This window comes from Pseudomonas sp. RIT-562 (genome assembly GCF_026241895.1).
Taxonomy (GTDB): Bacteria; Pseudomonadota; Gammaproteobacteria; order Pseudomonadales; family Pseudomonadaceae; genus Aquipseudomonas; species Aquipseudomonas mandelii_F.
Map to the genome: position 1 here is coordinate 344,222 of NZ_JAPJIV010000003.1, position 109,951 is coordinate 454,172.

General features: G+C 59.3%; 103 protein-coding genes, 2 tRNA genes and 2 pseudogenes (1 of these 107 only partly in view). 56 read left to right on the forward strand and 51 right to left on the reverse strand.

Annotated elements, in window-relative coordinates; genetic code table 11:
* Together phaC and ORL50_RS06395 are read left to right on the forward strand one after the other, a co-directional pair.
* Window positions 1–472, forward strand: the 3' portion of a protein-coding gene (phaC, locus tag ORL50_RS06390; protein ID WP_266011229.1) for a class II poly(R)-hydroxyalkanoic acid synthase. It extends 1,211 nt beyond the left edge of the window; only the last 472 of its 1,683 coding nucleotides appear in the window; its start codon lies off the left edge, out of view; its stop codon occupies window positions 470–472.
* A 27-nt stretch (window positions 473–499) separates the two neighbouring features.
* Window positions 500–1,120, forward strand: coding sequence for a TetR/AcrR family transcriptional regulator (locus tag ORL50_RS06395; protein WP_266011231.1), 621 nt, complete (start codon window positions 500–502; stop codon window positions 1,118–1,120).
* 200 nt (window positions 1,121–1,320) lie between these two features.
* On the opposite strand, the gene ORL50_RS06400 is transcribed toward ORL50_RS06395, so the two are convergent.
* The 3 genes from ORL50_RS06400 to ORL50_RS06410 all read right to left on the reverse strand — a co-directional run bounded on the left by ORL50_RS06400 (window position 1,321) and on the right by ORL50_RS06410 (window position 3,135).
* Complete coding sequence (locus tag ORL50_RS06400; RefSeq protein ID WP_266011233.1) at window positions 1,321–2,199, reverse strand: phasin family protein; 879 nt, start codon at window positions 2,197–2,199, stop codon at window positions 1,321–1,323.
* A gap of 10 nt (window positions 2,200–2,209) precedes the next feature.
* A complete protein-coding gene (locus ORL50_RS06405; protein WP_266011235.1) occupies window positions 2,210–2,632 on the reverse strand; it encodes a phasin family protein in 423 nt (140 codons plus the stop codon).
* A gap of 227 nt (window positions 2,633–2,859) precedes the next feature.
* Complete coding sequence (locus ORL50_RS06410) at window positions 2,860–3,135, reverse strand: polyhydroxyalkanoic acid system family protein (protein ID WP_266011237.1); 276 nt, start codon at window positions 3,133–3,135, stop codon at window positions 2,860–2,862.
* A 154-nt stretch (window positions 3,136–3,289) separates the two neighbouring features.
* On the opposite strand from ORL50_RS06410, the gene ubiE reads away from it, so the two are divergent.
* The 10 genes from ubiE to ORL50_RS06460 all read left to right on the forward strand — a co-directional run bounded on the left by ubiE (window position 3,290) and on the right by ORL50_RS06460 (window position 11,426).
* Window positions 3,290–4,060, forward strand: coding sequence for a bifunctional demethylmenaquinone methyltransferase/2-methoxy-6-polyprenyl-1,4-benzoquinol methylase UbiE (gene ubiE, locus ORL50_RS06415; RefSeq protein ID WP_007948968.1), 771 nt, complete (start codon window positions 3,290–3,292; stop codon window positions 4,058–4,060).
* Window positions 4,060–4,683: a ubiquinone biosynthesis accessory factor UbiJ gene (locus ORL50_RS06420; RefSeq protein WP_266011253.1), complete on the forward strand. Its 624-nt coding sequence runs from the start codon at window positions 4,060–4,062 to the stop codon at window positions 4,681–4,683. Before ubiE ends, ORL50_RS06420 begins: the two co-directional genes overlap by 1 nt.
* Window positions 4,680–6,284, forward strand: coding sequence for a ubiquinone biosynthesis regulatory protein kinase UbiB (gene ubiB, locus ORL50_RS06425; RefSeq protein WP_266011255.1), 1,605 nt, complete (start codon window positions 4,680–4,682; stop codon window positions 6,282–6,284). Before ORL50_RS06420 ends, ubiB begins: the two co-directional genes overlap by 4 nt.
* Before the next feature lie 80 nt (window positions 6,285–6,364).
* The gene (gene hisI / locus ORL50_RS06430; protein WP_266011257.1) at window positions 6,365–6,766 is read left to right on the forward strand and encodes a phosphoribosyl-AMP cyclohydrolase; all 402 of its coding nucleotides are present in this window, start codon (window positions 6,365–6,367) and stop codon (window positions 6,764–6,766) included.
* Window positions 6,759–7,091 (forward strand): phosphoribosyl-ATP diphosphatase, encoded by a 333-nt coding sequence (locus ORL50_RS06435; RefSeq protein ID WP_008047820.1) that lies wholly within the window; start codon window positions 6,759–6,761, stop codon window positions 7,089–7,091. Before hisI ends, ORL50_RS06435 begins: the two co-directional genes overlap by 8 nt.
* Before the next feature lie 25 nt (window positions 7,092–7,116).
* Complete coding sequence (locus ORL50_RS06440; protein ID WP_045061961.1) at window positions 7,117–7,392, forward strand: twin-arginine translocase TatA/TatE family subunit; 276 nt, start codon at window positions 7,117–7,119, stop codon at window positions 7,390–7,392.
* A gap of 10 nt (window positions 7,393–7,402) precedes the next feature.
* Window positions 7,403–7,849: a Sec-independent protein translocase protein TatB gene (tatB, locus tag ORL50_RS06445; RefSeq protein WP_266011262.1), complete on the forward strand. Its 447-nt coding sequence runs from the start codon at window positions 7,403–7,405 to the stop codon at window positions 7,847–7,849.
* Window positions 7,846–8,640, forward strand: coding sequence for a twin-arginine translocase subunit TatC (gene tatC, locus ORL50_RS06450; protein WP_266011264.1), 795 nt, complete (start codon window positions 7,846–7,848; stop codon window positions 8,638–8,640). Before tatB ends, tatC begins: the two co-directional genes overlap by 4 nt.
* Window positions 8,637–9,344 carry a 16S rRNA (uracil(1498)-N(3))-methyltransferase gene (locus tag ORL50_RS06455; protein ID WP_266011266.1) on the forward strand — a complete coding sequence of 236 codons (708 nt, stop codon included), beginning with the start codon at window positions 8,637–8,639 and terminating at the stop codon, window positions 9,342–9,344. The genes tatC and ORL50_RS06455 overlap by 4 nt, the downstream gene beginning before the upstream one ends.
* Window positions 9,345–9,509: 165 nt before the next feature.
* Window positions 9,510–11,426, forward strand: coding sequence for a methyl-accepting chemotaxis protein (locus ORL50_RS06460; protein WP_266011268.1), 1,917 nt, complete (start codon window positions 9,510–9,512; stop codon window positions 11,424–11,426).
* Between the two features lie 132 nt (window positions 11,427–11,558).
* Here ORL50_RS06460 and ORL50_RS06465 read toward each other — a convergent pair whose 3' ends face one another.
* The 18 genes from ORL50_RS06465 to hutC form a co-directional block, all read right to left on the reverse strand.
* Window positions 11,559–12,293: an amino acid ABC transporter ATP-binding protein gene (locus ORL50_RS06465; RefSeq protein ID WP_266011270.1), complete on the reverse strand. Its 735-nt coding sequence runs from the start codon at window positions 12,291–12,293 to the stop codon at window positions 11,559–11,561.
* A complete protein-coding gene (locus ORL50_RS06470) occupies window positions 12,286–13,245 on the reverse strand; it encodes an amino acid ABC transporter permease (protein WP_266011272.1) in 960 nt (319 codons plus the stop codon). Before ORL50_RS06470 ends, ORL50_RS06465 begins: the two co-directional genes overlap by 8 nt.
* Before the next feature lie 130 nt (window positions 13,246–13,375).
* The gene (locus ORL50_RS06475; RefSeq protein WP_266011274.1) at window positions 13,376–14,173 is read right to left on the reverse strand and encodes a transporter substrate-binding domain-containing protein; all 798 of its coding nucleotides are present in this window, start codon (window positions 14,171–14,173) and stop codon (window positions 13,376–13,378) included.
* 222 nt (window positions 14,174–14,395) lie between these two features.
* Window positions 14,396–16,966: a glucans biosynthesis glucosyltransferase MdoH gene (mdoH, locus tag ORL50_RS06480; RefSeq protein WP_266011276.1), complete on the reverse strand. Its 2,571-nt coding sequence runs from the start codon at window positions 16,964–16,966 to the stop codon at window positions 14,396–14,398.
* The gene (locus tag ORL50_RS06485) at window positions 16,959–18,773 is read right to left on the reverse strand and encodes a glucan biosynthesis protein G (protein ID WP_266011278.1); all 1,815 of its coding nucleotides are present in this window, start codon (window positions 18,771–18,773) and stop codon (window positions 16,959–16,961) included. The genes mdoH and ORL50_RS06485 overlap by 8 nt, the downstream gene beginning before the upstream one ends.
* 320 nt (window positions 18,774–19,093) lie before the next feature.
* Window positions 19,094–19,531: a D-aminoacyl-tRNA deacylase gene (dtd, locus tag ORL50_RS06490; protein ID WP_266011280.1), complete on the reverse strand. Its 438-nt coding sequence runs from the start codon at window positions 19,529–19,531 to the stop codon at window positions 19,094–19,096.
* Window positions 19,528–20,499 carry a prolyl aminopeptidase gene (pip, locus tag ORL50_RS06495; protein WP_266011282.1) on the reverse strand — a complete coding sequence of 324 codons (972 nt, stop codon included), beginning with the start codon at window positions 20,497–20,499 and terminating at the stop codon, window positions 19,528–19,530. Before pip ends, dtd begins: the two co-directional genes overlap by 4 nt.
* 128 nt (window positions 20,500–20,627) lie before the next feature.
* Window positions 20,628–21,443 carry an N-formylglutamate deformylase gene (gene hutG, locus ORL50_RS06500; protein ID WP_266011284.1) on the reverse strand — a complete coding sequence of 272 codons (816 nt, stop codon included), beginning with the start codon at window positions 21,441–21,443 and terminating at the stop codon, window positions 20,628–20,630.
* Between the two features lie 10 nt (window positions 21,444–21,453).
* Entirely contained in the window at window positions 21,454–22,659 is a 1,206-nt protein-coding gene (gene hutI, locus ORL50_RS06505) for an imidazolonepropionase (RefSeq protein ID WP_266011286.1), read from the reverse strand.
* Window positions 22,660–22,770: 111 nt separating this feature from the next.
* A complete protein-coding gene (hutH, locus tag ORL50_RS06510) occupies window positions 22,771–24,303 on the reverse strand; it encodes a histidine ammonia-lyase (protein ID WP_266011288.1) in 1,533 nt (510 codons plus the stop codon).
* A 117-nt stretch (window positions 24,304–24,420) separates the two neighbouring features.
* Window positions 24,421–25,944: a histidine ammonia-lyase gene (gene hutH, locus ORL50_RS06515; protein ID WP_266011290.1), complete on the reverse strand. Its 1,524-nt coding sequence runs from the start codon at window positions 25,942–25,944 to the stop codon at window positions 24,421–24,423.
* Between the two features lie 133 nt (window positions 25,945–26,077).
* Window positions 26,078–26,908, reverse strand: a complete 831-nt coding sequence (locus tag ORL50_RS06520) for a quaternary amine ABC transporter ATP-binding protein (protein WP_266011292.1) — start codon at window positions 26,906–26,908, stop codon at window positions 26,078–26,080.
* Window positions 26,905–27,756: an ABC transporter permease gene (locus ORL50_RS06525; protein ID WP_010464518.1), complete on the reverse strand. Its 852-nt coding sequence runs from the start codon at window positions 27,754–27,756 to the stop codon at window positions 26,905–26,907. The genes ORL50_RS06520 and ORL50_RS06525 overlap by 4 nt, the downstream gene beginning before the upstream one ends.
* Before the next feature lie 70 nt (window positions 27,757–27,826).
* Window positions 27,827–28,795 carry an ABC transporter substrate-binding protein gene (locus ORL50_RS06530; RefSeq protein WP_266011296.1) on the reverse strand — a complete coding sequence of 323 codons (969 nt, stop codon included), beginning with the start codon at window positions 28,793–28,795 and terminating at the stop codon, window positions 27,827–27,829.
* A 69-nt stretch (window positions 28,796–28,864) separates the two neighbouring features.
* On the reverse strand, window positions 28,865–30,337 hold the full coding sequence (locus ORL50_RS06535; RefSeq protein ID WP_266011298.1) for a purine-cytosine permease family protein: 1,473 nt from the start codon (window positions 30,335–30,337) through the stop codon (window positions 28,865–28,867).
* A gap of 155 nt (window positions 30,338–30,492) precedes the next feature.
* Window positions 30,493–32,175 carry a urocanate hydratase gene (gene hutU, locus ORL50_RS06540; protein WP_266011300.1) on the reverse strand — a complete coding sequence of 561 codons (1,683 nt, stop codon included), beginning with the start codon at window positions 32,173–32,175 and terminating at the stop codon, window positions 30,493–30,495.
* A 453-nt stretch (window positions 32,176–32,628) separates the two neighbouring features.
* Complete coding sequence (locus ORL50_RS06545; RefSeq protein ID WP_266011302.1) at window positions 32,629–33,195, reverse strand: HutD/Ves family protein; 567 nt, start codon at window positions 33,193–33,195, stop codon at window positions 32,629–32,631.
* A complete protein-coding gene (gene hutC, locus ORL50_RS06550; RefSeq protein WP_172435301.1) occupies window positions 33,192–33,902 on the reverse strand; it encodes a histidine utilization transcriptional repressor HutC in 711 nt (236 codons plus the stop codon). The genes ORL50_RS06545 and hutC overlap by 4 nt, the downstream gene beginning before the upstream one ends.
* A gap of 146 nt (window positions 33,903–34,048) precedes the next feature.
* Here hutC and ORL50_RS06555 point away from each other — a divergent pair, with 146 nt between their 5' ends.
* Window positions 34,049–35,413, forward strand: a complete 1,365-nt coding sequence (locus ORL50_RS06555) for a formimidoylglutamate deiminase (RefSeq protein WP_266011304.1) — start codon at window positions 34,049–34,051, stop codon at window positions 35,411–35,413.
* Window positions 35,414–35,506: 93 nt separating this feature from the next.
* Here ORL50_RS06555 and ORL50_RS06560 read toward each other — a convergent pair whose 3' ends face one another.
* Window positions 35,507–36,076 (reverse strand): lipocalin family protein, encoded by a 570-nt coding sequence (locus ORL50_RS06560; RefSeq protein WP_266011306.1) that lies wholly within the window; start codon window positions 36,074–36,076, stop codon window positions 35,507–35,509.
* A gap of 31 nt (window positions 36,077–36,107) precedes the next feature.
* On the reverse strand, window positions 36,108–36,362 hold the full coding sequence (locus ORL50_RS06565) for a hypothetical protein (protein WP_266011308.1): 255 nt from the start codon (window positions 36,360–36,362) through the stop codon (window positions 36,108–36,110).
* Window positions 36,363–36,636: 274 nt separating this feature from the next.
* Between ORL50_RS06565 and ORL50_RS29050 the strand changes: the two are divergent.
* Window positions 36,637–37,659 (forward strand): annotated as a pseudogene (locus ORL50_RS29050) (HAMP domain-containing protein); the annotation flags it as partial.
* A gap of 93 nt (window positions 37,660–37,752) precedes the next feature.
* Entirely contained in the window at window positions 37,753–38,517 is a 765-nt protein-coding gene (locus tag ORL50_RS29055; RefSeq protein ID WP_416236011.1) for a methyl-accepting chemotaxis protein, read from the forward strand.
* A gap of 116 nt (window positions 38,518–38,633) precedes the next feature.
* Here the strand turns inward: ORL50_RS29055 and ORL50_RS06575 are convergent, their stop codons facing one another.
* The 5 genes from ORL50_RS06575 to ORL50_RS06595 form a co-directional block, all read right to left on the reverse strand.
* Window positions 38,634–39,236, reverse strand: a complete 603-nt coding sequence (locus tag ORL50_RS06575; protein ID WP_266011312.1) for a DUF924 family protein — start codon at window positions 39,234–39,236, stop codon at window positions 38,634–38,636.
* A 2-nt stretch (window positions 39,237–39,238) separates the two neighbouring features.
* Entirely contained in the window at window positions 39,239–40,249 is a 1,011-nt protein-coding gene (locus tag ORL50_RS06580; protein ID WP_266011314.1) for a class 1 fructose-bisphosphatase, read from the reverse strand.
* 260 nt (window positions 40,250–40,509) lie between these two features.
* Window positions 40,510–41,883, reverse strand: a complete 1,374-nt coding sequence (locus ORL50_RS06585; RefSeq protein WP_266011316.1) for a DUF3999 domain-containing protein — start codon at window positions 41,881–41,883, stop codon at window positions 40,510–40,512.
* Window positions 41,880–45,095: a DUF2339 domain-containing protein gene (locus tag ORL50_RS06590; RefSeq protein ID WP_266011318.1), complete on the reverse strand. Its 3,216-nt coding sequence runs from the start codon at window positions 45,093–45,095 to the stop codon at window positions 41,880–41,882. Before ORL50_RS06590 ends, ORL50_RS06585 begins: the two co-directional genes overlap by 4 nt.
* A 162-nt stretch (window positions 45,096–45,257) precedes the next feature.
* Complete coding sequence (locus tag ORL50_RS06595; protein WP_266011320.1) at window positions 45,258–47,708, reverse strand: glycogen/starch/alpha-glucan phosphorylase; 2,451 nt, start codon at window positions 47,706–47,708, stop codon at window positions 45,258–45,260.
* A gap of 259 nt (window positions 47,709–47,967) precedes the next feature.
* Between ORL50_RS06595 and ORL50_RS06600 the strand changes: the two genes are divergently transcribed.
* Window positions 47,968–48,408 (forward strand): YkgJ family cysteine cluster protein, encoded by a 441-nt coding sequence (locus tag ORL50_RS06600; protein ID WP_027922155.1) that lies wholly within the window; start codon window positions 47,968–47,970, stop codon window positions 48,406–48,408.
* 154 nt (window positions 48,409–48,562) lie between these two features.
* Here ORL50_RS06600 and typA read toward each other — a convergent pair whose 3' ends face one another.
* On the reverse strand, window positions 48,563–50,383 hold the full coding sequence (gene typA / locus ORL50_RS06605) for a translational GTPase TypA (protein ID WP_266011322.1): 1,821 nt from the start codon (window positions 50,381–50,383) through the stop codon (window positions 48,563–48,565).
* Window positions 50,384–50,522: 139 nt separating this feature from the next.
* The gene (gene thiI, locus ORL50_RS06610) at window positions 50,523–51,977 is read right to left on the reverse strand and encodes a tRNA uracil 4-sulfurtransferase ThiI (protein ID WP_266011324.1); all 1,455 of its coding nucleotides are present in this window, start codon (window positions 51,975–51,977) and stop codon (window positions 50,523–50,525) included.
* A gap of 332 nt (window positions 51,978–52,309) precedes the next feature.
* Between thiI and glnA the strand changes: the two genes are divergently transcribed.
* The 4 genes from glnA to ORL50_RS06630 all read left to right on the forward strand — a co-directional run bounded on the left by glnA (window position 52,310) and on the right by ORL50_RS06630 (window position 55,621).
* A complete protein-coding gene (gene glnA, locus ORL50_RS06615; RefSeq protein WP_045061991.1) occupies window positions 52,310–53,716 on the forward strand; it encodes a type I glutamate--ammonia ligase in 1,407 nt (468 codons plus the stop codon).
* A gap of 332 nt (window positions 53,717–54,048) precedes the next feature.
* Entirely contained in the window at window positions 54,049–54,474 is a 426-nt protein-coding gene (locus tag ORL50_RS06620) for a cupin domain-containing protein (RefSeq protein ID WP_266011327.1), read from the forward strand.
* Window positions 54,475–54,494: 20 nt separating this feature from the next.
* Complete coding sequence (locus tag ORL50_RS06625; RefSeq protein WP_266011329.1) at window positions 54,495–55,004, forward strand: DUF4124 domain-containing protein; 510 nt, start codon at window positions 54,495–54,497, stop codon at window positions 55,002–55,004.
* A complete protein-coding gene (locus ORL50_RS06630) occupies window positions 55,001–55,621 on the forward strand; it encodes a DUF4124 domain-containing protein (protein ID WP_266011331.1) in 621 nt (206 codons plus the stop codon). Before ORL50_RS06625 ends, ORL50_RS06630 begins: the two co-directional genes overlap by 4 nt.
* Here ORL50_RS06630 and ORL50_RS06635 read toward each other — a convergent pair.
* Window positions 55,618–55,827, reverse strand: a complete 210-nt coding sequence (locus ORL50_RS06635; RefSeq protein WP_266011333.1) for a hypothetical protein — start codon at window positions 55,825–55,827, stop codon at window positions 55,618–55,620. The two genes, ORL50_RS06630 and ORL50_RS06635, sit on opposite strands and share 4 nt — an antisense overlap.
* A 23-nt stretch (window positions 55,828–55,850) precedes the next feature.
* On the opposite strand from ORL50_RS06635, the gene glnL reads away from it, so the two are divergent.
* On the forward strand, window positions 55,851–56,936 hold the full coding sequence (glnL, locus tag ORL50_RS06640; protein WP_266011335.1) for a nitrogen regulation protein NR(II): 1,086 nt from the start codon (window positions 55,851–55,853) through the stop codon (window positions 56,934–56,936).
* Window positions 56,933–58,369 carry a nitrogen regulation protein NR(I) gene (gene ntrC, locus ORL50_RS06645; protein WP_045061995.1) on the forward strand — a complete coding sequence of 479 codons (1,437 nt, stop codon included), beginning with the start codon at window positions 56,933–56,935 and terminating at the stop codon, window positions 58,367–58,369. The genes glnL and ntrC overlap by 4 nt, the downstream gene beginning before the upstream one ends.
* Before the next feature lie 551 nt (window positions 58,370–58,920).
* Here ntrC and ORL50_RS06650 read toward each other — a convergent pair.
* Window positions 58,921–59,361: a hypothetical protein gene (locus ORL50_RS06650; RefSeq protein ID WP_266011337.1), complete on the reverse strand. Its 441-nt coding sequence runs from the start codon at window positions 59,359–59,361 to the stop codon at window positions 58,921–58,923.
* Between ORL50_RS06650 and ORL50_RS06655 the strand changes: the two genes are divergently transcribed.
* Window positions 59,360–59,815: a tRNA (cytidine(34)-2'-O)-methyltransferase gene (locus tag ORL50_RS06655; RefSeq protein WP_007949025.1), complete on the forward strand. Its 456-nt coding sequence runs from the start codon at window positions 59,360–59,362 to the stop codon at window positions 59,813–59,815. The genes ORL50_RS06650 and ORL50_RS06655 overlap by 2 nt on opposite strands.
* 129 nt (window positions 59,816–59,944) lie before the next feature.
* Here ORL50_RS06655 and secB read toward each other — a convergent pair whose 3' ends face one another.
* From secB to ORL50_RS06670, 3 genes are read right to left on the reverse strand one after another with little or no spacing between them, the layout of a single operon-like run.
* The gene (gene secB, locus ORL50_RS06660; protein WP_045061997.1) at window positions 59,945–60,436 is read right to left on the reverse strand and encodes a protein-export chaperone SecB; all 492 of its coding nucleotides are present in this window, start codon (window positions 60,434–60,436) and stop codon (window positions 59,945–59,947) included.
* Window positions 60,437–60,476: 40 nt separating this feature from the next.
* Complete coding sequence (grxC, locus tag ORL50_RS06665; RefSeq protein ID WP_045061998.1) at window positions 60,477–60,731, reverse strand: glutaredoxin 3; 255 nt, start codon at window positions 60,729–60,731, stop codon at window positions 60,477–60,479.
* Window position 60,732: 1 nt separating this feature from the next.
* On the reverse strand, window positions 60,733–61,146 hold the full coding sequence (locus ORL50_RS06670; RefSeq protein WP_247292360.1) for a rhodanese-like domain-containing protein: 414 nt from the start codon (window positions 61,144–61,146) through the stop codon (window positions 60,733–60,735).
* Window positions 61,147–61,299: 153 nt separating this feature from the next.
* Here ORL50_RS06670 and gpmI point away from each other — a divergent pair, with 153 nt between their 5' ends.
* The 5 genes from gpmI to ORL50_RS06695 all read left to right on the forward strand — a co-directional run bounded on the left by gpmI (window position 61,300) and on the right by ORL50_RS06695 (window position 67,929).
* Entirely contained in the window at window positions 61,300–62,829 is a 1,530-nt protein-coding gene (gene gpmI, locus ORL50_RS06675) for a 2,3-bisphosphoglycerate-independent phosphoglycerate mutase (protein WP_266011353.1), read from the forward strand.
* 216 nt (window positions 62,830–63,045) lie between these two features.
* Window positions 63,046–64,341 (forward strand): murein hydrolase activator EnvC family protein, encoded by a 1,296-nt coding sequence (locus ORL50_RS06680; RefSeq protein ID WP_266011355.1) that lies wholly within the window; start codon window positions 63,046–63,048, stop codon window positions 64,339–64,341.
* A gap of 31 nt (window positions 64,342–64,372) precedes the next feature.
* Entirely contained in the window at window positions 64,373–65,692 is a 1,320-nt protein-coding gene (locus ORL50_RS06685) for a S41 family peptidase (protein ID WP_266011357.1), read from the forward strand.
* 1 nt (window position 65,693) lies between these two features.
* Complete coding sequence (locus tag ORL50_RS06690) at window positions 65,694–66,467, forward strand: divergent polysaccharide deacetylase family protein (RefSeq protein ID WP_266011359.1); 774 nt, start codon at window positions 65,694–65,696, stop codon at window positions 66,465–66,467.
* Between the two features lie 109 nt (window positions 66,468–66,576).
* Window positions 66,577–67,929 (forward strand): Vps62-related protein, encoded by a 1,353-nt coding sequence (locus tag ORL50_RS06695; RefSeq protein WP_266011361.1) that lies wholly within the window; start codon window positions 66,577–66,579, stop codon window positions 67,927–67,929.
* On the opposite strand, the gene ORL50_RS06700 is transcribed toward ORL50_RS06695, so the two are convergent.
* Window positions 67,930–68,685 carry a substrate-binding periplasmic protein gene (locus tag ORL50_RS06700; RefSeq protein WP_266011363.1) on the reverse strand — a complete coding sequence of 252 codons (756 nt, stop codon included), beginning with the start codon at window positions 68,683–68,685 and terminating at the stop codon, window positions 67,930–67,932.
* A gap of 197 nt (window positions 68,686–68,882) precedes the next feature.
* Here ORL50_RS06700 and ORL50_RS06705 point away from each other — a divergent pair, with 197 nt between their 5' ends.
* Window positions 68,883–70,412: a trypsin-like serine peptidase gene (locus ORL50_RS06705; RefSeq protein WP_266011365.1), complete on the forward strand. Its 1,530-nt coding sequence runs from the start codon at window positions 68,883–68,885 to the stop codon at window positions 70,410–70,412.
* A 34-nt stretch (window positions 70,413–70,446) separates the two neighbouring features.
* On the opposite strand, the gene hisF is transcribed toward ORL50_RS06705, so the two are convergent.
* The 6 genes from hisF to ORL50_RS06735 all read right to left on the reverse strand — a co-directional run bounded on the left by hisF (window position 70,447) and on the right by ORL50_RS06735 (window position 75,421).
* Window positions 70,447–71,217: an imidazole glycerol phosphate synthase subunit HisF gene (hisF, locus tag ORL50_RS06710; protein WP_007972752.1), complete on the reverse strand. Its 771-nt coding sequence runs from the start codon at window positions 71,215–71,217 to the stop codon at window positions 70,447–70,449.
* Window positions 71,218–71,226: 9 nt separating this feature from the next.
* A complete protein-coding gene (gene hisA, locus ORL50_RS06715) occupies window positions 71,227–71,964 on the reverse strand; it encodes a 1-(5-phosphoribosyl)-5-[(5-phosphoribosylamino)methylideneamino]imidazole-4-carboxamide isomerase (protein WP_201199840.1) in 738 nt (245 codons plus the stop codon).
* Window positions 71,965–72,006: 42 nt separating this feature from the next.
* A complete protein-coding gene (locus ORL50_RS06720; protein WP_050682512.1) occupies window positions 72,007–72,264 on the reverse strand; it encodes a DUF2164 domain-containing protein in 258 nt (85 codons plus the stop codon).
* Window positions 72,265–72,903 (reverse strand): imidazole glycerol phosphate synthase subunit HisH, encoded by a 639-nt coding sequence (gene hisH, locus ORL50_RS06725; RefSeq protein WP_266011385.1) that lies wholly within the window; start codon window positions 72,901–72,903, stop codon window positions 72,265–72,267.
* On the reverse strand, window positions 72,903–73,496 hold the full coding sequence (gene hisB, locus ORL50_RS06730) for an imidazoleglycerol-phosphate dehydratase HisB (protein ID WP_007897437.1): 594 nt from the start codon (window positions 73,494–73,496) through the stop codon (window positions 72,903–72,905). Before hisB ends, hisH begins: the two co-directional genes overlap by 1 nt.
* Window positions 73,497–73,759: 263 nt before the next feature.
* Window positions 73,760–75,421 (reverse strand): OFA family MFS transporter, encoded by a 1,662-nt coding sequence (locus ORL50_RS06735; RefSeq protein WP_266011391.1) that lies wholly within the window; start codon window positions 75,419–75,421, stop codon window positions 73,760–73,762.
* 223 nt (window positions 75,422–75,644) lie between these two features.
* Here ORL50_RS06735 and ORL50_RS06740 point away from each other — a divergent pair, with 223 nt between their 5' ends.
* The 6 genes from ORL50_RS06740 (at window position 75,645) to ORL50_RS06765 (ending at window position 80,530) form a co-directional block, all read left to right on the forward strand.
* A complete protein-coding gene (locus tag ORL50_RS06740; protein WP_266011393.1) occupies window positions 75,645–76,049 on the forward strand; it encodes an acetyl-CoA sensor PanZ family protein in 405 nt (134 codons plus the stop codon).
* A 78-nt stretch (window positions 76,050–76,127) separates the two neighbouring features.
* A complete protein-coding gene (locus ORL50_RS06745; RefSeq protein WP_266011395.1) occupies window positions 76,128–78,347 on the forward strand; it encodes an AsmA family protein in 2,220 nt (739 codons plus the stop codon).
* Window positions 78,344–79,411, forward strand: coding sequence for an A/G-specific adenine glycosylase (gene mutY / locus ORL50_RS06750; RefSeq protein ID WP_266011397.1), 1,068 nt, complete (start codon window positions 78,344–78,346; stop codon window positions 79,409–79,411). Before ORL50_RS06745 ends, mutY begins: the two co-directional genes overlap by 4 nt.
* On the forward strand, window positions 79,408–79,680 hold the full coding sequence (locus tag ORL50_RS06755; RefSeq protein WP_010464608.1) for an oxidative damage protection protein: 273 nt from the start codon (window positions 79,408–79,410) through the stop codon (window positions 79,678–79,680). The genes mutY and ORL50_RS06755 overlap by 4 nt, the downstream gene beginning before the upstream one ends.
* Window positions 79,681–79,783: 103 nt before the next feature.
* A tRNA-Phe gene (locus ORL50_RS06760) sits at window positions 79,784–79,859 on the forward strand.
* Window positions 79,860–80,092: 233 nt separating this feature from the next.
* A complete protein-coding gene (locus ORL50_RS06765) occupies window positions 80,093–80,530 on the forward strand; it encodes a hypothetical protein (protein WP_416236006.1) in 438 nt (145 codons plus the stop codon).
* Window positions 80,531–80,654: 124 nt separating this feature from the next.
* Here ORL50_RS06765 and ORL50_RS06770 read toward each other — a convergent pair whose 3' ends face one another.
* Entirely contained in the window at window positions 80,655–81,098 is a 444-nt protein-coding gene (locus ORL50_RS06770; RefSeq protein ID WP_266011401.1) for a carboxypeptidase regulatory-like domain-containing protein, read from the reverse strand.
* 218 nt (window positions 81,099–81,316) lie between these two features.
* Here ORL50_RS06770 and ORL50_RS06775 point away from each other — a divergent pair, with 218 nt between their 5' ends.
* From ORL50_RS06775 to vapC, 5 genes are all read left to right on the forward strand, one after another.
* Window positions 81,317–82,273, forward strand: coding sequence for an alpha/beta hydrolase family protein (locus ORL50_RS06775; RefSeq protein ID WP_266011471.1), 957 nt, complete (start codon window positions 81,317–81,319; stop codon window positions 82,271–82,273).
* 38 nt (window positions 82,274–82,311) lie between these two features.
* The gene (locus tag ORL50_RS06780; protein ID WP_266011403.1) at window positions 82,312–82,728 is read left to right on the forward strand and encodes a hypothetical protein; all 417 of its coding nucleotides are present in this window, start codon (window positions 82,312–82,314) and stop codon (window positions 82,726–82,728) included.
* Between the two features lie 6 nt (window positions 82,729–82,734).
* Window positions 82,735–83,187, forward strand: coding sequence for a hypothetical protein (locus ORL50_RS06785; protein WP_266011404.1), 453 nt, complete (start codon window positions 82,735–82,737; stop codon window positions 83,185–83,187).
* 182 nt (window positions 83,188–83,369) lie between these two features.
* On the forward strand, window positions 83,370–83,600 hold the full coding sequence (gene vapB, locus ORL50_RS06790) for a type II toxin-antitoxin system VapB family antitoxin (RefSeq protein ID WP_266011406.1): 231 nt from the start codon (window positions 83,370–83,372) through the stop codon (window positions 83,598–83,600).
* Window positions 83,600–84,007, forward strand: coding sequence for a type II toxin-antitoxin system tRNA(fMet)-specific endonuclease VapC (vapC, locus tag ORL50_RS06795; RefSeq protein ID WP_266011408.1), 408 nt, complete (start codon window positions 83,600–83,602; stop codon window positions 84,005–84,007). Before vapB ends, vapC begins: the two co-directional genes overlap by 1 nt.
* A gap of 78 nt (window positions 84,008–84,085) precedes the next feature.
* Here vapC and gabP read toward each other — a convergent pair whose 3' ends face one another.
* A complete protein-coding gene (gene gabP / locus ORL50_RS06800) occupies window positions 84,086–85,477 on the reverse strand; it encodes a GABA permease (protein WP_266011410.1) in 1,392 nt (463 codons plus the stop codon).
* Window positions 85,478–85,634: 157 nt separating this feature from the next.
* A complete protein-coding gene (locus ORL50_RS06805; protein ID WP_266011412.1) occupies window positions 85,635–85,862 on the reverse strand; it encodes a hypothetical protein in 228 nt (75 codons plus the stop codon).
* Window positions 85,863–86,037: 175 nt separating this feature from the next.
* Between ORL50_RS06805 and ORL50_RS06810 the strand changes: the two genes are divergently transcribed.
* The 8 genes from ORL50_RS06810 (at window position 86,038) to ORL50_RS06845 (ending at window position 93,053) form a co-directional block, all read left to right on the forward strand.
* On the forward strand, window positions 86,038–86,811 hold the full coding sequence (locus ORL50_RS06810; RefSeq protein WP_266011414.1) for an ABC transporter ATP-binding protein: 774 nt from the start codon (window positions 86,038–86,040) through the stop codon (window positions 86,809–86,811).
* A gap of 13 nt (window positions 86,812–86,824) precedes the next feature.
* Window positions 86,825–87,571 carry an ABC transporter substrate-binding protein gene (locus ORL50_RS06815; protein ID WP_266011416.1) on the forward strand — a complete coding sequence of 249 codons (747 nt, stop codon included), beginning with the start codon at window positions 86,825–86,827 and terminating at the stop codon, window positions 87,569–87,571.
* A gap of 78 nt (window positions 87,572–87,649) precedes the next feature.
* Window positions 87,650–88,345 (forward strand): ABC transporter permease, encoded by a 696-nt coding sequence (locus tag ORL50_RS06820; protein ID WP_225569269.1) that lies wholly within the window; start codon window positions 87,650–87,652, stop codon window positions 88,343–88,345.
* Window positions 88,342–89,031: an ABC transporter permease gene (locus tag ORL50_RS06825; protein ID WP_122841425.1), complete on the forward strand. Its 690-nt coding sequence runs from the start codon at window positions 88,342–88,344 to the stop codon at window positions 89,029–89,031. Before ORL50_RS06820 ends, ORL50_RS06825 begins: the two co-directional genes overlap by 4 nt.
* A complete protein-coding gene (locus ORL50_RS06830) occupies window positions 89,012–90,241 on the forward strand; it encodes a methyltransferase (RefSeq protein WP_266011421.1) in 1,230 nt (409 codons plus the stop codon). The genes ORL50_RS06825 and ORL50_RS06830 overlap by 20 nt, the downstream gene beginning before the upstream one ends.
* A gap of 340 nt (window positions 90,242–90,581) precedes the next feature.
* Window positions 90,582–91,406, forward strand: coding sequence for an FkbM family methyltransferase (locus ORL50_RS06835; protein WP_266011423.1), 825 nt, complete (start codon window positions 90,582–90,584; stop codon window positions 91,404–91,406).
* Window positions 91,407–91,483: 77 nt separating this feature from the next.
* Window positions 91,484–91,559 (forward strand) — tRNA-Thr (locus ORL50_RS06840).
* Between the two features lie 171 nt (window positions 91,560–91,730).
* Entirely contained in the window at window positions 91,731–93,053 is a 1,323-nt protein-coding gene (locus tag ORL50_RS06845; protein WP_266011425.1) for a tyrosine-type recombinase/integrase, read from the forward strand.
* 9 nt (window positions 93,054–93,062) lie between these two features.
* Here ORL50_RS06845 and ORL50_RS06850 read toward each other — a convergent pair whose 3' ends face one another.
* On the reverse strand, window positions 93,063–95,051 hold the full coding sequence (locus ORL50_RS06850; RefSeq protein ID WP_159389499.1) for an RNA/DNA-binding domain-containing protein: 1,989 nt from the start codon (window positions 95,049–95,051) through the stop codon (window positions 93,063–93,065).
* Between the two features lie 1,144 nt (window positions 95,052–96,195).
* Here ORL50_RS06850 and ORL50_RS06855 point away from each other — a divergent pair.
* The 8 genes and pseudogenes from ORL50_RS06855 (at window position 96,196) to ORL50_RS06890 (ending at window position 105,991) form a co-directional block, all read left to right on the forward strand.
* Window positions 96,196–97,176, forward strand: coding sequence for an integrase domain-containing protein (locus tag ORL50_RS06855; protein ID WP_266011429.1), 981 nt, complete (start codon window positions 96,196–96,198; stop codon window positions 97,174–97,176).
* Window positions 97,173–97,448 carry a hypothetical protein gene (locus ORL50_RS06860; protein ID WP_266011431.1) on the forward strand — a complete coding sequence of 92 codons (276 nt, stop codon included), beginning with the start codon at window positions 97,173–97,175 and terminating at the stop codon, window positions 97,446–97,448. Before ORL50_RS06855 ends, ORL50_RS06860 begins: the two co-directional genes overlap by 4 nt.
* 197 nt (window positions 97,449–97,645) lie before the next feature.
* Window positions 97,646–100,018: a TOTE conflict system archaeo-eukaryotic primase domain-containing protein gene (locus tag ORL50_RS06865; RefSeq protein ID WP_266011433.1), complete on the forward strand. Its 2,373-nt coding sequence runs from the start codon at window positions 97,646–97,648 to the stop codon at window positions 100,016–100,018.
* Between the two features lie 667 nt (window positions 100,019–100,685).
* Window positions 100,686–100,940 (forward strand): annotated as a pseudogene (locus ORL50_RS06870) (ATP-binding protein); the annotation flags it as partial.
* A 145-nt stretch (window positions 100,941–101,085) separates the two neighbouring features.
* Window positions 101,086–101,406, forward strand: coding sequence for an isochorismate lyase (locus tag ORL50_RS06875; protein ID WP_266011435.1), 321 nt, complete (start codon window positions 101,086–101,088; stop codon window positions 101,404–101,406).
* Window positions 101,407–102,542: 1,136 nt separating this feature from the next.
* Window positions 102,543–103,877: an MFS transporter gene (locus ORL50_RS06880; RefSeq protein WP_266011437.1), complete on the forward strand. Its 1,335-nt coding sequence runs from the start codon at window positions 102,543–102,545 to the stop codon at window positions 103,875–103,877.
* A 67-nt stretch (window positions 103,878–103,944) separates the two neighbouring features.
* Complete coding sequence (locus tag ORL50_RS06885; protein WP_266011440.1) at window positions 103,945–105,195, forward strand: OprD family porin; 1,251 nt, start codon at window positions 103,945–103,947, stop codon at window positions 105,193–105,195.
* Window positions 105,196–105,277: 82 nt separating this feature from the next.
* Window positions 105,278–105,991, forward strand: a complete 714-nt coding sequence (locus tag ORL50_RS06890; RefSeq protein WP_266011442.1) for a GntR family transcriptional regulator — start codon at window positions 105,278–105,280, stop codon at window positions 105,989–105,991.
* Window positions 105,992–106,000: 9 nt separating this feature from the next.
* On the opposite strand, the gene ORL50_RS06895 is transcribed toward ORL50_RS06890, so the two are convergent.
* From ORL50_RS06895 to ORL50_RS06915, 5 genes are all read right to left on the reverse strand, one after another.
* Window positions 106,001–106,951, reverse strand: coding sequence for a PDR/VanB family oxidoreductase (locus tag ORL50_RS06895; protein ID WP_266011444.1), 951 nt, complete (start codon window positions 106,949–106,951; stop codon window positions 106,001–106,003).
* A gap of 88 nt (window positions 106,952–107,039) precedes the next feature.
* Window positions 107,040–108,098 (reverse strand): aromatic ring-hydroxylating oxygenase subunit alpha, encoded by a 1,059-nt coding sequence (locus ORL50_RS06900; RefSeq protein WP_266011446.1) that lies wholly within the window; start codon window positions 108,096–108,098, stop codon window positions 107,040–107,042.
* Between the two features lie 202 nt (window positions 108,099–108,300).
* Window positions 108,301–109,011: an SDR family NAD(P)-dependent oxidoreductase gene (locus ORL50_RS06905; protein WP_266011448.1), complete on the reverse strand. Its 711-nt coding sequence runs from the start codon at window positions 109,009–109,011 to the stop codon at window positions 108,301–108,303.
* A 42-nt stretch (window positions 109,012–109,053) separates the two neighbouring features.
* Complete coding sequence (locus ORL50_RS06910; protein WP_266011450.1) at window positions 109,054–109,710, reverse strand: DsbA family oxidoreductase; 657 nt, start codon at window positions 109,708–109,710, stop codon at window positions 109,054–109,056.
* Window positions 109,707–109,928, reverse strand: a complete 222-nt coding sequence (locus ORL50_RS06915; protein WP_266011473.1) for a tautomerase family protein — start codon at window positions 109,926–109,928, stop codon at window positions 109,707–109,709. Before ORL50_RS06915 ends, ORL50_RS06910 begins: the two co-directional genes overlap by 4 nt.
* Window positions 109,929–109,951: the final 23 nt, after the last annotated feature.

A 109,951-nucleotide genomic window follows, 5' to 3' on the forward strand; every position in this document is an offset into this window, starting at 1 on the left:
CCTACCTGCGGCGCTGCATGGCGATTTGCTGGACTTCTTCAAACACAATCCGCTGAGCCACCCCGGCGGGCTGGAGGTGTGCGGCACTCCGATCGACCTGCAGAAAGTCACGGTCGACAGCTTCAGCGTGGCCGGCATCAACGATCACATAACGCCATGGGATGCGGTGTACCGCTCCACATTGCTGCTGGGCGGCGACAGGCGTTTTGTGCTGTCCAACAGCGGTCATGTGCAGAGCATCCTCAACCCGCCGAGCAATCCAAAAGCCAACTACATCGAAGGCGCCAAACTGAGCCTCGACCCACGGGCCTGGTATTACGACGCGAAGCAGGTCGACGGTAGCTGGTGGACCCAATGGCTGAGCTGGGTTCAGGCGCGCTCAGGGGCGCAGAAGGAAACCCACATGGCTCTGGGCAATCAGAATTATCCACCCATGGAGGCAGCACCCGGCACCTATGTGCGAGTGCGCTGACGTTCAACGAACCATTAAGAAGACTGGATGAAGACCCGCGACCGGATTCTCGAATGTGCCTTGCAGTTGTTCAACCAGAAGGGCGAACCGAACGTTTCAACCATGGAAGTTGCCAATGAAATGGGGATCAGCCCGGGCAACCTTTACTACCATTTCCACGGCAAGGAACCGCTGATCCTGGGCTTGTTCGAGCGCTTTCAAAGCGAGCTCGCCCCGCTGCTCGACCCACCTTCGGATGCGCAACTGGCGCCGGAAGATTACTGGCTGTTCCTGCACCTGATTGTCGAGCGGCTGGCGCACTACCGGTTTCTGTTCCAGGACCTGTCCAATCTGGCCGGGCGCCTGCCCAAGCTGGCCAAGGGCATCCGCAACCTGCTCAACGCCCTGAAGCGTACGCTGGCCTCGCTATTGGCGCGCTTGCAGGCCCAGGGGCAATTGGTCAGTGACACCCAGGCGCTTGGGCAACTGGTAGAGCAGATCACCATGACCCTGCTGTTTTCACTGGACTACCAGCGGATAATCGATCGCGAAGGAGAGGTCCGGCTGGTGGTGTACCAGATCATGATGCTGGTGGCTCCGCACTTGTTGCCACCGATCAAAGTGGCGACCGAGCATCTGGCGATGCAGTACCTCGAAGAACACGACTGAAATTTTACTGAATGAACACATAACCCTGTGGGAGCGGGCTTGCTCGCGAAGGCGCTGTGTCATTCAACGGATGGTTTGACTGCTACACCGCCTTCGCGAGCAAGCCCGCTCCCACAGGGGATCCATGGTGATCAGTAAATATTGGGCACAAAAAAACGCCCGACCTTCGCAGGCCGGGCGTTTTTTATTTAGCCCTGGAATCAGGACTGACTGGTTGGCGTCGATGGAGCTGGCGCGGCAGTCGGGGTCGCAGCAGGGGTCGGCGCGGCGGCCGAGTTCGACGTGCTGGCTGGAGCCGGTGTCGGCTTGGCAGCTGCAGTTGCTGTCGCTGCTGGTTTGGCTGCGGCTTTCGGTGCCGCCGGCTTTTTCACTGCAGGCTTCTTCGCCGCAGCAGGTTTGGCCGCTGGCTTGGCAGCGGGTTTGGCTGCAGCAGTCTTGGCCGCAGGTTTGGCTGCCGGCTTAGCGGTAGCTTTTGCGGCAGCCGATTTGACGGCTGACTTCGCTGCGGCAGGTTTGGCTGCGGCAGTCTTGGCCACCGACTTGGCGGCCGATGCGGCTTTCGCTGCAGTCTTGGCTACCGGCTTGGCGACAGCTTTGGCCAGTGGCTTGGCAGTCGATTTGGCAGCAGGTTTGGCGGCAGCGGTTTTCGCCGCAACTGGCGCAACCTTGGCCCCGGTGAGTTTTTCAATCTGCTTGGTCAGCGTATCGACCTTGCTGTGCAGTGCCTTGACTTCATTACGGCTCGGCACGCCCAGACGCGAAATGGCGCTGTTCAAGCGCTTGTCAAAAGCACCTTCCAGCTCATCCCACTTGCCCAGCGCACGATCTTTCACGCCGCTGATGCGCGACTTGGCCGAAGTGGCGGAGTCTTTTGCCGCATCAACTTTATCGCCCACTGCATTCTTGGCGAGCTTCTCGGCTTTCTCGCCGTCTTTTACCAATGTATCGAAGAGCTTGCTGCCGTCAGTGTCGATCTTCGAGTACACGCCTAAACCGGCCAGCCAGATTTTGCGGGAGTAGTCTTCAACTTTCCCGATCCACGAGCTGCCATCTTTTTCGGTGTTCTTTTTACCAGCCATCCCGTTCTCCTTAAGATTTACGCGCGACGCGTTCGAGCAATGCCGTCAGCTCATCGAGCTTAGCAGAGAGTGTCTCAACGTCATGTTTAGACGGAATGCCGATACGATTCAAGGCACTTGCAACACGCGAGTCGAACGCCTTCTCGACCTTGTCCAGTTGCAGTTCTACTTTGCCTTTAAAAGTGCTGACTTCACTCTTCGCTTCATCGATCTCGGAGTTGGCGGCTTCAAGTTTTTCCGCAACTACCTTTTTACCTTTCTTTTCAACAGTTTGACCTTCTTTGATCAACTCCTGAAAGTACTCGCTGCCTTCTTGACCGACCTTGGTGTAGGCCCCCAGGCCTGCCAGCCAGATCTTGCGGGCATAGGATTTGACGTCGCCCAGAGCAGAAGTCGAAGCGTCGATTTTTTTCTTCAGAATTACTTTGGCCATGGTGCACCTCACGCGCAGAAGGTTTGAGGAACTGCCCGCGAAAGAGTCGGGCTCATGCACAAAGTAGGGAGAAAAATTAGAAACGGCACCCTAACCTCTGGTGCACCTTAAACAAATGTAGGAGTGAGCCTGCTCGCGATAGCGGTCTGTCAGCCGAATTGATGTCGACTGACAGACCGCTATCGCGAGCAGGCTCACTCCTACAGAGGTTGCATGTCACGCTAAAATCAAACCAACGCTTTATCGAGGGCCTTCTCGATTTCCGACTTGATCATGCCGCTCATGGCCGACATCATCAGGCCCAACTCCACGTCGACTTTGATCGAATCCTCGGCAACATGCACCGCGCCTTTTACCCCGGAGCGCTTGAGGTTCAGGGTATCGCCCGACCACTGCGGCTCCAGGCCATATTGATCAGACAGTTTCTGCGCCAGCAAGTCAGCCTTCTCGCGGGCCGCTTCCTTACCCAGGGTGTGGGCACGTTCAACACTAATACGGGCCATCTAATGACTCCTGCTTTATGAATGCTTCCTGAAGCATCTTGACCGCCACTGCGGCAAAACGTCCCGGTGATTGCCTATCTTACCTTTAGCCACTCCAAGACAAAGCAGGCCACCGGGATTAGAATGTCCCGCATTCTCTTCTGGTGACAGCGATATGACTGATCAGCGCAAAGGCAGCGATGCCGAACCCACCACTCACTTCGGTTTCAAAAACGTTCCGGAAAGCCAAAAAGCGGAAAAAGTCGCTGAGGTTTTCCACTCCGTAGCCGCCAAGTACGACCTTATGAACGACCTCCTGTCGGGCGGCATGCATCGCCTGTGGAAGCGTTTTGCGATCGAGCTGTCGGGTGTTCGCACCGGTAATCGGGTGCTGGACATCGCTGGCGGCACCGGCGACCTGACCAAAAAATTCTCGCACCTGGTCGGCCCTACCGGCCAAGTCGTGTTGGCCGACATCAACGAATCCATGCTCAAGGTCGGTCGTGACCGCCTGCTGGACCTGGGTGTGGCCGGCAACGTCGAATTCGTCCAGGCCGACGCGGAGAAACTGCCGTTCCCGGACAACCATTTTGACTGCGTGACCATCGCTTTCGGCCTGCGCAACGTGACGCACAAGGAAGACGCCCTGCGCTCGATGCTGCGCGTACTCAAACCGGGCGGCCGCTTGCTGGTGCTGGAGTTCTCCAAACCGACCAACGCGCTGATGTCCAAAGCCTACGACGCCTACTCGTTCGCCTTCATGCCGTTGATGGGCAAGCTGATCACCAACGACTCGGAAAGCTATCGCTACCTGGCCGAATCGATCCGCATGCATCCGAACCAGGAAACCCTGAAGTCGATGATGGTCGAGGCCGGTTTCGACCGCGTGACTTATCACAACATGACCGCAGGCATCGTCGCCTTGCATCGCGGCATCAAACCCTGATGTTGCTGGCCGGCCTGCTCGCCAGCGTTGAACTCGGTCTTAACCGGGTGCTGCGCCTCGACAGCACGGCATTGCCGCGCCTGGCGCATTTGAGCGGCAAGGTGATCGCTGTCGATTGCCGCAGCCCGGCATTCCAGCTGTTCATCCTGCCCAGCGACGAAGGGTTGATGCTCGCCTCCCAATGGGCAACCGGCGCCGACTGCACCCTGCGTGCCCCGGCCTCAAGCCTGTTGAAACTGGCCATGAGCAAGGACAAGACCGCCGTGCTGCATGGCCCGGAAGTCGAACTCGACGGCGACAGCGGTGTACTGCTGGAACTGGCGGCGATCCTTCAGGACCTCGAGCTGGACTGGGAATACGAGCTGTCGCGCTGGCTTGGCCCGGTGGCAACCCAACTGGTCGGCGGTCATTTGCGCAGCCGTGCCCGTTGGTACCAGCAAGGATTTGTCAGCCTCGGCCAAAACCTGGGCGAATACCTGGCCGAAGAATCGCGCACCCTCGTCGGGCAGCGCGAAGCCGAAGCCCGTTTCAGTGAACTGGACCAGATCAAACTCGATCTGGAACGTCTCGAGGCGCGTTTCGAGCGCCTTTCCCGATCCCTCGACCCAAGCGATAACGCATGAAGCTGCTTGCCGTCCGCCGTTTGTTGCGCATCCAGCGCGTAGTGATTCGTTACCGCCTCGATGACCTGCTGTTCGCCCTGCCGCTGCCCTGGTTCCTGCTGGCGCTGCGTTATGCATTGCCGTGGCGCTGGTTCCCGCGCAAGACGCTGGAGCTGAGCCGCGGCGCTCGCTTGCGCCTGGCGCTGCAGGATCTTGGGCCGATATTCATCAAGTTCGGGCAGATCCTGTCCACCCGCCGCGACCTGCTGCCGGAAGACATTGCCGATGAACTGATGATGCTGCAGGACCGTGTGCCGCCATTCGATTCGCAGGTGTCGATCAGGCTGATCGAAGAGCAACTGGGCAAGAAGATCAGCGAAGTGTTCAGCCGTTTCGACGTCGAACCACTGGCCTCGGCTTCGGTGGCACAGGTGCACGCTGCGCAGCTGAAGACCGGTGAGGAAGTGGTGGTCAAAGTGATCCGCCCTGGCCTCAAGCCGATCATCGCCCAGGATCTGGCGTGGCTGTTCATCCTGGCTCGTGCGGCAGAAAAGCTCTCGGCCGATGCGCGCCTGCTGCACCCGGTGGACGTGGTCCTGGACTACGAAAAAACCATTTACGACGAACTCGACCTGCTGCGCGAAGCCGCCAATGCCAGCCAGCTCAAGCGCAACTTCGAAGGCTCGCCACTGCTCTACGTGCCGCAAGTCTATTGGGACTGGTGCCGGCCGAAAGTGCTGGTGATGGAGCGCATCTACGGCATCCAGGTCACCGACCTGGCGACTCTCGCCGACCAGCGCACCGACATGAAGATGCTCGCCGAGCGGGGTGTCGAAATCTTTTTCACCCAGGTGTTCCGCGACAGCTTTTTCCATGCCGACATGCACCCGGGCAACATCTTCGTCAGCACTGTCAATCCGTGGAGCCCGCAGTACATTGCGATCGACTGCGGCATCGTCGGCAGCCTGACCCCGGAAGACCAGGACTACCTGGCCCGCAACCTGTTCGCCTTCTTCAAGCGCGACTATCGGCGAGTGGCCCAGCTGCATATCGATTCGGGCTGGGTGCCAGCGGAAACCAAACTCAACGAATTCGAAGCGGCGATCCGTACTGTGTGCGAGCCGATCTTCGAAAAACCGTTAAAGGATATTTCATTCGGCCAGGTGCTGATGCGCCTGTTCCAGACCGCTCGACGCTTTAACATGGAAGTGCAGCCGCAGCTGGTGCTGTTGCAGAAAACCCTGTTGAACATCGAAGGCCTGGGCCGTCAGCTGTACCCGGACCTCGACCTGTGGAACACCGCGCAGCCGTTCCTCGAACGCTGGATGCGTGAGCGCGTCAGCCCAAAAGCCTTGTTGGGCAACGTGCAGAGCCAGTTCGAACAACTGCCGCACCTGGCCAACATGGCCCGCGACCTGCTCGAACGCATGTCCCAGCCCCACGCGTACGACCCGCCGCCACCCTGGCATCGCCGGCGTGACGACTGGTTCCTGCGCCTGCTCGGCACCGCTCACCTGGCGGGCGGCGCCGTACTCGCGATTGGCGGGCCGTTAAACGAATTGGCTTATTGGCCAGCCGGAATCATGATGGCGGTCGGTTTGTATCTGGTCGTTCGCCGATAGCCAGTTGTGTCATCCGCTGGCACACTGTTTGAACGTTGGACTCCGCTAATGAAGTGCGGAGCCCGCTGTCGGAGTCGAAGATGAAAAACTGGCTGGACGAAATCAAGTGGGACGCCGATGGCCTGGTGCCCGCGATTGCCCAGGATCACAAGACCGGGCGCGTCCTGATGATGGCCTGGATGAACCGTGAAGCACTGCAGCTGACTGCCGCCGAGAACCGTGCCATCTACTGGTCACGTTCGCGCGGCAAACTGTGGCGCAAGGGTGAGGAGTCCGGGCATGTGCAGACCCTGCATGAAATGCGCCTGGACTGTGACGCCGACGTAATCATCCTGATGGTCGAGCAGATCGGCGACATCGCCTGTCATACCGGCCGCCAGAGCTGCTTCTACCGCGTTTATGAGAACGGCGACTGGACAACCGTCGACCCGGTTCTCAAAGACCCGCACGCCATTTATTCCTCAGGACACAAACATGAGTGACACCCTGACCCGCCTGGCCGAAGTGCTGGAAGAGCGCAAGGGCGCCGCCGCCGACAGCTCGTATGTTGCCAGCCTGTACCACAAGGGGCTGAACAAGATTCTGGAAAAAGTCGGCGAAGAATCGGTCGAGACCATCATTGCCGCCAAGGACGCCGCCATCAGCGGCGACTGCAGCGATGTCATCTACGAGACCGCCGATTTGTGGTTCCACAGCATGGTCATGCTCGCCCAACTGGGGCAGCATCCACAGGCTGTACTCGATGAACTGGACCGTCGTTTCGGTCTGTCCGGACACGCCGAGAAAGCCTCGCGCCCGTCCGCCTGAACAACTATTAGAGAGGAGCAGCAATATGGGCATTTTTGACTGGAAACACTGGGTCGTCATCCTGGTTGTCGTCGTGCTGGTATTCGGTACCAAGAAACTGAAAAACCTCGGCACCGACGTCGGCGAGTCGATCAAGGGCTTTCGCAAAGCCATGAACGATGACGAAAAACCTGCTGATCCGAGCGTCACCCCGGCACAACCGGTACCACCTGTGCAGCCACAGGCCACCCCAGTGAACCCGCCGCACACCATCGATGTGCAGGCACAAAAAGTCGAAGAGCCAATTCGCAAAGACGTGTGAGCACTGACTAATGTTTGGTATCAGCTTCTCTGAACTGCTGCTCGTCGGCCTCGTTGCCCTGCTGGTGCTGGGCCCCGAGCGCCTGCCGGGCGCCGCGCGCACCGCCGGCCTGTGGGTCGGTCGCCTGAAGCGCAGCTTCAACGCGATCAAACAGGAAGTTGAACGTGAAATCGGCGCCGACGAGATTCGTCGGCAGCTGCACAACGAACACATCCTGTCCCTGGAGCAGGAGGCGCGGAAGATCTTCACGCCGACCCAGCAGGAGCCGACTCCAGTGCAGCCCGTGGCAGAGCCGACAATTCATGCCCCGACGCCCGTAGTCGAGCCGGCCATCAGTGCTGAACCCGCACCGGTCGCCACTCCTGCGGTGCCGCCTCTGGTTGAACCTGCCACACCCGCGGCTGCGCCTATTGCGCCTGCCCCTCATGACCCAACACTGCCGCCGCGAGCCCCATGAGCGATCTCCCAGAAAATGACCAGCACATGCCGCTGGTTTCGCACCTCACCGAGTTGCGCACCCGCCTGCTGCGTTGCGTAGCGGCGATCTTCATCGTCTTCGCCGGGTTGTTCGCGTTCACCCAGCAGATCTATACCTTCGTCTCCACGCCGCTGCGCCAATACTTGCCAGAAGGCGCGACGATGATCGCCACCGACGTGTCGTCGCCGTTCCTGACGCCGTTGAAGCTGACGATGATGGTTTCGTTGTTCCTGGCGATCCCGGTGATCCTGCACCAGATCTGGGGCTTCATCGCGCCAGGCCTGTACAAGCACGAGAAACGCATCGCGGTGCCGTTGCTGATGTCCAGCATCCTGCTGTTCTACACCGGCATGGCGTTCGCCTATTACCTGGTGTTCCCGCTGATCTTCAAATTCTTCGCTGCCGCGACTCCCGCCGGCGTGGAAATGATGACCGACATCACGAGTTACCTCGATTTTGTCATGACCCTGTTCTTCGCCTTTGGCGTGGCCTTCGAAATCCCCGTGGCCGTGGTGTTGCTGGTGTGGATCGGCGTGGTCGACGTCAAATACCTGAAGAAAATCCGCCCGTACGTGATCATTGGCTGCTTCGTGGTCGGCATGATCCTCACGCCACCGGACATTTTCTCCCAGACCCTGCTCGCCATACCGATGTGGCTGCTGTTTGAGATCGGCATCCTGTTCGGCAGCCTGATCAGCAAGCGCGGTGAGCACCCGGACGACCAGCCGGCTGACGACTCCAACGACCAGCCGCCAGCGACCCAGCCGTGAACCTGCTGCTTCTCGAAGAAGCCGATTTCATTGCGGCCGATCGGGTGATCCTGCGTGATCGCCGCCTGACCCACATGCAGGAAGTGCATCGTTCACAAGTTGGTGACAGCCTGCGAGTCGGCAGGATTGGCGGCCTCATGGGGTCCGCCGAACTGTTGCGCCTGGATACTGCCGAAGCCGAATTGCGCGTTACCCTCGACCAGCCACCGCCGGCCAAGCTGCCCCTGACCATGGTGCTGGCCCTGCCACGCCCGAAAATGCTCCGCAGGGTGTTCCAGACCGTTGCGGCCATGGGCGTGCCGCGGATCATCCTGGTGAACAGCTATCGAGTCGAGAAGAGCTTCTGGCAAACGCCGTTCCTGGAGCCGGAAGCGATTCGCGAGCAATTGATCCTTGGCCTCGAACAGGCGCGGGACACTGTATTGCCGCAGATCACCATCGAGAAGCGTTTCAAACCGTTCGTCGAAGACCGGCTGCCGGCAATCACGGAAGGCACCCTCGGCCTGGTTGGCCATCCCGGCAACTACCCGCCATGCCCCCGTGGCCTGGATGAAGCGGTGACCCTGGCAATCGGCCCGGAAGGTGGATGGATCCCTTACGAAATCGACCTGCTGGCCAAATCCGGCCTACAACCGGTGCAACTGGGCGACCGCATCCTGCGAGTGGAAACCGCCGTAACCGCGCTGCTGGCCCGCCTCTTCTAAACAGCACGAAATCTCCCCGTAGGAGCTGCCGCAGGCTGCGATCTTTTGATCTTGGCGCTGGTAAGTGCGCCAAAAGATCGCAGCCGTCGGCAGCTCCTACAGGTTCCGAGATACCTGCCGATACAACTCCCATAAAACCTACGTGTGGTTCGAGGGAGTTGCAGCATGTACCAATCGCTAGCCGATAAACTGGGGAACGTCAGCGTCAATCGCAAACTGGGAGTCGGTTTCGGCTTGGTGTTGCTGCTGACCTGCCTGATTACCTTCACCGGCTGGACGGGCCTCAGCGGTGTGATGAGCCGGGGCGACAAGCTCGGCTTCATTTCCGGCCTGATCGAGCTGAGCAAAGACCTGCGCATCGCCCGCCTCGACTACGACATGCATCGCGGCGAACAGGGCCCCGGAGCCGTCAACGACTTGCTCGGCCAACTGGAAACCGGCCTGAGAACCGCTCGCAGCCTGATCGAACAACCTGCCGATGCGGCCATGGTCGACCAGCAACTGGCAGCCGTCGGTGAATACAAACGCGCCTTTGCCGACATGACCCAGGCAACCGCCGCGCGCGAAGATGCCAGGAGCAAACTCGGGGCCACCGCCGACAACGCCGTGGCGCAAGTCAGTGCAGTCGAGAAATCCCTGCTGCAAGGCGAGAGTGTTGCCGACTACAGCCAGGTCATTGAACTGAGCAAATTGCTCCAGCAAGCGCGCTACCAGGTTCGCGGCTACACCTACAGCGGCAAGGCCGAAGCCGAGCAGCCCGCGCTGGACGCCATCGACGCCGCCCTGAAAAGCCTCGACAGCCTTCCCGCCAAATTGCCTGAGCAGCACCTCGCCAACCTGCAGCAGGCTACCGAGTCGCTGAAGGCCTACCGCGCCGCCGTCAGCCAGTTCCGCGACTCCCAGGTGGCAAACGCCACTGCGCTCAAACACATGAGCGCCCAGGGCGACATCCTGATCGACCTCAGCAAGAAGCTCACGGCTTCGCAGACCATCGTCCGCGACACCGACGCCGCACATGCGAAGAACCTGCTGTTGCTGGCCACCCTGCTCGCCTTGGCCTTCGGCCTGCTGGCCGCCTGGGCCATCACCCGCCAGATCGTCATACCGCTGAGCCAGACCCTCAAAGTCGCCGAGCGCATCGCCGCCGGTGACCTGACCCACAATCTGCTGTCTCGCCGCCAGGATGAGCTGGGCCAACTGCAGCGCGCCATTCAAAGCATGACCCAAGGCTTGCGCGAATTGATCAGCGGTATCAGCGACGGCGTCACACAAATCGCCAGCGCCGCCGAAGAGTTGTCGGCCGTCACCGAGCAGACCAGCGCCGGGGTCAACAGCCAGAAGGTCGAAACCGACCAGGTGGCAACTGCCATGAACGAAATGACCGCAACCGTGCAGGAAGTCGCGCGCAATGCCGAAGAGGCCTCCGAAGCCGCTGTGGCAGCCGACCAGCAGGCCCGCGAGGGTGACAAGGTAGTCGGCGAGGCCATCGCCCAGATCGAGCGTCTGGCGCTCGAAGTGGGCAATTCGACCGAGGCCATGGGCCATCTCAAACGCGAAAGCGACAAAATCGGCAGCGTCCTCGACGTGATCAAGTCTGTAGCCCAGCAAACCAACCTGCTGGCGCTTAACGCAGCTATTGAAGCCGCCCGCGCCGGTGAAGCCGGACGTGGTTTTGCCGTAGTCGCCGACGAAGTCCGCAGCCTCGCCCAGCGCACCCAGAAGTCCACCGAGGAAATCGAAGAGCTGATCGTTGGCCTGCAAGCTGGCACCCAGCAAGTGGCGACCATCATGGACAACAGCCGCAGCCTGACCGACAGCAGCGTCGAACTGACCCGCCGCGCCGGTGGTTCCCTGGAAAGCATCACCCGCACGGTTTCAGCGATCCAGTCGATGAACCAGCAAATCGCCGCGGCCGCCGAGCAACAAAGCGCGGTAGCGGAAGAGATCAATCGCAGCGTGTTGAATGTGCGGGACGTGTCCGAGCAGACCTCGGCGGCCAGCGAAGAGACCGCAGCGTCCAGTGTCGAGCTGGCGCGTCTTGGCACTCATCTGCAGATGCTGGTGGGGCGGTTCAAGGTCTGAGTTGATGCGCATGCCTCGGTTCACACATGTGGACCGAGGTGATGTCATCGCGAGCAGGCTCGCTCCTACATTGGAATGCGTTTCCCTGTAGGAGTGAGCCTGCTCGCGATGGCGGCCGAAAGGCCGCCCCTGTCACAGAACCTGGCGCAAGAAGGCCTGCGCCCGCGGGTCCTTCGGCGCATCAAAGAACTCGGCTGGCGAGGCATCTTCCAACAACTTGCCGTGATCGAAGAACAACACCCGATCCGCCACTTCCCGCGCAAAACCCATTTCGTGTGTCACGCAGACCATGGTCATACCCTCCACGGCCAGGGTCTTCATCACGTCCAGCACCTCACCGACCATTTCCGGGTCCAGTGCCGAAGTCGGCTCATCGAACAGCATCACCTTCGGTTCCATCGCCAGCGCCCGGGCAATCGCCACGCGCTGTTGCTGACCGCCAGACAGGCGCGACGGAAATTCGTTGGCCTTCTGCGCGATCCCGACTTTTTCCAGCAGCGCCATGGCCTTGGCCTCGCGCTCCTTCTTGCCGCGTTTGCGCACGACTTTCTGGGCGAGGCAGAGGTTTTCCAGCACGGTCATGTGCGGGAACAGGTTGAAATGCTGGAACACCATACCGACTTCACGGCGATAGGCATTGACGTCAGTTTTCGGGTCGGCCAGCTGCAGGCCGTCGATGCTCACCGAGCCTGAATCGAATTCCTCCAGACCGTTGAGGCAGCGCAGGAAGGTCGACTTGCCGGAACCGGACGGACCGATCACGACCAGTACTTCGCCCTTGGCGACGGTCGTGCTGACGTTATCCACCGCACGCACCACCTGGCCACGGGTATCGAAGACTTTTACCAGATCGCGGACTTCAATCACTTTGCGCGAGCCTCCGCTCAAGCCGGCTGGCGATTTTCGACAGCGGCAGGTTGATCAACAGGTACAGGCCGGCGACGCAGAACAGGATTTCGAACGGCGAGAACGAGGTGGTGATGACTTCCCGGCCGCTCTTGAGCAGCTCGGTAATGGCGATTACCGACACCAGCGAAGTGTCCTTGACCAGGCTGATGAACTGCCCGGCCAGCGGTGGCAACACTCGCTTGAACGCCTGCGGCAGGACCACATGACGCATCGACTGGCCGGCGCTCAAACCCAATGATCGAGCGGCCTCGTTTTGCCCGCGAGCAATCGACTGTACGCCGGACCGGATGATTTCCGCGACGTAGGCGCCGGTAAACAGCGACAGCGCGGCGATCCCGGCGAATTCCCGGGACAGGTTCATCACGGTGCCGATGAAGAAATAGAAGATGAAAATCTGCACCAGCAGCGGCGTGCCGCGCACCAGTTCGACATAGATGGTCGACAGGTCGCGCAGGGTCGGATTGCTGGACAGCCGGCACAGGCCGGTCGCCAGGCCAATCAGCAGGCCGAGCACACCCGAGACCACCGACAGCCATAACGTGGTCCACAAGCCCCACAACAGCGGCCCTGCAGCCCAATGACGAGTAACGCCAACGACATCGCCTTCCGCCACGTCATCGCCCTGGGCGACTTGCAGGCTGTTCTCATCGACGATCAGGTGCTGCTCGTCGCCAGCGTCGTTGCGCAGGGTGACTTCAGCCTTGTCGCCCTTGCGCACCAGTTCGCTGACGGTGGAGATGTCGGCGGCACGCTGGGACTCTTCGGCGTGGTAGGCGAAGTATTGCGGCACACGATTCCAGCGCCATTCGTAGGACATCAGCGAGGTGGCGTAGTACAAGGCGCCGGCCAGGCCGATCAGCACCAGCACAGTTAAAACGTGCCAGGGCCATTGGGCTTTTTTCTGTTTCATTGCAGGTTCCGGGATTTGTGTTGCCTTGGAGGCCGTCATCGCGAGCAGGCTCACTCCTACATTGGAATGCGTTTCCCTGTAGGAGTGAGCCTGCTCGCGATGGCGGCGACGCGGTCTAACTGAGCGCCGCTTACTCCATGTCCTTCAGCCAAGCGGTGTCCTTGAACCACTTGTCATGGATGCGATCGTAGGTGCCGTCTTCGTGGATCTGGTGCAGGAAGTTGTTGATGAAGTTGAGGCTGTCGTAGTCGCCCTTCTTCAGGCCAAAGACCAGCGGCTCGTAGGTGAACGGCTTATCGAGGAATACCAGCTTGCCAGCACCGACCTTGTTCACCGCTACCACGTTGTACGGCGCGTCGTAGATAAAGGCATCGGCCTTGCCGTTGACCACGTCGAGCACGGCTTCCTGCTCGTTGTCGTAGCCGTGGTACTTGGCCTTGGAGATCAGTTTCTTCGCGACCATCTCGCCAGTGGTGCCGAGCTTGGAGGTGATGCGGTAGTCCGCGGTGTTCAGGTCTTTATAGGACTTGATGGTGCCTTCCAGCTCCTTGCGGATCAGCAGGGTCTGGCCAACGACGATGAAGGGGTCGCTGAAATTCAGGCGCAGATTACGCTCCTGGGTCAGGGTCATGCCGCTGCCGATCATGTCGAACTTGTCGGTCATCAGGGCCGGGATGATGCCGTCGTAGCCGGTGGATACCAGCTCCAACTTGACGCCCATGGCCTTGGTCATGGCTTTGAGGATGTCGACTTCGAAACCGATGATTTCGCCGCGCTTGTTGGTCATTTCAAACGGCATGTAGGTCGGGTCCATCCCGACTTTCAACGTGCCGCGCTTGACCGCGTCATCGATGGCACCGGCCTGCGCCGTGCCGACTGCAACCAGTGCCGTGACGCCGACCAGCAGCATCGAAAGATACTTCTTCATCATCAAGTCCCCAAAACCATTGCGTTATGAGGCGCGCAAACGGCGGGTTTCCCTGGGGAAACCGGCAGATACGAACAGAAAGTTGTCCGGGCGCACCAATTCGGGGACGGATGCTATCGCAGCCTTGGGGGATTTGTTAGACGCAAAAAGCAAAAGATCGCAGCCTTCGGCAGCTGCTACAGAAATACCAAAAAAAACCCCGCTTTCGCGGGGTTTTCTTCTTTACGCCAACTGAGGCTGCACGCTCAGCGGTTTAAGCGGTAACAACGGGGCATGTGGATCGGCTTTCACCGATTTACGCCAGGCTTCCAGCCACTCGGGGTGACCTTCGTTCCAGATCTGCTCGTGCAGACGAGCCAAAGCCACCGGATCACTGAGCAGCTGCACGCGCTCGTTGTTGTTCAGGCCGTCCGGCCCTACTTTCAAGGCGTGGCGCACTCGCTCGATACGCAGCCACTCGATCGGCTCGGCCTGACCATGGCGGGAGGTCGCCAGCGAACACGCCAGGGCGTTTTGCTGCGGGTCCACCACTGCCCGGACAAAGCCGTCGTTCAGTGCGTGATAGCGGTTTTCGTGGGTGTACTGGTCAGTCGCCAGCAATGCCTGGGGCGGATTGTATTCCTCAGGGATCAGGAACAGGCTCTCGTCACGCGACTTGAGGCCCAGGCCTACCCGGCTGGAAATCACCGAAACCGGGATCGACAACATCAACGAACCGACGATCGGCACCAGCCACCACAGGAAGCTTGGGTTCAGCCAGATCACCAGCAGCGCCCAGAGGAAACCCAGCAGGGTTTGTGGACCGTGGCGCTTGACCGCCTCGCTCCATGGCGTGGAGTCATCGTCACGCTGTGGCGAATTCCAGGTCGCGGCCCAGCCGAGGAACGCGGCAAGCACAAAACGGGTGTGGAAAATCATCCGCACCGGCGCCAGCAGCATGGAGAACAACATCTCCAGCAGCATCGACAAGGTCACCTTGAACTTGCCTCCGAACTCTTTCGCGCCCTTGGCCCAGATCAGGATGATGCTCAGCAACTTCGGCAGGAACAGCAGCACGATAGTGGTCGAGAACAGCGCGACCGCTTTGTCCGGATGCCATTGCGGCCATAACGGATACAGCTGGCGCGGCTCCATGAAGTACTGCGGCTCCATCAGGGTGTTGACCGCCAGCAGCGCAGTCGACAACACCAGGAAGAAGAACCACAGCGGCGCCGATAGGTATGACATCACCCCCGTCAGGAATACCGCGCGGTGAACCGGGTGCATGCCCTTGACCAGGAACAGGCGGAAGTTCATCAGGTTACCGTGGCACCAGCGACGGTCACGCTTGAGTTCATCCAGCAAGTTCGGCGGCAGTTCTTCGTAACTGCCCGGCAAATCGTAGGCAATCCACACGCCCCAGCCGGCACGGCGCATCAGCGCAGCTTCGACGAAGTCGTGGGACAGAATCGCACCCGCGAACGCACCTTTACCGGGCAACGGCGCCAAGGCGCAGTGCTCGATGAACGGCTTCATGCGAATGATCGCGTTGTGGCCCCAATAGTGGGATTCGCCCAGCTGCCAGAAGTGCAGGCCAGCGGTGAACAGCGGGCCGTACACGCGGGTGGCGAACTGCTGCATGCGTGCATACAGCGTGTCCATGCCCGATGCGCGTGGCGCGGTCTGGATGATCCCGGCGTCCGGGGTCGCTTCCATCAGGCGTACCAGACTGGTCAGGCATTCGCCGCTCATCACCGAGTCGGCGTCGAGTACGACCATGTACTTGTAGTCACCACCCCAGCGACGGCAGAAGTCGTCGAGGTTGCCGCTCTTGCGCTTGACGCGACGACGGCGGCGGCGATAGAAGATCTTGCCAAAGCCCTTGGCCTCACGGCACACGTCCAGCCACGCCTGCTGTTCGGCTACGCAGATATCGGCATCGTTACTGTCGCTGAGCACAAAGAAGTCGAACCGATCGAGTTCACCCGTGGCCGCGACCGACTCGAAGGTCGCCCGCAACCCGGCAAACACCCGCGGCACGTCTTCGTTGCAGATCGGCATGACCAGCGCGGTGCGCGCATCCTTGGCGATCGGCTCGTTACCGGCACTTTTACCAGAAATACGGTATTTGTCATGCCCGGTGAGCAGCTCGAGGAAGCCCATCAGTGCTGTCCAGAACCCGGCAGACACCCAGCAGAACAGAATCCCGAACAGAATCAGGATGCTGGTTTGCAACGCATACGGCAGCACTTGCGTGGCCGTCTGCAGCAGCGGTTGGTGCAGGACTTCGTTGAGGTCGACGAACGACCAACCCTGATACGGCATGATGCCTTTCATATACCAGCCGGCGACAATCGTCTGGCCGAGCATCAGCACCAAAAGGATGTAGCGACGGATCGAACCGACGGTGCGCCAGCGAGCAGCCGGCAGCACGCGCTCATCCTTCGGCGGGGCCGGTGGATTGGTGCGGCCGGTCAGCCGGCGCCAGCCACGCACCAGAATATTGGTGCGCCATGGCTCCGGCACGACCTTGGTCCGACGGATCGGCGGGGTCGCCTTGAGGCAAACCCGACCGCTGGCGTCGAGCGCCAGCATTTCCGCGTCTTCCAGCTCTTCGGCCGTGTTCAAGGTCAGGCGCTTGCCGACCGAGGCCTGGGCGGCCTCGCTCGGCGCGTCGAACGTCGAAGACGACAGACGCTGGTGCAGTTCGCTGAAGGACTGGCAGCCCGCGAGTTCCGCGCGCTGCTGGTCGGTCATCGGCAGATGCGCCAGATACTCGGCAAGAGTCTCTGGCTGTACTTGAGAATTACTCATCGGCAGGCAACTGGTAGCTCCAGGTCTCGGTCAGGACTTCTTCAGTCGGTGCCGATTCCGGTGTGGCTGGGGCCGCGTCGGCAGCGGCAGGCTGCTTGGCGTCTTTGTTGTCCTTGTTGGAGCTCTCCGCCGCCGGCTTGGCATCAGCCTGCTTGGCCTCTGCGAGCTTGGCTTCCTTGTCCGCCTTCTCCTGCTGCTTGGCGGCGACCTTGTCGGCTTTGGCCACGGAGGAGTTGGAGGCAGGCAGCGAAGTCTTCGCCAGATCCGCAGGCACGATGTTCTGCACCAGGGCCGCACGCATCTCGGTGGACTTGCTCGGATCCTTGATTTTCATCCGCAGCGTCAGGCGCCAGCCCTTGGTTTCAGGGTTGTAGCGCACGCTATTCTCGACCAGTTCGGCGTTGTCACCGACGCTGACCTGACTGCGAACGTCAGTCTCTGGCGCCAGGGCTGCCAGGGACGGGCCTTCGAAATCCACCAGGTAGGCAACGCTGCCGTCCGGCTGACGGATCAGGTTGGACTGCTTGACGTCGCCGGTGGAACGCAGGGTCTGGCTGACCCAAGCGCTATCCGGAGCGTGCAGCGCAGCTTCGTCGATGGTCCAGTGCAGGCGATAGGCGACATCCAGCGGCTGACCAGGCTCAGGCAGTTTTTCCGGACTCCAGAAAGCCACGATGTTGTCGTTGGTTTCATCGGCAGTCGGGATTTCCACGAGGTCTACGGAGCCCTTGCCCCAATCACCTTGTGGCTCGATCCAGGCACTAGGACGCTTGTCGTAGCGGTCGTCGAGGTCTTCATAGTGGCTGAAGTCGCGACCACGTTGCAGCAGGCCGAAACCGCGCGGGTTCTCTACTGCGAAATTGCTGACAGCCAGGTGTTTAGGGTTGTTCAGTGGACGCCAGATCCACTCGCCGTTGCCGGCATGGATCGCCAGGCCGCTCGAATCGTGCAGTTCGCGACGATAGTTGAGCACTTTGGATGGCTGGTTCGCGCCGAACAGGAACATGCTGGTCAGTGGAGCGATGCCCAGCTTGGTGACCTTGTCACGCAGGTACATCTGCGCCTTGACGTCGACGATGGTATCGCTGCCCGGACGCAGGGTCAGGCGGTAGGCACCGGTCGCACGAGGGGAATCGAGCAGCGCGAAGATCACCAGGTGCTTGTCACCCGGTTTTGGCTGTTGAATCCAGAACTCGGTGAAACGCGGGAATTCTTCGCCGGACGGCAACGCGGTATCGATGGCCATGCCGCGAGCGGACAAGCCATAGGTGTGACCCTTGCCGACGACGCGGAAGTAGCTCGCGCCCAGCATGGTCATGATCTCGTCTTGCTTGTCGGCCTTGTTGATCGGGTACAGCACACGGAAACCGGCATAACCCAGCTGCTCAGTGGCCTTCGGATCGAACTTGACATCGCCAAAATCGAAACGACTTGGGTCGTATTTGATCTCTTCGACGGTGTTAGCCGTGATTTCGTTGATTTTCACCGGAGTATCGAAGTGCATGCCCTGGTGATAGAACGAGAGTTTGAACGGGGTCTTCTGATCGGCCCATTCGGCTTTCTCGGTGCGGAAACGAATTTTCTGATAATCCGCGAATTTCATTTCACGGAATTCGTTCGGCAGATTACTGCGCGGGGCTTCGTACTTCTGCCCGGCCAGCTCTTTTGCCTTGGCCGACACATCATCCAGACTGAAAGCCCAAAGCTGGCCGGCGCTGAGCAGGCAGAGCAGTGCAGAGCCCGCTACCAGAGCGCTTCGTAGCCGTTTGGCAGACAATTTTGGTGCAATACAGGGACTAACAATCACGAGCAACCCTCGCCGAAAACAGATCAAAAAACCAACGGCCAGTTAAAGTGCTGTGAGGTAAACGGCGTTAAAAAACCGCCCCTACAGACCACTCTTGCCAAGTTGGCGAGCATTGTTCCGACTCCCATGGGGCGAAATGATTCCCCAACAGGCCCAGGACAAGTCTCTACCTAAGTCAAAACGGACCAACGAACGCTGATCCCCGTAGCGCGCGATTATCTAGTAGGCCGCGTTACAACGCATCAGGGGTAACAAAGTATTTATCGCGAAAAACGCCTGTTTCCGCTCGAAAAGCGCTTAAAAAGTTGTTTCAAGCGCTTTCAGACCTGCAACAGGAAGGTAACCGGGCCATCGTTGACCAGGTGCACCTGCATATCCGCGCCGAATCTACCTGATGTCACTGTGCCATGCATTTGTTTCGCTTTGCCTAATAGATAGTCAAAAAGCTCCTCGCCCAGTGCCGGAGGCGCAGCTGTGGAGAAACTTGGGCGCAGCCCGCTCTTGGTATCAGCGGCCAGGGTGAACTGAGAGACCAGCAGCAACCCACCGCCCACATCCGCCAAGGACAGATTCATCTTGCCCTCGGCGTCACTGAATACCCGATAGTTAAGCAGCTTATGCAGAAGTTTGTCGGCGCTGGCCCGCGTATCGTCGGGTTCAACCGCCACCAGCACCAGCAAACCCTGGTCGATAGCGCCGACCACCACGCCATCAACTTCGACCCTCGCGCTGCTCACGCGTTGCAGCAGAGCCTTCATGCTTCTTCTGGCGACAGGTCGAGCATGCGTCGTGCCATCAGGTCGGCGGCGCGCACCAGGGCATCGGTAATGCCAGGCTCGGAGGCCGCATGGCCTGCGTCACGAATAACCTGCAGCTCACTATTAGGCCAGTTCTGGTGTAATTCCCAGGCGTTGTCCAGTGGGCAGATCACGTCGTAGCGACCATGCACGATCACGCCAGGCAGGTGGGCAATCTTGCCCATGTCGCGGATCAGCTGGTTCGGCTCGAGAAAAGCGTTGTTGGTGAAATAATGGCACTCGATCCGGGCGATCGACAAGGCTCGCTGGGGTTCGGAGAAGCGGTCGACGACCAGCGGGTTCGGGCGCAGCGTCGCTGTCCGCCCTTCCCAGGTGGACCAGGCTTTGGCCGCGTGCATCTGGGCAATCTGATCGTTGCCAGTCAAGCGCCGGTGGAAAGCGCCAAGCAGGTCGTCACGTTCGTCCAGCGGGATCGGCGCGATGTAATCCTGCCAGTAATCAGGGAACAGCCGGCTGGCGCCTGCCTGGTAGAACCATTCGATTTCCTGCGGACGGCACAGAAAAATCCCGCGCAGGATCAGGCCGTGTACTCGTTCCGGGTGGGTCTGCGCGTAGGCCAGCGCCAGGGTCGAGCCCCAGGAACCGCCAAACAGTACCCATTTGTCGATGCCTAGGTGTTTGCGAATCTGCTCAAGGTCGGCGACCAGATCCCAGGTAGTGTTGTTTTCCAAACTGGCGTGGGGTGTGGAGCGACCACAGCCGCGCTGGTCAAAAGTCACGATGCGATACAGATTGGGATCAAAGTAGCACCGGCTCTGAGCATCGCACCCGGCGCCCGGGCCACCGTGGATGAACACCACCGGCAACCCTTGCGGTGAACCACTCTCGTCGACATACAGCGTGTGGGTGTCATCGACGGCCAGATCGTGCCGGGCGTAGGGTTTGATCTGCGGGTACAAAGTCTGCATTGCGCGCTCCGTAAGGGGTCGAGGTCATCCCTGGGGGGACTTCTATTATTCTGCCGTCCGGCATCATAAACCCGAATTACGTGATTGAGCATGTCCCGGTAATGGTGGTTGTCTCCAGAGGAGACATTTCAATAATTCGTATCCCCGTTGTAGCGCTTCTGCCCCCACGCCAGCAACCCTTGCAACAACTCCCGCAGCACCACCTGCGTCGGCGCGGCCAGGTCGGGGCGATAGCGGAATGGCTCGAACTCTTCCATGTACGTGCACTGACCCAACTCCAGTTGTACTGCATGGATGTTTTCGGCCGGGTTGCCGTAGTGCCGGGTAATGTGGCCGCCCTTGAATCGACCGTTCAACACATGGCTGTAGTCGGTGTGGCGGGCGCAGATCGCTTCCAGTTGGGTGGCCAGCTGTGGATCGCAACTGGCGCCATTGAAGGTGCCGAGGTTGAAGTCCGGCAGCTTGCCGTCGAAGAGGTGCGGGATGATCGAGCGGATCGAGTGCGCATCGAATAGCAACGCGTAGCCGAACTCGGCTTTAAGACGCGCCAGCTCGTTCTGCAAGGTGCGGTGATACGGGGTCCAGATCTGTTCCAGATAAGTCGCCCGCTCTGCCGCTGACGGCGCCATGCCTTCGCGGAACAACGGGATGCCGTCGAACAGCGTGGCCGGATACAAACCGGTGGTTGCCCCGGCGTACAGCGGCTTGTCGTCGGACGGTCGATTGAGGTCGATAACGAAGCGCGAGTACTCGGCCGCCAACGTGCTGGCGCCCAGTTCAGCGGCAAATTCATAGAGCTTTGGAATGTGCCAGTCGGTGTCCGGCAGGCTGCGCGCGTCGGCAATCAACCCGGCCTCGACCGTAGGGGTCAGGCGCAGCCCGGCGTGAGGCATGCTGATCAGCAGCGGCACACGACCTTGTTGGAAATTCAGAACCTTGTCCACAACTGCTCTCCTATACGCTCGATTCGACGCCGTGGCGTACGACGCGTTTTTCCAGGTCGCCGCCCAGCCAGTACGACAGGTCGGCGGGACGATCGATTTGCCAGGCGACAAAGTCAGCGACCTTGCCAGCTTCCAGCGAACCATGGGAGTCGGCCATGCCCAGTGCCGTGGCGGCATGGATGGTCGCGCCAGCCAGGGCTTCTTCCGGGGTCATGCGAAAGCAGGTGCAGGCCATGTTCAGCATCAGGCGTAACGACAGCGCCGGCGAGGTGCCGGGGTTGAGGTCACTGGCAATGGCGATTTTTACCCCGTTCTTGCGCAGGGCATCCATTGGCGGCAACTGGGTTTCGCGCAGGAAGTAGAACGCTCCCGGCAGCAACACGGCAACGGTACCGGAAGCTGCCATGGCGATGGCGTCGTCTTCGTCCATGAACTCCAGGTGATCGGCCGACAGTGCGTGGTAACGCGCGGCCAGGCTTGAGCCGTGGAGGGACGACAACTGCTCGGCATGCAGCTTGACTGGTAAACCGAGTTCCTGCGCGGTGACAAATACCCGCTCGACCTGCGCTGGCGAGAACGCCAGGTACTCGCAGAAAGCGTCGACCGCATCCACCAGGCCTTCCGCCGCCAGGGCCGGGAGCATTTCGGCGCAGATGTGCTCGATGTAAGCGTCGGCGCGGTCGGCATATTCCGGCGGCAATGCGTGAGCGGCCAGGCAAGTGCTGCGCACGCTGATCGGCAGTTCATCACCCAGGCGGCGGATCACTCGCAGGATCTTGCGCTCGCTCGCCAGGTCCAGGCCGTAGCCGGACTTCATCTCCACGGTGGTAACGCCGTCGCGCATCAGGCTCTTGAGGCGCTTGGCGGCGCTGCTGAACAGTTCGTCTTCACTCGCGGCGCGGGTGGCGCGCACGGTGCTGGCGATGCCGCCACCGTTGTTGGCGATTCCGGCGTAGCTCACGCCTTGCAGGCGCTGTTCGAATTCGCCGCTGCGGTTTCCGCCGAACACCGTATGGGTGTGGCAGTCGATCAGGCCCGGCGTGACCCAGGCCCCATTCAAATCGTTGACCGCCGGGTAGTCACCCACCGGCAGGTCGGCACGTGGGCCAATCCACTCAATGAGCGCACCGGACGTCACGATGGCCGCGTCTTCGATGACCGAATAGACGCCTTGCGCCATGGTTGCGACGTGGCAGTGTTGCCAGAGAGTTTTCATCCCGAGTTCCTCGTCTTGTTCAAAATCGATTCGCGAGCAAGCCCGCTCCCACATGGGATTTGCGCTGTCCACACAATCCCTGTGGGAGCGGGCTTGCTCGCGAAGAGGCCATTACAGGCTCGGCAACAACTTCGCCGGCACCAACTCATTCAGGCAACGCGTCGCCAGCAACTCGGTCGCCGCATTGATGTCCGGTGCAAAAAACCGGTCCTTCTCATAAAACGGCACTTGCGCACGCAGGATCCCGCGAGCTGTTTCCAGTTTCGGCGAGGTCTTCAACCCTTCACGCAGATCCAGGCCCTGGCATGCTGCCAGCCACTCGACCGCCAGCACCCCACGAGTGTTCTCGGCCATTTCCCACAGGCGTTTGCCGGCAGCCGGCGCCATCGACACGTGGTCTTCCTGGTTCGCCGAAGTCGGCAGGCTGTCCACCGAATGCGGATGCGACAGCGCCTTGTTCTCGCTGGCCAAAGCTGCAGCGGTGACCTGGGCAATCATGAAGCCGGAATTGACGCCGCCATTGGCCACCAGGAACGGCGGCAGTTGCGACATGTGCTTGTCCATCATCAGCGAGATGCGGCGTTCGCTCAGGGAGCCGATTTCTGCAATGGCCAGGGCCATGTTGTCCGCAGCCATGGCCACCGGCTCGGCGTGGAAGTTGCCACCGGAAATCACATCACCTTCGGCGGCAAACACCAACGGGTTATCCGACACTGCGTTGGCTTCGACGGCCAGCACTTCGGCCGCCTGGCGGAACTGGGTAAGGCAGGCGCCCATGACTTGCGGCTGGCAGCGCAGGGAGTACGGGTCTTGGACCTTGTCGCAATTCTGGTGCGAGTCGGACACTTCACTGCGTTCACCCAGCAGCTCACGGTAAGCGCCAGCGGCGTCGATCTGGCCTTTCTGCCCGCGAGCGGCGTGGATACGAGCATCGAATGGCGAGCGCGAGCCCAGTACCGCTTCGACCGTCAGCGCGCCCAGCGCCACGGCACCGGCGAACAGATCCTCACCTTCGAACAGGCCACGCAGCGCGTATGCAGTGGAAACCTGGGTGCCGTTGAGCAGCGCCAGGCCTTCTTTGGCCGCCAAGGTCAGCGGCGTCAGGCCGGCGACTTTCAGCGCTTCGGTGGCTTCCAGCCATTCGCCCTGGTAACGCGCCTTGCCCTCACCCAGCAGCACCAGGGACATGTGCGCCAGCGGCGCCAGGTCACCGGAAGCACCGACCGAACCTTTCAACGGAATGTGCGGGTAAACCTCGGCATTGATCAGCGCGATCAACGCGTCGATCACCACCCGGCGAATGCCGGAAAAACCACGGCTCAGGCTGTTGACCTTGAGCACCATGACCAGGCGCACCAGCGCGTCGCTGATCGGCTCGCCAACGCCCGCGGCATGGGACAGCACCAGCGAGCGCTGCAGGTTTTCCAGGTCTTCGCTGGCAATGCGGGTCGATGCCAGCAGGCCGAAACCGGTGTTGATGCCGTAGGCCGTGCGGTTTTCGGCGAGGATCTGTTCCACGCAGGCGACGCTGGCCTCGATCTGCGCCGAGGCACTGTTGTCGAGGCTGATTTTCACCGGCTGCTGATAAATATCACGCAGCTGGGCAAGGCTCAGTTGGCCGGGAATCAGGTTTAGCGCAGTCATTCAAATGCTCCTTTTGAGAGTTTGTTATTAACTACCAGTCGCTCCGGAGCATTCCGTTATCCGTCGCCTCGCGTCTTTTGGACGATCCGCGCCTTGGCACGCTGGTATGGGTACTGGTCAGTGCAAATTCGGTATCGCGTTGCGCAGCTGGTGCGGATCTTTCAGGACACTGGCGGCGGCCGCAATGTCCGGGGCCAGCCAGCGATCCTGGTCGTAGGCCGGGACTTGTTCGCGCAGCAGGCGCCAGGCGATATCAGTGCCGGCGCCAAAACGCTGCGACTTGAGGAATTCAAACGCCTGGGCTGCCAGCAAGTACTCGATGGCGAGAATCTGCGTGCAGTTTTCCAGCGCTCGATGCAGCTTCAGCGCCGCGTTGGTGCCCATGCTCAGGTGATCTTCCTGCAGCCCCGAAGTGACGTAGTTGTCGAGCACCGCCGGCTGCGCCAACTGGCGGTTTTCCGCGCACAGGGACGCGGCGACGTACTGGACGATCATCATCCCGGAATTGACTCCGGGATTGGCCACCAGGAATGCTGGCAGACCGCTGACATGCGGGTTGATCAGGCGATCCAGGCGCCGCTCGGCGATAGAGCCGATTTCCGCCATGGCGATGGCCAGAAAATCAGCTGCCAGGGCCACGGACTGACCGTGCGGGTTGGCCTGGGACATGATGCGGAAATCGTCCGGCGTGCCCAGCAGCATCGGGTTATCGGTGACAGAGTTGAGTTCGGTTTCGATCTGCCGGGTGGCGTGTTCCAGCTGATCGCGAGCGGCGCCGTGGACCTGCGGGATCGAGCGGATGCTCAGCGCATCCTGAGTACGGATGCCTTTGCTCGACGCAATCACTTCACTGCCATCGAGCAGCGCTCGCAGGTTATGCCCGACTTGCTGCATCCCCGGATGCGGCTTGAGCGCGATGATCTCGGCATCGAACGCGGCGATCTGGCCACGCTGGGCTTCGAAGCTCATCGCAGCGATCACGTCAGCCCATTGCACCAGGCGCGTGGCATCAGCAATTGCCAGGCAGCTGAGGCCGGTCATGCACGGCGTGCCGTTGACCAGGCACAGGCCATCCTTGGCACCCAGCTGCACAGGTTGCAGACCTTCTTCGGCCAGCGCTTGCTGCGCCGAGACGATCTGCCCGCGATAACTCACAGTGCCGACGCCCAACAGCGCGATGCCGATGTGAGCCATGTGGGTCAGGTAGCCGACCGAACCCTGGGACGGCACTTGCGGGGTGATGCCACGATTGAGCAGCGCCAGCAGGGCTTCGACCACTCGACGATGAATGCCGGATTTGCCATGGCTGTAATTACGGATCGCCGCACACATGATTGCCCGGGTCTGCTCGTCGGCCAATGGCGCGCCAACGCCACAAGCGTGACTGAGCAACGTGTTGCGCGACAGCTGGCTGAGTTGCTCATCTTTGAGCGAGACATTGCACAGCGCACCCAGGCCAGTGTTGACGCCATAGGCGCGTTCGCCGCTGGCGACGATACGCTGGACGATGGCCTGGGCGTTGTCGATGCGCGCCCAGACCTGGGCTGACAGCTCAAGCTGTGCGCCGTGACGGGCTACCGCGACCACATCCTGCCAACGCATTGGGGCGTCGGCGATAACGATTTTTTCAGCCTGGGACATCTTTGACCTCTTACCTGAATATTGATGCAGCTTTACCGACGCTTTCGCGAGCAAGCCCGCTCCCACATTGGAACGCATTCCCCTGTGGGAGCGGGCTTGCTCGCGAAGGGGCCGGCGAAGACACCGCAAACCTTTAAACCACCGCCGCCCGCCGCTGCACAAACCGGTCGACATACTCATCCGCCGGCGAGTGGAGGATCTCCCGCGGAGTGCCCACCTGAATCAACCGCCCGTCCTTGAGAATCGCAATCCGGTTACCAATGCGCACCGCTTCATCCAGGTCGTGCGTGATGAACACGATGGTCTTGTGCAAAGTCTTCTGCAGCTCCAGCAATTGATCCTGCATCTCCGCGCGGATCAATGGGTCGAGGGCGCTGAACGCTTCGTCCATCAGGATGATGTCGGTGTCCGCCGCCAATGCCCGGGCCAGGCCAACGCGCTGGCGCATGCCGCCGGAGAGCTGGTGCGGGTATTTGTTTTCGTAGCCTTTGAGGCCCACGGTGTTGATCCAGTGCAGCGCGCGCTCGGAGCACATCTGCTTGCTCTCGCCACGCACTTTCAGGCCATAGGCGACGTTTTCCACCACGGTCTTGTGCGGCAGCAAACCGAAACTCTGGAACACCATGCTGATCTTGTGCCGGCGAAATTCGCGCAGGGCTTCCATGTCGTATTGCAGGATGTCCACGCCATCTACCAGGATCGCGCCGCTGGTGGGGTCAATCAGGCGATTGAAGTGACGCACCAGGGTCGACTTGCCGGAACCGGACAGGCCCATGATCACGAAAATCTCGCCGGTGCCGATGCTCAACGACAGGTCGTTGACGCCGACTACGCAGCCGGTTTCCGCCAGCACCTGATCCTTGGTCTTGCCTTGGCCAACCATGGCCAACGCATCCTGGGCACGATTGCCGAAAATCTTGAAGACGTTTTTGACTTCGATTTTGCTCACGGTTGCGTCGTTCATTTGCTCACCTCATGCCGTGGCCGACCATACGCCTGAGTAATGCGGTCGATGACCACTGCCAGAATCACGATCGCCAGACCGGCCTCCAGGCCGCGTCCGACGTTGAGGGTCTGAATCCCCACCAACACGTCTTCGCCCAGGCCACGGGCACCGATCATCGAGGCAATCACCACCATCGACAGGGCCATCATGGTGGTCTGGTTGATCCCGGCCATGATGCTCGGCAGGGCCAGCGGCAGTTGCACGCCAAACAGTTGCTGCCAGCGGTTGGCACCGAATGCGTTGATCGCCTCCATCACTTCACCGTCGACCTGGCGGATGCCCAGGTCGGTCAGGCGGATCAGCGGCGGCGCGGCATAGATGACGGTGGCGAAAATCGCCGGAACCTTGCCCAGACCGAACAGCATCAGCACCGGGATCAGGTACACGAAACTCGGCATGGTCTGCATGATGTCGAGCAACGGCATCAGTACCGAACGCAGGCGATTGCTGCGCGCCGAGAGGATGCCCAGGGGAATGCCGATCAGCACCGAGATGACCGTCGCGACCATCATCAGCGCGAGGGTCTGCATCAGCTTGTCCCAGAGACCGACGGCGCCCACCAGGAATAGCAAGCCGACGATGACGGCTGTGGTCACGACCTTGCGGGTAGCGTGCCAGGCCACGCCCGCCACGATCGCCAGCATCAGCCACCAGGGCGCCGCGCGCAGCAGCCCTTCAAGATTGACGATGGCCCACAACAGGGTGTCGGAGATATGCCGGAACACATCGCCGTAGTTGGTGACCAGCGAATCGACCCAACCGTTGACCCAGTCGGCGATGGAAAAGGTAAAGCTTTCGGGAAACATAAGAGACTCTCAATCAAGGGGGTTGAGATGCAGCATCCGACTGCCGGGTTCGGCAGTCGGAAAGCTGGACCTACAAGGCCGCGTCGATTTTTTTGGCTGCGTCGTCACTTACCCATGCATGCCAGACTTCAGGATGTTCCTTGAGGAAGATTTTCGCCAGTTTCGGCGAAGCGATCCGCTCCTTGGCCATGCGCCCGAGGTTCTGGTTCAGCAAGTCGATGGGCAGGTTGACCTTTTCCAGCACGGCCACCAGCTCCGGGGCTTCGTCGTGGAAGGTCTTGGACAGGCCGACCTTGATGGTTACGCTCTTGTCCACGCCCGGCTTTTCCTCGAGCTTGACCAGGTCGACCTGGCCCATCAGCGGGGTCGGCGACCAGTAATAGAACAGGATCGGCTCGCCACGCTTGTAGCTCGACAGTACCGCCGCATCCAGCGCCGGGCCTGTGCCTGGGCGGAAGTTGGTGTAGGTGCTTTCCAGGCCGTAGCTCTTGAGCATTTCGCTGTTGTCCAGCTCGCACGTCCAGCCGGCCGGGCAATTGTAGAAACGCCCTTTGGACGGCTCTTCCTGGTCCTTGAACACGGCAGCGTACTTGGCCAGGTCGGCGATATTCTTCAGGTCCGGAGCCTTGGCTTCCAGCTTGCGGCTGGCATCGCCCTCAATGACGTAACGCGGCACATACCAGCCTTCGATGGCGCCGGTAACCGGAGCGCCGACTCCGACCACCTTGCCGGCCTTCTCGGCCTTGTTCCAGACCTCGCTGCGGCCCACCCACTCCTCGGCGAAGACCTGGATATCGTTGCTGCTCAAGGCGTTTTCCATGGTGATGGAGTTGCCCGGCAGGCTGTCGGTCTTGCAGTCGTAGCCTTTCTCCAGCACGACCTGCAGCACGTCGGTCAGCAACATGCCGCTTTCCCAATTGAGGCCGGCAAATTTCACCGGTTTGCCCGACTCGCACCAGCCGGCTGCCTGGGTGGCGCCGGCACTGGCGAGCAGGCCCATGGAAAGTAGTGCGGTCAACAGGGTCTTGTTCGATTTCATTGTCGTGACGCTCCTAATCATGAATGGGCTTACGGCAGTCAAGAGGCATCCAGCCCTGTCCACGTCCAATCAGGCCTGCGCCGCAGCGCGACCAGCCCCGCTAGTTTTTGGTGGTGCAACGCTGTCCTGTTCGACCGGCAGGATCAGTTGATCGGGTACGGTGCCATGCCATTTCTTGGCGCACACGTAATATAGAGCGGCTGGCAGCACCAGGCCGATGATCCAGGAAATATCCACACCGCCCATGGCCTCTACCAGCGGGCCGGTATAGAACTTGGTGGCGATAAACGGCAGCTGCACCAGCACACCGAACACATAGACGCTGATACCCAGGGCGTTCCAGCGGCCATAGCGACCGTTCGGATCAGCCAGCGCCGGCACGTCATAACGCTCGCGGGTGATGCAGTAGTAGTCCACCAGGTTGATCGCGCTCCATGGCGTGAAGAACGCCAGCAGGAACAGGATGAAAGACTTGAACGCTCCGAGGAACGAGTGTTGGCCGAGCAGTGCGATCAAGGTCGCAGTACCGACGATAAACAGCACGAACACCAGGCGCTGCAGGCGCGACACCTGCAGGTGACCACGAAATCCGCTGATGATGGTCGCGATGCACATGAAGCTGCCGTAGGAGTTCAGCGTGGAAATGGTGACCTTGCCGAATGCGATGCTGAAGTACAGCAAAGCAGCGGTGGCACCGGTACCGCCCAGGCCGACAATGTAGGCGACTTCATGACCGGCGAACTGGCCGTTGGCCGATGCGGCGGCAAACACGCCGAGAATCATCGCCACCTGTGCGCCGATCACCGACCCTGCGCCCGCAGCGAAAAAGGTTTTCACCGAGGATGTATTGCTTGGCAGGTAGCGAGAGTAGTCCGCCACGTACGGGCCGAAAGCAATCTGCCAGGACGCCGCGAGTGACACCGCCAGCAGGAAGCTGCTCCAGCTGAAGTGGCGGATTTGCAGGAGTGCGCCAACGTCGGTCTGGCTCATCAGGCGATAGAACAGGTAGACAAAGGCAATCACGCCAATGACGCTGGCGACACGGCCGATCCAGTGGATCACCCGATAGCCGAGCACCGTGACCAGCACGATCACGCTGGCGAAGATGAGGATACCGACGCTGTCGCTGACGCCAAACAACTGGCCCAGCGCCTGCCCGGACAGCACGGTTCCGGTGGCAGTGAAGCCCAGGTACATCAGGCACACCAGCACAATCGGGATCGCCGCGCCGTACACGCCGAACTGCACCCGGCTGGAGATCATCTGCGGCAAGCCCAGTTTGGGCCCTTGCGCCGCATGCAATGCCATGACCCCGCCGCCCAGCAGTTGTCCGATCAACAGACCGATCAACGACCAGAACACGTCACCGCCCAGCACCACGGCCAGGGCCCCGGTGACAATCGCGGTGATTTGCAGGTTGGCACCCATCCACAGGGTGAACTGGCTCAACAGACGACCGTGTCTTTCCGCTTCCGGGATGTAGTCGATCGAGCGCTTCTCGATCAAGGGTTTATTGCCTGCACGATCGTTGTTAACAGCCATGATTCAACCTCTGTGGATTGTTATTCTGGGTTGGCGAGCTTTCTGTAGCAGCTGCCGAAGGCTGCGTCGGGTTGCGAAGCGACCCCGGCATTCCGAAACGGAAAGAAGGTCCTTCGGCCCTTAACGCAGCCTGCGGCAGCTGCTACATAGGTTATTTACTTGCCGGTGATCATCGGCAGGTTCAGGCCCTGCTCCTTGGCGCAATCGATCGCAATCTGATAACCCGCATCGGCGTGACGCATCACTCCGGTCGCCGGGTCGTTGTGCAGCACGCGAGCAATTCGCTCGGCCGCTTCGTCAGTACCGTCGCACACAATCACCATGCCCGAGTGCTGGGAGAAGCCCATGCCGACGCCGCCGCCGTGGTGCAGGGAAACCCAGGTCGCGCCGCTGGCGGTGTTCAACAGCGCGTTGAGCAGAGGCCAGTCGGACACGGCGTCGGAACCGTCCTGCATCGATTCGGTTTCGCGGTTCGGGCTGGCAACAGAGCCGGAATCCAGGTGATCACGACCGATTACGATCGGCGCCGACAGCTCGCCACTACGCACCATTTCGTTGAATGCCAGGCCCAGCTTGGCGCGCAAGCCCAGGCCAACCCAGCAGATACGCGCCGGCAAACCCTGGAAGCTGATGCGTTCGCGCGCCATGTCCAACCAGTTGTGCAGGTGGGCGTCGTCTGGGATCAATTCCTTGACCTTCGCGTCGGTCTTGTAAATGTCTTGCGGGTCGCCCGACAGCGCCGCCCAGCGGAACGGGCCGATGCCACGGCAGAACAGCGGACGAATATAGGCCGGTACGAAACCAGGGAAGTCGAAGGCGTTTTCCACGCCCTCTTCCTGGGCCATCTGGCGGATGTTGTTGCCGTAGTCGAAGGTTGGAATGCCTTGCTTCTGGAATTCGAGCATCGCTTTCACGTGCACGGCCATCGACTGCTTGGCGGCCTTGACCACGGCAGCAGGCTCGGTCTTGGCGCGAGCGCGGTACTCTTCCCAAGTCCAACCGGCTGGCAGGTAACCATTGAGCGGATCGTGGGCGCTGGTCTGGTCGGTGACCATGTCCGGACGCACACCGCGACGCACCAGTTCCGGCAGGATTTCCGCCGCGTTGCCCAGCAGCGCGATGGAAATCGCCTTGCCTTCCTTGGTGTACTTGTCGATACGCGCCAGCGCGTCGTCGAGGTCTGTGGCTTGCTCATCGACGTAGCGGCTGTTCAGGCGGAAATCGATGCTCACCTGCTGGCATTCGATGTTCAGCGAGCAGGCGCCAGCCAGAGTCGCGGCTAGCGGTTGAGCGCCGCCCATGCCGCCCAGGCCCGCAGTCAGCACCCAACGACCTTTGAGGTCATCGTTGTAGTGTTGGCGACCGGCTTCGACGAAGGTTTCGTAGGTGCCCTGGACGATGCCCTGACTGCCGATGTAGATCCAGCTGCCGGCAGTCATCTGGCCGTACATGGCCAGGCCTTTGGCGTCGAGTTCGTTGAAGTGTTCCCAGCTCGCCCAGTGTGGCACCAGGTTGGAGTTGGCGATCAGGACGCGCGGAGCATTGGTGTGGGTCTTGAACACGCCGACCGGCTTGCCGGATTGCACCAGCAGGGTCTCGTCGTCGTTCAGGTTGGTCAGGCTTTCGACGATCTTGTCGTAGCACTCCCAGTTACGTGCCGCACGACCGATACCACCGTAAACCACCAATTCTTTGGGGTTCTCGGCGACTTCCGGGTCGAGGTTGTTCATCAACATGCGCAGCGGTGCTTCAGTCAGCCAGCTCTTGGCGGTCAGCTTGTTACCGCGGGCGGCACGGATTTCTACGTCACGAAACTTAGTGGTTTTGTTGTCAGTCACGAAAAAGACTCCTCAGCGATCAATTCAAACCAACCCTGGCAGTGGGCAAGCCAGCCTGTGCGCGTCGTTGCGCCACAAGCGAATCAGTGGACGCGGCGAGGAGTCTCGATCGACTCATACGCATACGTCTTTACTTGTACATACAAGCATATGCAATCGAGCGGCCAACTTGTTGGATGGGTATTCAAGAAAACTTCGTGAAGGGCTGGGAGGCCTGTAGATCAAGGGTTTTGACGCGCATGAAATTTTTTCGGGGAATTTGAGCGCACGCGGGAGGGCTGTTACTGGAGCGCGGTTTTGCGCCACGCTGGGGCGTTCGGTAACAAAGTGGTGCGCGTTTTGGAACGTCGGAAAGCAAAAAATCGCAGCCTTCGGCAGCTCCTACGATGAGATGGCGTACACCCGTAGGAGCTGTCGAGTGAAACGAGGCTGCGATCTTTTAAAAACTTTATATCAGCGTGCAGTCAGCTCGATCACACAGCAGGGGCCAGTACTGCAAACTTCCAGCAGACCGGCATTGCCATCAACTTGCAGGCAATCATGGCGGCCTAATTGCTGGGCACTGTTACCGACTTTCACTTCTAATGCGTCAGTGACACTGAACACCAGCACAGTCTGCGCCGAACTGAAAAACCGTTGCTCGCCGTCCAGCCACTGCAGCCGCGCGTCGTAACGCTGCGGAGCATAAATCAGGTTGAAATCGCGGATCGGGCCGCCGAGCAATGTACAGGACACCTGGCTCTCGCCACTGAAAGCAAATGGGTTCAGCGGTAACAATGCAGGCGTGTCCTGGCCGTCGACGCGCAACGTCATGCCATCGCCCTGCAGTACGGTAATCACCCGTTGATAACCGGCGAACGTGGAAAAGCCGCCCGATTCGCCAATATCGGCAATCGACAGGCGCCAGCCGAAACCATCCAGGCCATCGCCAGCGTCGCGGGTAATTTCCTCAGTACTGCCGCCGCCGTTTTTCCACGGCATGCGCGGGTAGTCTTTGGCGCGTAAAACCTGTGTTTTCATTTATGAAAGCGTCCTTCCAGACGATGACGGGAACCCGGGTGGATCAGGCGCGCTGCAGTCACCGGCTGGCGGCCGGACCACGTACGCCGGCGAATCAGCAGGCACGGCTCGCCCTTCTCGATTTGCAGTAACTTGCATTCGCTGGCTTCAGCCAGAATCGCCTCCACCACGTGCTCGCCTTCGGTCAGCGGTGCAACCTGGTTCAGGTAGGCGTAAGGCGTTTGCAGGGTGAAGTCTTGCTTGAGGTAATCCGGAGCCACCAGCGCGTTGACGAAACGGTCTTCGATCTGCACCGGAATATCATTTTCGAAGTGCACGATCAGCGAATGGAAGACCTTCTGGCCTTCGCGCATGTCCAGCGCCAGGGCGCGCTCGGAGCCGGCCGCTTCCTCTTCGAGGGTGATCACCTTGCAGGTGTGACGATGGCCGCGAGAGGCGATTTCGTCGGCGATGTTGTGCACTTCAAACAGCGCCGACTGGCTTTTCGGCTCGGCGACGAACGTGCCCACGCCCTGCATGCGCACCAACAGACCGTCAGCGGTCATTTCGCGCAGGGCACGGTTGATGGTCATTCGGCTGAAACCCAGTTGGCTGACCAGTTCGCTTTCCGACGGCACCCGGTAGTGCGGCGGCCAGTTACCACTGTCGATTTGCTGGGTGATCATCTGTTTGACGCGGGCGTACAAGGGCGCCGGACTGTCGCCCATGTTCGCGGCCAACGGAGAGACTGCAGGCGGAGTCGGCACGGTTAATCCTTGTTCGTCTGGAAGAGATTGCTAGCTTGCCGGAGTTTACCGGGCAGGCAAACGTCTGTATATGTATATACAAATAACACACGATGGGGTGCTGAACCATGTCCGCCTTCTTTGCCGAACGCGCGCTGCTGCCTAATGGATGGGCCAATGATGTACGTCTTGAGGTCAGCGCCGATGGCGTGCTGACCCTTGTCCAGGCCGATTCTCATGCAGATGGCGCCGAACGGATAAAGGGGCCGCTGCTCCCGGGCATGCCGAATTTGCACTCCCATGCTTTCCAGCGGGCGATGGCCGGGCTGGCGGAAGTGGCAGGCAACCCGAACGACAGTTTCTGGACCTGGCGCGACCTGATGTACCGTCTCGTCGGAAAAATCAGCCCGGACCAACTCGGCGTGATCGCCCGGCAGCTGTACATCGAGATGCTCAAGGCCGGTTATACCTCGGTCGCTGAATTTCATTATGTGCACCACGACACCAGCGGCCAGGCGTATGCCGACCCTGCCGAGCTGGCGCTGCGCGTCAGCCAGGCCGCGTCTTCCGCCGGCATCGGCCTGACCTTGCTGCCGGTGCTCTACAGCCATTCCGGCTTCGGTGGCCAAGCGCCCAACGACGGTCAGCGCCGCTTTATCAACAGCACTGAAAACTACCTCAAGCTGCAGTCGCGCCTGCAGCCGATTCTGGCTGGGCAACCGGCGCAGTCCCTGGGTTTGTGTTTCCATTCGTTGCGCGCTGTCACGCCGGAGCAAATCAGTGAAGTACTGGCGGCCAGCGACAAACAGTGCCCCGTACACATTCACATCGCCGAACAGCAGAAGGAGGTCGATGACTGCCTGAACTGGAGCGGTCGCCGACCTCTGCAATGGCTGTATGAGAACACCGAAGTGGATGAGCGCTGGTGCCTGGTCCACGCCACCCACGCCAACGCGGAAGAAGTCACGCTGATGGCCAGAAGTCGCGCTATTGCGGGCCTGTGCCTGACCACTGAAGCCAACCTGGGTGACGGGATTTTCCCGGCGGTGGATTTCCTCGCTCAGGGCGGACGCATGGGTATCGGCTCCGACAGCCACGTTTCATTGAGCGTGGTGGAGGAGTTGCGTTGGCTGGAATATGGCCAGCGCCTGCGTGACCAGCGGCGCAATCGACTGTATGGCGCGGATCAACCGATGGTTGGCCGCACGCTCTATGACGCCGCGCTGGACGGCGGGGCGCAGGCGCTGGGGCAGCCGATTGGCGCACTGGAAGTTGGCAAGCGTGCAGACTGGCTGGTGCTGGACGGCAGCGACCCGTATCTGGCAACGGCCAGCGGTGACGCAATTCTCAACCGTTGGCTGTTCGCTGGCGGCGATCGCCAGGTGCGCGATGTGCTGGTCAATGGCCAGTGGGTCGTGCGCGACGGGCATCATGGCGCAGAAGAAGAAAGCAACCGCGCGTTCACCCAGGTCCTGCGCGATCTGCTCGGTTAAAAGCAAAAGATCGCAGCCTTCGGCAGCTCCTACAGGGATCGAGTGATTCTGTAGGAGCTGCCGAAGGCTGCGATCTTTCTTTCAACCCCACCGCTAGTTCGAGGTCTTGGCCATCTGCGTGTCCGACGCACGCCAGATCAATCGTGTAGTGTCATAACCCTGCTGACGCGCCTTGCTCAGCAGTTCTTCCCGCACGACGCCATTGACCGTCGGAGTACGTGCCAGCAACCACAGATAACGCCGGCTCGGATCGCCGACGATCGCCGTCTTGTAGTCATCGCTGACATACAGTACCCAGTACTCGCCCTTCGCTACACCCGGCAGCAAGCGGGAAAACCAGTTGTCGAACTCGACCCACAACTTGTCAGTCTTGCCAGGCACCTGCGGCCAGGCCGTACCCTTGGCTTCCTCCCACTGCCAATCCGCCGTCAGGCAGCGGTTCAGCACCAGCACATTACCGTCGGGCTTGAGGGTGTAATGGGCTTCGGATTGCGCACAGTTGCGCTGGAAATACATCGGCAGGCGTGCCAGCTCATACCAGGTGCCCTGATACTTCTTCAGGTTGACGCTATTGACGGTTTTCGGCGCCAACGAATCATCGCCAGAAGTGGCGCAGCCGGCCAATACCAGGCCAGCTAAAAGTACAAATAATAACCGCTTCATTGTTTTTCTCCCGCGGGCGCGATGCCCCGGTTTACTTCAGGCCTTGGCCAGAAAACATCAACACTTTGTCACCGGCGTACTGCACGCTGATAAAGCTGTTCTTGTCGCCCCAGGTGCAACTGGACATGCCGAGCGCGCCGGAGCAATCGGCGGGTTTACCGAGCAAGGATTCAACCTCGGCCTTGGGCATGCCGGCGGACAGCTTCGAATAGTTTTCCTGATTGACCTTGCTGCATGCGGCCAACAACACGCAGAACGAAAGCAGGGCGATAGAGCGCAGCGACATGGTGTAGCTCCTGGGGCGAAGGGGGTTGGCATGGCTGCCAAGCAGAAGCTTAGAAGAGAAAACCCCATTCTGGTTCCCCGGCCTACGGGCTATTTATCAGGCCACTCGTCTGGCATATGCCGAAAAATCAGCAACTTTGCGGTCCCATCCCACATTTCATCGATTTTGCGCCGTAACGCCTAATCTTTGGCGCTGCCCGGTCGACACATCATGTAGGAGCGAGCTCGCTCCAACACTAGCCCCCTCCGCGGTAGCTCACTTAATGACCAGAAACATGAAGTTCAGCCACAAGATCCTGCTGGCTGCTGCCCTCGTGGTGGCCGTTGCATTCGCCTGTTTCATCCTGTTCAACGATTACCGCCAGCGCCAGACCCTGCGCAGCAGTACCGAAGCGTCGATGCAGGAACTGGGCAGCCTGACCACGAGCAATATTCAGACCTGGCTGGAAAGCCGCATTCAGTTGCTGCAATCCTTGTCCCAGCAGATCGCCGTGGACGGCAGCGCGCCGGCCAGTCTCAAGCGCGCCATCGACCTGCCGGCCTATACCAGCAACTTCCAGCTGAGCTATTTCGGTGGCAGTGACGGTGTGATGTTTTCGGTCCCGGCCGGAAATCGCGCGGCCGACTACGATCCCCGCGCCCGTGGCTGGTACAAAGCGGCCAACAGCGCACAACAGACAGTCGTCACCGAACCCTACATCGCTGCTTCCTCGGGCAAACTGGTGATCACGGTCGCGACGCCCGTGCAGCGTCAGGGCCAGATGATTGGCGTCGCCGGGGCAGACATTGACCTGTCCAGCGTCAGCGCGATCATCAACTCGCTGAACTTCGGTGGCCACGGCCATGCATTCATCGTCAGCGCCGACGGCAAGATCCTGATCCACCCAGACAGCAAATTTGTCCTCAAGAGCCTGGCAGACGCTTACCCGAGTGGCGCACCCACCGTCAGCCCGGGGATGAAAGAGGTCGAGATCGACGGCAAAAGCCAGTTCATCTCCTTCACTCACGTCAACGGCGTGCCGTCGGCAGACTGGTATGTGGCACTGGTGCTCGACCAGGAAACTGCATTCTCGATGCTCAGCGAATTCCGCACCTCGGCGATCATTGCCATGGTGATTGCGGTAGTGATCATCATTGCGCTGCTGGGCATGCTCATCAGCTTCCTGATGCAACCGCTGCTGACCATGGGCCGCGCCATGCACGACATCGCCGAAGGTGAAGGCGACCTGACCAAACGCCTGACCATCCACGGCCACGATGAATTCGGCGCGCTGGGCACTTCGTTCAACCGTTTCGTGGAGCGTATTCATACTTCGATCACTGAAGTGGCATCCGCCACCGGCCAGGTCAATGAAGTCGCCCTGCGCGTAGTGGCAGCGTCGAACTCATCGATGTTCAATTCCGACCAGCAAGCGTCGCGCACCAGCAGCGTGGCGGCGGCGATCAACGAACTGGGCGCCGCCGCCCAGGAAATCGCGCAGAACGCCGCGCTTGCCTCGCAACATTCGAGCGATGCCCGGGCCTTGGCCGAAGATGGCCAGCAGGTCGTCGACAAGACCATCGCCGCGATGCAGCAGCTGTCGGCGAAGATCAGCGATTCCTGCGGCAACATTGAAACGCTCAACAGCAATACGGTGAACATCGGGCAGATCCTGGAGGTGATCACCAGCATCTCCCAGCAGACCAACTTGCTGGCCCTGAACGCGGCCATCGAAGCAGCCCGTGCCGGTGAGGCCGGGCGTGGGTTTGCCGTGGTCGCCGATGAGGTTCGCAACCTGGCACACCGCACTCAGGACTCGGCGCAGCAAGTGCAGAAGATGATCGAGGAACTGCAGGTCGGCGCCCGGGAAGCGGTGAGCACCATGACCGACAGCCAGCGCCAGAGCGAAAGCAGCGTTGGCATCGCCAACCAGGCCGGCGAACGGCTTGGCAGCGTGACTCAGCGCATTGGCGAGATCGATGGGATGAACCAGTCGGTAGCGACGGCCACTGAAGAGCAGACGGCCGTGGTGGAGTCGATCAATGTCGACATTACCGAGATCAATATGTTGAACCAGGAAGGGGTGGAGAATTTGCAGTCGACGTTGCGGGCTTGCTCGGACTTGGAGCAGCAGGCGGCGCGGTTGAAGCAGTTGGTGGGTAGCTTCAGGATTTAAGCCGCTTATCGGGCCTCATCGCGAGCAGGCTCACTCCTACGGGGGATTTGGGAACACCATAAATCCCCCGTAGGAGTGAGCCTGCTCGCGATGGCGGCATCAACTACAACAATTATCTAGAACCTTGAGCCAGGCTCCGAAAGAAACTCCAGCTCTTCAACCGTAGACTCCCTCCCCAACACCGCATTCCGGTGTGGAAACCGCCCAAACCGCGCAATCACTCGCTGATGCTTCTCGGCGTAATCCAGGTAGTCGGCAAACAGCGCTCGATCCGCCTCGGGCTGTTGCGCCAGAAGCTCGATGTAGCGGGAAACCGCCTCGTTCTGTACCGCCAAATTCTCGCAATGCTCAAACACCAGGTAGATAAATACCCGCTGGATGGGCGGCAACTGACGATCGAAATCCGCAGCAATGCCCTGGGCTACCAAAGACTGGGCCCGGAGGTCGCCGGAAAAGGATTTTGGTGAATCGCGATGGATCATTCGCGGCAATTGATCGAGCAGCAGCACCAGGGCCAGCCAACCGTCGGGGCGTTGCGCCCAGTCAGTCAATCCGCCGGCCAGTGCCTGCTCGACCCAGTCCCCGAAACGCGTCAGCGCTTCGCGGTCCTGGCTGTCGTGCTTGCCGAACCATAACCGGCCCTTGTCGGCCGCTACTGCTTGCGCTGATTCGCAAGTTCCGAACCACCACTGGAGCAACGGCTGCCAGGGCGCGGTCATGGTTATTCCTTGTGGTAAGCCGTCACGCGGGCGACTTCTTCTTTCGAGCCAAGGAACACCGCTACGCGCTGGTGCAGGCCTTCAGGCTGAATGTCGAGGATGCGCTGGTGACCATCGGTGGAAGCGCCGCCAGCCTGTTCCACCAGGAACGACATCGGGTTGGCTTCATACATCAGGCGCAGTTTGCCCGGCTTCGACGGCTCACGGCTGTCACGTGGGTACATGAACAGACCGCCACGGGTCAGGATACGGTGCACATCGGCAACCATCGCGGCAACCCAGCGCATGTTGTAGTTCTTTTTCAGCGGGCCCTCATCGCCAGCCAGCAATTCGCCGACGTAACGCTGTACCGGCGCTTCCCAGTGACGCTGGTTGGAGGCGTTGATTGCGAATTCCTGGGTGCTTTCAGGAATGGTGATGTCTTCATGGGTCAAGACGAAGCTGCCCATTTCACGGTCCAGGGTAAAGCCTTTCACGCCATTGCCCAGGGTCAGCACCAGCATGGTCTGTGGACCGTAGATCGCATAACCGGCGGCAACCTGTTGAGTGCCTGGCTGCAGGAAGGCCTTTTCGTTCAAAGGCTCGTTCTGGGTCAGGTATTCGTTAGGGCAACGCAGAACCGAGAAGATCGTACCGACCGGCGCGTTGATGTCGATGTTCGACGAACCGTCCAGCGGGTCAAATACCAGCAGGTAAGCGCCTTTCGGGTATTTGCCAGGGATCTGGTAGGCATTGTCCATTTCCTCGGACGCCATGCCGGCCAGGTGACCGCCCCATTCGTTGGCTTCGAGCAGGATGTCGTTGGACATCACGTCGAGTTTCTTCTGCACTTCACCTTGGACGTTTTCAGTGCCCATGCTGCCCAGAACACCACCCAGGGCGCCTTTGGACACGGCGTGGCTGATTTCTTTACAAGCGCGCGCCACCACTTCAATCAGGAAACGCAGATCGGCAGGGGTGTTGTTGCTACGGGTCTGCTCAATCAGATAGCGACTCAGGGTAACGCGGGACATGGAAGGCTCCGGTGGAATGGGGGGCTGGAAACCCGCGCAGTTTAACGCGAGTCGGGGCGCATTTCCTCCTATCAGACGTGAGATGCCTAATAGAGTTCATGCGCGGGGTTTAGCGTAGTTCGAAACTGGCGGGGGCTGGCGGATGTTTTGTGCCGAATCTGCGAGCGCCATCGCGGGCAAGCCTTGCTCCCACAAACTACAAGGCACCTCCCTGTAGGAGCAAAGCTTGCTCGTGATTCGGCGCGCAGCGTCGGGCATTCTCAGGAGTTCGCAGGCGGTTTGCGCAGCAGGCTGAACGCCATCGCCGCCAGAAACACCACACTCAACAGCAACACGCCCCACAGCCCGAATTTTTTCCAATTGGTGGCAGCCGTGGCAGCGGCGGTGACCGTCGAAGTCGGTGCCACAACCGCCCCGCCATCCACCGATGCCTTGCCCAGGGCCGCGTATTTTTGCGCACTGTAATCCGGGATCAGCGTCGACAATGGCAGGTTCGCCGCCTTGGCCGTGGCACTCCCCAGCGCCAACGTATAGGGCCCGGTTCCCCGCGCCAGGAACACCAGCTGCGTGGAGCGCACGGCAAATTTCAGGGTCGGCGCCTGCGCGCCCAGACCACCGCCCCGTTCGTCGACGACCAGTTTCAACTGCTGCACGATCTGCCCCGGCAACGGCAATTCGTTTTGCAGCACATCCTGGCCATTCTGGCTCAGGCGATACAGCAAACCGCTGCTCAGCGGCTGCCAGGGCAGGCTGCTTTCCCGACGTCCGGACAAGGTCACCGGCGCCAGGCTGTTGGCCTGGTCTAACTCGACCTGGATGCGCTCCACGTTCAGCGCTGTTGGCAACTGCCAGATGTACTCACCCGCCTTGGCACTGCTGGCCCCCAACGGCTGCGACCACACCAACGGCAGTGGCAGGCTGTGCCGGCTGGCGCTTTCCAGTTGTGCCGAGGTCAAGGCAGGCGCCGATTGCCCAGCATTCCAGAGCAGGCGCAGGTAACGCGCCGGTTGACCCGGCAACCCGACTTCATGCTGCTCCACCCGCTCGTCGGCAAAGGTCAGGCGAGCCACCTGCCCTTCTCCCCAGGACTGCCAATGCTGCAAGTCGTCGCTGGCTTCGATGGTGAAGCGCTGAAAGCCGTCGCGTTCGCTGGTCCAGTCGAGGATCAACTGCTGCAGGGGCGCCTTGATCCCGCTGGCGTCCAGCAACCAGCCGCGCAGTATCTCTTCGCCCGCTTCGAGTTGACTGGACGGCTGCACTTCCACCAGCGTGCCGTTAACGCTCGACTGCACCTTCACATCCGGCGCGCGCTCGGTGGAGTCGGCTGAGGAGTAGAGCGCAAACCACTTCACGTCGGTGAGTACACGCTTCTCGCTGGTCTGCGCCGATTCCCGAGCCAGCGCGTAGGCCTGGGGCTCACCTGCGGCATTGAAGACCCGCAGATCCGCAAGATCGGTCTGCCGTGCATTCAATTGCACGTCCAAGGGTAATTCCAGGCGATACCACGGACCCTCGCCGCTAATGGACAACGGCACCTGAATATTGAAGTCAGACGGTTTTTCCTGGGCGCCGGCCGACAGCGTCACACCTAACGCAATAGCGCCCAACCAAAACAGGCTCAGCTTCTGACTCAAGACGACACTCCTTCGGATTGCGGGGCCGGTTTATCCGCCTCCGCTGCAGCTTCGGTGCGCTTGGGCGGCAGCGGGGCAAAATAACCCACCACCAGCAGCAACACCCCTACTCCAATAAACGACACGATCCGCGCCAGCCCGCCGCGGTTGCTCAGCTCGACAAAAAACAGCTTGGCAACCACCACGCCGATCAGCGCGGCGCCGATCAACCAGACCTCGCGACGATGACGCAGGTGCCCCCCAATCATCAGGCTCAAGGCCATCAAGGTCCAGATGATCGACAGCCCGGCCTGCACCAGCATCGACTCGAGCAATGCATCCAGCTGGAACGGCACGCCTGCCCAATGATGGGCGGTACGCATCACCAACCAGGTGAAGAAGGAGAATAGCGATACTCCGGCGATCAATTGCGCGGCCCGCTCGAAGTAATGCTTGCGGATCGCCAGTTGCGCCACGGCACTGCGCGCCCAGATGAATACGCCGAACAGCGCAAACAACAGGCCCAACTCCAGGGGATTGAGCAACGGCACGTAGGGCAAGGGGTCAGCCGTACCGTCGCTGACCAGGTTCGCCAGCCAGAACCAGCCAAGCATCAGCAACGCCAGGGGCGCGGCTGCATAGACCCGGTACTCGCGCGGATAAGCCGCCACCGGCCATGGCCAACTGCGTGGTGCCGCCATCAGCACCAGATAGACGCTCGGCAGAATCGCCCAACCCAGCCAGCGCCAGGCGTTGTATTGCTCGGACAACAGCAACAGGGCATAACGCAGCTCCAGGGCCAGCACGCCGATCAGCAGCCAGCAGCCGAGCACATGGGCGATGCTGAGCGCGCGCTGGGGCACCAGCGCAGCCAGGCGCCGCAGCGAGATGAAATGCACGGCAAACACTGCGGCCCAGACCAGCCAGCCAAAATTGGCCGCCGGGTGAAAACGCCCATGCAGCGCGCCCAGCAGCACCAGGGCGGCAGCGGGGATCAGCGAGAGACAGAGCAAACCCAGCGCTGCCCATTGCAGGCGCAAAGCAAGCACGGTCGACAGTGCGATACTCGCCGCCAGGGCAGCCAGCAGCAAAGTCGCCTGCACATCCACCGCCGCGAAACGCAGGATTTCCATACTCCATGCAATCGCCCACCAACCTGCACCCCACACCAGCAACACGTCGGACAAACGCGTCAGGCTGAGCCCCTCGAACCCAGCAGCGTGACTGTCGAGCTGCAGGCGCCAAGCCCCGACAAACGCGGCCACGCCCAGTACCAGCGGCGTCCAAAAACCGGCATGCGCCAGCAGACGCAGGCCCTCGCTGGCGAACTGAGCGTAAATTCCCGCGCCCGACAGCGCAAACGCGACGCCACCCAGCAACTGCACGGCGAACGCCGTGTAAAGGAAAGTGCGCGACTGCAGGCGCAGGCCAGCGAACAAAGTCGCCAGGCCGGCCAACGCCCAGCTGATCGCCGTGCCCTGGACGAGGAAGAACATCGGCGCCAACAGGTAGAGGAAGATCAGGCCCAGGCACGCCAGCACCGGCAGCCCCTGGCGCTCCCAGGACGACGTGTGCGCAGCAGGCGCTGTGCGCAACTGATGGAAGCTGAACAACAGCGCTACGCCCAGCATCAGCGCGCCCAGGGCAGAGCCTTCGAGCAAACTGCTGTCACCGAAGCGCAGCTCGCTGAGAAACATCAGCGCCGAACCCAGCTGCAAGAGCAAGGCAAAGGCGCGAGCCAGCGTTCGCTGTTGACGCAGGCCAAGCCAGAGGATCCCGGCACCCTCAATGGCCCAGGCAGCAGACGTCCAACGCGCATCCAGCCCCAGGGGAATCGCCAGGCTGGTGAAGATCACGCCAAGTGCCAGACAGGTTTCCGCCAACAGCAACGCACGACCACTCATCAGCCATCGCGCCAGGCCCATGTAGATAATGCCCAGCACCAGCGCACTGAACGCAGCGGCGAATTCCAGGTGCTGTACCAGCACGAACTGCAGGCCAAAGCCCACCAGTGGCGGCCCGAACAGCAGGGAACCGTCAACGTAATCGCCCTTGCGCGCCGACCAGCGCAACAGCGCGTCGCGACTGTCGTCCTCGGGGGCGTCGCTCATCTCCAGCAATTTTCGGCGGGCGAACAGCAGGCCGATCGCCAGGTACATGAGGAAGAACAGGATCAGGAACGGTTCGGTACTCCACAACAGTTCTGGCGTGTAGGAACGCAAACCCCATGCGAAGCCGATGCCGAAGGTGCCCACGAAGCCGATCACGTTAAGCAACCGCCAGGCCTTGAACCAGGCAATGGCCAGAATGCCCGCGTTGAGCAGCGCGAAGTAGCTGAACAGCGCAACGTGGCTGCCGGCGCCAGTCGAGGTCAGGAGGGGCGCAGCAAAACCGCACAGTGCCGCAGCGGCGGCCAGGCCGAGGGAATCCTGGGTGATGGCGAGAATCGCGGAAAATACCGTTACGGCTACCAGCAAACCCAAGGCCGCCGTCGGATCCAGCAGCGGATGCAGGCGCATCGCGGCGAACACCGTGAGGTACAGCACCCCGATCCCGGCACCCTGCAATATCAGCGCGTAGTCATTGTTGCGGGTGCGCAGCCACCATCCCAGGCCGAGCAGGCCCAACGCAGCCGCTGCGACCCCGGCGTATCGCAGTTCGATTGGCACTACCATGCCTTCAGTAGCGTACCGCAACAGGAACGCCAGCCCGAGGAACAGCAGCACCACGCCGACACGCAACACTGTGTTGCCCCCGAACAACCAGGCACGAGCGCCTTCGATGGCTCGTTCGAGCAGATTCGGGCCACGTGGGCTCGCCGGTTCCTGGGGTGCGCGGGCAGTCGGTTCGGGTCTCCAGGCGTCGACGGGCAGCGGACGAACGGCTTCGGAGGCCGCAGCGGCAGTTGGTTGGAGCTCGGGGGGAAGCTCCCAGACCAGTTCCGGGGATTCGACAGGAATGTCGTCGAGAATGAATTCAGGTGCAGCTTCAGGGACTGAAGGCGCCTTGGTGCCGGACGTTTCGAGCGAAGCCAGGCGTTGTTGCAGCGCCATCAGCTCGATTTGCGTCTTCTGCAGCAGCAGCTGTTGCGCCGAGGCTTGCGAGTCCAACTTCCCGAGGCGAATGGCCTGACCGATACCCAGGCCGAGCAATGCGCCCAACAGCGCGTCGCCGAACGACTCGTCGAGCACCCAGCCGAGCACCAGCCCTATGAGCATGAACATCCATTGCATGGTCGATATCCCTAAGCGCAGTGGCCAATCCGGGAAGATTAGCGCAGCCCGACATGAAAAGATCGCAGCCTTCGGCAGCGGCTACAGAGGAATGTGTCGCCCTGTAGGAGCTGCCGAAGGCTGCGATCTTTCCGGCGCCATTATATCGAGCCGGGCGCAGACTTACTCCAACGCTTTCCAGATATCCGTGGCGTACTCGCGAATTGTCCGGTCGGACGAGAACCAGCCCATGCGCGAGGTATTCAACACCGCAGACCGCCACCACTCGTTCGAATCATGCCAGTGCGCCTCGACGCGCATCTGCGCGTCCCAGTAGGAGTCGAAATCGGCGCAGACCAGGAAGCGGTCGTAGTCGATCAGCGAATCGATCAGGCCCGCATAACGCGACGGATCATCCGGCGAGAACACTCCGCCGCGAATTGCCTGCAATACGTCGTTGAGTCGGTGAGAGGCCGCGATGTCCGGTGTCGCATTGAACTCGTGGTTCTGCTTGCGCGCTTCAACCTGCTGGGCGCTGAGGCCGAAGATGAACATATGCTCGGCACCGATGCGCTCGCACATTTCCACGTTGGCGCCGTCGAGGGTGCCGATGGTCAGCGCGCCGTTCAGGCCGAACTTCATGTTGCTGGTACCTGATGCCTCGAAGCCTGCGGTGGAGATCTGCTCCGACAAGTCCGCCGCCGGAATGATGCTCTCCGCCAGGCTGACGTTGTAGTTGGGCAGGAACACTACCTTGAGCAGACCGCGCACAGTCGGGTCGTTGTTGACCACACGAGCGATGTCGTTGGTCAGCTTGATGATCAACTTGGCCTGGTGATAGCTGGCGGCAGCCTTGCCGGCGAAAATTTTCACCCGCGGTACCCAGTCGATTTCCGGCTCGGCACGAATTGCCTGATACAGCGCCACGGTGTGCAGCAGGTTGAGCAGCTGGCGTTTGTATTCGTGGATACGCTTGACCTGCACGTCGAACATCGCCGCCGGATTGACTGCAACACCCAGGCGCTCGTGAATGATGTAGGCCAGGGCTTTCTTGCTGTGCAAGCGCTGCTCGGCGAAGGCCTTGCGGAACGCGGGTTTCTCGGCGAACGGTTCCAGCTCGAGCAAGCGCTCTTCCGGGTTGTCCAGCAGGTCCGGTCCCAGGGCATCCACCAACATTGAAGTCAGCTCGGAGTTAGCCTGGTAGAGCCAGCGGCGGAAGGTGATGCCGTTGGTCTTGTTGTTGATCCGCTCCGGGTAGAGCTTGTGCAGTTCGGAGAACACGGTTTTGCGCATCAGCTGGGTGTGCAGGCCGGATACGCCATTGACGCTATGGGATCCGAGGAACGCCAGGTTCCCCATGCGCACTCGACGGCCGTTGTCTTCCTCGATCAGCGACACCGCGCGCAACACATCGAAGTCGTGAATGCCCTTGGCCCGCAGCGAGTCGATGTGCTGGGCGTTGATCAGGTAGATGATCTGCATGTGCCGCGGCAACATGCGCTCCATCAGGCCGACCGGCCAGGTTTCCAGCGCCTCGGGCAGCAGCGTGTGGTTGGTGTACGACAGCGTATCGACCGTCACCTGCCACGCGGCATCCCAGGCCACGTCATAAACGTCGACCAGCTGGCGCATCAGTTCGGCCACGGCAATCGAGGGGTGCGTATCGTTGAGCTGAATCGCCGCATGATCGCCCAGGGTCAGCACCGAGGTGTGCATATTGCGATGGCGGCGCAGCAGGTCCTGCAAGGAGGCGGCAACGAAGAAGTATTCCTGGCGCAAGCGCAGTTCCTGGCCAGCTTCGGTGCTGTCCGCGGGGTACAGGACACGGGAAATACTTTCGGCCCGGGCAACCTCGGCAACGGCGCCAAGGTGGTCACCGGCGTTGAAGCGCTCCAGGTGCAGGTCTTCCATGGCGCGGGCGCGCCACAGCCGCAGGGTGTTGACGCTCGCCCCGCGCCAGCCGACTACCGGAGTGTCGTAGGCAATGGCACGAACAGTTTCCACCGGCGTCCAGACTTGCTTGGACTTGCCGTTCTCGTCAGTCACGGTCTCGACACTGCCACCGAAGCCGATCGGGTACACCACTTCCGGGCGCTCGAACTCCCACGGGTTGCCGAAGTCCAGCCAGTGCTCGGTCTGCTCCTGCTGCCAACCATCGACGATGGCCTGGCGGAATAAGCCGTGCTCGTAACGAATCCCGTAGCCGTGACCGGCAATGCCCAGGGTCGACATGCTTTCCATGAAGCACGCCGCCAGGCGACCGAGGCCGCCGTTGCCCAGTGCCGCGTCAGGTTCGAGCAAGCGGATGCGCTCAATGTCCACACCGAGTTCCGTCATGGCTTCGCGGGCCACATCGAGCAGGCCGAGGTTGCTCAGGCTGTCGTAGAGCAAACGGCCGATGAGAAATTCCAGCGAGAGGTAATAAACGCGCTTCTGGCCTTTGCGATAGATTTGCCGAGTGTGGTCCATCCAGTGCTCGACCATATGATCGCGCGCTGCCAGGGCAATGGCTTCGAACCAGTCGTGGTCGAAGGCGTGATCCGGGTCTTTGCCCACCGCGTAGGTGAGTTTGGTCAAGACGGCGTCGCGGAATGCGGCCACCTCTGCTTCGCGAACAAGTGGTTCTTGAGTCATCGATAGGACCTCGAGCGAGCGTGGAATAGTTGAGCCTAGACGGTCTGACAGGCCGTAGAGAGTCTGGTTCGGCAGTTTTTCCCGTTAGTGCGAGATAGGTCGACATTACCTTGGCGCGTGCCGGAAAGAATGCAGGGCTCGTGCCGGATTACCGGGGCCGATGAGCCTCGCAGGAAAATATCTGGCGAAAGGTTGTTCAAAAATCCACCAGTCCCGGTATGATCGCGCGCCCTGATGCACACGCTGGTAACAACCGATGATGAAACCCAACCTGATCGCCGCTGCGGAGATCGATCGCCTCGATACCTGGGCCAAGTATTCTGCACCTATGTGCGGCTCTTGTGTGTCCAGCTGCTGCACCCTGCCGGTCGAGGTCAAGATCAAGGATCTGATCCGCATCGGCATCGTCGACGAATTCGAGCGCGGCGAGCCGGCGAAGAACATTGCCAAGCGCTTGCAGAAGGAAGGGATCGTCGAGCGTTACAGCCAGAAGACCGAGATCTTCACCCTCCAGCGCATGAGCAACAACGACTGCCTGTACCTGGATCGTAAGAGCCGTCTGTGCACTATTTATGAAAAGCGCCCGGATACTTGCCGCAATCACCCGAAGATCGGTCCGCGACCGGGGTACTGCGCTTACAAGCCCAAGGAAGTGGCGCGCGAGACCAGTAGCAGCCGTCGCACCCTCGAAAAGTTCTAAACCCAAAGATCGCAGCCTTCGGCAGCTCCTACAGGTGTTCACATAACTCTGTAGGAGCTGCCGAAGGCTGCGATCTTTTGATTTTGCTCCAGACAAACAAAAACGCCCCCGATCTCGCGATCGGGGGCGTTTTTTTGTTCGTTAACTAAATGACTTAGTTACCGGACTTCTTGGCAGCGCGGGTACGCTCGCTTTCGCCCAGGATCTTCTTGCGAAGACGGATGGACTTAGGAGTGACTTCGCACAGTTCGTCTTCTTGCACGAACTCAAGAGCTTGTTCCAGGGTGAAACGGATAGGCGGAACCAGAGCGATGGTTTCGTCTTTACCCGAGGCACGCATGTTGTCGAGCTTCTTGCCTTTGGTTGGGTTGACGCCCAGGTCGTTGTCGCGGCTGTTGATGCCGACGATTTGACCTTCGTACACGTCTTCACCGTGACCCAGGAACAGTTTGCCACGAGCTTGCAGGGTTTCCAGCGAGTAAGTCAGAGCCTTACCGGTAGCAACCGAAACCAGCACGCCGTTCTGACGGCCGGACATGTCGCCGGACTTCATCACGTCGTAACGGTCGAAGATCGAGGTCAGGATGCCTGCACCGGAGGTCAGGGTCAGGAACTCGTTACGGAAACCGATCAGGCCACGTGCCGGGATGTTGTACTCAAGGCGCACACGGCCCTTGCCATCCGGAACCATGTTGGTCAGGTCGCCTTTACGGATACCGATCTGTTCCATGATCGAACCTTGCGATTCTTCTGGCAGGTCGATGGTCACGTTTTCGTACGGTTCGTGCTTCACGCCGTCAACCATGCGGATGATCACTTCCGGACGACCAACACCCATTTCGAAGCCTTCGCGACGCATGGTTTCGATCAGTACCGAGAGGTGCAGCTCACCACGGCCGGAGACTTTGAACTTGTCGGCGGTGTCGCCTTCTTCAACGCGCAGGGCAACGTTGTAGAGCAGCTCTTTGTCCAGACGTTCCTTGATGTTACGGCTGGTGACGAACTTGCCTTCACGGCCGCAGAACGGCGAGTCGTTAACCTGGAAGGTCATCGAAACGGTTGGTTCGTCAACGGTCAGCGGCTTCATCGCTTCGACGTTCAGTGGGTCGCACAGAGTGTCGGAGATGAACAGCTGGTCGAAGCCGCTGATGCAGACGATGTCGCCGGCAGCTGCTTCTTCAACGTCAACGCGGTGCAGACCGTGGTGACCCATCAGCTTCAGGATACGGCCGTTACGCTTCTTGCCGTCGGCATCGATCGCAACAACCTGGGTGTTCGGCTTGACGCGACCACGAGCGATACGGCCAACGCCGATGATGCCCAGGAAGCTGTTGTAGTCCAGTGCCGAGATTTGCATCTGGAACGGACCATCACGGTCAACTTTCGGTGCTGGTACGTTGTCGACGATCGACTGGTACAGCGGGGTCATGTCTTCAGCCATGTCGGTGTGGTCCAGACCGGCAATGCCGTTCAGGGCCGAGGCGTAGACGACTTTGAAGTCCAGCTGTTCTTCGGTAGCACCGAGGTTGTCGAACAGGTCGAAGATCTGGTCCAGAACCCAGTCCGGACGCGCGCCTGGACGGTCAACCTTGTTGATCACCACGATCGGACGCAGGCCGGCTTCGAAAGCCTTCTTGGTCACGAAACGGGTTTGCGGCATAGGGCCGTCTTGAGCGTCAACCAGCAGCAGAACGGAGTCAACCATCGACATTACGCGTTCAACTTCGCCGCCGAAGTCGGCGTGGCCCGGGGTGTCCACGATGTTGATGTGGTAGCCGTTCCAGTTGATGGCGGTGTTTTTCGCCAGAATGGTAATACCGCGCTCTTTCTCCTGGTCGTTGGAGTCCATCACGCGCTCGTCGTTGAGCTCGTTGCGCTCCAGGGTGCCGGATTGACGCAAGAGTTTGTCTACCAGGGTGGTTTTACCATGGTCAACGTGAGCAATGATGGCGATGTTGCGTAGATTTTCGATCACTTGTGTATCTCGATCAGAGGATTCGGTGTGCTGACAAGTCTTGGCAGCGATTTACAGTAGAGTCAGGCCTTGCCGTTACAGCTTGACGGCAGAGTCGGGGGGCCGGTGACGCAGGCCACAGGCATACAGCCCCGGGCTCTTAGCTCGGTCGATAAACGCGCACATTGGCATGCCCCTCACTGAGCAAATGGTGGGCATGCAGGCGACTCATCACGCCTTTGTCGCAATACAGCAGGTACTGGCGAGTAGGGTCCAGTTCCTTGAAACGAGCGTTCAATGCATAAAACGGCATCGTCTGTACCTCAATGCCAGCCAGCTCCATCGGGTCGTCTTCAGCGGCATCCGGATGACGGATGTCGATGACGATCTGGCCCGCGAGGGCTTCGCTGACTTCTTCGATTTGCAAGTCCTGGCCCAATTCGTCGATCACGCGATCGATCGGTACCAGCTTGGCGTTCTCGAGCGCACGCTCGAGAACCGCCATGTCGAATTCTTTCTCTTCGTGCTCCACGCGCGGACGCTTGGCGTGGGTCTTGGGGTTCACCGAGATGACCCCACAGTATTCCGGCATGTGCTTGGCGAAATCGGCCGTACCGATTTCGTTGGCCAGATCGATGATGTCCTGCTTGTGGCTGGCGATCAGCGGTCGCAAGACCAGCTTGTCAGTCACGCAGTCGATCACGGACAGGTTCGGCAGCGTCTGGCTCGATACCTGGGAAATCGCTTCACCGGTGACCAGCGCCTCGATTTCCAGCCGATCGGCAATACGGGAAGCAGCGCGCAACATCATACGCTTCAAAACTACGCCCATATGACTGTTATCGACTTTTCCGAGGATTTCTCCCAGTACTTCTTCGAACGGCACACTGACAAATAACACGCGTTGGGAGCTGCCGTACTTCTTCCAGATGAAGTGCGCGACTTCCATCACCCCCAATTCATGGGCCCGTCCGCCCAGATTGAAGAAGCAAAAATGGCTCATCAGCCCGCGACGCATGATCTGGTAGGCAGCAACCGTTGAATCGAAGCCACCCGACATCAGTACAAGCGTCTGCTCCAGGGCGCCCAGCGGATAACCGCCGATGCTGTTGTGCTGGTTGTGGATGACGAACAACCGTTTGTCGCGAATTTCGATACGAACTTCGATTTCCGGCTCTTTTAGAGAGATTCCGGCAGCGCCGCACTGACGACGCAGCTGACTGCCGACATATTTCTCGACATCCATCGAGCTGAATTCATGCTTGCCGGCACGCTTGCAGCGCACCGAAAAAATCTTCCCGGCCAAGGATTCGCCGAAGTGCAGCTTGCACTTCTCCACGATGTCGTCGAAGTCACCCAGGGGGTACTCATCGACCTGCAGGAAATGCGCGATGCCCGGCATGCAGCTCAGGCGCTCGGTCATCTCCTTCAGGGCCTTGGGCTCGCTGACGCGGGTTTCCAGCTCGAGATTGTCCCACACACCGTTCACCACCACGGCCGGGTCCAGGTCGCGGAGCACGGTGCGGATGTTCTTGGCCAACTGGCGGATGAAACGCATCCGTACCGGGCGGCTCTTGATGGTGATCTCGGGGAAGACTTTTACGATTAGTTTCATGAAAACAGCGCGCGCTGGGCCAGCCGAAAAAGGGGGGCGCGGATTATAGCGGAAATTGCTCAAGGTTTAACCAGTTAATATGCAGAAGGTTTTGCGCGCACCAAAACAGGTCGTTTGTGTGATCATGCGCCACATAACAGGGCGCGAATTTGCCGTTATGAGCGCTTTGCACCTTTATAAGCGTGAATTTGGGGCGAAAAACCCATGCTGGGGCACTGGCATGCAATTTGCTCCCTTGTGAGGCAGGTTGCCTTGGCAGAGTATTCGCGCCGGCATCACCCACATTCCAAGGGCAATCCACTACCAAAGCCCGAAGCCACCCGGAGGACACTATGTCGAAGTCGGTTCAACTCATCAAAGATCATGACGTCAAGTGGATTGATCTGCGCTTCACGGACACCAAAGGCACTCAGCACCACGTGACCATGCCGGCTCGCGACGCGCTGGATGAAGCTTTCTTCGAAGAAGGCAAAATGTTCGACGGTTCCTCCATCGCTGGCTGGAAAGGCATCGAAGCCTCCGACATGATCCTGCTGCCGGACGACAGCACTGCGGTCCTCGACCCGTTCACCGAAGACCCAACGCTGATCCTGGTCTGCAACGTGATCGACCCTTCGACCATGCAAGGTTATGACCGCGACCCGCGCGCCATCGCCCACCGCGCCGAGGAATACCTGAAGTCGACCGGTATCGGCGACACCGTATTCGTTGGCCCGGAGCCAGAGTTCTTCATCTTCGACCAAGTGAAGTTCAAGTCCGACATCTCCGGCTCGATGTTCAAGATTTACTCCGAGCAAGGCTCGTGGATGTCCGACCAGGACATCGAAGGCGGCAACCACGGCCACCGTCCAGGCATCAAAGGCGGCTACTTCCCGGTTCCACCGTTCGACCACGATCACGAAATCCGTACCTCCATGTGTAACGCCATGGAAGAAATGGGCCTGACCATCGAAGTTCACCACCACGAAGTGGCAACTGCCGGCCAGAACGAAATCGGTGTGAAGTTCAACACCCTGGTCGCCAAGGCTGACGAAGTTCAGACCCTGAAATACTGCGTACACAACGTTGCTGTCGCTTACGGCCGCACCGCGACCTTCATGCCTAAGCCACTGTACGGCGATAACGGCTCGGGTATGCACGTTCACCTGTCCATCGCCAAAGATGGCAAGAACACCTTCGCTGGCGAAGGTTATGCCGGCCTGTCCGACACCGCCCTGTACTTCATCGGCGGCATCATCAAGCACGGTAAGGCCCTGAACGGCTTCACCAACCCGTCGACCAACTCCTACAAGCGTCTGGTCCCAGGCTTCGAAGCTCCGGTAATGCTGGCCTACTCGGCTCGCAACCGTTCCGCTTCGATCCGTATTCCTTACGTGTCGAGCCCGCGCGCTCGCCGTATCGAAGCCCGCTTCCCGGATCCAGCAGCCAACCCATACCTGGGCTTCGCTGCACTGCTGATGGCTGGCCTGGACGGCATCCAGAACAAGATCCACCCTGGCGACGCAGCTGACAAAAACCTGTACGACCTGCCGCCTGAAGAGGCGAAAGAGATCCCACAAGTTTGCGGCAGCCTGAAAGAAGCCCTGGAAGAGCTGGACAAAGGTCGTGCGTTCCTGACCAAAGGCGGCGTGTTCTCCGACGATTTCATCGACGCTTACATCGCCCTGAAAAGCGAAGAAGAAATCAAGGTTCGCACCTTCGTACACCCACTGGAATACGAGCTGTACTACAGCTGCTGATCCGGTAGCGCTGCAACACGCGGCGTGACAAAAAGAGGCCTCCTTCGGGAGGCCTTTTTTATTTCCAGGATTTTGCAGCGGACAGCTCTGCATTTTTTTGCAAACAGTTCGTCGAGGTCGGCCCAGGGGAGTTGCTCTACAATTTCGACTCTTTTTCAGCAGGAACCCTATAGCCGAGCGGGCAAATAGGCTTCCTGCGCAAAGCCGGTTCTGTAGCCGATCTCCGACAAGAAACAACGAATTTTCCCAGGCCGTTATCGGCATCGTCCGGCATCAATCTTTTTGTGGTGTTCGTAGCCTTCATCGACTACCGAACCTCAAAGGATGGAGCGATGAAACCCTGCGCACTCATTCCCCTGCTCTTCGCAACTTTGGCCTCCTGCACTCTGCCGGGCTGCAGCCCCGCATCAGCACCTGCGAGCATCGAACGCGAGGTTCTGCTGCAGAGCAGCACATCTTGGGACAGTACGCCTTATGTTCGCTATCCCGATGCCGCGCCCGAACTGTCGCTGCTAAAACTCAAGATTCCGGCCAATACCGAACTCAACTGGCACAAGCACCCCATACCCAACGCGGCGTACATTCTTTCCGGAGAGCTGACAGTGGAAAGCAGGGACGGTGGCCAGGTTCGACTCTTCAAAAAGGGCGAGGCGCTGGCCGAGATGGTTGATACCACCCACCGCGGCAAAACCGGTGACGTGCCCGTGGAACTCATTGTGTTCTATGCTGGCAGCCAAGGTATTCCACTGTCGGAGTAGCCTCGCAACAGGGAGTCTGAATGCGGCCATTGTTAATGCTTATGCTTCTGGCCTCGGCGGCTCCTGCCATGGCCGGGATCTACAAGTACATCGACGCCCAAGGCAACACGGCCTACAGCAACCAACCGCCCGATGGGGTGGTGGCGCAGCCGGTCGAGTTGCCCCCGCTTAACAGCGTCGAATCCCAAGCGCCAGCTGCGCCGCCCATCGCCCCCGTAACTGAAGAACAGCCGCGTAGCGCATACGAGGTGCTGGAGGTGACCAACCTCCCCTCCAGCGAGGCGCTACGTGCCAATAACGGCACCTTTACCGTAGGCGTGCTGATCAAACCGCGCCTGCAAGGCCCCCACCTGTTCAGGCTGCTGCTGGATGACCAGCCTTACGGTCAGCCAAGTAACGTGCCGAGCCTGCAACTGGTAAACATTGATCGCGGCACCCACAGCCTGGCGGTACAGGTAATAAGCGGCGACAGCATTGTGCAGCAGAGCCCGACTGTGACCTTCACCGTGCAACGGGTGCACACGCCGTGAAGGCCTGGCTGTTGATCGCTTGCCTGATCGCCGTGCCGGCGTCGGCTGAAGTCTTCACCTACGTCGATGCCCAGGGCAATCGGGTCTTCACCGACCAGCCCGGCTCGGGCAATGCGAAACGCGTGCCCCTGGCACCAGGCAATCGCATGTCCGCCAACCCGACCAGCGCCAGGCCGGTGACGGCGAGCAAACAGACTGAGCCCGCGACCATTTTTCGCTATGACATGCTCAGGGTGCTGGTGCCAGAACCCGATGCCACGCTACGCAGCAATGCCGGGGAACTGATTGTCAGCGTGACCAGCGAACCCAAACTCCAACATGGGCACCGCTACCGCCTGCTGCTGGACGGCAAACCCACTGCCGAACCCGGCCTGAGCCCGGTATTTGCCCTCACCAATGTCGACCGTGGCAGCCATCACCTGTCGGTCGAGATACTCGACCAGCAAGGGCGCACCGTGGAGCGCACCGCCAACCAACCCTTTCATATGCTGCGCATCTCCCTCGCCCAGAAACGCCAGGTAACACCCTGCGCCCTCACCGACTTCGGCCAGCGCCCGGAATGCCCGCTGAAGGACAAACCCGAAGAAGAAAAAACCTCCTTCTTGAAGTTTTTCTAACGCTTACATCTGATCGCACTATATTGGTGCGAATAGTTGCCTCCTACCCACTTCTCATCCCATTTTGGTTCGAAACTACCCGTGGAAGCTGGCATAACGCCACGCAAAAGAGCGTCAAACGCCTGTTTCAGGCGATCGACGCTTCTTTTCAGAGCCTTGGTTTGGTTTTTGCATTTTCCAGTAACAAACGCTTTTTTCTTGCGCACGCCCTGCTCCAAAAGAGGTCCTGATGACCATTAGCGACGCACTGCACCGCTTGCTGCTCGATAACCTGACGACTGCCACCATCCTGCTAGACGCCCAGTTGCGCCTGGAGTACATGAACCCGGCGGCCGAAATGCTCCTGGCAATCAGCGGGCAGCGCAGTCACGGGCAATTCATCAGTGAGTTGTTTACCGAATCCACAGAAGCGCTGAACTCCCTGCGCCAGGCGGTTGAACAGGCCCACCCTTTCACCAAGCGCGAAGCAATGCTCACCGCCCTCACCGGGCAGACCCTGACTGTTGACTACGCAGTGACACCGATCCTGGCCAATGGCGACACCATGCTGTTGCTCGAAGTCCACCCGCGGGATCGCCTGTTGCGCATCACCAAGGAGGAGGCGCAGCTCTCTAAGCAGGAAACCAGCAAGATGCTGGTGCGCGGCCTGGCCCACGAGATCAAGAACCCGCTGGGCGGGATTCGTGGCGCAGCGCAACTGCTGGCCCGTGAGCTGCCCGAGGAAAGCCTGCGCGATTACACGAACGTGATCATTGAAGAAGCCGATCGCCTGCGCAACCTGGTTGATCGCATGCTCGGCTCAAACAAGCTGCCATCGCTGGCCATGTGCAACATTCACGAAGTACTGGAGCGCGTCTGCCACCTGGTGGAAGCCGAAAGCCAGGGCTGCATCAACCTGGTGCGCGACTACGACCCAAGCATTCCCGACGTCCTGATCGATCGCGAGCAGATGATTCAGGCGGTACTTAACATCGTGCGCAACGCGATGCAGGCCATCAGCAGCCAGAATGAGTTGCGACTTGGCCGCATCAGCCTGCGTACCCGCGCCATGCGCCAGTTCACCATCGGCCACGTGCGCCATCGCCTGGTGACCAAGATCGAGATCATCGACAACGGCCCCGGCATACCTGCGGAACTTCAGGAAACCATCTTCTTTCCCATGGTCAGCGGCCGCCCGGACGGTACCGGACTGGGCCTGGCCATTACCCAGAACATCATCAGCCAGCACCAGGGCCTGATCGAGTGTGACAGCCACCCAGGCCACACCACCTTCTCGATCTTTCTGCCACTGGAACAAGGAGCCACATCGACATGAGCCGTAGTGAAACCGTGTGGATCGTCGATGACGACCGTTCTATCCGTTGGGTCCTGGAAAAAGCCTTGCAGCAGGAAGGCATGACCACGCAAAGCTTCGACAGCGCCGATGGCGTGATGAGCCGCCTGGCGCGCCAGCAGCCGGACGTGATCATCTCCGACATCCGCATGCCCGGCGCCAGCGGCCTGGACCTTCTGGCGCGGATTCGCGAACAGCACCCACGGCTGCCCGTGATCATCATGACTGCTCACTCGGATCTGGACAGCGCTGTCGCGTCCTATCAGGGCGGCGCGTTCGAGTACCTGCCAAAACCGTTTGACGTCGACGAAGCCGTATCCTTGGTGAAGCGCGCCAATCAGCACGCCCAGGAGCAACAAGGCCTGGAAGTCGTCCCGACGCTGACGCGCACCCCGGAAATCATCGGCGAAGCGCCGGCGATGCAGGAAGTGTTTCGCGCCATCGGGCGCTTGAGCCATTCCAACATCACCGTACTGATCAACGGCGAATCCGGCACCGGCAAGGAGCTGGTTGCCCACGCGCTGCACCGCCACAGCCCTCGAGCGGCCTCGCCGTTCATCGCACTGAACATGGCGGCAATCCCCAAGGACCTGATGGAATCCGAGTTGTTCGGCCATGAGAAAGGTGCCTTCACCGGCGCGGCCAACCTGCGCCGCGGGCGTTTCGAGCAGGCGGATGGCGGCACCCTGTTTCTTGATGAAATCGGCGACATGCCGGCCGACACTCAGACTCGCCTGCTGCGGGTTCTGGCTGATGGCGAGTTTTACCGGGTGGGCGGCCATACACCGGTCAAGGTCGACGTGCGAATCATCGCCGCGACTCACCAGAACCTGGAAACCCTGGTGCACGCGGGTAAATTCCGCGAAGACTTGTTCCACCGCCTTAACGTCATCCGCATTCACATCCCGCGCCTGTCGGATCGTCGCGAAGACATCCCGACCTTGGCCAAGCACTTCCTCGCCCGCGCCGCCCAAGAGCTGGCGGTGGAGCCGAAGCTGCTCAAGAGCGAGACCGAGGAGTACCTTAAAAACCTGCCATGGGGCGGCAACGTGCGTCAGCTGGAGAACACCTGCCGCTGGATCACGGTGATGGCTTCCGGTCGCGAAGTGCACATCAGTGACCTGCCGCCAGAGCTGCTGAACCTGCCCCAGGATTCGGCACCAGTCACCAACTGGGAGCAGGCGCTGCGCCAGTGGGCCGATCAAGCCCTGGCTCGCGGCCAGTCGAGCCTGCTCGACAGTGCGGTGCCGGCGTTTGAACGGATCATGATCGAAACCGCCCTCAAGCATACCGCTGGCCGTCGGCGTGATGCCGCGGTGTTGCTGGGCTGGGGTCGCAACACCCTGACTCGCAAGATCAAGGAATTGGGGATGAAGGTTGATGGCGGGGATGATGACGAGGGGGAAGAGGGCTAAACAGCTTTAGATCTTCGCTGACCGTTAGATCCAATCGCGGGCAAGCCTTGCTCCCACAGGGATCGTTGGTGTTCACGCAATCGTGGGCACCAATGATCCCTGTGGGAGCAAGGCTTGCCCGCGATGCTTTTGGCGCCAACGTGCACCGACTGAATGCACCGTGAACCGCAATCGCGCACGAATGCTGATTTAAAACCCCGCCTGCTTTCGCAACCGAACCCCAACCGAAAAAACACGAAAGCCCCGAATTACGGGGCTTTCGGCGTTTTGGCCAGGGTTTATGTATCAACTTGTTAAAACCTGGCACGCCCCCTGCAATAGTCCATTCAGTGAATCAGTTCACTACCCAGTTTCGGGGACCTTGGTACAGGCAGGCCGGGGATTCCCCTCTTTACACCGGGCTCACACCGCACAAGCGACGAGCCCACCCAGTTTTGGGGCCCTTGATACAGGCAGGTCAGGGGTTCCTTCTTTACACCGGGCTGACGCCGCAATGCGCGAGCCCTCCCGTTTTGGGAACCTTGGTACAGGCAGGCCGGGGATTCCCTCTTTTATTGCTCCCGGAGATGGATCTCCAGTCGCCAACGGTCATCGACCTCGCTACCGACCCACTCACCCAGCAGTGGCCTCGCAGCCACCACGGTCAGCAACAATCCCCCATCACTCATTCGCACTCGCCAGTTCACGCTTTTGTCGTTGAGCTTGAGCTGCCCTTTCTGCGCCTTGCCATCGGCGGCGAACAGCAATGCCAGGCTGCCGTCGACGATTTCGCCATGGGTCTTGGGTTCGTTGTTGAACCACACCACCAATCCGTCGCTCGTCACCTCTACCTGTTGCAGCTCAGTGGGGTCTGGTGTGGTCAGACGGCCGATCATCAACCCGACCATGACGCCAACAATCGCCAAAGACCCCATCACCCGAGGTAATAGTTTCGAACGCCGATCCACGGGCGGCGTAGAATGCCGGTCATCTTTATCTTCGGAGCCGTGCATGTTTCACGTCATCCTCTTCCAACCAGAAATTCCGCCGAATACCGGCAACGTTATCAGGCTGTGCGCCAACAGTGGCTGCCACCTGCATTTGATCGAGCCCCTGGGCTTCGAGATGGACGACAAGCGCCTGCGCCGGGCGGGGCTCGATTATCACGAGTACGCCACCCTGCAACGACACGCCGACCTTGCCAGCTGCCTGGAAAGCCTCGGTCACCCACGCCTGTTCGCCTTCACCACCAAGGGCTCGCGGCCGTTCCATGATGCGAGCTTCGCCGAGGGCGACGCGTTCCTGTTCGGCCCGGAAAGCCGTGGCCTGCCAGCCGAAGTGCTGGACGCCCTGCCGGGTGAACAACGTCTGCGCCTGCCGATGCGTGAGGGTTGCCGCAGCCTGAACCTGTCGAACACCGTGGCCGTCGCAGTGTACGAAGGCTGGCGCCAGCTGGGCTTCAAGTAACACCGCATAGCAAATGTGGGAGCGGGCTTGCTCGCGAAGGGGTCATAACATTCAACCTCATCGTTGACTGTTACACCGCTTTCGCGAGCAAGCCCGCTCCCACATTGGACTTGCTTTGACTCAGGACCGTTATTGAACGGTCGGAGTCTCGCCAGCCGCCTGCATGCGTTGCAGCTCTTGCGCGTACAGCGCATCGAAGTTCACCGGAGCCAGCATCAGGGCCGGGAACGAGCCGCGGGTTACCAGGCTGTCCAGGGTTTCGCGAGCGTACGGGAACAGGATGTTCGGGCAGAAAGCACCCAGTGTGTGGCTCATCGAAGCGTCGTCCAGGTTCTTGATCAGGAAGATCCCGGCCTGTTGCACTTCGGCGATGAACGCCACTTCGCCGCTCTCACCGTTTTTAACGGTAACCGACAAGGTCAGCACGACTTCGTGGAAGTCACCTTCCAGCGCCTTCTGACGGGTGTTCAGATCCAGACCGACGCTCGGCTCCCACTGCTGGCGAAAGATCGCCGGGCTTTTCGGGGCTTCGAAGGACAAGTCACGTACGTAGATGCGCTGCAAGGAGAATTGCGGTGCGGTTTCTTCTTCGCTAGCTGCAGTGTTCTGTTGGTCAGTCATCTCAGATCCTTTCTGATCTTGGGTCTTATAGGGAAGGCGTTCAGGCCTTGAGCAGGGCGTCGAGCTTGCCGGCGCGCTCAAGGGCAAACAAATCATCACAGCCACCGATGTGGCGCTCACCGATCCAGATTTGCGGAACGGATGTCCGTCCGGCTTTCTGGGCCATGGCGGCGCGCACCTGCGGCTTGCCATCGACCTTGATCTCTTCGAAGGCCACGCCTTTGTTCTCGAGCAGGTACTTGGCTCGCGAGCAGTAAGGGCAGTAATCGCTGGAATAGACGACGACGTTGCTCATATCACTTCACCAGCGGCAGGTTGTCGCCTTTCCAGCTGGAGATCCCGCCGGACAGCTTGGCGGCAGTGAAGCCGGATTTCATCAGCTCGCGGGCGTGAGTGCCAGCGGTCTGACCCATGGCGTCGACCAGGATGATGGTCTTGGCCTTGTGCTTTTCCAGTTCGCCGACACGAGCGGTCAGTTTGTCGTGAGGAATGTTCAGCGCACCAACAATGTGACCGGCGGCGAAGTCCTTGGTCGGACGAATGTCGATCACCACGCCTGCGTCCTTGTTGACCAGCCCGGTCAGCTCACCGGTGCTCAGGCTACGACCGCCGCCCTTCATTTCATGGGCGATCAGCAGAGCCAGCAGAACGGCGAAGATACCGACAAGCAGATAGTGAGTGGTGGCAAATGCAATCAGGTGATCAACCATTGAAGGAGGTTCCAGGGCGTTAAAATGTCGGCCAGTATACACAGCCACTATGGTGGGCCAAACCCCGTCCGGCGGTGACGTGGCCGGAACTTCGCTTTAAACTGCCACTCCCTTTTCCATTGCCCTCTTTTAACTCAGCCACGAGTGGAATCCATGACTACCACGCCTAAACCTTTGGTCCTGATCATCCTCGACGGCTTCGGTCACAGTGAGAGCCCTGAATCCAACGCCGTATTCGCCGCGAAGAAGCCTGTGCTGGACCGCTTGACTGCCTCCGTACCCAACGGCCTGATCTCGGGCAGCGGCATGGACGTCGGCCTGCCGGATGGCCAGATGGGCAATTCCGAAGTTGGTCACATGAACCTCGGTGCTGGCCGCGTTGTGTACCAGGACTTCACTCGAGTGACCAAATCGATCCGCGACGGCGAGTTCTTCGAGAACCCGACCATTTGCGCCGCCGTGGATAAAGCCGTCGCTGCCGGCAAAGCCGTGCACTTCATGGGCCTGCTGTCCGACGGCGGCGTTCACAGCCACCAGGATCACCTGGTTGCCATGGCGGAGTTGGCCTACAAGCGCGGCGCCGAGAAAATCTATCTGCACGCCTTCCTTGACGGCCGCGACACCCCACCGAAGAGTGCCCAGTCGTCGATCGAACTGCTCGATGCCAGCTTCCAGGCGCTGGGCAAAGGCCGAATCGCCAGCATCATCGGCCGTTACTTCGCCATGGATCGCGACAACCGCTGGGACCGCGTCTCCCAGGCCTACAACCTGATTGTCGATGGCAACGGCGAATTCAACTCCGCCACTGCCCAGGAAGGCCTGGAAGCCGCTTACGCACGCGGCGAGAGCGACGAATTCGTCAAGGCCACCTCCATCGGTGAGCCGGTCAAAGTCGAAGACGGCGATGCCGTCGTATTCATGAACTTCCGCGCCGACCGCGCCCGGGAACTGACTCGGGTGTTCGTCGAAGACGATTTCAAGGAATTCGAACGTGCACGCCAGCCGAAGCTGGCCGGCTTCGTGATGCTGACCCAGTACGCTGCCAGCATTCCTGCCCCTTCGGCCTTCGCCGCCGGCAGCCTGGACAACGTACTGGGTGATTACCTGGCAAAAAACGGCAAGACCCAGCTGCGCATCGCCGAAACCGAGAAATACGCGCACGTGACCTTCTTCTTTTCCGGCGGTCGCGAAGAACCGTTCCCGGGCGAAAAGCGCATCCTGATTCCGTCGCCGAAAGTCGCCACCTACGACCTGCAGCCGGAAATGAGCGCACCGGAAGTCACTGACCGAATCGTCGACGCCATTGAAAACCAGCGTTATGACGTGATCGTGGTCAACTACGCCAACGGCGACATGGTCGGCCACAGCGGCGTATTCGATGCGGCGGTGAAGGCGGTTGAGTGCCTGGACCTGTGCGTGGGCCGCATTGTCGATGCGCTGGAAAAAGTGGGCGGTGAAGCGCTGATCACGGCTGACCACGGTAACGTCGAGCAGATGTCCGACGAGTCTACTGGCCAGGCTCATACCGCTCACACCACTGAGCCGGTGCCGTTCATCTATGTCGGCAAGCGTGACTTCAAGGTGCGTGATGGCGGCGTTCTGGCGGATGTGGCGCCGACGATGTTGATGTTGCTGGGGATGGAAAAACCAGCTGAGATGACCGGCACCTCGATCCTAGTCTAACCAGCCCATAACCCTATAGGAGCGAGCCTGCTCGCGATCGCAATCTGACAGCCAACATCATTGTTGAATGTTAAGACGCCATCGCGAGCAGGCTCGCTCTTACAGGGGGCAGCGCTGATTTTCAGTCCGGTTATCACACAGCCCCAATTGGGCGTTTTTTTTGCGGCGCTTGGCGGGCATACTAGGCCGTCCCTTTCCCTGGTGTCGCCCGCCTTTATGCTTCGCGTCCTGATAGCCCTTGCCCTGACTTGCCTGCTCCAACCGGCCTTCGCTGACGAGCGCGCGCAAACCCAACAGCAGTTGGACGCCACGCGTCAGGATATTGCCGAGCTAAAAAAACTGCTGGGCAAGCTCCAGGAAGAAAAATCCGGAGTCCAAAAGGACCTCAAAGGCACCGAGACCGAAATGGGCAAGCTCGAGAAGCAGGTCGACGCCCTGCAAAAAGAGCTGAAGAAAAGCGAAGCCGAGCTGCAGCGACTCGATGCCGAGAAAAAAAAACTCCAGAGCGCGCGCGTTGAACAGCAACGACTGATTGCCATCCAGGCTCGGGCGGCCTACCAGAACGGGCGTCAGGAGTACCTGAAGCTGTTGCTGAACCAGCAGAACCCGGAAAAATTCGCCCGCACCCTCACCTATTACGACTACCTGAGCCAGGCCCGCCTGGAACAGCTGAAAAATTTCAACGAGACCCTGCGGCAACTGGCCAATGTCGAAAAAGATATCGACATGCAGCAGGCTCAACTGCTGGTGCAGAAAAGCAGCCTGGACAGCCAGCGAGACGAACTCGAAAAAGTTCGCCAGGAACGCCAGCAGGTACTCGCCAAGCTCAACCTTGACGTCAAGGCTCGCGACCAGAAACTGGCAGCCCGCGAGCAAGATCAGGCAGACCTGTCTAAAGTCCTTAAAACCATCGAAGAAACCCTGGCCCGTCAGGCCCGTGAGGCAGAAGAAGCGCGGCAAAAAGCGCTGATCGCCCAGCAGGAAGCCGAAAAAAAGCGTTTACGTGAGGCCCAGGCAGCAGCAGAAGACACGTCTGACGCCCCACGCAAACAGGTCAAATCGACACCCGGGGCATTGGTCTCCAGCTCAGGCGAAACCTTCGGTGGTGCTTTTGCTTCCACTCGGGGAAAACTTCCATGGCCTGTTGATGGTCGATTGCTGGCACGCTTTGGCGAAACCCGTGGCGATGACGCGCGTACCAAGTGGGACGGCGTGATGATCAGTGCGTCCGCAGGCAGCCAGGTGCATGCCGTGCATGGTGGTCGTGTAGTGTTTGCCGACTGGCTGCGTGGCGCTGGCCTGCTGGTCATCCTCGATCACGGCAACGGGTTCCTGAGTCTGTATGGTCACAACCAGACGCTGTTGAAGTCTGCAGGTGACGTGGTTAAAGCCGGTGAGTCCATCTCCACTGTCGGCAGCAGTGGCGGACAGGACACACCAGCGTTGTATTTTGCTATTCGTCAGCAGGGTCACCCGAGTGATCCGGCGCAATGGTGCCGCGCGCAAGGATAAGCACGCCATCTACTTCAGGAGTTCGTTCGACATGCTGCATCTGTCCCGCCTTACCTCGCTGGCCCTGACGATCGCCCTGGTGATCGGCGCGCCTCTGGCGTTTGCCGCTCAACCAGCCCCGGCGGTCGCGCCTGCGGGCACTGCTGCGACCACCAAGGCGCCTTTGCCTCTGGAAGAGTTGCGCACCTTTGCCGAGGTCATGGACCGGATCAAGGCGGCCTATGTCGAACCTGTCGACGACAAGACCCTGCTGGAAAACGCCATCAAGGGCATGCTCAGCAACCTCGACCCCCACTCCGCATACCTCGGCCCGGAAGACTTCGCTGAATTGCAGGAAAGCACCAGCGGCGAATTTGGCGGCCTGGGCATTGAAGTCGGCGCCGAAGACGGTTTTATCAAGGTGGTTTCGCCGATCGATGACACCCCTGCCTCCAAGGCTGGCATTCAGGCCGGCGACTTCATCGTGAAAATCAACGGCCAGCCGACCCGCGGCCAGAGCATGACCGAAGCCGTGGATAAGATGCGCGGCAAGATCGGCCAGAAGATCACCTTGACCCTGGTGCGCGACGGCGGCACTCCGTTCGACGTAACCCTGTCCCGCGCCATCATCCAGGTCAAGAGCGTCAAGGCACAGCTGCTGGAGTCGGGTTATGGCTACATCCGCATTACGCAGTTCCAGGTCAAGACCGGCGACGAAGTCTCCAAGGCCCTGGCCAAGCTGCGCAAGGACAACGGCAAGAAACTCAAAGGCGTCATCCTCGACTTGCGCAACAACCCGGGTGGCGTGCTGCAGTCCGCAGTGGAAGTGGTCGACCACTTCATCACCAAAGGGCTGATCGTCTACACCAAGGGCCGCATCGCCAACTCCGAACTGCGCTTCTCGGCCACTGGCAAGGATGAAAGCGAAGCCGTGCCAATGGTCGTGCTGATCAACGGCGGCAGCGCCTCGGCCTCGGAAATTGTCGCCGGCGCCCTGCAGGATCAGAAGCGCGCGGTAGTGATGGGCACCACCAGTTTCGGCAAAGGCTCGGTGCAAACCGTGCTGCCGCTGAACAACGACCGCGCCCTGAAGATCACCACGGCGCTGTACTACACGCCGAACGGCCGCTCGATCCAGGCTCAGGGCATCGTCCCGGACATCGAAGTGCGCAAGGCGAAAATCACCAACGAGCAGGACGGCGACTACTTCAAGGAAGCCGACCTGCAGGGTCACCTGGGCAACGGCAATGGTGGCGAAGACAAGCCGACCGGCTCCGGCGGCAAAGCCAAGGCGATGCCACAGGATGATGATTACCAATTGGCCCAGGCGCTGAGCTTGCTCAAAGGGTTGAGCATCACCTCTGGCCGCTGAGATGCGCCTTGAACTGATTGCCCTGCTGTGCTGCCTGATGGGTGTCGCCCACGCGACGCCCGTCACGACCCCTGCGCCAAAAGCCTACCTGAGCCTGATCATCGACGACCTGGGGCAAAACCTGCCCCGGGATCGCCGCGTGCTGGCCCTGCCCGGCCCCGTGACTGCGGCAATCATGCCCGACACGCCCCACGCTACCGAATTTGCCCGTGAGGCCCACCGCGCCGGCAAGATAGTGATCCTGCACATGCCCATGGACCCGGCCACGGGTCCTTTCGCCTGGCACCCTGAATTACCCGTCGAAGAGCTTGAGAAACGCCTGAATGCCGCGCTCAAAATGGTGCCTTATACCGCCGGCATCAATAACCATATGGGCAGTCGAATGACGGCACAGCCAGTCGCCATGGCCTGGTTGATGGCGGACTTGCAACGCCGCCACAAATTCTTCGTCGATAGCCGCACCAGCGCTCAGACAGTGGCCGCGCAACAGGCGCAAAAGGCTGCCGTGGCGAGCGTCTCCCGGGATGTATTCCTGGATGACGAGCGCACTGAAGAAGCGATCTTTGCGCAGTTGCAGGCGGCTATCAGCCTGGCTCGCAAACAGGGTTCAGCCGTGATGATCGGGCATCCTTACCCGCAGACATTGGCTGTGCTGGAGCGTGAACTGCCCAAGCTCAAGGCTCAGGGAATCGAGTGGATTGATATCAGGCAAATGATCAGCGTGCGCGGCAATCGCGCCACTGTCGCTCATGGCAAAGACGGTGTTTACAGGTAATACCCTGGTCGATAGATAGTTACCGCCAAGTACCCTTCTCCATTCCGGATAGTTAGGTCTGCAACAGGCCACGCCTCTTGTATCGCACTCATAACTATCTGGATTTAATATGAACTCCCAAGACAATCTCACACTGGGCGCCAGACGAATCGACCCCATCCAGCACGACAATCTACTCATTAACTTTACGACCGAGTTTCGCCGTATCTGGGACAGTAATGACTCAAGCGCGAAGCCTGCAAGCTTTTGGCGCCCGACGCCTACGCCCGATTTACTTCCGGGTTACTTCCCTTTAGGTGACGTCATCGCCGCAGGACACGAAAACATCAACGAAAAGCGCATGGTGATGGTCGTCTGCGAGGGGGAAATATCGAATAACGAAACTAACAACGGACCCGCTTTGCGCGCGCCCATCGACTTTGAACTGGTCTGGAGCGATTCCGGTTCCACAGCGAAGGCAGGCTGCACCATATGGCGCCCCATCCCTCCCAGCGGCTATGTGGCGCTGGGGCAGTTATGCTCCAACGGTCGCGACATGCCTTTGGCAAGCGACATCCGTTGCGTGCGAGCTGACCTGGTAATCCCCTCATACATTGGCGATCCGATCTGGAACGACAAGGGCAGTAGGGCCCGACTCGCATTCAGCGCGTGGAATTGCTTTCCACCAACTGCAATGGCCGGGGAAATCAATTGCATTCCAGGCACCTTCATTGGCGTGAGCACTTACAACAAGCCGGAAACACATATCAATGCGTATTCATTACGAGTACCCATTCCGCTTGCGATCAAACCACCGCCCGCACTTCCAGAACTCTCGGGTTACGACCAGCCCTCTCTTTTGGAACCGAGCAGGATCACTCAAACAGCCAAGCTCCCCTGGTTCGTCATCAGAGACCCCAACCTGAGTCCTATCGAACAGTTACGCACTTCACCGTTCTATTTCCTGGAGAGAGCAGATCAGTACATGCTTGTCGGGTATGGCAAAAACGCAAGCTCCGCGAACCAGACCTTCAGATGGACAGCACACCGTCCACAGAGCATGGCGAATCAAGATGTATTCACTCGTATCAGCTCCATTGTGATCGACGGCCAGTGGCCCAACGCGATGCCCTCTCCGTTCTCCGCAAGACTCGACAAGAACTTCGCTTTCGTTGATTCATCCAACGGTTGGGGGAAACCGGAAAACGTACAAGTGGCAACTATCGTTGCCTCGCATAAGACCGTTGCGGCTTATGAACTGCACAGCACCTACCGACTCCTGCGCGAAAACCGATCTCAAGTGCCGTGCGAGCTCTATTACGTAGACGGCAACAGCCTGCATTTGACTGAGTACCCCAGAGAACAGGGAGCTGAAGTGGCCACCCATCCTGCCCCAGTCAATGAGACGCGCAACGATGAGGGGCCCAATGCAGCTGCAGTTGAAGTGAACATCCTGCCCGCGTCGGACACCAGTCAACAATAGCTACAAATACCGCCCCATGATCTCTTCAACCATTCCGTCCTTGCGCATCTGATCCAGCGCCGCCTGCAGTTTGGCGACGGTTGCGTCCGGCACCTCCCTGTTCAGCGCCAGGTACAACTCGGCGCTGTTGAAGCGCAGTACGGTCTTGAGCCCGCTAACCCCGTCCTGGCGCGCCAGATAGCGCCCGGCCGGGTCTCCGGTGGCCCACAGGTCGATCTGGCCGTTGACCAGCTTCTTCGCATTATCCTGGTCACGCAGCACCACAATTGGTTTCAGACCTTGCTTGGTGAGCGTCTCGGCGATCGCATCGCCCTTGTATGCACCGATCCGATATTTGCGCGCCTGTTCCAGGGTATCCAGGCTGATTTTGCTGTCAGCCTTGGCCAACAAGATCCAGTCGTCCGGACCGATCGGCCCAACCCACTTGAAGAGATTTTCGCGATCAGGCAAGCGCGCCATCACAAATACGCCGTAGCCGGGTTTTTCGAGGGCGAGTTTATATACACGCTCCCAAGGGAATCGCAGCGTCAGGCTGTAGGTGATCTCGGCACGCTTGAACATCTCGCGAACAATGTCGGTGGCGATGCCATTGATGTTTTCGTCCTGAGCAAAATTTTTGCCGTTCTTCGCCATATTGTAAGGCGGGAAATTTTCGGTCAGCAGCACCATGTCGGTAGCAGGACTGGGTGCAGCCTGTACACCATTGAGGAGCAAGAGCGAAGCGCTGGCGAGGGCAATAAGCAAACGTCTGATCATGTCGGTTTACCGAAATCCATGGCGTGACAAAGAGTGCCTTGGCCTAGACAGACTGTCTACTGGCCTTTTGCTAACAATGCCCAGCACGTCCTTGCTACCCGCCAAATACATAGTTACCACCAGCTACTCGCGCACCACTGATTAATTGGCGATGACCGGCAACGGTATTCAATCACCAGAATCAGAGATGCTTTTCAATGAACTCGACCCGCGTACTTCTGGCCAGCGCGCTGTGCACGCTGAGTGCAGCCACCCTTGCAAACAGCAGCGACTTTGGCGAGGGACTGCAGAATTTTGCGCCCTCCCAAGTCCTGGACAACACCGATGGCGCCCGTGATCACTGGCAAGGAATCGGGCGCCTGACGATAGAGCAAAACAACTGTACCGCGACCCTCCTGGATACGCGCGATGGGCTGGAGCTTCTCGCTGCTCCCGCCTACGTCCTGACTGCGGGCCACTGCCTTGGATTGACCAACGGCAACATCGTGACTGACAGCCCTATCAGCGGCACTGTCACATTCAACTACTTCACCGACAGCTCCGGGTTCAAGAGCTACCCGTTGAAGACGACGACATGGCGCAGCATACAAGGCGTGGATCTGGCCATAGTGGAACTGGATGTCAGCCTTGAGAAACTGATCGAAGACGGTGTGCAGCCACTGAGGCTGGCGCGGGAAACTCCTGCAGAGGGCATCGACGCCCTGATCGTCGGCGCACCAACAAACTTTGAACAGAGCACATTGCGCATGTCGGCCTGCACCCTGCAACCTTCGCAGGAAATCATTGAAGGCCCCTGGGTTTGGCGCAACACCTTCATGACGCGCTGCCAGGACGTACGAGGTGGCGGATCTGGAAGCCCACTACTGGACCGCTCTTCCAACGAGATCATAGGTGTGATCGGGACAGGGAATTTTGACGCGAGCATTATTCCCTGCCGCGACAATGCGCCCTGCACCCCAGTGGAGGGTGTTTATCAGGCAGTACCGGGGAATGTGTATGGCAACCCTACGGCTTTTCTCAACGGATGTTTCGCGCAAGGACGAATAGCACAAAAACCGCCGTCCTCTTGTCAGCTCTACCCGGCATTCACCGTCGACACGGGCGTAACGAGTCTGGAAAGCTACCAAAGGGTAAAACAGCTGGGGGACGGATCACTGGTGACGCCTACCTGGAATTATCGGTTCTCGATCAGTACCGACTTCTTCCGGCATAAAACCGTGCGAACAGCGATGGAGTGTGAGAGCCCTCATCACTACAGCGATGCTGCAGACTCCAAGGATGCCTTCATCAATTCCGAAATCGGAAGCGAGCCAGGGTTTTACTTCCTGTGCATCCTCGGCGTTGACTCCGCGCAGCAGGAACCCGATTCAGGACTCATGAAAAACGCACTGTCCCTGCCGGTCGAAATACTCGATAACAAACCAACCACACCGCCCTACCTGTCGATAGCCACCGAGGTCTGGGTGAGTCTGGCGAAAGCGGAAGAGCCACACAGGACCTACTCGATCAAATACGGTCCCGTGGCAACGACTGACTGCGGCCAACCCGATAAATACAGGAACAACGTGGAGATGGACTTTTTCATTCCAGGACACGATCTTCCGGGCAAGCTCTGCTCCATCGCCTACGACAAGTCGGGGCAGGCGTCAGCGCCCCGGGTCGATTTACTGGATACCGCGACAGGTAAACTCGAGGAAGCCCCGCCCAAACCTGAAGCTGCCGACTGACAGTGGCCGGGAGTTGCTCCCGAGCCGCAGTCCATCAGCGCATCACAATGCCACGGTGAGCCATATAGGCTTTGGCTTCCTGCACGGTGTATTCACCGAAGTGGAAAATACTAGCTGCCAACACCGCACTGGCGTGACCTTCGATGATGCCATCGGCCAAATGCTGCAGGTTGCCAACTCCGCCGGAAGCAATCACCGGAATTCCCAGTGCATCGCTGATCGCGCGGGTCACGCCCAGGTCGAAGCCGTTCTTCATGCCGTCCTGATCCATGCTGGTCAGGAGGATTTCGCCGGCCCCGAGGCCTTCCATTTTCTTCGCCCACTCGACGGCGTCGAGGCCGGTAGGTTTGCGCCCACCGTGGGTGAAGATTTCCCAGCGCGGAGTTTCGCCCGGGCCGGAGACTTTTTTCGCGTCGATGGCAACAACGATGCACTGCGAGCCGAAATGCTGCGCCGCTTCGCCAACGAATTCCGGATTGAACACGGCTGCAGTGTTGATCGAAACCTTGTCCGCACCGGCATTGAGCAAGTTGCGGATGTCCTGCACGGTACGCACGCCGCCGCCCACGGTCAGCGGGATGAACACCTGGCTGGCCATGCGCTCGACGGTATGCAGCGTGGTGTCGCGTCCATCGACGCTGGCGGTGATGTCGAGAAAGGTAATCTCGTCGGCACCCTGCTCGTCGTAACGACGGGCAATTTCCACCGGGTCACCGGCATCGCGGATGTTCTCGAACTTCACACCTTTGACGACCCGGCCGTTGTCCACGTCCAGGCAGGGGATGATGCGTTTGGCCAGCGCCATGGTCAGTCCTCAGCCTTTGTACGAATCGCAGAAAGCTTGCGCTTCAGCGACGTCGAGGGTGCCTTCGTAGATCGCCCGGCCCGTGATCGCGCCGATGATGCCCGGTGCCTTGGCGTCGAGCAGCGACTTGATGTCACCCAGGTTGTGAATGCCGCCGGAAGCGATAACCGGAATACGCGTGGCAGCTGCCAGCGCAGCGGTGTAAGACACGTTGCAACCCTGCATCATGCCGTCTTTGGCGATGTCGGTATAAACGATCGCAGACACGCCGTCGGCTTCGAACTGCTTGGCCAGGTCGATCACCTGAATGGTGCTGATTTCAGCCCAGCCATCGGTGGCGACAAAACCGTCCTTGGCGTCGAGACCAACAATCACTTTGCCCGGGAACGCGCGGCAGGCTTCAGCCACGAATGCCGGATCCTTCACGGCCTTGGTGCCTATGATCACGTAGCTCACGCCCGCTTTCACGTAGTGCTCGATGGTTTCCAGCGAGCGGATACCACCGCCGATCTGGATCGGCAGGTTCGGGTAGCGCTTGGCGATGGCGGTGACCACTTCGCCGTTGACCGGCTGGCCTTCAAAAGCGCCGTTCAGGTCGACCAGATGCAGACGACGGCAACCGCCCTCCACCCACTTGGCAGCCATGCTCACCGGGTCATCGGAGAACACCGTGGAATCTTCCATGCGGCCCTGGCGCAGACGAACACAGGCACCGTCTTTAAGATCGATAGCGGGAATAATCAGCATCTGGCAAACCTTCAAATTCGATTGTTCAGCTTCGCTCGAAAATCAGTTTTTCTCGAGCGCCCACAAGTCGCTTTCGATGCTCTCGAACCTTTCTTTAAGGTGCGTCTGCACATCGAAAATCGCCCTGTTGTAATAGTGCGGAGCAATTTCGCGGGTAAACAGCTCAAGGATTTCGGCCGCTTCGAACGAACCCAGGTCCAGTTCGAAGCGATCTTCCATAAAGCGTTTGATCTTCTGGTTGGCCTCGTTCTCCTGTTCAGGAGTGAGGGTCAGGATCGGTGGCTTCTTCTTGACGGCCATTTACCAGCGACCATCCCACGCGGCGAAGTTCTGCAGCAATTGCAGGCCATGGGTATGGCTCTTTTCCGGGTGGAACTGCACGGCGAAACGCGAGCCATCGGCCAGCGCCGCGGCGAAATCGACACCGTAGTGACCGCCACCCACCACCTGGCGCGCATTGGCGGCCGCGATGTAGTAGCTGTGCACGAAGTAGAACCGCGCCAGGTCCGGTATGTCGTGCCACAGCGGGTGATTCACCGTCTGCTTCACTTCGTTCCAGCCCATGTGCGGGACTTTCAGGTGTTCGCCGTCTTCATGCAGGTCTTTGCCGAAGAACTTCACCGCACCAGGAAACAGGCCGATGCAGTCAACTCCGTCGTTCTCTTCACTGCTGTCGAGCAAGGCTTGCATGCCGACGCAGATGCCGAGGAACGGACGATCCTGGCTGACTTCACGTACCAGTGAATCGAAACCCAGGCGCCGGATCTCCGCCATGCAGTCGCGAATCGCGCCGACGCCGGGGAATACCACCCGGTCGGCTTCGCGAATCACACTGGCATCGCTGGTGATCAGGACCTTGCCGGCACCGACGTGCTCGAGGGCCTTGGCCACCGAGTGCAGGTTGCCCATGCCGTAATCGATAACCGCAACCGTCTGCATTACAGAACGCCCTTGGTCGATGGCATTTGCCCGGCCATGCGGTCGTCCAGCTCTACTGCCATGCGCAACGCGCGGCCGAAAGCCTTGAACACGGTTTCGATCTGGTGGTGGGTGTTGGTGCCACGCAGGTTGTCGATGTGCAGGCTGACGAGTGCGTGGTTGACGAAGCCCTGGAAGAATTCCTGGAACAGGTCAACATCGAAACCGCCGACTGTGGCGCGGGTGTAAGGAACATGCATCTGCAGGCCAGGACGGCCGGAGAAATCGATGACCACCCGCGACAGTGCTTCATCCAGCGGGACATAGGCGTGGCCGTAACGACGGATGCCTTTTTTGTCACCGATGGCTTTGGCGAAAGCCTGACCCAGGGTGATGCCAACGTCCTCCACAGTGTGGTGGTCGTCGATATGCAGGTCGCCCTTGCTGACGATATCCAGGTCGATCAGCCCGTGACGGGCGATCTGGTCCAGCATGTGCTCAAGAAAAGGTACACCGATATCAAATCGGGCCTTTCCGGTGCCATCCAGGTTGATCGAGGCTTTAATCTGGGTTTCCAGAGTGTCGCGCTCGACTGACGCCATACGTTCGGCCATCACCAGCTCCGCAAATCATTGGGCGAAAAAGGCAACCATTATAGGGGCGCGGGCGGGAAACAGAAACATGGGAGGTGATATCGCTGACGGAGTGAATTCGGGGGTGTGGCGGGTAGACATGTCCATACAAGCCATTTGCGCCACGCATAGATCGAATGTAGGAGTGAGCCTGCTCGCGATAGGGCCATTACATTCAACACTTCTGTCGACTGATGGACCGTGATCGCGAGCAGGCTCACTCCTACAGGGTGTGGCGTTGAAGCTTAACGAAACAGAACCGCCGTCTTCTGCAAGGTCACCCAGACCCCCCACGCCAACGGAATTCCCACTACCAGCCAGGCAGCAATCGCCAATGGCTTGGTACCCGGGTCAGCTTTCCACTCCAGCACGGTCGTGCTGTCAGCGCCTTTGTCATGACCCAGCGCCTGTTCGGCAGCCAGTTCGGCGTCGGTCATGAAGTACTTGTCAGCCACCGGACGCACCAGCAGATTGCACAGGAAGCCCAGCACCAGCAGGCCTGCCAGGATGTACAGGGTGATGTCATACGCTGCCGCGCGCTCTACGCCGATGCTCAGCTGATACTCACGCAGGTAGTTCACCAGCACGGGTCCCAACACGCCTGCCGCCGCCCATGCAGTCAGCAGGCGACCGTGGATCGCTCCGACCATCTGGGTGCCGAACAGGTCGGCCAGGTAAGCCGGCACAGTCGCAAAGCCACCGCCGTACATCGACAAAATGATGCAAAACGCCGCCACGAACAGCGCAATGTTGCCCAGGTGGCCCAGGTTAGGAATCAGCGCGTACAGCGCGAAACCCAAGGCGAAAAACACGAAATAGGTGTTTTTGCGACCCAGGTAGTCCGAGAACGAAGCCCAGAAGAACCGGCCACCGATGTTAAACAGGCTCAGCAAACCGGTGAAACCCGCAGCAATCGCAGCGATGGAAGCCAGTTGTGCGGCGTCCAGCTGGCCGAATGGCAGATCGACTCCGATCAATTTGCCGCCAAACACTTCCTGCAACAGCGGCGAAGCCATGCCCAGGATGCCGATGCCGGCAGAAACGTTCAGGCACAGAACCAGCCACACCAGACGGAACTGCGGAGTTTTCCACGCGACATTCACGTGCACGTGGCGATGGGTGATCATCGCATTAGCCGCTTTCTTCGCCGGAGCAGTCCAACCTTCAGGCTTCCAGCCTGTTGGCGGAACACGGTAGGACAGTGCGCCACCGATCATGAACACGAAATAGATCGCCGCCATGACCAGAAAGCTCTGCCACACGCCGACGCTGGTCGGCGTTGCAAAATGACTCATCAAGGCTGCAGCGAGTGGAGCACCGACCATCGCGCCACCACCAAAGCCCATGATCGCCATGCCGGTCGCCATGCCGCGCTTGTCCGGGAACCACTTGATCAGGGTCGAGACCGGCGAAATGTAGCCAAGGCCCAGGCCGATACCGCCAATGACTCCGGAGCCCACCCACATCAGCCAGATCTGGTGGGTATAGATTCCCAGCGCCGATATCAGCAGGCCACCGCACCAGCACAATGCCGACACTACGCCAGCCTTGCGCGGCCCGGCGTGTTCCAGCCAGCCACCCCAGATTGCTGCCGAGCAACCAAGGAAGATGAAGAACAGGGTGTAGATCCAGCCGAGCATCGAGATCGGCCAGTCGCACTGGGACGAGAAGATTTGCGAGATAAAGCTCATGTCAGGCGCACAGGCCACCGGCGCGGTCACACCCAGCGCCTTGGACAGTGGTAGCCAGAACACCGAAAAGCCATAGGCCATACCGATGCAAAGGTGAATCGCCAGTGCGGCGGGCGGTACCAGCCAGCGGTTGAAACCGGGCTTGGCGATGATGCGCTCCTTGGACAGGAACGCAGGCTGGCCGGCAATGCCGTCAGCCGTGATGCTCGTGGTCATTGTGTATCCCCCAATTATTAGTATTGTTCGCCAGCCACTGTTCACCCTCAGCCTTTATGCACGCAGGCATGACTGTCTTGTCAGGTGAAGCTCCATTTTGATGCGACATAAAGCCGCAGAAGGACGGGCGTACCAACAGAGGTTACCATTTGCGCGTGACAGAAAAATCAATCTGATATCACCTTTCGCAAGTCATCTGATCTCTTTTCCCGATGGAGCCGCCATGCCGATCGTTGTCGAGTCGCTGAAAGAAGCCACGTACCAGGATCAGCAAGACCTGCAGAAAATTTATCGGGATGCACCGCAGTGGCTGTTCACTCCTTTCGGATCGGATCTGCAGTTGATCGAAGCCTGCCTGGGCGATGGCTCGCTGATCGCCGGACGCTTCAATGACCGACTGCTAGGGGCGGCTCGCCTGCAAAGGCACCAGGGCGTGTGGCACTTGTCCCAATTGTGCGTGCGCAAAATCACTCGTCGACGCGGCGTGGCCGAACGGTTGGTGGACGAGGCGCAAAAAATGGCCAGCGATGCCGGTGCAACCTTGCGCCTGCTGGCCCCCGCCGGCCATCTTGAAGCCCAGGCACTGGCTGCCAAGCTGAAATTGTCGCTGGATGAACTGACAACGTGATCGCCGACCGATCACTGTCCCCGGGGCGCTATACTCCCCGGCTGAATTTCGAATTTGACTAACTACAAGGACTCGCCCATGAAAGCGTTCGGCAAAATCCTGGGTCTGGTGCTTCTCGGGCTATTGCTGATCATTGTGGCCCTGGGTTTTGCCCTGACCCACCTCTTTGATCCCAATGACTACAAAGACGAGATTCGCCAGATTGCCCGTGACAAGGCCCACATCGAGCTGACGCTCAATGGCGATATCGGTTGGAGCCTGTTCCCGTGGCTCGGCCTGGAATTGCACGAAGCCAGTGTCGCGACCCTGGCCAAACCCACCGAACCCTTCGCCGACCTGCAGATGCTTGGCTTGTCCGTTCGCGTGCTGCCGCTGCTGCGCCGCGAAGTGCAGATGAGCGACGTGCGGGTCGAAGGCCTGAACCTGCGCCTGAACCGCGACAAGGACGGCCACGGTAATTGGGAAGATATCGGCAAGGTCCCTGCCTCGCCGACCACTGCGGCTGCCACCCCCGGCGAACCTGCCGGCGAGACCACGGCCCAGGTGGAAAAACCGGCCCAGCCCATCCGTCTGGACATCGACAGCCTGACCGTCAATAACGCTCGGGTTGAATATAGCGACGAGAAGACCGGCAAGCAGTTCAGCGCCGAAAGCATCCAGCTCAGTACCGGCGCGGTGCATGACTCGACCAATATTCCGGTCAAACTCACAGCGTTCCTCGGCACCAATCAGCCAGTACTACGGGTTCGTACCGAATTGAACGGCGAGCTGCGCTTCGAACGCGCCCTGCAGCGCTACAAGTTCGAAGACATGAAGCTTACCGGCGAGGTCGCCGGCGATCCGCTGCAAGGCAAGACCATGACCTTCGCCGCCCAGGGCCAGCTGCTGCTGGATAAAGCGGCGAACGTCGCCGAATGGACCGGCATCAAGGTTTCTGCCAACCAGCTTCGTGCACTCGGTGAGCTGAAGGTCAACGACCTCGACAAAACGCCGCAGATCAACGGCGCGCTGTCGATCGCCCAGTTCGACCTGGCGAAGTTCATCGACAGCATCGGCCAGACTCTGCCAGCAATGGCCGAAGGCAGCCTGAGCAAAGTCGAACTGGTCAGCCGCATCGCCGGCACACCCACCAGCGTGTCCTTTGACAATATCAACCTGAAAGTCGATGACAGCAGTTTCAGCGGCCGCATCGCTGTCGAGGACTTCGCCAAGCAATCGCTGCGTGCAGTGCTCAAGGCTGACTCCTTCAACGTCGACCGTTACCTGAAACCAAAATCTGCCGAAGCCAACAGCACTACTCAAGTGCGCCAAGCCGAAGTGGCCAACACCGAAGCCAGTGCCATGGCCGGCGCCGGCAGCACACCTCTGCCGGATGCACCGACCAAGACCGCCTGGAGCAATGATCGGCTGCTGCCGGTCGAGCGCCTGAGCAGACTTGATATCGACGCCGACCTGACCTTCGGCCAGCTCACCCTCGACAAGCTGCCAATCCGCAACGCGGCACTCAAGGCTAACGGCCAGAATGGCCTGCTGACCCTGGAAAACCTGCGCGGCGAGCTGTACGAAGGCAACTTCGAAGCCAAGGGCTCCCTCGACGTACGTCAGCAGGTGCCGGCGCTGAATATGCAGACGCAGATCAGCAAGGTACCGGTCGAGAAAATCCTCGAAAGCCAGGGCAAGAACCCGCCAATCAAGGGTCTGGTCACCCTCAACAGCAACCTGACGGGCAGCGGTAACAGTCAGAAAGCGCTGATCGACACGCTGAACGGCAACGCCAGTTTTGTCATCAACAATGGCGTGCTGCTCAATGCCAACCTCGAACAGCAGCTGTGCAAAGGTATCGCCACGCTCAACCGCAAAACCCTCAGCGGCGAGCCACGGGGCAAGGACACGCCATTCCAGGAGCTCAAGGGCAACCTGACCTTCCGTAACGGCGTCGCCAGCAATCCCGACCTGAAAGTGCGCATTCCGGGCATGACCGTCAATGGTGACGGTGACGTCGACCTGAGAGTGCTGGGCATGGACTACCGGGTTGGCATCATCGTCGAAGGCGACAAGAGCGACATGCCTGACCCGGCCTGCCAGGTCGGCGAGAAGTTCGTCGGCATCGAGTGGCCCTTGCGTTGCCGCGGCCCGCTGGAGCTGGGCGCCAAAGCCTGTCGCCTCGATAACGAGCGCATGGGCCAGGTCGCCAGCCGCCTCGCGGGTGACAAGATCAGCGAAAAAATCGACGAAAAACTTGGCGACAAAGTCAGTCCTGAACTGAAAAACGCACTGAAGGGGCTGTTCAAGCGATGAGATCCGAGCAGTTTTCGGCGGCAGTACTGGACTGGTATGACCGCCACGGCCGCCACGATTTGCCCTGGCAGCAGGGCATCACGCCATATCGGGTGTGGGTCTCGGAGATCATGCTGCAGCAGACCCAGGTCAGCACCGTGCTGAACTACTTCGACCGCTTCATGGCTTCATTGCCAACGGTCGAAGCCCTGGCTGCCGCGCCGGAAGACGAAGTGCTGCACCTGTGGACCGGCCTGGGTTACTACACCAGGGCGCGCAACCTGCAGAAAACCGCGAAGATTATCGTGGCCGAGTACGCCGGCGAATTTCCGCGCGACGTGGAGAAACTCGTCGACTTGCCGGGCATCGGCCTGTCTACCGCCGGCGCTATCGCCAGCCTGAGCATGGGCCTGCGCGCGCCGATCCTCGATGGCAACGTCAAACGTGTGCTGGCGCGCTTTACGGCCCAGGAGGGATATCCGGGCGAGCCGAAGGTGGCCAAACAGCTGTGGGCCAACGCAGAGCGCTTCACGCCCCACGACCGGGTCAACGCCTATACCCAGGCCATGATGGACCTCGGCGCCACGCTTTGTACCCGCAGCAAGCCAAGTTGCCTGCTGTGCCCCCTGGAAAAGGGTTGTGAAGCGCACATGCTTGGCCTGGAAACCCGCTACCCGATCCCCAAGCCGCGCAAAGCCGTGCCACAGAAGCGTACGCTGATGCCGATGCTGGCCAATGGTGAAGGCGCGATCCTGCTTTACCGTCGCCCTTCCACGGGCTTGTGGGGCGGTTTGTGGAGCCTGCCAGAGCTCGATGACCTGGACGACCTGCAACACCTGGCGACTCAACACTCCCTGGAACTGGGTCAGCAACAAGCCCTGCCGAACCTGGTACACACCTTCAGTCACTTCCAGTTATCCATCGAACCCTGGCTGGTCCAGGTCCAGGAGGCAGGCCATCACGTGGCCGAGGCCGACTGGCTCTGGTATAACCTCGCCACCCCGCCGCGCCTGGGCCTTGCCGCCCCGGTCAAAACCTTGCTCGAGCGCGCGGCTGCCGTATTGAACGCAGGAGAGTCGTCATGACCCGCACCATCATGTGCCGCAAGTACAAAGAAGAATTGCCTGCCCTGGAGCGCGCTCCGTTCCCAGGCGCCAAAGGCCAGGATATTTTTGACCACGTCTCGGCCAAGGCCTGGGCCGACTGGCAGAAACACCAGACCCTGCTCATCAACGAAAAACGCCTGAACATGATGAACGCCGAAGACCGCAAATATCTTCAGGGCGAAATGGACAAGTACTTCTCCGGCGAGGAATACGCCAAGGCTGACGGCTACGTTCCGCCGGCTGAATAATCCCGATTTCCCGGGGGTTGGATCGTAAGCGACGGTAATAATTAAATTTTTTTTGAAAACTTGCTTGACGACCCCCTGAAAAACCAGTTTAATGCGCCCCGTTGCCCAGATAGCTCAGTCGGTAGAGCAGGGGATTGAAAATCCCCGTGTCGGCGGTTCGATTCCGTCTCTGGGCACCAAATACCGAAAACCCTGAATCGCAAGATTCAGGGTTTTTTTATGCCTGGGATTTGACCGGGCACAGCCATCGTGAAATTTCCTACACACACCAGGGCCTTTTCCCTCCACTCCTAGTCACGTATTCAGACGCGCTTTAGGGACGCGTCTTATAGTTTGGGCTCTCCTTACAAAGCGAAACTATTGCAGCAGCAAATCTGCCTGCATTTAACGTTTCAAAATAAGGGAACCATTCTTGAATACGATCGTGAAGTTCATCGCCTTGTCGACCCTCATCGCTACCGCTACCGGCTGCGTCAGCTACAATCAAAGCCAACCTTCCTCGCCAATCGACAGCACCGTCAAGGCTGACCTGAAGGCCGACATCGCCGTTGGCGACGCCATCTCCGGCCAGTCCTCGGTCAACGTCCTGTTTGGCTTCCTGAAGTTTGGTGGCGACTCGCAGTTTGCCGACGGCGTCGCCTACGGCGGCCAAAGCGGCGGCTTGAGCGGCCTGGGCCTGGACCCGGTCAGCGCGGTAAAATCCGCCGCTGCCTACAAGGCTGTGAAATCCTCGGGAGCCGATCTGATCGTTGCCCCTCGCTATGAAGTGAACGAAGAAAACTACTTCATTTTCAAAAAGGTTTCCGTAACGGTCAAAGGCAACAAGGGCAACATCCGCAGCATCCGCTAAGTCATTCCCCAGGTGATTCTTCAGCAAACCAGCCATCGCGCCAGGGCAAACCTATAATCCTGGCGCGTTGTGGCCGCAAACAGCTTTGAACTCGCTGATTGCGGCCTTGCCCACTCACATCCGGCTATTCACTGCCGCTCCAGCTGAACACCAGATTACGCGCGCCAGCACTGCCCACATCCGTGGTATTGCGCCGCTCATCGCCATTTCTAGTCGCGATGACCGTGTATTTGCCCGGCGGTAGCTGTACGTACACCAGCGGTCCGGCTTGCTTGAGCGTCAACACTGTCTGCCCCCCGCCGTCCTGGATAACCACATCGACGTCTGGAACGAACTTGCCCTGCGCGCCAACGGAAAAAGTCATGTGCAGGTTGTACCCCGTCGCCTGCTGAATGGCTTTCGCTTCATCCTCGCCAATGCCACCGGACAGATAGGCAATGCCGTTTTGCTGTTCGCGCTGGATCTGCACGCCTGTCTTGTCGACCGGCTCAGTGCTGGCGGACTGCGCCATGAGCGGAAATGCCAGCAAAGCGACTGCGGCGAAGGGAAGCAGGAATGCGGATTTCATGGGTAACTCCCGGTTTCGGTAGAAGCCTGTAGGCATTGGATGTGCAGGCGAGGACTCAAGTTCTAGACCGATTAGTCCTTGGGCTCACTGCGAATTGGCCTACAGGCTGCTTGGAGAACCGTGCGGGGTTGTGGGAGCGTTCCTGCAGAACCCGGATAGATTGTCCAACTGCCGCCCAAAGACTATCGTTGGCAGCTACCCGCAATGGTCAGACGCCGATGAATCTGCAGGACGTGCCTTCACTGGCCCCCAGTCAAATCCAGTCGCCGCTACCCGCCTCCGGCGAACCGTTCAACGAGACCGCTGCAGACGGCTTCACCCTCGGCGGCTTCACCTGGCGCCACTCGGTCCGTGACAGCGCGCGCCCGGTGATAATCATCAACGCCGCCACGTCCGTGCGCTGCCGCCACTACTCGCGGTTTGCCGACTATCTGCACGCCCATGGCTTCGACGTCATCTCCTACGACTACCGCGGCATAGGAGAGTCGCGTCCCGCTTCGCTGAAAGGTCTGAGGGCTTCATGGTCCGACTGGGGCGCCCTGGACTTCGAGGCGATGCTCAAGCGCGCCCAGCGCGAATTCCCAGGCCAGCCCATCGATGTGGTGGCGCATAGCTTTGGAGGCTGTGCAGCAGGCCTGGGAGCCTCGGGGAAGGCGATTCGACGACTGGTGACGGTTGGCGCGCAATTCGCCTACTGGCGCGATTATGCGCCCGCCCATCGCTGGCGCATGTTCGCCAAGTGGCACTTGGTGATGCCGTTGCTGACGCTGATCTGCGGCTACTTCCCCGGCAAGCGCCTGGGCTGGCTGGAAGACACCCCGGCTGGCGTCGTCCGTGACTGGAGCACACCCACCGCGCGGTACGAAAAGCGCCCGAGCGGCCGGGACCTGCACGTCAAAACCTTTGCAGCAGTCAAGGCGCAAGTCCTGGCCATCAGCATCAGCGACGACCCCTATGGCACAATCCCGGCCATAGAACGCCTGCTCGACTACTTCACCCACAGCCGCAAAACCCACTTGCGCATCGCCCCTGAAGACATCGGCCAAGCAGAAGTCGGACATTTCGCCTTTTTTCGTAGCGCATACCAAGCCACACTATGGCCCATTGCATTGTCCTGGCTGCAAAGCGGCGAACTGGCCCCCGGCACCCCGGGACGGCTAGTGCCACGCAACTGACTGATGCGCCCACTCAACGAAATACGGAACGACGCCCCATGGCCTCCGCCAACAAGCAGCAAAAACGCGCCACCCGCGCCAAAGCCAAGGCCAAGCAGAACCGCACCCAACGGGCGGCTGCACCGGTCGAGCTAGACCCGAACGACGATCGCATCGATTTTGAATCGGTGGACCTGACCGAACTGTTCAAGGAAATGCTCGACGCGCAGAAAATCAGCCAGCAAGCGATGTGCACAGCGTTCCTCGAGCACCCGCTGCTCGCACTGGTGCTGGAGCAGGAAGGCGAGGAAATTGCCACGGACTTCATCATCGGCGCGCTGATCGAGTACCGCCAGTGGTCCACCGAAACCGACGAAGCCGGCGCGCTGGCGTGGATCGAATCCCCCGCCTTCCAGGTGGACTACTTGGCCGCCTCCGAAGCCATCGCCGCCCGAAACCCACAGAAACCGAACTGAGTTCCCATGGCCTCCCTGAACAAGCAGCAGAAACGCGCCAAGCGCGCAAAAATCAAAGCCAAGCAGATCAACATTCACGGGCGCAAACCTGCCGCACTGGACGATGACCTGGGCGATCCAGGCGAGCCGATCCCGGAACACACCCTGGCAATGTTCAGCAAGATGCACGAAGCCGAAGCGGTCAGCCGCAACGACATGCTGCAGGTACTGCTGTCTGAGCTCGCGGTTATCATCTCGGAGCATCCCGACCTGCTGGACATGGAAAACGCCGACAACGAAGACATGGCCGCCACTCACCTGGCCGCCGACATGTTGATCGACTACCGCATGTGGGCAGAAGGCGTCGACCGCGAAAGCGCCCAAGCCTGGCTGACCGAGCCACAGTTCATCACCGACTTCGGCAATGCGCTGGACCAATACCGCCAGGCGCTGGATGCAGAGGAAGAAAAGGGCGAGTAACACTCTGCCCCATGAAACAAAAAACGGCCGCCTGTCATCTCTGACAGCGGCCGTTTTGTTGAAGATCCCATTTATCCGTTTCACCCTTCTCCGCAATCTCAGTTACGTATATCCCGTTGACATATCCCGACAAGAATCTATCCTTGGGTTGTCAAAGAATGAATAAAGCTGAGGAGACCAGTATGGAACAGACCACTCTTTTCATGAGCAATCGAAGCCAAGCTGTGCGTCTTCCGAAAGCCGTCGCAATGCCAAGTGATGTGAAGCGAGTAGACGTCGTTGCTATCGGAAGGTCGCGAATCATCACTCCTGCCGGGGAAACCTGGGATAGCTGGTTTGATGGAGACGACGCGAGTAACGATTTCATGGCAAACCGCGCTCAACCAGCCGATCAGGAGCGCGAGTCGTTCTGATGCTCAAGTTCATGCTCGATACCAACATTTGCATCTTTACGATCAAGAACAAGCCTCAAGTCGTGCGAGAAGCTTTTAACCTTCATAACGGGCAGCTGTGTATCAGTGCCGTTACGTTGATGGAACTGATTTATGGAGCTGAAAAATCGGCAGCCCCAGAGAAAAATCTTGCCGTAGTCGAGGGTTTAGCGGCCCGTCTTGAAGTCTTGCCTTTCGATAATGACGCGGCGGCGCACACCGGAATGATTCGCTCAGAGCTGGCAAAGGCGGGCACCCCCATCGGCCCGTATGACCAAATGATTGCAGGGCACGCGCGCTCGCGTGGATTCATTGTCGTGACCAACAATCTAAGGGAGTTCGAAAGGGTGTCTGGATTGCGCGTAGAAGACTGGGTGATCGCCGAATAAGTATCGCGACCAACCAAACACAAAAAAACGGCCGCCTGTCATCTCTGACAGCGGCCGTTTTGCATTACTCGCTACCCATCAGCTCAGCACTGCAGCGCCCAGCTTCTGCTGCTTGCGGCGGCGCGCTACGAACAACCCGGCAGCTACCACCAGCACGCTGAGCAAGCCGGTCGCGAGGATCTCGACGCGATGGGCTTCCTGGAACAGCATGATCGTCAGCACGCCAACGATGAACACGATGACCGCGTAGGTCAGGCCAGGGAACAGCCACATGCGGAAGGCGATTTTCTCGCCGGAGATCGCGCGCTGCTTGCGCATGCGCAGTTGCGAAACCGCAATCACCAGGTACACCAGCAAGGCGATCGCACCGGAGCTTGCCAGCAGGAACTCGAACACCGCAGCCGGCGCCACGTAGTTGGCAAATACCGCAAGGAACGCTGCAGCAGTCGACAACATCACTGCCCAGTACGGCGTGCCGCTGCCATTGGTGCGCTTGGAAACGGCCGGTGCATCGCCGCGCTTGCCCAGGGAGAACATCATGCGCGAGGCGGTGTACAGCGCCGAGTTCAAGCAGCTGGTAACTGCGACCAGCACTACGATATCGACGATCATCTTGGCGTTAGGAATGCCCATGCGCTCAAGGACGGTCTGGTAGGAACCAACGCTGGCCAGGACGGGATCGTTCCATGGCACCAGGGATACCACGATGAAGATCGACACCAGGTAGAACAAGCCGATCCGCCAGATCACCGAGTTGGTGGCCTTGGAGATTTGCTGGCCCGGGTTCTTCGATTCCGCCGCGGCGATGGTCACGATCTCGGTGCCCATGAACGAGAACATCGTGGTCAGAATCGCTGCCAGTACCGCGCCCATGCCGTTTGGCATAAAGCCCTGGGTATCAAACAGATGCGAAACGCCGCTGACCTGGCTGGTGGGCAGGAAGCCAAAGATCGCCAGGATACCGAGCATCACGAAGCCGACGATCGCAATGACCTTGATCAGCGCGAACCAGAATTCAAATTCACCGTAATTCTTCACGCTGAACAGGTTGGTCGCCGTCAGCAGCAGCGTGATGATCAGCGTAAACGCCCAGATCGCGATATTCGGGAACCAGGCGTGCAGTATGGTTGCGGCGGCGTTGGCCTCCAGCGGGATCACCAAGACCCAGAACCACCAGTACAGCCAGCCGATGGTGAAACCAGCCCAGTGACCGATCGCCCGATCGGCATAGGTGGAAAATGAACCGGTGTCTGGCGAGGCAACGGCCATTTCGCCCAGCATGCGCATCACCAACACCACCAAGGTACCGGCGGCCGCGTAGGCCAGCAGCACGGCCGGGCCCGCTGCAGCAATGGCATGACCGGAGCCGACGAACAACCCGGCACCGATAACCCCGGCGATCGACAACATGGTCACATGACGCGGTTTGAGCCCCTGTTCGAGGCCATTGGAACTTGGGGTACTGCTCATTGAAACTACCTTTGTAAGGAAAAGCGAAAGCATTGAGCTCTCCGTTGGTTCTCTCTCGTAAAAAGAAACCAACGGGGCGTTCCTTATTCTGCACGCAATAATTGCGCCAAAATGTTACGAACTCCCCAGTCTCGGGGCTCTCAGGCTGACCGGACAGTCATCGCAAGTCCTTGAGATTAATGGCAATTTGCCAGAGCGTTACCCTCCGACCCACTTTCCAGACGATTTGCCGCACCAGAAACACAGTAAAAAATGCCAAGCGCACAATAAAAGTGCAGATCAGGAACGTTTGTCCGGTTAACGCTTCCAACCCCCCGGCAAAGCTGGCAACATCGCGCCTTTTTTTACGGCAGGCCGTCATTTTTTCCTTACGGAACGGGTTCAAACGCCTGTTCGGTTGATAGCAGGGCGACAGTCTGCTGTGACGATGCGACAACCTGCCACATGACATCCGTTTACTGCCCGTAGCGCTGTTGGCTGCCATTCAGACGCTATGCTAGCTTGGCCGCCTCGCCAGGAAGGCCGCCAACAGCAGGAGCAACACACTATGAGGAACGCACATGGCTGAGGCCACGCCCGCGCTTGAAATCCGCAACTTGCATAAACGCTACGGTTCGCTGGAGGTGCTCAAAGGCATCTCGCTGACCGCCCGCGACGGCGATGTGATCTCGATCCTGGGTTCCTCCGGTTCCGGCAAGTCCACGTTCCTGCGTTGCATCAACCTGCTGGAAAACCCGCACCAGGGCCAGATTCTGGTGGCCGGTGAAGAGCTCAAACTCAAGGCCGCCAAGAACGGCGAACTGGTCGCTGCCGACGGCAAGCAGATCAACCGCCTGCGCAGCGAGATTGGTTTTGTGTTTCAAAACTTTAATCTGTGGCCGCACATGAGCGTGCTCGACAACATCATCGAAGCGCCGCGCCGGGTGCTCGGGCAAAGCAAAGCTGAAGCCATCGATATCGCCGAAGCCTTGCTGGCCAAGGTCGGCATCGCGGACAAGCGCCACGCCTACCCCGCCGAACTGTCCGGCGGCCAGCAGCAACGCGCGGCCATCGCCCGCACGCTGGCGATGCAGCCCAAGGTGATTCTGTTCGACGAACCCACCTCCGCCCTTGACCCGGAAATGGTCCAGGAAGTACTTAATGTCATCCGCGCATTGGCCGAGGAAGGCCGTACCATGCTGCTGGTCACCCACGAAATGGGCTTTGCCCGCCAGGTGTCCAGCGAAGTGGTGTTCCTGCACCAAGGCCTGGTAGAAGAGCAAGGATCGCCACAGCAGGTGTTCGAAAACCCGCTTTCGGCGCGCTGCAAACAATTCATGTCCAGCAACCGCTAACGGAGCTACCCGCATGCAGAACTACAAGAAGGTCTTCCTGGCTGCCGCCGTTTCCCTGGCGTTCAGCGCCGGTGCCATGGCCGAAACCCTGAAGATGGGCATCGAAGCGGCCTACCCGCCGTTCAACAACAAAGATGCCAGCGGTAACGTGGTCGGCTTCGACAAGGAAATCGGCGACGCCCTGTGCGCCAAGATGAAAGTCGAGTGCACCGTGGTGACCTCCGACTGGGACGGGATCATTCCAGCCCTGAACGCCAAGAAGTTCGATTTCCTGATCTCCTCGATGTCGATCACCGACGAGCGCAAGCAGGCGGTGGACTTCACCGACCCGTACTACTCGAACAAGCTGCAATTCATCGCCCCGAAAGACAAAGAGTTCAAAACCGACAAAGACTCCCTGAAAGGCAAAGTGATCGGCGCACAACGTGCGACCCTCGCCGGCACCTGGATGGAAGACAACATGGAAGGCGTTGAAGTCAAACTCTACGACACCCAGGAAAACGCCTACCTGGACCTGACCTCCGGGCGTCTGGACGGCATCCTGGCGGACAAATACGTCAACTACGAATGGCTGAAAAGCGACGCTGGCCGCTCTTACGAGTTCAAGGGCGACCCGGTGGAAGAAAGCGACAAGATCGGGATCGCCGTGCGTAAAAACGACCCTATCCGCGAGAAGCTGAACGCTGCGCTGAAAGAAATCGTTGCCGACGGCACTTACAAAAAGATCAACGACAAGTACTTCCCTTTCAGCATCTATTGATTCTGACTTGCCTGGCTGGCGCCGTTCGCTGACGGCGCCAGCCCCTGGCATTGCCTGCCGCGATTTGAAAAGAAATCCATGACTATCGATCTCTACGGATTCGGCCCGGCGCTCGCCGCTGGCGCGCTGATGACTGTAAAACTGGCACTCTCGGCCTTGTGCCTGGGGCTGGTACTCGGTCTGCTCGGCGCCTTGGCCAAAACTTCCCCGTACAAGCCGCTGCAATGGCTTGGCGGCACTTACTCGACCCTGGTGCGCGGCATCCCGGAATTGCTCTGGGTGCTGTTGATCTACTTCGGTACGGTCAACCTGATGCGCGAACTGGGCGAATTCTTCGGCAAGCCCGACCTCGAATTGAATGCCTTCGCTGCCGGCGTGATTGCCCTGGGCCTGTGCTTCGGCGCCTACGCCACGGAAGTATTTCGCGGCGCGATCCTGGCGATTCCCAAAGGCCACCGCGAAGCTGGCGTCGCCTTGGGCCTGTCGAAATTTCGCATCTTCACCAAGCTGATCATGCCGCAGATGTGGCGCATCGCCCTTCCGGGCCTTGGCAACCTGTTCATGATCCTGATGAAGGACACGGCGCTGGTTTCCGTGATCGGCCTGGAAGAAATCATGCGTCATGCGCAAATCGGCGTGACCGTCTCCAAGCAACCGTTCACCTTCTATATGGTGGCCGCGTTCATGTACCTGGGCCTGACGATTCTCGCCATGACCGGCATGCATTTCATGGAAAAACGCGCCGGTCGCGGGTTCGCAAGGAGCACCCAATGAACTGGGAAGTCATTATCAAGTGGCTGCCAAAGCTGGCCCAAGGCGCAACCCTGACCCTGGAACTGGTAGCCATCGCGGTCATTGCCGGTTTGCTGCTGGCGATTCCGCTGGGCATCGCCCGGTCATCACGCCTGTGGTACGTGCGCGCATTCCCCTACGCCTACATCTTCTTTTTCCGGGGCACGCCGCTGCTGGTTCAGCTGTTTCTGGTCTACTACGGGCTGGCGCAGTTCGATGCGGTGCGTAACAGCTCAATGTGGCCCTACCTGCGCGATCCGTTCTGGTGCGCCACCGCGACCATGACCCTGCACACCGCAGCCTACATCGCCGAAATCCTGCGCGGCTCGATCCAGGCGATTCCCAAGGGTGAGATCGAAGCTGCACGGGCGCTGGGCATGTCCCGGGCCAAGGCGATGTTCTACATCATCCTGCCGCGCGCCGCGCGCATCGGCCTGCCGGCTTACAGCAACGAAGTGATCCTGATGCTCAAGGCCAGCGCCCTGGCCAGCACCGTGACCTTGCTGGAACTGACCGGCATGGCTCGCACCATCATCGCCAGGACCTACTTGCCGGTGGAGATATTCTTCGCTGCAGGCATGTTCTACCTGCTGATGGCCTTCGTCCTGGTGCGCGGCTTCAAGCTGCTGGAACGCTGGCTGCGCGTCGATGCCTGCCAAGGGCGTTGATAGCATAGTACTGACGGGCGAGGCTCTGCTCGCCCGTTTCGCCGCGCTGGATGCTTTTCTGATCGAGCATCAAGCGCTGTGGAAGCCCCGCCCCTTCACTCACCTGCAACTCCCCTGGGAAACGTCCTACCCGGAACTGGCACTGTGGCTACGCGGCCGCTCCCTGGAAGACGCCGAGCTCGCACACAACCACCCCGCTCTGCTGGACGCGCCCGAGCCTTTCGCTACGCTGGCGGCGCAATCACTTCAGCTCAGCGCCATCGGCGAATTGCCGGCCTATGCGCTGGAACAAGCCGGGCACCGTCTGAACGTCGACGTGCCGGGGCGCAAATGGCAGCAGATCGAAGCGTTCGCCAGCCGCTTGAAGTTCACCCGGCAACCAACCCATTTTCTCGACTGGTGCGCTGGCAAGGGTCACCTCGGCCGACGCTTGCTGCAGGCAGGACAGCAACTCACCTGCCTGGAGTACGACCCGGCCCTGGTCGCCAGCGGCCAGGCACTCAGCCAGCGCCATCACCTGCACGCACTGCATGTTGAACAGGATGTACTCGCCGCCGAAGCCGCGAGTCTGCTGAACAGCGCACATACCCCGGTCGCGCTGCACGCTTGCGGCGACCTACATGTCAGGTTGATCCAGCTCGCCAGCGCCGCAGGTTGCCAACAGCTGGCCATTGCACCCTGCTGCTACAACCGCATCAGTCTTACAGCCCATGAGGCAATTTCCTCACCGGGCAAGCAATCCACCCTGCAGCTGTCCCTGGACGATCTGGCGCTGCCCGCCAGCGAGACTGTCACTGCAGGCGCCCGAGTCCGTCACCAGCGGGACACCTCCATGGCGCGGCGCCTGGCGTTTGACCTGCTGCAAAGGCAACTACGCGGCATCGATCAATACCTGCCCACACCGTCCCTTCCCAGCGCATGGCTAGACAAACCTTTCGCCGAATACTGCCATCATCTGGCCGCATTCAAGGACTTATCCACAATCGGCACTCAGGACTGGCCAGCCGTGGAAGCCGCTGGCTGGCAACGCTTGGCACAGGTGCGCAACCTGGAGCTGCTGCGCGGACTTTTCCGACGCCCGCTCGAGCTTTGGCTGGTACTCGACCGAGCCATTTTCCTCACCGAGCAGGGTTACACCGTTCGTCTCGGAACCTTCTGCGAAAGCCCTCTCACTCCGCGTAATCTGCTGATCCTGGGCGAGCGCTGCTAAACAGCGCAGCCTGTGGATAACTCTGTTGATGGAATTATCCTGGATCCAATGTTTACAGCTGTTTCCCCCCTGAAACACCCGTGTTCAATTTTCGTACACATGAATAAAAAACCATAAAAACAGGCATTTGCGAACTAATGAGAACGGGTCCACAAAATCGGTAATGAGCACTCACGGCCATCACGCCCGTTGTGCATAAGCGATGATTGAAAAGGACATAACCGCCGAATACGGGACCACGCAAGCCGTCATTTGCGCCACGACCGTCCTCCTTGCTATACAGGCAAATAAGCGCCGATCCCGCGGCCGTTAATAAAAAAACAAAACACAGGACTCGATCGTGACGTTTATTTCCTACGCACAGAACTTCGAAGACATCCGCCTGTGGCGCGCCCTCAGAAACGTTGAAAATGGCTTCTACATCGACATCGGCGCCAACGATCCCGTGCACGACTCAGTAACCAAGGCGTTCTACGACCACGGCTGGACCGGCATCAACGTCGAGCCAGTGGCCAACTACTACCAGGCCCTGTGCGAACAACGCCCCAAAGACACCAACCTGCAATGCGTCGCCGGCGAAAACGCCCAGGACCTGACGTTCTACGGCATCGCCGACACCGGCCTGTCGACCCTCGAACCGACCGTGGCTCAACAGCACAAAGATGCCGGCATGGACGTGCGCAGCCACACCGTACAATCACGCACCCTGACCTCCATCTGCGAACAACACGCCCAGGGCAGGCCCATCCACTTCCTGAAAATCGACGTCGAAGGCCACGAGGAAACCGTGCTGCGCGGTATGGACTTCAGCCAATGGCGCCCGTGGATCATCCTCATCGAGACCCCCTGGGAGCGCAACCAGACCTGGGAAACCCTGGTCACCAGCGCCGGCTACCACGCCATCCTGTTCGACGGCCTCAACACCTACTACCTCGCCGACGAACACCTCAACCTCAAACCCGCCTTCGACATCCCGCCCTGCAACCTGGACAACTTCCAGCTCTGCCGCGGCCACAAATTCAGCCATCCCCTCAACGACGCCGACCAACACCTCGCCGCCGCTCTACAACGCGCCGAACAGGCCGAAGCGCAACTACACGCCATCCAGAACAGCCGCACCTGGAAAGCCCTGCACAAACTCAAGAAAGCCCTGCGCCGCGCCTGACCCAAGGCCTGCGCAAAAATAGTCTGAATTCAGGGGTTTACAGAACCATTCCAATCGCTATAATCGTCGCCCAACACGCCGGTATAGCTCAGTTGGTAGAGCAACTGACTTGTAATCAGTAGGTCCCGGGTTCGACTCCTGGTGCCGGCACCATACAAGGTTCCAGAGAAGGCTTTCAAAATCTCTGGAACCCCCGAAAAACCCGCCTTCTGGCGGGTTTTTTCGTTTGGGCGTTCCGTCAGGTTACGTAAAAATCTGGTGGATTCCAGCCGTTTTAGGGGTAATGTTAGGGGTAAGGTAATTCGATAAAGGGGGAGTACCCTTATGTCGCGAACCACCGCCCCACTCTCCGATTCGGCTTGCCGCTCAGCCAAGCCCACCGACCGCGCCTACAAGCTTTTCGACGGCGATGGCCTCTACCTTCTAGTCCAACCCAATGGCCGCAAAGGCTGGCGCCTCAGGTATGTAAAACCTGATGGACGCGAAGGACTGACCTCGTTCGGCAGCTACCCCGTGGTCGGCCTCGCCGATGCGCGCAACAAGCGCCTGGAGGTCAAGCGGATGCTGGCGAAAGGCGTCGACCCCATCGAGACCAAACACCAAGCCAAGACGCAGGCCGCAATCAAAGGCCGAACCTTTGAAAGCGCTGCATTGGAATGGCACAAAGCGATGTCTGCCAAATGGGCGCCGGGCCACGCCAAGACGGTTCTGAGCCGCCTAAAAACCCACGTCTTCCCGCTGATCGGCGCTCGCTCTATTGTCGATCTGGACACCCATGACCTGATGCAACCTCTGAAAGCGATCCAGAAGCGCGGCACGATTGACGTCGCTTTAAGGGTACAAAACCACCTGCAAAGCATCATGCGCGAGGCGAAGCGTTCTCGGCAGATCACCGCAAACCCTGCCTACGACCTTGAAGGCTTGATCAAAGCCCCGAGAGTGGTTCACCGCCCCGCTCTACCGTTATCGCGCCTGCCTGAATTGCAGGAGCGTATCGACACCTACAAAGGCCGCGCACTTACCCGTCTGACGGTCATGCTCTCGCTGCATGTGTTCGTACGCTCCAGCGAACTGCGCTTCGCCCGCTGGAGCGAGTTCGACCTCAAGCGCGGTACCTGGGAGATACCGGACACTCGACCCGCGTTGGACGGAGTACCCTTTTCAACAAGGGGCACGAAGATGGCCGGGGACATCCACCTTGTACCCTTATCGCCGCAAGCCGTGGCTCTGCTTGAACAGATCCACGTCCTCACCGGCAAATTCGACCTAGTGTTTGCAGGCGACGCCAAGCCCTGGAAGCCCATGTCTGAAAACACGGTGAACAGCGCACTCAGAAAGATGGGCTACGACACCAAAACTGAAATCTGCGGCCATGGCTTTCGCTCAATGGCCTGTAGTGCGCTGATTGAATCTGGACTGTGGTCCGAGACCGCCATCGAAAGGCAGATGAGCCACAAGGAACGCAACAACGTCCGTGCCGCTTACATCCACAAGGCCGAGTTCATCGAGGAGCGCAGGCTGATCATGAACTGGTGGAGCCGGTATCTGGAGGCCAACCGGCAGGAGCATGTCACCCCGCACGAATTTGCAAACCAGACCGGGACGAACGTCACGCGGCTCAAGGCGAAAAGCCGCTTGAGGGAGTAGGCCGTTAGCCTACTCCTCGTCCTGCCCACTAATGTACGCTTTGTACGCCTGCCTTTCATGAGTCGGCTTGGACGGAAATGCCAACTGAATCTGCCTGCTTTTCACCATTCCATTCAAGTACTGCTGACGGAGGGCATCTGGACTGCGCTTTACCAAATTAGCCAAAACGTTGAGCGTCAGATAGTGCTCCTTGCATAGGGTGATAATCACCTGTTGCATACGATCCTTTTGCATGCGCTCTCGATTGCGCGGCTCCTCAGCCAGTATTTCGAGCTTTTCTCGAAACCCTGCATCAAGCCTGTCCAAAGCATCGATCAGCGGCGCGTCAATATGATCGCTCAACAAGCAGCCATCATCGTTTCGCTGCATATCCAGCTCGACCTTATGTTCGGAGCTACCTGCGTTATGTTCGGAGCTAGCCCCGTTATGTTCGGAGCTGCCGGCGTAATGTTCGGAGCTCTGTAGCGGACCTGCGAACACTTGCTCCGGCGTAGGCAGTTGCTCACCCGGCAGGTGATAAATCATGCCCCGTGAGCGCCCGTCGGGCACAAGGAATCCCTCGCGTACCAACCGTGCAAGCAGTTGGCTCAAGTCATGAGCATGAGTATCACAAATCTCAAGGAGACGATTATGGCTGACCACCCGCTCAATCGCGGCTGTGGCCAAAATCAACCTAGCAGTATGTTCCAAGCTCTCGAAACGAACCCCAAATCGCTCTCGTAACTGCTCCACCACCCCTTCTGGAAGCAAGTCCAACATGCGAAGCTCAAGAAGGGTTTGCTCGGGCTCGGGCTTTTCATAAAGGGCTGGCGGTCGCCAATGCTGGCTGCGCCACCCGCTGTAGATTTTTGGAACCCCAGAACCACCACGCTCGCCAAGGCCGATAAGAAGAAACATTTGGTGCATTAGCCTGTTCCGGCAATCGCTGGTACCACCTTGCAACACCTGCTCAAGGGGTAAACGTAAGCCGCCAGGATTGCGAAAACCAAACAAGTCAGGACGCTTCACGACTAACACGGAAACCCGCCCGGTATAGTCAGCATGGACCAAGGTATTAACCAAAGCCTCGCGCAGAGCTTCATGTACCGGTGTGTCATCCTGGCGCTGATCACCTTTGAGAGCGAACGGTACCTTTAAGTCCTCAACCAACTTGCGATAAACCCGCCGGTAGAAATCAAACAGATTTCCTGACCAGGTTCCATCAGGGACGAGCCTATCCACCCAACGCAGTTCTGTTTTGGCGTACGGCCGCTCCTGATAGTCCACAAAGTAATGCGGCACACTCTCTTGGATCGAAAGCCAGCGTCCGAACATGAGTAAACCTGCCAGAGTCAGCCCTTCGACTCCGTTCGTGCGGTCCTTACGCCAACCTCCTATCTGTCGGAGAAACTCAATCCCTTGGTGCTCCAGCGCTGGATGGCCTGGTTTTATGTCGCTAAGCATCTGGCGGTAGATACGCAGACTGTCCGGATCAATGTCCGCGAAGTCGTAATTCGGCAAAATCCGCTCGTCCCGACAGTCCTCCACTTGCTCTGCGAACATGCGGCGAACATCTTCCTCAGAGCAACGCCGATCACCCTCATGTAATCGACGATAAGTGTTACCTAGCGGCTGACCATTGAGAAATACCGGCTTCTGCTTACGCGAAGCCGCCGGGATTTTCACTTCAAGTACCTGCTTGCCCTCCAGCTCTCTGACGACCACCTCCCGGTCAGTCAGCAGATTGACACTGACCTTGGCCGGATTGTTGAGGGTATTGAACAGGTCAGTACGTACTTTCTCGATATTTGATAGGCCTGCGACGCTGAACTGCCCATCCTTCTCGCGCACGCCAAGCAGTACTACCCCACCCTGAGTGTTAGCAAAAGCGGAGTAGGTTAACCAGAAATCCTTAGGCAACTCTCCCTTCCCATCCTGCCCCTGAGCGAGCTTGCATTCGAGCTCGACAGATTCAACCAGCGAGGGCAGGTCTTCAAGGGTGTGGGGATTGAGTGACATCAAAGACTTCCTAAATGATCAGCCGGCTTCACGTAGCTGCAAAAGGTCGAAGAAAAGACATACGTGCGGGGATTGTACTCAGTCTTCCATAGTCGCACGCAACTCGACGAGCGGAGACTGATCATGAACTGGTGGAGCCGATTCCCAGTCACCCATCAGCAGGAGGATGTCACTCCTCACGACTCTGCACGAATGTCACACGGCCAAAAGCCAATCGCGGCGCAGCAAAGTAAGCGTACGTTCTCGAAATCTCGATGATCCGCTTGTCCACGCGGGTCCATCCAAGCGGGGCTGCAAAGCCGCCCTGCTTGGATGGACCTCACTTAAAAAATCTAAAGCCCATGCAACTGTCTGTGGAAAACCACTGATTTCCACCGGTGGATAATTTCATCCACAGCCGCAGAACTCCCGAAAAATCGAACCTTGACCCAAATTATCCACAGGCGTAGAAAAGATCGGGCAAAGCGCTGTCGTTGACAGCAACCCAGGTAGTCAGAACCTTTAAGGCTACGCCACACGGTGGTGGTTCTCCCAAAGTGCGATTAGCGTCCGGCGGCTCGCACGGTCACAGCGATGTGATGGATGCCTACTTTTATCAGTGTGCCCACTGCGGCAACTCATCCCCTTTCATAGCTGCCCTGCAGCAACCTATCCGCTTGGCCATTTCCTTGCGCCAACCTGCGCCCGTCTCTTTCTTCCGGAAAGAGACGGGCGCTCCTACCGCTGCTGCAGCCCAACTCGTACAAGGCTTTGCGGCATTCCCTCTCGTGACAATCGGCGTGACAAACACCGAAGTCACCAGCATCAGCGATGCCGATGATGGTGCCGCAGCCCACGGAATGGACTGCACCTGACTGACAGTCAGGCATGCCCCGGTCACCGCATCACTACCTTCACTCGACTCAGGATCTCGCGGCATTGGTCTCGTCAGCCAGTGCAGCCTCCACCCGCCCACTTCTTTGGAAGTGTTCAGGAGGTCAGATCATGAGATGCCCAAGCTCCCGGTCGTAAAGAGCCGCCAGTCCTGCGTTAGAGGACAACCCTCACAGGTCGCAGGGGCCTTGATCCCTGATAACACTCAACATTCTTGGCGGGATGACGTGGGGAAAAGCTTCAACGTTTTGGCTTCGAGAGGAGTTTGGTCATGGGATTGGTCGGTAGACGAGATGGGCGGAATTTTGGCTATGGCCGGCAACTGAGTTATGCCGGACCGCAAGCGCTCAAGGATCTGTTTGCAGGTGGCCACTTCGCCACGGTCAAAGCGCATAGCGATCGATGGCAGGCGTTTGTACGCTGGTGTCGGTCGAAGGATGGACCAGGGAATAACGATGCGCGACAAATTGATCGGAAGACCTTACTAGATTACGCCGGCCATCTGCGTCACCAAGTTGAACAAGGCGCTATCAGCATCGCCACCGCGCAAAACCGGTTGTCCAGCGTAAACCGAACCATGGCCGCACTTCGCGGTGATCAGTATGTGAAAGTGCCGAGTCCGAGCAAGACGCTGGGAATGCGGCGGAACAGTGTTCGTCGCTCGGTGCCGCAAGGCCAAGACCGCGAACACGTGAAGCGGATCGTCGACGTGCTCTGCGAACACCAAATGCCGCGTGCGGCGGCCATCGCCCAGTTGGCGCGAGCCACCGGCATGCGCTTGCGCGAGGCCATCTTGGCCGACCTTCCGCGCCTGCGAAGAGAAGCCGAACACTACGACAAGATCAACATCCAGGATGGCACCAAAGGTGGCCGCGGCGGCGCAACCGCGCCTCGTTGGATCAGGGTGGATGACCATATTCGCGAAGCGCTCAGGTACGCCGAACAGGTCTCTCCCGACGGTAGCCGCAACCTGCTGGCACCGAACGAGAGCTACCTCGATTTCCAACCGAGTGTCATACGCCCCGCCCGAGACATCCTCCATACGCACAACCTCAAAGGCTTCCACGAATTGCGCGCGGCTTATGCATGCGAACGCTATGAGCAGATCACCCATCACCTAGCGCCCATCAACGGTGGCAGGGGCAGGCGCCTCGATCCATGCCTTGATCGAGAGGCACGCTTACAAATCAGCTATGAGCTGGGACACGGTCGAATCGACGTGGTATCAGCGTACATCGGTGGTCGGGTATGAATAAACCATTCGATATGGAGATCTTCTTGACTGGGGCACTGACTGGAGCACATGCCACACGAGAACGTCACATCCGCCAGGCCAAGACTATTCAAGCAGCCATTTCTGAACGCTGGAACCGAGATAATCCATGGACATGGCAAAGAAAGCATCTCGTTTGGTTTTTGAACCACCACATGAATTCAAACTCGAAATCGACGCGCTACTACTACCTGCTGACCACAAGCCTGATCACTCTGCGCCTAGGAAAATCCTGGAGTTTTCAACGTTAGCCGAATGCCAGCAACTGCGCGCTCTGTATCCCTCACTGGCAGATTGAGCCAGCCAACGATTTGATTGGGATTAGGGCGGACCTCTTGAGCCCCTGAACCTAACCTCTGTTGTTTGATAACCTCTATGTTTTACTGATGGACCTGAGGGTTGTAGCTTGAGGCTACAGGCTTCACCTGAGACGTAGAGGCTGAAGGCGGTGATAGACACTAGTCTGGTGGCGAAGCTAAGGGCTGAGAATGCAAGATTGGTTGCCTTGCTGGATGCTCATGGCATCGAATGGCGCCCGCCTGCTGAGCCAGTCAAGATAGCGATTGTCCAAGCAGAACAATCACAGCAACTCGATACTGATGGAAAGCTTGCCCTATTCCGAAGCTTGTTTCGTGGTAGGACGGACGTTTATCCCATCCGCTGGGAAAGCAAGGCAGGCAAATCAGGATACGCACCCGCTTGCGCAAACGAATGGAGGCCTGGCGTTTGTGAGAAGCCCCGAATTAAATGTGGCGACTGCGGTAACCGCCAGCTGCTTCCGCTGACCGATGAGGTGGTCTATCGCCATCTGGCGGGCGAAGTGGTCGTTGGTATCTACCCCCTACTCTCTGATGACACTTGTTATTTTTTGGCGGTCGACTTCGATGAGGCCGAATGGCGTGATGATTCCAAAGCTTTTGTGCAGTCATGCCATGAGCTGAGCGTCCCGGTGGCGCTGGAAATATCGCGCTCAGGCCAAGGGGCTCATGGCTGGATTTTCTTTGAGCGTAATGTTCCTGCCTGCGATGCGCGCCGCCTCGGTGCCGCAATCATCAGTCATGCCTGTGAGCGCACCCGGCAGTTGGCGCTCAGCTCCTATGATCGACTGTTTCCAAACCAGGACTATATGCCCAAAGGCGGCTTTGGAAATCTCATCGCGCTCCCTTTACAAAAGCGGGCCAGGGCCCAAAATAATAGCGTTTTTGTAGACGATTCGCTTGAGCCTCATCCTGATCAATGGGCCTTCCTGGCATCGATTCAGCGCATGAGTCCAGAAGATATCCAGCCCGTTATTATCCAGGCGATGGGTAATCGGGACCCTTTAGGGGTCGCCTATGTCGATGACGAAGGTGATGCAGAACCTTGGAAAAATCGTGAATCGAGATCACGTAAATTGACATGCCCGTTGCCTGCTGCTGTCAACATCACGCAGGCTAACTTAATTTACTTTGAAAAGTCGGAATTGCCACAGCCATTGGCAAACCAGCTTGTCCGGCTCGCTGCCTTTCAAAATCCTGAGTTCTACAAAGCTCAGGCCATGCGCATGTCAGTGTGGAACAAGCCAAGGATTATCGGTTGTGCCCAGAACTTCCCCAAACATATTGCGTTACCACGTGGCTGTTTGGATGCTGCGCTGGAGCTTTTAGAGGAAAACGGGGTTACCCCTATTCTTAAAGACGAACGCTTCGCGGGCGACCCCATCGACGTGAGCTTTCTCGGGACCCTGCGTTCTGACCAAGAGGCTGCTGTCAGCGCAATGCTAAGTCATGACACCGGTATCCTCTGCGCACCGACAGCTTTCGGTAAAACGGTGAGTGCTGCTGCATTGATTGCCGCACGTGGCATTAACACGTTGGTGCTTGTGCATCGGACGGAACTGTTAAGGCAGTGGCAAGAGCGCTTGCAGGCGTTCTTGGGAGTCGGGAATGGTGTCGTTGGTACTCTTGGGGGCGGAAAAGCGAAGCTTACAGGCATCATCGACATTGCCGTCATGCAGTCGCTATCGCGAAAAGGCGAGATCAGCGATCAGGTAAAAAACTACGGCCAGATCATCGTTGATGAGTGTCATCACCTATCAGCAGTGTCATTCGAGGCACTACTGAGGAGCGCGACCGCGCGGTACGTATTGGGACTCACAGCGACCCCAGTGCGCCGAGATGGACAGCAGCCCATTATTTTTATGCAATGCGGACCGATCCGACATTCTGCTGCTCGACCAGCGAGTGCGCCCCATGACCTCTCTGTCGTGCCTCGATTGCTGCCCAAACCAATAATGGTCCCCGACGGCTTTGGGATTCAGGACGTTTTTCGGCGTCTAGCCGACGACTCTGAGCGGACAGCCAAAATCGTCTCGGAGATTGAGCTGGCGTACAACGAGGGTAGAAAAATTCTAGTGCTAACGGAGCGGACGGAACATGTGGATGCCCTTGAATTAGAATTGAAGCAGCGCGTGCATAACCTTTTCACGCTTCATGGGCGAGTGCCTAAGAAACAGCGGATTTCCCGTATGCATGAGCTTGAGTCCCTTCCCCCTGATGCTCCACGAGTGCTGTTGGCAAGAGGAAAACTAGTAGGTGAAGGCTTCGATCATCCGCCGTTGGACACGCTGGTGCTGGCAATGCCCATCTCATGGAAGGGAATCCTTCAGCAATATGCGGGGCGGTTGCATCGATCACATGCCGATAAGGCCGACGTGCGAGTGATCGACTTCGTTGACGAGGGTAATGTCGCGCTGATGAGGATGTGGGATAAGCGCCAGGCGGGTTACAAAGCGATGGGCTACCGCATGGCTGATTCTATGGCCACCATGGACCTACTCTAACTCTAACGTGGTTGACCGTTGACACATCAACGGCCCAACTCTCATAGACGAATGACCGGCCGCTGTGGGGGCAACTCCGGCCCTTCGCCGTTAGTCACGTCAAGCAAGATCCTCAGCCGTACGAGGACCTTGAGGTAGTTTTAGAGGTAGAATCGCACAGGGCTTTAAGTATTAATCAGCTAATTCAATAACTTATTAGATCGTTCGACTCCTGGTGCCGCACCATACAAAACGAAGCCCCTGCAGAAATGCAGGGGCTTTGTTGTTTCTGGGTCGCTTACTTTTTGCCTACACCTTGAAACTTTCGGGACCACCTACGGGGGCTCCCTGAAAAGGGAAACCTGTGGGAGCGCGCTTGCTCGCGATGAGGCCGCCAGTCTCACTGTAGATATCCAGTCATAACTATCTTGCTGCCCCTTCCCCCCATCCCGCGCCTACAAGCTTTTCGACGGCGATGGCCTCTACCTCCAAGTCCAACCCAATGGCCGAATAGATCCACGTCATCTCCGGTTGATAATTTCATCCACAGCCCTCCGGCAGCTCGAGTGGTCACAGCTATGTGATGGATGCCTACTTCTATCTGTGTGCCCACCGCAGCTATGAAAGGGTATGAGTTGCGAAGCAACCTATCCGCTTGGCCATTTCCTTGCGCCATCCTGCGCCCGTCGAGCAAGGCAGCTTGGTGCTGACCAGCAACTTGCCCTTCAGCCAGTGGGCAACGACCTTCGCCGACGACTCGACACTGACCGCTGCGCTGCTGGATCGGCTTCTGCATCACGCACATATCGTCCAGGTCAGCGGACAGAGTTATCGACTCAAGGACAAGCTGAAATCGGGTCAGGTAGTGCCGAGAGAAACGGCCTCGCCACAGAAAGAAACAGACCTCAAACACCGCCGGGGTGGGTCAGTTTTGCTTCGGTAGGGTGGGTCAGTTTTCAACCGGTGTTGCCACATCGTGCCGCGGACAGCGGAGTTTATGGTATTCAGGCTGTATCGCTCACGGAAGATAGCGCACCGATACTTTTTCCGAAGGCTCATGATCTTTTTTAGCAAACGGAGTCACCTACATGGAAGTTATCAATCAGTTGCAGCCCGAAGCATGTGCAAGCATGGAGGACATCCGGCGCGAAATCGATGCCCTTGATCAGGTCGTTATCAAGCTGTTGGGCAAGCGTTTTCATTACGTACTGGCGGCCTCGAAGTTCAAGACTTCGGTGGCTTCGGTGCGTGCTCCGGAGCGTTTCAAGGCCATGCTCGCGACACGACGCGAGTGGGCCGAGGCTGAAGGCCTGAGCCCGGATGCCATCGAGAGGATGTATAGCGACCTGGTGAACCACTTCATTGCCGAAGAGATGAAACACTGGGCGACTCATCAATCCGACACCTGACTCTAGTATCGGAATGTCCGCCATGGGTTGTGGGTTCGGTCAGTCATGACAGGTCGTAATCGGCCCAAGCTGTGTAAAAAGGCTGGCACCGTTTTGAAGTCTGCGCGGCTACGTGAAATCTGCCAGTGCCTGGTTAATCAGAAGATCTGAAATTTGCATAGAATCGCGTTTTTTGCTCCGATTCAGACCACCAAACTCGCTTGAAATCGTTTTTACACAGCCTCGGCCATTTGCGGAAAGGCCATTGCTTTCCATGACTCTGCCCTAGCCTTGAGACTCAGCTAAAGCACTGACTCATGGAGCTTAGAGAAGAGAAATGAAACTGAACCACAGGCGGTGAAGGTGTTGATGCGGGGGGATTCTGGGGGTTAGTCAAAGGTGGGCTTGCGAGGGTGCTGGGTCATCTTGATTTGTTGTGGATGATCTGGCGCTATCGCGGGCAAGCCTTGCTCCCACAGAAGTAGTTCTCACAGAAGCAGTTCTCACAGAAGTAGTTCTCACAGAGGTAGTTCCCACAGGAGGTCTTCCGGAGGGGGTCATCCAAATCGGCCTTCTGCAGCGGGGCTCCTGCTGATTCGGGGTCGATCGCGAATGATGCCTGGACCGATCGTTTTTGGGGGGTGTTGTACCCGCTCATAGCAGGTGCTTGCGTAGGCTATTTACAATCGAAGTTCGCTTTTGGCTGATTGCTGCCCTGGGCGAGGGGCAGTAAACAGCCAAAGCGAACGGTGCGTAAATAATGTCTGCGGCGCTCGGCTTAAAACGCAAAGCATGTCCCCGGGGTCTACCAAGCGAGTCCCGCGCTCATCATTAGTGGATCCCTTAAAGAAAATACATCCAATCTGTCCGATAATCGAACACTTTCAATCACAATATAACTCATTGATTTTAAAGCGTTATGTTTGCTATTTGAAAAAACACAGATAACATTTTTCTGTAAGCCACTTCTCAATGGATCCATAAATTGATTGACTGCCACCACACGGTGTCAGGTACCGCACCTGCCCGCCCATAAAAATAACAAGGGTGTCTGTCGTGATGAGTGACTTCTCAATCTGGCTCAAGCCTTGGCTTGCAGCCACTTACGTCTGCTATTCCAGCCTTACCTGTGCACAGCCTCGTTTCGAGGGCCGACCATGACCGTCGATTTGAAGAGAGTGGTGGACGAGCGCCCCATGGCGCCGTTCCAGTGGCTGGCCGTGGGCATCTGCATTGTCCTGAACATGATTGATGGCTTCGACGTGCTGGTCATGGCCTTCACTGCCTCCTCGGTGTCTGCCGAATGGGGCCTGAACGGTGCGCAGATTGGCCTGTTGCTGAGCGCCGGGCTGTTTGGCATGGCGGCGGGCTCTTTGTTCATTGCCCCATGGGCGGATCGCTTTGGTCGTCGCCCTTTGATTCTGTTTTGCTTGCTGCTCTCCGGGGCCGGCATGCTGCTGTCGGCGCTGACCCAGACGCCCTTGCAACTCGCGCTAATGCGCGGGCTGACCGGCTTGGGTATTGGCGGGATCCTGGCCAGCAGTAATGTGATTGCCAGTGAGTACGCCAACAAACGCTGGCGAGGATTGGCGGTGAGCCTGCAGTCCACCGGTTATGCCTTGGGCGCGACGCTTGGGGGCTTGTTGTCGGTGTGGCTGCTGACGCACTTTGGCTGGCGCTCGGTGTTCATCTTCGGTGGCGTGGTGACCTTGGCGGTGATTCCCCTGGTGCTGCTGTATTTGCCTGAGTCGCTGGATTTTTTGATCGCCCGCCGTCCCGTCAATGCCTTGGTCCGGATCAATCGCCTGGCCGCCCGCCTCGGCCAGCCAGAGCTGCGCGACCTGCCCCTCGCCATGACAGCGCCAACTTCAGGCCGCGGACGCCTGGCGCAGTTGCTCTCACCGGCGTCGCGGCGCACCACGCTGCTGATCTGGCTGCTGTTCTTCCTCGTGATGTTCGGCTTCTACTTCGTGATGAGCTGGACGCCGAAGCTGCTGGTCGCGGCGGGGCTGTCGGCACAACAAGGGATCAGCGGCGGAGTGTTGCTGAGTGTTGGCGGTATTTTTGGCGCGGCTTTGATTGGCGCCATGGCCTCGCGCTGGCGGCTGACTCGCGTGCTGTCGCTGTTCATGTTGGTGACCGCAGGCTTGCTGGTGTTGTTCGTCGGCTCGGCTTCATCGGTATCAATGGCGCTCGGCCTGGGGCTGTTGATCGGCCTGTTTGCCAACGGCTGTGTGGCAGGCCTGTACGCGTTGTCGCCGATTGTCTATGACGCTTCGGTGCGCGCGACGGGGGTTGGTTGGGGCATCGGTATCGGACGCATTGGCGCGATTCTTTCGCCGACGGTCGCCGGCCTGTTGCTGGACGGCGGCTGGCAACCCCTGCACCTGTATGGGGTGTTTGCCGTGGTTTTCGTCATCGCCGCCGCTGTGCTTTTGGCACTGCGGCCTGCCGCCCAACCACAGCCTGGCACCCAACTCAGCCAGGCCTGACACCTTTGCGAAGAGGTAGCGGGGTCGGTCCCCGCTACTGACTACATCCTTCAGGAAAACAACAATAATGACGTACCTCTCCTTCCCTCCCCGGGCTCTGCTCGGCGGTGCAATAGCGCTTGCCCTGATTCCTTCGGCGCAAGCTGAAAGCAGCGGTTTTTTCGAGGATTCGAAGACCAGCCTGATGCTGCGCAATTACTATTTCAATCGGGATTTCAACGATCCCGGCGCCAGCAAGAGCAAGATCGAGGAATGGGCCCAGGGCGCGATTCTCAAGTTCAGTTCCGGCTATACCCCTGGTGTGGTCGGCTTTGGCCTGGACGGTATAGCGATGTTTGGTGTCAAGCTCGACAGCGGCCCTCAACGCTCCGGATCGGAGCTGCTGCCGGTGCACGACGATGGTCACGCCGCTGACAACTATGGGCGCGCGGGGGTGGCGGCAAAAATGCGTATTTCCGAAACCGAATTGATGCTCGGCGAGCTCATGCCGGATATTCCGCTGCTGCGCTACGATGACGGGCGCCTGCTGCCACAGACCTTCCAGGGCACCACGCTGGTGTCCCGAGAGCTCCCTGGCCTGAGCCTGCAGGCAGGCCAATACACCGCCGTGAGCCTGCGTAACTCCTCGGACATGCAAGACCTCTCGGCCTGGGCTGCTCCCACCGTTATGTCGGACAGTTTCAACTACGCGGGCGCCGAATACCGTTTCAACGAACAACAAACGCTGATTGGTGCCTGGCACTCGCAACTCGAAGACATCTATCAGCAAAGCTATCTGAACCTGCTGCATAAACAGAAGTTCGGTGACTGGACCCTCGGCGCGAACCTGGGCTATTTCATCGACAAGGATGACGGCAGCGCGCGTATCGGCAACGTGCAAAGCCATACCGCCTACGGGCTGTTCTCGGCCAACCTGGGTGGCCATACCCTGTATCTGGGCCTGCAAAAAGTCAGCGGCGATACCGGCTGGATGTCCGTGTATGGCAGCAGTGGGCGCACTTTGGGCAATGACATGTTCAACGGCAACTTCAGCAACGCCGATGAACGTTCCTGGCAGGCTCGTTATGACTACAACTTCGTCGCCGTGGGTATTCCCGGCCTGCAGCTAATGACCCGTTACGGTCATGGTGACAACGCCACCACCAAGGCTGGCAGCAATGGCAAAGAATGGGAGCGCGACACTGAGCTCAGCTACACCCTGCAAAGTGGCCCGCTGAAGAACCTCAGCCTGCGGGTCAACAACGCCACCAACCGCCGCAGTTTCAACAGTGACTTCGATCAGACCCGTGTGATCGTCAGCTACCCACTGTCACTCTGACCTCCGCCCAGGGGCGCCTGGCGCCCCTGCATCTCCCCTCTCCTTGCGTTACTATGGCGACCCCTCACTGGAAGTCGCCTGCATGAGCAAACCAGGTCAAATGGTGCTGGTCGCACTGCGCAAAATGATTGCCTCGGGCGAGCTGGCGGCCGGCGAACGGCTGATGGAGATTCCGACGGCGGAACGCTTTGGCGTCTCGCGCATGCCGGTGCGCATGGCCTTCCTGACCCTGGAACAGGAAGGCTTGCTGGTGCGCCATGGCGGGCGGGGCTATCAGGTACGCTCGGTGAGCGCCGACGATATCGCCGGCGCCGTCGAGGTACGCGGGGTGCTGGAGGGGCTGGCGGCGCGGCAAAGCGCCGAGCGCGGGTTGAGTGAGCAAGCGCAGGCGGCGCTGCTCGAATGTCTGGTGCAAGGCGATGCGCTGTTCGACAAAGGCTTTGTGACAGAAGACGACCTTGAGGTATTCCATGACCTCAATATGCGTTTTCATCAGGTGATCGTCGCCAGCAGCGCCAACCCGGCCATTGCCGAAGCCCTGTCGCGCAACGACCATCGCCCTTTCGCCTCAGTGTCAGCGCTGGCGATCGATCGCGAAGACATGGCCCGTGAATACCGGCGCTTCAACTTCGCGCACATGCAACACCACTCGGTCTACGACGCGCTGGTCAGCCGCCAGGGCGCACGCGCTGAAGCCATCATGCGTGAACACGCCAACGCCACGCTGCGCTACGCCGAAGTGTTCGGAGCAATCGGCAATGGCGAGCGAGTGAAAGTCATCGCGCGCGGCGAATGACCGGCTCATTCAGAGATCCAGCACCAATAGCGCGGATTTGGCCCTCGAACAGCAAGGCGTGAACTGATCGTTGGCCGCTTGCTCGTCTTCAGTGAGGAACAGGTCGCGGTGATCAGGCACCCCCTCCAGTACACGGGTCAGGCAGGTTCCGCAGACGCCCTGCTCACAGGAAATGGCAATCTCGACACCGTGGCTTTCCAGCACCTGGACCACCGTCTTGTCGGCGGGAATGTCGAACACCTGCCCGCTGCTGCCTAGCTTGACCTGGAACGTCCCATCGCCGGCGGTATCCACCGGCGCCGCGGCGAAGTATTCACGGTGTAACTGCCCATCGCTCCAGCCCTGAGCCTTGGCGCTGTCGAGTACATGCTGCATGAAGCCTGAGGGGCCGCAGACATACAGGTGCACGTCAGGCTGCGGATTGGCCAGAACCCTGGCGGCGTCCAGGCGGGAATCGGCTTGTTCATCGAAATGCAGGTGCACACGATCGGCAAAGGATGCCCCTTTGAGTCGCTCGACAAACGCCGCACGGTCACTGGAGCGAGCACAGTAGTGCAGCTCGAAATCGGCGTTGCTGTGGGCCAGTTGCTCGGCCATGCACATAATCGGGGTAATGCCGATGCCGCCGGCGAATAACAGGCTGCGTCTTCCCTCGGCCACCAGTGGGAACAGATTGCGCGGCTCGCTGATCATCAGCCGATCGCCACTGTTGATCTGCTCATGCAGGCTCTGGGAACCACCGCGCGAGGCGGCGTCCCTGAGCACGCCGATCACGTAGCGATGGCGCTCTTGCGGGTGATTGCACAGCGAGTACTGACGGATCAGTCCGCCGGGCAGGTGCACATCGATATGGGCCCCGGCACTGAAGACGGGCAATGCCCCGCCTTGGGCACAGGTCAACTCGTAGCTGCAGATATCCAACGCTTCGTTGTTGCGGGATGTCACGACGACTTCAATCATGGCGCACCTTCAAGACCGGCCACCGCAGTGGCCGCGAACAGGATCTTTGGGAGGGGACTGGCGTAGCGCTGAAGGGCAGTGCCCTTGGCTATTTGGCCGCCGCAATCAGCTCGACCGCCGGCGCTCGTTCAAGAGCGATGAGACGTTCCAGCACGCGCCTGGACTGCACGCCCCCGGCATCGATATTGAGCTTGAGCAAATTGCGTTCGGGATTGGCCAGCAGGTTTTTTTGCTGCTGCTCGAGCATGTCGAGGTCTTCGCTGAAAATCTTGCCCTGGCCCTCGCGAATGCTGGCAGTCAGGGCTTCGTCGCCCGGATTGAAATTGCGTGCCATGCCCCAGAAGTACCAGATCGACGTTTCGGTCTCCGGGGTGATGAAGTCGACCACGATGCTCGCGGCCTTGTGTTGCGGCTCGGCGTGGTAACCGCCCTTGCCGGCGTGGGCCACACCCACCTCGATCAACACGTGGCTGGGCGGGCTGAAGCGGCAGATCTGCCAACGGTCTACCGGCACGTCGTCAGCCAGATTGTTGCCACGCAGGGCCATACGCCAGAACGGCGGCGCCATGATGTTTTCCATGTGCCGCTCGGTCACCACCTCATTGCCCTGGACGGTGGTGACCGGCGCCGCTTCATCGATCTCTTTCTGGCCGATGCTCGAGGCGTGTACGTAGGTTTCGTGGGTAAGATCCATCAGGTTATCGATCATCAGTCGATAGTCGCAATTGATATGGAACAGCCCACCGCCGTAGGCCCACTCATCACTCACAGCCCATTCCAGGTGGTGGATCAGCGCAGGATCAGCCTTGTCCTGCTCCCCAGGCCAGACCCAGATGAAGCCGTAACGCTCTTCGACCGCGTAAGTCTTGTTGCACGGAAAACCCCGAACCCGCTGCCCCGGCATTTCGACGGTCTTGCCGTCGCAGCCCATGACTAGGCCATGGTATCCACACACCAGGTTGCCGTTGTCGACATAACCAAGCGAAAGGGGAGCGCCGCGATGAGGGCAAAAATCCTCGACAGCGGCAATGCGCCCCTCAAGGCCTCGGTAGAAAACAATTTTCTCACCGCATATTTGCCGCCCCAGAGGCTTGGAGGCGACCTCGTCAGGAGTGCAGGCGACATACCAAGTGTTTCTCGGATACATGAAGATCTCCAGCTCAGGCTTGTTTTTATGGATCCATTAAATATGACTAATCTCAAATCAGTCAAGTATTAAGCCTGAATGCGCGCATCAATGGATCCATTAGACATTGGAGCAGCTCTGAAATAGGCCGTTACCCCAGTTCGCAGGCAAAACAAAGCCCTCAAAAAGAGGGCTTGTTTTGTAGACAGCTGAAGCACCAACCCTAGTGCCCCGCGCTCTGCCCACCATCCACATGCAGAATCTCGCCAGTAACAAAACTAGCGCCATCCAAATACACCACAGCCTGCGAAATATCATCAATCTCGCCCATATGCCCCATCGGGTGCAGGCTCCCCAGCGCCGCATGAGTCTCCTCACCGTGCATTGGCGTCTTGATGATGCCAGGCGATACCGCATTCACCCGGATCCCGCGCTTGGCATACTCGATGGCCAAAGATTTGGTCGCCGCATTCAAGCCGCCTTTGGTCAACGATGCCAACACCGACGGCACGCCATCGATCGCGTGGTCCACCAGGCTGGTGGTGATGTTGACCACGTGGCCTTTGCCCTGTTTTTCCATCTCGGCGATGGCGAGCTGGGTGATGTAGAAGAAGCCGTTCAGGTTCACCGACAGCACGGCGGCGTAGTCTTCGGCGGTGTAGTCGGTGAACGGTTTGGCGACGAAGATCCCGGCGTTGTTGACCAAGGTGTCAATGCGGCCGAACCGGGCGATGGTTTCGCGAATGACTTGTTGGGCAACTTCAGGTTCGCCGATGTCGCCGGCGACTGTAAGGATGTCCGGATCGGTGGACGGTTTGATCGAACGCGAAGTGGCGACAACCTGGTAGTCCAGATCACGGAAAGCTTTAACCATGCCGGCGCCGAGGCCTTGGGATGCGCCAGTGATAACGATGACTTTTTTCGAATTGCTCATGATGAACCTCTACTCATAAATGATGGTTTGAAAATTAAGTAATCAGGCTTCAGCAGGGGCCTTGGCCATTTGTCGCAACATCTGTTCGTAGTACTCGACCGACTGTGAGCCGGACACCAGATGACGACCGTTGAGCACCATGGCCGGCACCGAGTTGATGCCGTGCTGCCGGTAGAAACCTTCGAGCTCACGCACTTCGCTGCCGAAGGCTCCAGAGGTCAGCACTTCACGTGCTCCGTCCTCATCAAGCCCTGCTTCTACCGCCAGCCGCACCAGGGTTTCCTGATCGCTCAGGTTCTGGCCTTCGGCGAAGTAGGCGCGCAGCAGAATCTGCTTCAGTGCGATCTGCCGCCCTTCCTGCAACGCCCACAACAGCAGGCGGTGCGCGTCGAAGGTGTTATAGAAGTGGCTGCGTTTCTCCAGGTCGAACTTGAAACCGATGGCCTCGCCGCGAGCGATCTGCATGGCCTTGCCGGCAGCGACTTCCTCGGCGGTGCGGCCATATTTGCGCATCAGGTGATCTACGGCTTTCTCGCCGACTGCCGGCATGTCCGGGTTCAATTCGAAGGGTTTGTAGGTGAGCTGCACCGAGACTTCGCCCGCCACATTCGCGATCGCTTGCTCCAGTGCCGCCGCGCCCAGGGCGCACCAGGGGCATACCACGTCGGAGACGAAATCGACCGTGACCGACGCGGTCATGACTTGCCCTCCTCTTCAGCCAGCTGTTTTCGGTAGGCAGTGGTGGTCATGCCGGCGTAGCCCCAGTTATCGGTGTCGACTTCCTCGATCACGATGTGGGTCAGGTCCGGACGCTTGTTGAGGACGCGTTCCAGGGTTTCAGTGATTTCGGCGATCACCTGAGCTTTCTGCTCTGGGGTAACGCCATCGCGGGTAATACGAACGTTGACGAAAGGCATGAGGAATCTCCAGTGACCTGCCC

What these genes read in the sequence shown, in the direction of transcription:
- ORL50_RS06830 (WP_266011421.1), top strand. Translation starts at nt 89,012, where the DNA reads ATGCCTGCCAAGGGCGTTGATAGCATAGTACTGACGGGCGAGGCTCTG.
- ORL50_RS06440 (WP_045061961.1), top strand. Translation starts at nt 7,117, where the DNA reads ATGGGCATTTTTGACTGGAAACACTGGGTCGTCATCCTGGTTGTCGTC.
- ORL50_RS06745 (WP_266011395.1), top strand. Translation starts at nt 76,128, where the DNA reads ATGAAAGCGTTCGGCAAAATCCTGGGTCTGGTGCTTCTCGGGCTATTG.
- ORL50_RS06900 (WP_266011446.1), bottom strand. Translation starts at nt 108,098, where the DNA reads ATGTATCCGAGAAACACTTGGTATGTCGCCTGCACTCCTGACGAGGTC.
- ORL50_RS06680 (WP_266011355.1), top strand. Translation starts at nt 63,046, where the DNA reads ATGCTTCGCGTCCTGATAGCCCTTGCCCTGACTTGCCTGCTCCAACCG.
- ORL50_RS06845 (WP_266011425.1), top strand. Translation starts at nt 91,731, where the DNA reads ATGTCGCGAACCACCGCCCCACTCTCCGATTCGGCTTGCCGCTCAGCC.
- ORL50_RS06825 (WP_122841425.1), top strand. Translation starts at nt 88,342, where the DNA reads ATGAACTGGGAAGTCATTATCAAGTGGCTGCCAAAGCTGGCCCAAGGC.
- ORL50_RS06625 (WP_266011329.1), top strand. Translation starts at nt 54,495, where the DNA reads ATGCGGCCATTGTTAATGCTTATGCTTCTGGCCTCGGCGGCTCCTGCC.
- ORL50_RS06670 (WP_247292360.1), bottom strand. Translation starts at nt 61,146, where the DNA reads ATGGTTGATCACCTGATTGCATTTGCCACCACTCACTATCTGCTTGTC.
- hisH (WP_266011385.1), bottom strand. Translation starts at nt 72,903, where the DNA reads ATGCAGACGGTTGCGGTTATCGATTACGGCATGGGCAACCTGCACTCG.
- ubiE (WP_007948968.1), top strand. Translation starts at nt 3,290, where the DNA reads ATGACTGATCAGCGCAAAGGCAGCGATGCCGAACCCACCACTCACTTC.
- glnL (WP_266011335.1), top strand. Translation starts at nt 55,851, where the DNA reads ATGACCATTAGCGACGCACTGCACCGCTTGCTGCTCGATAACCTGACG.
- tatC (WP_266011264.1), top strand. Translation starts at nt 7,846, where the DNA reads ATGAGCGATCTCCCAGAAAATGACCAGCACATGCCGCTGGTTTCGCAC.
- ORL50_RS06885 (WP_266011440.1), top strand. Translation starts at nt 103,945, where the DNA reads ATGACGTACCTCTCCTTCCCTCCCCGGGCTCTGCTCGGCGGTGCAATA.
- ORL50_RS06620 (WP_266011327.1), top strand. Translation starts at nt 54,049, where the DNA reads ATGAAACCCTGCGCACTCATTCCCCTGCTCTTCGCAACTTTGGCCTCC.
- vapB (WP_266011406.1), top strand. Translation starts at nt 83,370, where the DNA reads ATGGAACAGACCACTCTTTTCATGAGCAATCGAAGCCAAGCTGTGCGT.
- vapC (WP_266011408.1), top strand. Translation starts at nt 83,600, where the DNA reads ATGCTCAAGTTCATGCTCGATACCAACATTTGCATCTTTACGATCAAG.
- ORL50_RS06560 (WP_266011306.1), bottom strand. Translation starts at nt 36,076, where the DNA reads ATGAAGCGGTTATTATTTGTACTTTTAGCTGGCCTGGTATTGGCCGGC.
- ORL50_RS06685 (WP_266011357.1), top strand. Translation starts at nt 64,373, where the DNA reads ATGCTGCATCTGTCCCGCCTTACCTCGCTGGCCCTGACGATCGCCCTG.
- ORL50_RS06655 (WP_007949025.1), top strand. Translation starts at nt 59,360, where the DNA reads ATGTTTCACGTCATCCTCTTCCAACCAGAAATTCCGCCGAATACCGGC.
- mdoH (WP_266011276.1), bottom strand. Translation starts at nt 16,966, where the DNA reads ATGAGTAATTCTCAAGTACAGCCAGAGACTCTTGCCGAGTATCTGGCG.
- hisA (WP_201199840.1), bottom strand. Translation starts at nt 71,964, where the DNA reads ATGCTGATTATTCCCGCTATCGATCTTAAAGACGGTGCCTGTGTTCGT.
- ORL50_RS06705 (WP_266011365.1), top strand. Translation starts at nt 68,883, where the DNA reads ATGAACTCGACCCGCGTACTTCTGGCCAGCGCGCTGTGCACGCTGAGT.
- ORL50_RS06910 (WP_266011450.1), bottom strand. Translation starts at nt 109,710, where the DNA reads ATGACCGCGTCGGTCACGGTCGATTTCGTCTCCGACGTGGTATGCCCC.
- ORL50_RS06915 (WP_266011473.1), bottom strand. Translation starts at nt 109,928, where the DNA reads ATGCCTTTCGTCAACGTTCGTATTACCCGCGATGGCGTTACCCCAGAG.
- hisB (WP_007897437.1), bottom strand. Translation starts at nt 73,496, where the DNA reads ATGGCCGAACGTATGGCGTCAGTCGAGCGCGACACTCTGGAAACCCAG.
- ORL50_RS06545 (WP_266011302.1), bottom strand. Translation starts at nt 33,195, where the DNA reads ATGAAAACACAGGTTTTACGCGCCAAAGACTACCCGCGCATGCCGTGG.
- ubiB (WP_266011255.1), top strand. Translation starts at nt 4,680, where the DNA reads ATGAAGCTGCTTGCCGTCCGCCGTTTGTTGCGCATCCAGCGCGTAGTG.
- ORL50_RS06875 (WP_266011435.1), top strand. Translation starts at nt 101,086, where the DNA reads ATGGAAGTTATCAATCAGTTGCAGCCCGAAGCATGTGCAAGCATGGAG.
- ORL50_RS06880 (WP_266011437.1), top strand. Translation starts at nt 102,543, where the DNA reads ATGACCGTCGATTTGAAGAGAGTGGTGGACGAGCGCCCCATGGCGCCG.
- ORL50_RS06815 (WP_266011416.1), top strand. Translation starts at nt 86,825, where the DNA reads ATGCAGAACTACAAGAAGGTCTTCCTGGCTGCCGCCGTTTCCCTGGCG.
- grxC (WP_045061998.1), bottom strand. Translation starts at nt 60,731, where the DNA reads ATGAGCAACGTCGTCGTCTATTCCAGCGATTACTGCCCTTACTGCTCG.
- hutH (WP_266011290.1), bottom strand. Translation starts at nt 25,944, where the DNA reads ATGTCCCAGGCTGAAAAAATCGTTATCGCCGACGCCCCAATGCGTTGG.
- dtd (WP_266011280.1), bottom strand. Translation starts at nt 19,531, where the DNA reads ATGAAGGCTCTGCTGCAACGCGTGAGCAGCGCGAGGGTCGAAGTTGAT.
- ORL50_RS06590 (WP_266011318.1), bottom strand. Translation starts at nt 45,095, where the DNA reads ATGCAATGGATGTTCATGCTCATAGGGCTGGTGCTCGGCTGGGTGCTC.
- ORL50_RS06470 (WP_266011272.1), bottom strand. Translation starts at nt 13,245, where the DNA reads ATGAAACAGAAAAAAGCCCAATGGCCCTGGCACGTTTTAACTGTGCTG.
- ORL50_RS06460 (WP_266011268.1), top strand. Translation starts at nt 9,510, where the DNA reads ATGTACCAATCGCTAGCCGATAAACTGGGGAACGTCAGCGTCAATCGC.
- ORL50_RS06780 (WP_266011403.1), top strand. Translation starts at nt 82,312, where the DNA reads ATGGCCTCCGCCAACAAGCAGCAAAAACGCGCCACCCGCGCCAAAGCC.
- ORL50_RS29055 (WP_416236011.1), top strand. Translation starts at nt 37,753, where the DNA reads ATGTTCAATTCCGACCAGCAAGCGTCGCGCACCAGCAGCGTGGCGGCG.
- tatB (WP_266011262.1), top strand. Translation starts at nt 7,403, where the DNA reads ATGTTTGGTATCAGCTTCTCTGAACTGCTGCTCGTCGGCCTCGTTGCC.
- ORL50_RS06820 (WP_225569269.1), top strand. Translation starts at nt 87,650, where the DNA reads ATGACTATCGATCTCTACGGATTCGGCCCGGCGCTCGCCGCTGGCGCG.
- pip (WP_266011282.1), bottom strand. Translation starts at nt 20,499, where the DNA reads ATGCAGACTTTGTACCCGCAGATCAAACCCTACGCCCGGCACGATCTG.
- ORL50_RS06410 (WP_266011237.1), bottom strand. Translation starts at nt 3,135, where the DNA reads ATGGCCCGTATTAGTGTTGAACGTGCCCACACCCTGGGTAAGGAAGCG.
- hutH (WP_266011288.1), bottom strand. Translation starts at nt 24,303, where the DNA reads ATGACTGCGCTAAACCTGATTCCCGGCCAACTGAGCCTTGCCCAGCTG.
- ORL50_RS06395 (WP_266011231.1), top strand. Translation starts at nt 500, where the DNA reads ATGAAGACCCGCGACCGGATTCTCGAATGTGCCTTGCAGTTGTTCAAC.
- ORL50_RS06575 (WP_266011312.1), bottom strand. Translation starts at nt 39,236, where the DNA reads ATGACCGCGCCCTGGCAGCCGTTGCTCCAGTGGTGGTTCGGAACTTGC.
- ORL50_RS06895 (WP_266011444.1), bottom strand. Translation starts at nt 106,951, where the DNA reads ATGATTGAAGTCGTCGTGACATCCCGCAACAACGAAGCGTTGGATATC.
- ORL50_RS06400 (WP_266011233.1), bottom strand. Translation starts at nt 2,199, where the DNA reads ATGGCTGGTAAAAAGAACACCGAAAAAGATGGCAGCTCGTGGATCGGG.
- ORL50_RS06770 (WP_266011401.1), bottom strand. Translation starts at nt 81,098, where the DNA reads ATGAAATCCGCATTCCTGCTTCCCTTCGCCGCAGTCGCTTTGCTGGCA.
- ORL50_RS06905 (WP_266011448.1), bottom strand. Translation starts at nt 109,011, where the DNA reads ATGAGCAATTCGAAAAAAGTCATCGTTATCACTGGCGCATCCCAAGGC.
- ORL50_RS06735 (WP_266011391.1), bottom strand. Translation starts at nt 75,421, where the DNA reads ATGACCACGAGCATCACGGCTGACGGCATTGCCGGCCAGCCTGCGTTC.
- hisF (WP_007972752.1), bottom strand. Translation starts at nt 71,217, where the DNA reads ATGGCGCTGGCCAAACGCATCATCCCCTGCCTGGACGTGGACAACGGC.
- ORL50_RS06855 (WP_266011429.1), top strand. Translation starts at nt 96,196, where the DNA reads ATGGGATTGGTCGGTAGACGAGATGGGCGGAATTTTGGCTATGGCCGG.
- ORL50_RS06475 (WP_266011274.1), bottom strand. Translation starts at nt 14,173, where the DNA reads ATGAAGAAGTATCTTTCGATGCTGCTGGTCGGCGTCACGGCACTGGTT.
- ORL50_RS06420 (WP_266011253.1), top strand. Translation starts at nt 4,060, where the DNA reads ATGTTGCTGGCCGGCCTGCTCGCCAGCGTTGAACTCGGTCTTAACCGG.
- hutC (WP_172435301.1), bottom strand. Translation starts at nt 33,902, where the DNA reads ATGGGCGACAGTCCGGCGCCCTTGTACGCCCGCGTCAAACAGATGATC.
- thiI (WP_266011324.1), bottom strand. Translation starts at nt 51,977, where the DNA reads ATGAAACTAATCGTAAAAGTCTTCCCCGAGATCACCATCAAGAGCCGC.
- ORL50_RS06565 (WP_266011308.1), bottom strand. Translation starts at nt 36,362, where the DNA reads ATGTCGCTGCGCTCTATCGCCCTGCTTTCGTTCTGCGTGTTGTTGGCC.
- ORL50_RS06720 (WP_050682512.1), bottom strand. Translation starts at nt 72,264, where the DNA reads ATGGCCGTCAAGAAGAAGCCACCGATCCTGACCCTCACTCCTGAACAG.
- ORL50_RS06890 (WP_266011442.1), top strand. Translation starts at nt 105,278, where the DNA reads ATGAGCAAACCAGGTCAAATGGTGCTGGTCGCACTGCGCAAAATGATT.
- ORL50_RS06740 (WP_266011393.1), top strand. Translation starts at nt 75,645, where the DNA reads ATGCCGATCGTTGTCGAGTCGCTGAAAGAAGCCACGTACCAGGATCAG.
- secB (WP_045061997.1), bottom strand. Translation starts at nt 60,436, where the DNA reads ATGACTGACCAACAGAACACTGCAGCTAGCGAAGAAGAAACCGCACCG.
- mutY (WP_266011397.1), top strand. Translation starts at nt 78,344, where the DNA reads ATGAGATCCGAGCAGTTTTCGGCGGCAGTACTGGACTGGTATGACCGC.
- ORL50_RS06435 (WP_008047820.1), top strand. Translation starts at nt 6,759, where the DNA reads ATGAGTGACACCCTGACCCGCCTGGCCGAAGTGCTGGAAGAGCGCAAG.
- ORL50_RS06600 (WP_027922155.1), top strand. Translation starts at nt 47,968, where the DNA reads ATGAAACCCAACCTGATCGCCGCTGCGGAGATCGATCGCCTCGATACC.
- ORL50_RS06860 (WP_266011431.1), top strand. Translation starts at nt 97,173, where the DNA reads ATGAATAAACCATTCGATATGGAGATCTTCTTGACTGGGGCACTGACT.
- hisI (WP_266011257.1), top strand. Translation starts at nt 6,365, where the DNA reads ATGAAAAACTGGCTGGACGAAATCAAGTGGGACGCCGATGGCCTGGTG.
- ORL50_RS06555 (WP_266011304.1), top strand. Translation starts at nt 34,049, where the DNA reads ATGTCCGCCTTCTTTGCCGAACGCGCGCTGCTGCCTAATGGATGGGCC.
- gabP (WP_266011410.1), bottom strand. Translation starts at nt 85,477, where the DNA reads ATGAGCAGTACCCCAAGTTCCAATGGCCTCGAACAGGGGCTCAAACCG.
- ORL50_RS06525 (WP_010464518.1), bottom strand. Translation starts at nt 27,756, where the DNA reads ATGTTTCCCGAAAGCTTTACCTTTTCCATCGCCGACTGGGTCAACGGT.
- ORL50_RS06580 (WP_266011314.1), bottom strand. Translation starts at nt 40,249, where the DNA reads ATGTCCCGCGTTACCCTGAGTCGCTATCTGATTGAGCAGACCCGTAGC.
- ORL50_RS06810 (WP_266011414.1), top strand. Translation starts at nt 86,038, where the DNA reads ATGGCTGAGGCCACGCCCGCGCTTGAAATCCGCAACTTGCATAAACGC.
- ORL50_RS06755 (WP_010464608.1), top strand. Translation starts at nt 79,408, where the DNA reads ATGACCCGCACCATCATGTGCCGCAAGTACAAAGAAGAATTGCCTGCC.
- ORL50_RS06650 (WP_266011337.1), bottom strand. Translation starts at nt 59,361, where the DNA reads ATGCACGGCTCCGAAGATAAAGATGACCGGCATTCTACGCCGCCCGTG.
- ORL50_RS06700 (WP_266011363.1), bottom strand. Translation starts at nt 68,685, where the DNA reads ATGATCAGACGTTTGCTTATTGCCCTCGCCAGCGCTTCGCTCTTGCTC.
- hutI (WP_266011286.1), bottom strand. Translation starts at nt 22,659, where the DNA reads ATGAAAACTCTCTGGCAACACTGCCACGTCGCAACCATGGCGCAAGGC.
- ORL50_RS06595 (WP_266011320.1), bottom strand. Translation starts at nt 47,708, where the DNA reads ATGACTCAAGAACCACTTGTTCGCGAAGCAGAGGTGGCCGCATTCCGC.
- ntrC (WP_045061995.1), top strand. Translation starts at nt 56,933, where the DNA reads ATGAGCCGTAGTGAAACCGTGTGGATCGTCGATGACGACCGTTCTATC.
- ORL50_RS06850 (WP_159389499.1), bottom strand. Translation starts at nt 95,051, where the DNA reads ATGTCACTCAATCCCCACACCCTTGAAGACCTGCCCTCGCTGGTTGAA.
- ORL50_RS06520 (WP_266011292.1), bottom strand. Translation starts at nt 26,908, where the DNA reads ATGAACGACGCAACCGTGAGCAAAATCGAAGTCAAAAACGTCTTCAAG.
- ORL50_RS06405 (WP_266011235.1), bottom strand. Translation starts at nt 2,632, where the DNA reads ATGGCCAAAGTAATTCTGAAGAAAAAAATCGACGCTTCGACTTCTGCT.
- gpmI (WP_266011353.1), top strand. Translation starts at nt 61,300, where the DNA reads ATGACTACCACGCCTAAACCTTTGGTCCTGATCATCCTCGACGGCTTC.
- glnA (WP_045061991.1), top strand. Translation starts at nt 52,310, where the DNA reads ATGTCGAAGTCGGTTCAACTCATCAAAGATCATGACGTCAAGTGGATT.
- ORL50_RS06530 (WP_266011296.1), bottom strand. Translation starts at nt 28,795, where the DNA reads ATGAAATCGAACAAGACCCTGTTGACCGCACTACTTTCCATGGGCCTG.
- ORL50_RS06690 (WP_266011359.1), top strand. Translation starts at nt 65,694, where the DNA reads ATGCGCCTTGAACTGATTGCCCTGCTGTGCTGCCTGATGGGTGTCGCC.
- ORL50_RS06535 (WP_266011298.1), bottom strand. Translation starts at nt 30,337, where the DNA reads ATGGCTGTTAACAACGATCGTGCAGGCAATAAACCCTTGATCGAGAAG.
- ORL50_RS06785 (WP_266011404.1), top strand. Translation starts at nt 82,735, where the DNA reads ATGGCCTCCCTGAACAAGCAGCAGAAACGCGCCAAGCGCGCAAAAATC.
- ORL50_RS06775 (WP_266011471.1), top strand. Translation starts at nt 81,317, where the DNA reads ATGAATCTGCAGGACGTGCCTTCACTGGCCCCCAGTCAAATCCAGTCG.
- ORL50_RS06695 (WP_266011361.1), top strand. Translation starts at nt 66,577, where the DNA reads ATGAACTCCCAAGACAATCTCACACTGGGCGCCAGACGAATCGACCCC.